The sequence below is a fragment of the Streptomyces sp. NPDC044719 genome, assembly GCF_056433405.1.
Genome location: NZ_JBWKHE010000005.1, coordinates 167813 through 281672, shown reverse-complemented (window position 1 = coordinate 281672; position 113860 = coordinate 167813). Strand labels below are relative to the sequence as shown.

Genomic DNA, 113860 nt, shown 5'->3' with positions numbered 1-113860 from the left:
ATCACCAAGGAACGCTGTCGCACGATCAGTCCTTTCACAGGCAGGCCCGCCCTTGGTCGGGGGGTAGTGCCGCGCTGGTACCGAACTCCCGATGGAGCGGTGACTGGCCGTGACTCTAAGCCCGGTGTGGAGGCAGGGTCAGCGGCGTGGGACGGCTTGTGACTTTCTTGTTATGACGTGGTGGATGCCCGGCTTCTCCGGAGGACCCTCTCGGCGGGTTTGGCCGTTTTTCTCCGAAGTCCGCATTCTGAGAACCCGCACTTCCGGTTGGCCATGGCCGAGATCGTGCGGTCGGCGTGGCGCAGGTGGCGAGGGTGGGATCGGCAGGGTTCCGGGGGTGGGCGGGGTCGAGGGGAGGCCGCGGTGTTGTATTGCGCGCGCGTTACGGAGCGTTACGCAAAAGAAAGGCGCGGCTCGTGTCCAGGGGGAGTTCCGAACAATTGGAAACAGTTAATTCCACGGTGCCGCCGCGGCTGAACCGGAACGTGACTGCTTTCCGGGGAAGTTGAGGGGTCCGGTTGTGTGTCTACGCGCGGACGCCGCCGCGTGGGTGTTCCCTCGCGGCGGCGTCGGGCCGAAACGTGTCTGCGGGTGGTGGATCAGTGCGCGGCGGGGATCAGTGCCTCGTCGCCCGGGTTCACGTCGCGCAGCATGCAGGTGAGCCGGGCGGTGCACACCCTTTTGTCGCTTTCGTCCGTGATGACGATTTCATAGGTGGCGGTCGAGCGTCCCCGGTGCACGGGCGTGGCCACGCCGGTGACGAGGCCGGAGCGGGCCCCGCGGTGGTGCGTGCAGTTCAGGTCGACGCCGACGGCGATCTTGGAGCTGCCGCCGTGCAGCATGGACCCGACCGAGCCGAGCGTCTCGGCCAGCACCGCGGAGGCCCCGCCGTGCAGCAGTCCGTAGGGCTGGGTGTTGCCCTCCACCGGCATCGTCCCGACGACCCGGTCCGCCGAGGCCTCGAGGATCTGGACGCCCATCCGGGTCCCGAGGTGGCCCGCGGAGAACAGGGCCAGGAGGTCCACGCCGAGCGCGGCGTACTCGTCGATGACCTCTTGCGGGAACTTCACATGCTGCTGCTCACCCATGGGGCCGGGCTCCGTTCGTCCTGGTCACTGCGGCTGCCTCTGTGACTGAGCAAACGCTCAGTCGGTGGCCGATTGTTCCAGACGCACCACGACGGACTTGCTGGCCGGGGTGTTGCTGGTGTCCGCGGTGGCGTCCAGCGGCACCAGCACGTTGGTCTCCGGGTAGTACGCGGCGGCACAGCCCCGGGCCGTCGGATAGTGCACGACCCGGAAGCCCGGAGCCCGGCGCTCCACACCGTCCTTCCACTCACTGACCAGGTCGACGTAGGAGCCGTCCGCCAGCCTCAGACTCCGCGCGTCCTCGGGGTTGACCAGCACCACTCGGCGGCCGTTCCTGATGCCCCGGTAGCGGTCGTCGAGGCCGTAGATCGTGGTGTTGTACTGGTCGTGCGAGCGCAGCGTCTGGAGCAGCAGACGGCCCTCGGGCAGCTCCGGGAACTCCACGGGCGCGGCGGTGAAGTTGGCCTTGCCGGTGGCGGTGGTGAAGCGGCGCTCGTCACGCGGGGCGTGGGGGAGGGCGAAGCCGCCGGCGGACCCCGTCACGCGCGCGTTGAAGTCCTCGAAGCCGGGGATCACGCGGGCGATCCGGTCCCGGATCGTCGCGTAGTCCTTCTCGAACTCCTCCCAGGGCGTGGGGCTGTTCTCGCCCAGCACAGCGCGGGCCAGGCGGCAGACGATGGCCGGCTCGGACAGCAGGTGCGCGCTCGCGGGCTCCAGCCGGCCGCGGGAGGCGTGCACCATGCCCATCGAGTCCTCGACGGTCACGAACTGCTCGCCGCTGCCCTGCAGATCGCGTTCGGTACGGCCGAGCGTCGGGAGGATCAGGGCACGCGCGCCCGTGATCACGTGCGAGCGGTTCAGCTTCGTCGACACGTGCACGGTCAGCCGGGCCCGCCGCATCGCCGCCTCGGTGACCTCCGTGTCGGGGGACGCCGAGACGAAGTTGCCGCCCATGGCGAAGAAGACCTTCGCCTCGCCGTCGCGCAGGGCGCGGATGGCCCGTACGACGTCGTAGCCGTGCTCGCGCGGAGGCGCGAAGCCGAACTCCTTCTCCAGGGCGTCCAGGAACGCCGGGGCGGGGCGCTCGAAGATGCCCATCGTGCGGTCGCCCTGCACGTTCGAGTGGCCGCGCACCGGGCAGACGCCCGCGCCGGGGCGGCCGATGTTGCCGCGCAGGAGGAGGAAGTTGACCACTTCCCTGATCGTGGGGACCGAGTGCTTGTGCTGGGTGAGGCCCATGGCCCAGCAGACGATGGTGCGCTCGGAGGCGAGGACCATCCGCAGGGCGTCCTCGATCTCCTCCTGCGTCAGACCGGTGGCCTTGAGCGTCTCGTCCCAGTCGGCGGCGCGGGCGGCCTCGGCGAACTCCTCGTAGCCGTGGGTGTGCTCCCGGACGAACGCCTCGTCGACCGCGCCCTCCCTCTCGAGGATCAGCTTGTTGAGGAGGCGGAAGAGGGCCTGGTCTCCGCCGATGCGGATCTGGAGGAACAGGTCGGTGAGGGAGGCGCCCTTGAGCATGCCCTGCGGGGTCTGCGGGTTCTTGAAGCGCTCCAGGCCCGCCTCGGGCAGCGGGTTGACGCTGATGATCTTCGCGCCGTTGGCCTTGGCCTGCTCCAGCGCGGACAGCATGCGCGGGTGGTTCGTCCCCGGGTTCTGGCCGGCGACGATGATCAGGTCGGCCTTGTACAGGTCCTCCAGCAGGACGCTGCCCTTGCCGATGCCGATCGTCTCCGAAAGGGCCGAGCCGGATGACTCGTGGCACATGTTCGAGCAGTCGGGGAGGTTGTTCGTGCCGAGCTCGCGGGCGAACAGCTGGTACAGGAACGCGGCCTCGTTGCTGGTGCGCCCGGAGGTGTAGAAGACGGCCTCGTCCGGGGAGGCGAGGGCGGCGACCTCCTCGGCGATGATGCCGAAGGCGCGCTCCCAGGTGACCGGCTCGTAGTGCGTGCCCCCTTCCGGGAGGTACATGGGGTGGGTGAGGCGCCCCTGCTGTCCCAGCCAGTAGCCGCTGCGGCCGGCGAGATCGGCGACCGGGTGCGCGGCGAAGAACTCGGGCGTGACCCGGCGCAGCGTCGCCTCCTCGGCGACCGCCTTCGCGCCGTTCTCGCAGAACTCCGCCTTGTGCCGGTGCTCCGGCTCGGGCCAGGCGCAGCCCGGGCAGTCGAAGCCGTCTCTCTGGTTCACGCTCAGCAGCGTCAGCGCGGTGCGCTTCACGCCCATCTGCTGCTGGGCCATGCGCAGCGTGTGCCCGATCGCGGGGAGACCCGCTGCCGCGTGCTTCGGCCCGGCGACCTGCGGCGCGTCCTGAACCGGATCACTCTTGGGCGGCTTCGTGGCCATCGCACGCTCCCCTTCCACTGCGCTGTGAGCTACCTCTCCGATCCTCGCACGCGGTGGTGACATCGGGTGAGGGCGGGCTGGGGGCGAGGGTCCGTCCCCGAGCCCGCGCGGTCGGGGGCGGGGCCGAGTGTCAGTGGGGCGTGGCAGGATCGGGGGCGTGGCAGAGACAGCATCGAAGACGACCGACAAGACCTCCGGCGGCAGCCGTCCGCGACTGATGCTCATGGACGGGCACTCGCTGGCCTACCGCGCGTTCTTCGCGCTGCCCGCGGAGAACTTCACCACCGCGACGGGCCAGCCGACGAACGCGATCTACGGCTTCGCGTCGATGCTGGCCAACACGCTGCGCGACGAGGAGCCCACGCACTTCGCGGTCGCCTTCGACGTCTCCCGCAAGACCTGGCGGTCCCAGGAGTTCACGGAGTACAAGGCGAACCGCTCCAAGACCCCGGACGAGTTCAAGGGCCAGGTCGAGCTGATCGGCGAGCTCCTCGACGCGATGGGCGCCGCCCGTTTCGCGGTGGACGGCTTCGAGGCGGACGACGTCATCGCCACCCTCGCCACCCAGGCCGAGGCCGAGGGCTTCGAGGTGCTGATCGTCACCGGCGACCGTGACTCCTTCCAGCTGGTCAGCGAGCACACCACGGTGCTGTACCCGACCAAGGGCGTCTCCGAGCTCACCCGCTTCACCCCGGAGAAGGTGTTCGAGAAGTACGGGTTGACGCCCGCGCAGTACCCCGACTTCGCGGCCCTGCGCGGCGACCCCTCCGACAACCTCCCCGGCATCCCCGGCGTCGGCGAGAAGACCGCCGCGAAGTGGATCAACCAGTTCGGCTCCTTCGCCGACCTCGTGGAGCGCGTCGAGGAGGTCAAGGGCAAGGCCGGCCAGAACCTCCGCGACCACCTGGAAGCGGTCAAGCTCAACCGCCGGCTGACCGAACTGGAGCGCCGGGTGGAGCTCCCCAAGGGCGTCGCCGACCTGGAGCGGGCCGCCTACGACCGCAAGGCCGTCGCGGTGGTCCTGGACACCCTGGAGATCCGCAACCCCTCGCTGCGCGAGCGGCTCTTCGCCGTCGACCCCGGCGCCGAGGAGGCCGAGACCACCCCGGTCAGCACGGAGGGCGTGCAGCTGGACGGCAAGGTGCTGGGCACCGGCGAGCTGACCGGCTGGCTCACCGAGCACGCCACCCAGCCCCTCGGTATCGCCACGGTCGACACCTGGGCGCTCGGCACCGGCTCGGTCGCCGAGGTCGCCCTCGCCGCGCCCGGCGGTCCGGCCGCCTGGTTCGACCCCTCCCAGCTGGACGAGGCCGACGAGACGGCCTTCGCGGCCTGGCTCGCCGACGCCGGCCGGCCCAAGATTTTCCACAACGCCAAGGGCGCCATGCGGGTCTTCGCCGAGCACGGCTGGAGCGTCGAGGGCGTCACCATGGACACCGCGCTCGCCGCCTATCTGGTCAAGCCGGGCCGTCGCTCCTTCGACCTGGACGCGCTGTCCCTGGAGTACCTGCACCGCGAGCTGACCCCCGCCGCCGCTGCCGACGGCCAGCTCGCCTTCGGCGCGGACGAGGGGGCCGAGGCCGAGGCCCTGATGATCCAGGCCCGCGCCGTCCTCGACCTGGGCCAGGCCTTCGAGGGCCGCCTTGAGGAGGTCGGCGCCGCCGATCTCCTGCGCGACGTGGAGCTGCCCACGTCCGCGCTGCTCGCCCGCATGGAGCGGCACGGCATCGCGGCCGACCGGGCCCATCTGGAGGCCATGGAGCAGATGTTCGCCGGCGCCGTCCAGCAGGCGGTGAAGGAGGCGCACGCGGCGGCCGGGCACGAGTTCAACCTGGGCTCGCCCAAGCAGCTCCAGGAGGTCCTCTTCGGCGAGCTGGCCCTGCCCAAGACGAAGCGGACGAAGACCGGCTACACCACGGACGCCGACGCCCTCGCCTGGCTCGCCGGCCAGACGGACAACGAGCTGCCGGTGATCATGCTCCGCCACCGCGAGCAGGCCAAGCTCCGCGTCACGGTCGAGGGCCTGATCAAGACGATCGCCGCGGACGGCCGGATCCACACCACCTTCAACCAGACGGTCGCCGCCACCGGACGGCTGTCCTCGACGGACCCGAACCTGCAGAACATCCCGGTCCGCACCGACGAGGGCCGCGCCATCCGCCGCGGCTTCGTGGTCGGCGAGGGCTTCGAGTCCCTGATGACGGCCGACTACAGCCAGATCGAGCTGCGCGTGATGGCCCACCTCTCCGAGGACGAAGGCCTGATCGAGGCCTTCACCTCGGGCGAGGACCTGCACACCACCGCCGCTTCCCAGGTCTTCGCGGTCGAGCCGACCGCGGTGGACGCCGAGATGCGCCGCAAGATCAAGGCCATGTCGTACGGCCTGGCCTACGGACTGTCCGCCTTCGGCCTCTCCCAGCAGCTGAACATCGAGGCGGCGGAGGCCCGCGCCCTGATGGACGCGTACTTCGAGCGGTTCGGCGGCGTACGGGACTATCTGCGCCGCGCGGTCGACGAGGCCCGGGCGACGGGCTACACGGCGACGCTCTTCGGACGCCGCCGCTACCTCCCCGACCTCAACAGCGACAACCGCCAGCGTCGTGAGGCGGCGGAGCGGATGGCCCTCAACGCGCCCATCCAGGGCACGGCGGCCGACATCGTGAAGATCGCCATGCTCAAGGTGGGCGACGCGCTGAAGGAGGCCGGACTGGAGTCCCGGATGCTGCTCCAGGTGCACGACGAAGTGGTGCTGGAGATCGCCCCGGGCGAGCGCGCGGCAGCCGAGGAACTCGTCCGCCGCGAGATGGCGAACGCCGTCCACCTCCGCGTACCGCTGGGCGTCTCGGTGGGCGCGGGCGCGGACTGGGAGTCGGCGGCGCACTAGGTGCTGCGCTGCTTGGGCCGGGCTGGGCCGGGAGCAGCGGCGGGGTGGTGCTTCGGGACCGGGGCTCGTCGGGTGGCCGAAGGGAGCCGCCACGGCTCCGTCCCGGCTCCGCCGAGGTACCGGCTCTGGCCCGGTCCCATCCTGGCCGCGAGCCCATCCGGGCACCCGCCCCACCTGGGCCCGGCCCGCCCCGGGCCCACCCCCACCAAAGCATCACTCGCGTGGCCCCCGAGAAAGCGCCCCCGCCCCGGGCGGTCGCAAGGATGCGGGCATGGGTATACGCACGCTCCTCAGCCGCCCGGCACCAGGCGTGGCACTCCCGCCGGCCTCGGCCTTCGCGGTCGACGCCAGCACGCTCCGCGTCCCCGTCCCTGTCACCGCGGCCCTGCGCCACGCGACGGCGGACCTCCGGCAGCGACTGGTCCGCGGGCAGCGGCCGACCGATCCCGCGGGCGCCGGTTCCGGGCCCGCCGCCCCTGGTCCCACTGGCGACCTCTCGACGGTCACCGACCTGCGGACCGACACTGGCCTCGACTGCGTCGGCGACCTGCCCGCCGTGCCCGGCCTCACCGGCCGCACCCCCACCACCGCCCCGCACGCTGGCAGCGCCGCCCGCCCCGGTAGCGCCGATCGTCCCGGCAACCCCGCTTCCTCCGGCACTCGCAGAGCCCCCGGCACTCCCAAGGCCCCCGCCAGGACCTCACGCCCCTGGGCCGACCGGGCCCGTGGCTACCTGATCCTCGTCCTCACCCTGCTCCCACGGCCGCGCCCCGCGCACACCACCATCACGGTGTACATCGCGACCACCGAGCCCCTCAGCGAGCGGCTGGACGGCTCGGCGCCGTATCGCCGACAGGGTCAGAACCGCCGGGGCCCGGAACCGGGCGCCGCGCCCTGACCACCACGGCGTACAGCAGCAGCGCCGGGACGAGCCCCGCCCCCGCGCCGAAGCACACCGTCGGAATGATCTCCCACGGCTGCGCGGCCGACCCCCAGTAGGCCCACCACCGCGCCGCCCGCTGCACCGCCCCCACCAGAGCGAAGCCGCCGATCACGGCACCGGCCGCCCAGCGGTCCCGTGCCGCCAGCACCGGGATCCCCACCGGCTCGCGCAACGGCGCCCGCCGCAGCGCGCGCACCACGAACACGGCGATCACCACCGCGGCCACCGCCGAACCGCCGTACTGCAGGTACCAGTACAGCGGCGAGCCGGCCACCTCACGGCCCAGCACGGGAAACAGCCGCATCCCCCACCGGTCGAGGTGCGTGAAGGCGTCCCACACGACGTGCGTCAGCGCGCCGAGCACCGCCGACACGTACCACCGCACCACCAGGGAGGGCGTCACACGCGCGCGTGGCGCCCCGCATCGCACCAGGGCCGCCACCCGCCCCTGCCGTGCCCGCGGCAGCAGCGCCACCAGCGGCTCGCGCATCAGCAGCCAGAGCGCCACCAGCGCCCAGGCGATGAGCACATCGACCGTGAACACCCCCGGGAACGAGTGCGTGACGTCACCGAACTCCATCGCCCCGGACAGTGCGCTCGCCGCGTAGTAGGTCATGTCGGGTGCGAAGGAACCCGCTACGAGGACGGCGGGCACCAGCGTGCCCCGGCCGGACCCGTCGGTGCGTACGGCGGGCAGTACGGCTGCCGCGTGGCTCAGCGTGAACGGCAACTCTGCTCCTGGTGACGGTCGTTGTCCGGCGATCGGACCGCCCAGTATGCGGGATGCCGAACACCGGCCGCCCGTCACGCTCGCCACATGACCAACCGGTGAAAACCGGGCACGAACGGGTGCCCGAGCAAAGCAAGTTGCCGTAGGGTCGCCAGGGTCACCGTGCCGGGGCGAGAGACATGCCAGTCGGAGGGCAACCACTCGGGCCGGTCGATCGTCACAACAGCAGCGAACGCAACAGAAAAGCGCGAACGCAACAGAAGTGCGCGACAGGCAGAGACGGGCGCTGGGGCGTCCACGGGAGGGGTTCACTCTATGGCGGCGCAATTCGGCAGGAGGCTGCGCAAGGGGGCGGCAACCACCGCCGTGGCCGCGGTAGCGGTCGCGGCGCTGTCCGCCTCCCAGGCTCCGGGCGTGAACGACCACGGCAGACAGACCGCGGCCGACGCCACGCCCTCACCCGACGCGAGTGCTTCCGACGGCAGCGCCACCGGCAACTCGCCGTACTACACGGACCTGCCGCCGCTCAAGAGCCCGAACCCGTCCCCGAGCACCGGCACCGGCCCCGCGGCCCCCGGCGCCACCGAGGCGGGCATCCCCGCGACCGTCCTCGACGCCTACAAGAAGGCCGAGACCGCGCTGAACGAGGCCAAGCCGGGTTGCAACCTGCCCTGGCAACTCCTCGCCGCCATCGGCAAGGTGGAGTCGGGCCAGGCCCGCGGCGGCCGCGTCGCCGCTGACGGCACGACCCTCTCGCCCATCCTCGGCCCGCAGCTCGACGGCAACGGCTTCGCCCTCATCAGGGACACCGACGACGGCGCCTACGACGGCAACAGCTCCTACGACCAGGCCGTCGGGCCCATGCAGTTCATCCCGTCCACCTGGGCGTGGGCGGGCCGCGACGGCAACGCCGACGGCAAGAAGGACCCCAACAACATCTACGACGCGGCACTCGCCGCCGGGCACTACCTGTGCCGCTTCGACTGGGACCTGTCCGACCAGGACGACCTCGACCGGGCGATCCTCAGCTACAACAACTCGCGGGAGTACCTGAACCTGGTCATGCGCTGGGTGGAGTACTACCGCAAGGGCACGCACGAGATCCCCGACGGCACCGGCACGCTGCCGGGCAACCGCAGCGACGGTGGGGCCGGGGCGAGCCCTTCGCCCTCCTCGCCGACCACCCCGAACACGCCGAACACGCCGAACACGCCGTCTCCGGGCGGCTCGAAGCCCAAGCCCAGCCCCAAGCCCGAGAGCCCCGGCGGCGGCTCGACGACCCCGAAGCCGCCCACCGACCCCGGCGGCACCCCGACCACGCCCCCCTCGGCGCCTCCCACGAACACCGACACGGTGGACCACCTCGAGGACGCCGGCACCGCGAAGCTCACCGCCATGGCCGGCGACGCGTTCACCAAGCGGATCAGCACCCGCGCCGAGACCAAGGCCGGCAAGGCCGTCGGCAAGGTCAGGGTCCGCTTCACGATCATCGGCGACACGGACACCACCTTCACGGGCGGCGAGAGTGTGGCCACAGTCGCCACCAACAGCTCGGGCGTGGCCGTCGCACCCGCCCTGCAGGCGGGGGAGAAGACGGGCAAGGTCACCGTCCGCGCCACCGTCGTGGGCCGCACGGTCGCCGGCCTCGACTACACCGCCACCGTCACCGAACGCGCCGCCGACGCCCTCGCTCGCACCGGTGACGCCGCGCTGACCTGCGTCCCCGGCGGCGAGTTCGCCAACCAGGTCGAGGTGAAGGCCACGTACAAGGGGGCCGTCGCCGACGGCGTCGCGGCCACCGCCACACTGATCAAGTCGGCGGACGACCCGACCGCCGCCGACAAGGGCCCCTACTTCAAGGACGCCGACGGCAAGGCCGTCCGCACCCTGAAGGCGCTGAAGACGGACGCGAAGGGCCTGCTGAAGTTGCCGAAGCTGTACGCGGACGACACCACCGGCACGTTCCTGCTCCGTATCACCACCGCGGGCGGAGCGACGCTCACCCTCGAACTGACCGTGGCGGCGGCCGAGACGTCCTCGCCGAGCCCGTCCACGAGCCCCAGCGCGTAGTTCTCAGGTAGTCGCATAGTTCTCAGGTAGTACGGACGACGCCCCTCCTTGAAGGAGGGGCGTCGTTGTGTGTGCAACGTGTTCTCATCTCCGCCGCGCGTTGCTACGGTGCCGAGAAACCTGACGGTGTATCAGATCAATCCGTGGGGAGGCCCCGTATGCGCACTCTTGTCGCCGCCGCCACCGGTCTCGCCGTCGCCTTCGCCGTGGTCCTGACGCTGACCGCCCTCGGCTCCGCCTCGGGCGGTACGTCCCCGAAGCCACTGCTGACGACGGTGCCCGCACACCCCTGACCGCCCGCCCGGGACGGAGGCCGAGATGCGCCGCAAGGCCGCACTGATCCTGCTCGCCCTCGCCGTGTTCTTCGCGGCACTGTCCCCGCTGCTGCGCTGGTACGCCTTCCCGCGCCTGGCCAAGGTCCCCGCGAACCAGTACCAGGACATGGTCCTGGAGGCTCGCGACGCCACCCTCCTCGACTACGGCACCATGCGGGCGAAGAAGGTCCCCAAGGTCACCATCGTGCAGACCCTCAAGGGCAACGTGGAGGCCTCCGAGAGGATCGAGGAGTCGGCGGGCCGGGATGTCGTCGTCTGGGACGGCCTGTCCTACGTCGTCGGCCCCGACGGCCAGATGGTGTCCAAGATCCCCGAGCGCTACATCTTCGACGCCCACACCCAGGAACCCGTCCACGCCACCGGCGAGTCCGTCGACGGCGACCCGGTCCGCCGCGAGGGCATCGAGTTCAAATGGCCGTTCCTCACGGAGAAACGGGCCTACCAGTACTTCGACGCCCAGGCCCGCGTCACCGCCCCCATCCACTACCAGGACACCCGGAACTTCCGCGGCCTGGAGGTCTACTACTTCGAGCAGACCATCCCCTGGACCAAGGTGAAGATCCCCAAGACGCTGCCCGTCAAGGGCCTCACCCCCGATTCGGTCGCCCAGACCGGCACGACCCGCTGGTACACCACGGTCCGCAAATTCTGGGTCGAACCCCTCACCGGCGCCCCCGTGTACGGCGAGGAGATCCACAAGGAGGAACTGCGCGGCGGCGCCCTCCTCGGCGACCGCGACAAGGTCACCGCGTTCGCCGGCCACGTGAAGATGCGCGAGGACTACATCACGCACACCGTCGACCTGGTGAAGTCCCAGCGTCTGCTCATCCTGCTGATGACGTCCTACCTGCCGTGGGGCTCGCTCACCCTCGGCGTCCTCCTGCTGGCCCTCGCGCTGTACCTGGAGGCCCGCGGCCGCCGCCCCTCCGGCCCGGCCCCGGCAGCGGCGCAGGAGCCGTCACAGGTCAGCGCCTGAGCCGGGCGTTGGTGTACCGGGTCGGCTCGGCACCCGCCGGGTCCTCGGGCCACGGATGCTTCGGATACCGCCCGCGCAACTCCGCCCGTACACCCTTGTAGCCGTCCCGCCAGAACGAGGCGAGGTCGGCGGTGACGGCGGCCGGCCGCCCGGCCGGGGACAGCAGATGCACGAGCAGCGGCACCCCGGCGACCCGGGGCGACTCCTGTAGCCCGAACATCTCCTGCAACTTCACCGCGAGCACTGGCTGCTCGGGCCGGGAGTAGTCGATGCGGACCTTCGACCCGCTCGGCACGGCCATCCGCTCCGGGGCGAGCTCGTCGAGCCGCCCGGCCTCCCCGGAGGCCCAGGGCAGCAGCCGGGCGAGCGCCTGCCCGGCATCGATCCGCGCCAGATCGGCCCGCCGCCGCGCCCGGCTCAGCTCCGGCTCCAGCCACTCCTCCACGCGCGCGTGGAGCGCGTCGTCGCAGACATCGGGCCAGGGCTCACCGAGGTGCAGCCGCAGAAAGGCGAGCCGCTGTCGCAGGACACCGGCATCCGCCGGCCACCGCAGCAGCCCGAGCCCTTCCCGGCGCAGCCCGTCCAGCAGCGCATCGCGCACGAGCCCGGGACCGGCGTCCTTCAGCGACCGCGCAGCCAACTCCACGGCCCCCAGCCGCTCCACCCGCCGCGCCACGACGTCCCCACCGTCCCAGCACACCTCGTCCCGCTCGTCCAGCAGCGCCCCGGCGGCGAGCCGGGCGATCCCCTCGTCGACCACGGCGCCCGACTGCACCCGCGCGTGCCCCTTGCCGACGGGCCGGTCCGCCACGGCGACGGCGACCCAGCCGGTCCCTCGCAGCCCGCTGCCCTCCCCGATCTCGGCCCGGGTCCCGGACACCATGAGACACGACCCACCGTCGACCCTGGCAACGCGCTCGGGATAGGCGAGAGCGGCAACGAGCCCGACCTGCCGGTCCTCCGACGCGCCCGCCCACCCCTCGGCCTCCGTCTTCGCCTCTGCCTCTGGAGGGCAGTTACGGCCGGGTGGGTGGGAAATCTCAGAGCCGACGGCCCGCAGTCGCCGAACCTCGCGACGCCACCGCGTGGCATAGGCGTCACCCTCACGCCGAGCACGACGCAACGCACCCGCCAGATCATCGCCGTACTCCCGAGGCACCTCCTCACTCAGCAAGGCGACCACCTCCGAAGCCCGGTCGATCCCCACGAACGGCACGGAGTCGAGCAACGCCCGCCCCAGCCGCGGATGCAGCCCCAGCCGCGACAGGGCAACTCCCCGCTCAGTCGCCCGCCCGACGGAGTCGACGGCGCCGACAACGCCCAGCACATCCCGTGCCGCCGCCATACCCCCGGCGGGCGGCGCATCCAGCAACGCCAGCCCCGACGCGTCAGGATCCCCCCAGCACGCCACCTGAAGCGCGAACGCCGTCAGGTCGGCCACCTTGATCTCCGGAGACGGAAAACGCGGCAGACGCGCATCCTCGGCCTCCGCCCAGCAGCGGTACACCGCCCCCGGTGCCTCACGCCCGGCCCGCCCCGCCCGCTGTCGTCCGGCCGCCTGCGACGCCCGTACCGTCGTCAGCGCGCTCAACCCGCGCGCGTGGTCGACCCGCGGCTCGCGCGCCAGCCCCGAGTCCACGACGACCCGCACACCCGGCACCGTCAACGACGACTCCGCAACGGACGTGGCCAGCACGACCCGCCGCCGTTCACCCGGGGCGAGCACCGCGTCCTGCACGACGGCCGGCGCCCGCCCGTGCACCTGCAGCACATCGACGTCCCCGAGACCGCCGAGCTGCCCGGCCACCCGGGCGATCTCGCCCACGCCCGGCAGAAAACACAGCACGTCCCCGTCCCGCTCTGCCAGGGCCCGCCGCACCACCGACGCCACATGCGCCAGCAGCGCCGGATCGACACGCATCCCGTGCGGCGGCCGGACGGGCCGCACCGGCGGCGCCCACACCACCTCCACCGGATGAGCCGTTCCGTGGGCCTCCACCACCGGCGCGTCGCCCAGCAGCGCGGCCCACCCCCGCGCGTCGGTCGTCGCCGAGGCGGCCACCAGCCGCAGCTCGGGCCGCAGGGTCTGCCGCACGTCCCACAGGAACGCCGCCGCCGTGTCCGCGTCCAGATGACGCTCGTGGCACTCGTCGAGCACCACCACGTCGGCACCGGTCAGCTCCTGGTCCCGCTGCAACCGCTGCACCAGCACACCGGTCGTGACGACCTCCACGCGCGTGTGCCGCCCGACGGCCCGTTCCCCGCGCACGGTGTAGCCGACGCTCCCGCCGGGCCTCTCGCCCAGCAGCCACGCCATCCGCCGCGCCGCCGCCCGGGCCGCGATCCGCCGCGGCTCGGCCACGATCACCCGCCGCTCGGGACCCTGGCCGAGCAGCCCCGCGAGCGCCAGCGGCACCAGCGTCGTCTTGCCGGTGCCGGGCGGCGCCACGAGGACGGCGGTGCCGTGCCCCTCCAGGGCGTCACCGAGGGCGGGCAGGGCACCACGTACGGGCAGGGCGTCCAGGGCGTCGTAGCGGATCACGCACTCAATCCCGTACGCACACGAAGATCGCCGTCCCCGGGATCAGGTTCCCGCGCAGCGGCGACCACCCGCCCCACTCGGACGTGTTCCAGGCCGGCCACTCCGGCTCCACCAGGTCCACCAGGCGGAAGCCCGACGCCGCGACGTCCCGGACCCGGTCGCCCAGCGTCCGGTGGTGCTCGACGTAGACCGCGCGTCCGTCCTCGTCCTGCTCGACGTAGGGCGTGCGGTCGAAGTACGAACCCGACACCGACAGCCCCTCCGGCCCCGGCTCGTCCGGGAACGCCCAGCGGATCGGATGCGTCACCGAGAAGACGAGCCGGCCACCGGGCCGCAGCACCCGGCGCACCTCCCGCAGGACCAGACGCGGGTCGGCCACGAAGGGCAGCGCCCCGTACGCCGAGCAGACCAGATCGAACGAGCCGTCCGCGAACGGCAGCGCACCGGCGTCGGCACACACCAGGGGGAAGGGCCCGCCGATGCGCAGCGCGTGCTGCAGCTGCCGGTGCGAGATGTCCAGGGCGACCGGCCGGGCACCCTGGCCGGCCAGCCAGCGCGAGCACTGCGCCGCGCCCGCGCCGATCTCCAGGACGTCCTTGCCCTTCAGCTCCTCCGGCGGGCCGAGCAGCTCGGCCTCCACCTCGTCGAGGCCCTCGGGCCCCCACACGAACCGGTCGTCGCCGAGGAACGTGCCGTGCTCGACCTGGTACTCGTCCGCGTTACGGTCCCACCAGCCACGATTGGCGCGGGAGCTCTCCGTGACCCCGGCGGCACGCCGGGTCGCCTCGGGTTCGGACGCTTCGGGCTCTTGGATGATCGGCTCCCTCGTCGTACTCTTCCGTCCAGCCCGCTCCGGTGGCTTCACGAGGGGTCCCGTACGGCCCGCGTGGCCTCGGAAGACTGAACTTGTGCCGGTTATGCGGCGATCCACCCCTGGTGGGCGGCTTCGCGCATTGACCCTGCCCGGCTGCCCCCGTATGCTACAAGTTGCGCTGCGGGCCTGCGCACCTCAGACGTAGCAGGCTGCGCTCGCATCTGTATGTATGTCCCCTCGGTTGTCGAGGCGCCACCAGTTGTTCGGTGTGGCGCTTCCTAGGCTGTCCGGCTTCTGCAGAGCGAAACGGGCTCCGGCGTAGCAGTACCTACGACTTCAATGTCCGTACCGGAGCCCTTTCCCACATGACGAGCAGCACCGAGACCACCGCAACGACCCCGCAGGTTGCGGTCAACGACATCGGTAACGAGGAAGCCTTCCTCGCCGCGATCGACGAGACGATCAAGTACTTCAACGACGGCGACATCGTCGACGGCGTCATCGTGAAGGTCGACCGGGACGAGGTCCTGCTCGACATCGGTTACAAGACCGAAGGCGTTATCCCGAGCCGCGAGCTCTCGATCAAGCACGACGTCGACCCCAACGAGGTCGTCGCCGTCGGTGACGAGATCGAAGCCCTTGTTCTCCAGAAGGAGGACAAGGAAGGCCGCCTGATCCTCTCGAAGAAGCGCGCCCAGTACGAGCGTGCCTGGGGCACCATCGAGAAGATCAAGGAAGAGGACGGGATCGTCACCGGTACCGTCATCGAGGTCGTCAAGGGTGGTCTCATCCTCGACATCGGCCTCCGTGGCTTCCTCCCGGCCTCCCTGGTCGAGATGCGCCGCGTCCGCGACCTCCAGCCCTACGTGGGCAAGGAGCTCGAGGCCAAGATCATCGAGCTGGACAAGAACCGCAACAACGTGGTCCTGTCCCGCCGTGCCTGGCTGGAGCAGACGCAGTCCGAGGTCCGCCAGACGTTCCTCACGACCCTCCAGAAGGGTCAGGTCCGTTCCGGCGTCGTCTCCTCGATCGTCAACTTCGGTGCCTTCGTGGACCTGGGTGGCGTCGACGGTCTGGTCCACGTCTCCGAGCTCTCCTGGAAGCACATCGACCACCCCTCCGAGGTTGTCGAGGTCGGCCAGGAAGTCACCGTCGAGGTTCTCGACGTCGACATGGACCGCGAGCGTGTCTCCCTGTCGCTGAAGGCGACCCAGGAAGACCCGTGGCAGCAGTTCGCCCGTACCCACCAGATCGGCCAGGTCGTGCCCGGCAAGGTCACGAAGCTGGTTCCGTTCGGTGCGTTCGTCCGCGTGGACGAGGGCATCGAGGGTCTGGTCCACATCTCCGAGCTGGCCGAGCGCCACGTGGAGATCCCGGAGCAGGTCGTCCAGGTCAACGACGAGATCTTCGTCAAGGTCATCGACATCGACCTCGAGCGTCGCCGCATCAGCCTCTCGCTGAAGCAGGCCAACGAGGCCTTCGGTGCCGACCCGTCCACGGTCGAGTTCGACCCGACCCTGTACGGCATGGCCGCGTCCTACGACGACCAGGGCAACTACATCTACCCCGAGGGCTTCGACCCCGAGACCAACGACTGGCTCGAGGGCTACGAGACCCAGCGCGAGGCGTGGGAGGGCCAGTACGCCGAGGCGCAGCAGCGCTTCGAGCAGCACCAGGCCCAGGTCATCAAGTCCCGCGAGGCCGACGCCGCTGCCGCGGCCGAGGGCGGCGACACCGCGGGTGCGGCTCCGGCCGCCTCCGGTGGTGGCGGTTCGTACTCCTCCGAGGGCCCGGACAACTCCGGCGCGCTGGCTTCGGACGAGGCGCTTGCCGCGCTTCGCGAGAAGCTGGCCGGTGGGCAGAGCTGAACGCCCACTGAGCTGTAGCTCCTGACTGAGGGCCCGCACCTTTCGAGGTGCGGGCCCTCAGTGTTTCCCGGGTCGTCCTTCGGGTGCGGGCCGGTGGGGGCTTGCCGCGCGGTTCCCCGCGCCCCTCAAGCAGGGTGCTGACCCGGCCGCCAAGATCAATGTTTCCCTCCTCCGGGAATGCCCACGGGCGTAAGGGCGTTGTGGAGTATGAACACGAGGAGGAGCGGTCACTGTGCTTGATCCGCAGGGTTTGTACGCATGGGAGCCGAAGGGGCTGGCTGTCGTCGACATGGCGCTCGCCCAGGAGTCGGCCGGTCTTGTCATGCTCTACCACTTCGACGGATACATCGACGCGGGGGAGGCGGGCGACCAGATCGTCGACCGGCTGCTCGACTCGCTGCCCCACCAGGTCGTCGCCCGCTTCGACCACGACCGGCTCGTGGACTACCGAGCCCGCCGCCCGCTGCTGACGTTCAAGCGCGACCGCTGGAGCGACTACGAGGACCCCGCCATCGAGGTGCGGCTCGTGCAGGACGCCACCGGAGCGCCGTTCCTGCTGCTGTCCGGCCCGGAGCCGGACGTGGAGTGGGAGCGGTTCGCCGCGGCCGTGAAGCAGATCGTGGAGCGGCTCGGCGTGCGTCTGTCGGTGAACTTCCACGGCATCCCCATGGGCGTCCCGCACACCCGGCCCGTCGGCCTCACCCCGCACGGCAACCGCACCGACCTGGTCCCGGGCCACCGCAGCCCGTTCGAGGAGGCGCAGGTGCCCGGCAGCGCCGAGTCCCTCATCGAATACCGCCTGCTCCAGGCCGGGCACGACGTCCTCGGGGTCGCCGCCCATGTCCCGCACTACATCGCCCGCTCCCCGTACCCGGACGCGGCCCTGACGGTCCTGGAGGCCATCACGGCGGCGACCGGACTGGTGCTGCCCGGTATCGCCCACGCCCTGCGATCCGACGCCCACCGCACCCAGACGGAGATCGACCGGCAGATCCGCGAGGGTGACGACGACCTCACCGCGCTCGTCGAGGGCCTCGAGCATCAGTACGACGCCGTCGCGGGTGCCGAGACGCGCGGCAACATGCTCGCCGAGCCGGTGGACATTCCGTCGGCCGACGAGATCGGCAAGGAGTTTGAAAAGTTCCTGGCGGAACGAGAAGGCGACAACTGACCAGGCAGGGCGCGCCCCGAAAGGGGCGCGGGGAACCGCGCGACAAGCCCCCTCCGGCCCGCACTCCCCGTACGGCCCGCGCCGGTCGTCCCTCCGGCCCGCACCGCCCCTCCGATCCGCACCGCCCGTACGGCCCCCGAGCGGACCGTCTAGGCTGCGAGGCATGCTGAAGGTGGGCCTGACCGGCGGCATCGGCGCCGGCAAGAGTGAGGTGTCACGGCTGCTCGTCGCATGCGGCGCCGTGCTGATCGACGCGGACCGCATCGCGCGGGAGGTCGTCGCTCCGGGAACACCGGGGCTCGCCTCGGTCGTGGAGGCCTTCGGCGAGCAGGTGCTCGCCTCCGACGGCAGTCTCGACCGTCCCAAGCTGGGCTCCATCGTCTTCGCCGACGCGGAAAGGCTCGCCACCCTCAACTCGATCGTGCACCCCCTGGTGGGTGCCCGCTCCCGTGAGCTGGAGGAGGCCGCCGCCGAGGACGCGGTCGTCGTCCACGACATCCCGCTCCTCACCGAGAACGGCCTCGCACCGCTGTACGACCTCGTCATCGTCGTCGACGCGACCCCCGAGACCCAACTCGACCGGCTCGTAAGGCTGCGCGGCATGACCGAAGAGGACGCACGCGCGCGGATGGCCGCCCAGGCGACGCGCGAGCAGCGCCGGGAGATCGCGGACGTCGTCATCGACAACGACGTCCCGCTGGAGGAACTGGAGCGCCGCGTGAAGGACGTGTGGGCCGAGCTGGCGCGCAGGTCCCACGCGTCCCGGCCGGACCCTCAGGGCCGGCCCGCCCCTCAGGAATAGCGGCACCCCGAGGGGGCGTTGAACCTTTCCAGTGAGGGAAGGACTCTGCCGTGCCCGAGACCAGCGGTTCCACCGGACGTACCCCGGAGACGCACGTCATCGACTTCCGCGCCGCCGAGCAACTGCTCGCCGCGCGGGATCCGCGGGGCGCGGTGAAGCTGCTCGACAAAGTCATCGCCGCGCACCCGGAGAACACCGCCGCGCGACTGCTGCGCGCCCGGGCCTTCTTCGCGGCGGCGCAGTTGCGGCCGGCCGAGCTCGAGTTCTCGATCGTCCTGGAGCGCGAGCCGGACAACGCGTTCGCGCACTTCGCGCTCGCCCGCACCTATGAGCGGCAGAACCGGCCCGACCAGGCAAAACGCCATTTCCGTCTGGCGGCCGCGCTGGACCCGAACCCGCAGTTCCAGAAGGCCGCGCGCTTCGAGTCGTGAGCGGGCCGTTCCGGCCCGTCCCGCCCGCCTCGTCTGTCTCGCGCCTCGTCTGTCTCGTCGGCCTCAGGGGTGGTCCTCGGGAGGCCGGTAGGGCGGGATGTCGGGGCCCGGCTGCCAGTGCGGGCCCTGGCGGATGCGCCTGAGGACGACGGCCAGGTCGATCGTGACGATCAGCAGCAGCACACCACAGGCGATGGCCCAGCCGGGCCGCCCGGCGAGCGTGAACGCGACCGTCCCGAAGAGTGCCCAGGCCAGCCCCCACACACTCAGCCAGAAGCGCGCCCGCAGGGCACTGCGCGCGGTCGCCGGTTCACTGCCTGTACGCATCGCGATCTCCACTCCTGCTTGCAACGTACTCTCCGCCGCGGATACGGACCACCAAGGGAGCCGGTGCCCGCGCGGGCCGACCTCGGGCCCCTGGAGGACAAACGTTCACCCGGTCGGGTGAAGGCGGCCGGTAGAGGAACTGGCGTGCGGGCGTGGCCCGTTGGACCGGCATGGAGATGAAAATGCGTGAGGGGTACGAGGGGACGGGACCCGGGGCCATCACCCCGGACGGCTGCGCGGTGGAGCTCTACTCGCGACTGCCCGTCGGGGACGAACCGGACATCATCGCCGCGGCGGTGCCCGAGGGTGCGCGCATCCTGGAGCTGGGCAGCGGGGTCGGGCGGATGACCCATGGACTGCTGGAGCGCGGGTTCACGGTCACGGCGGTCGACGAGTCCGCCGAGATGCTGGAGCGCGTGCGCGGGGCGCGGACGATATGCAGCCCGATCGAGGATCTGGACCTGGGTGAGACCTTCGACGTGGTGCTGCTCGCCTCGTTCCTCGTGCACGCGGGGGACGTGGAGGTGCGGCGGGGCCTGCTGCGCACCTGTGTACGCCATGTCGCGGAGGGCGGCTGCGTGCTGATCCAGCGGGAGGGCGCGGACTATCACACGAATCTGCCGCGCGAGCGCGTGGACCCCAGCGGCTTCACCGTGCGGATCGTGTCGGCGGAGCCGGTCGGAGACGGCGTCAACTCGGTGCGCGCGGAGTACGAGTTCCCGGACGCGGTCTGGACACAGACGTTCCGGGCACGACCGCTGACCAAGGAGCAGTTCGAGGAGGCGCTGGAGGAGGCGGGCCTGAAGGTGGACCGGTACCTGACGGACGATGGGATATGGGTGAAGGCGGTGCGGGTGGCCTGAGGGCCGGTGTGTGTGCGAGGGGCGAGGCGCAGAAGTTCCGCTGGGCGGCGATGAGTTCCAGGGCGAGTGGCGGTCTACCTCTTCGACACCACCACGGACCGCTTTCACAGGAGACCTTCATGTCCGAGACCACCGCTCCCGTCACCACCGCTCCCGTCACCGCCTCCGCCTCCGCCTCAGCCGGCGTCGTCGTCGCCGAGTCCGCCACCGCTCGCGGACGGCGGGCCCGGATCGCCCTGCGCGGCCTCCAGGTGCTGCTCGCCCTCTTCTACGCGATCCCGAGCGCCCTGCCCAAGCTGATCGCGCACCCGTCCGCCGCCGAGTCCTTCGAGAAGCTCGGCTGGGGCAGCGCGGGGATGTACACCATCGGCGCGCTCGAACTGGCCGGAGCGGTCGCCCTGTTGATCCCGGTGCTCCAGTCGGTGGCGGCGGTGGCGCTGAGCGCGTTGATGGTGGGCGCGTTCGTCGTGCAGGTGGCCGTGTTCGACGGGCAGTACGCGGCGACGCCGCTCATCCTGATCGTGCCGCTCGCCCTCATCGCGTGGGCGCGGCGCGGGCACAACGCGGATCTGCTGCGACTGCTGCGGCGACGGGCGTGACCGGGTGGCACCGGGTCGAGTGCGATGCCGGCGGCGTCCGGGAGGGCCGAGGGGCTCGGCCCGGGCGTCGCTGTCGTGTGCTGTGGCTTGTCTGTCCGTCGTACCGTCGTGAGCGTCTCTGTCCGTCGTACCGTCGTGACCGTCTACTCACGGCGTGGGTTTGGCGATGTCGCCGCCAAGACCGTCGCCGGGGCCCGGCAGTCCACGCAGGCGTTCCATTTCGCGGCGGTCCCGCTTTGTCGGCCGGCCCGCGCCGCGGTCGCGGATGCCGGCCGGGGCGACGGCCTCGCGGGGCGGGGGCGGAGGGGAGTTGTCGATGAAGCACTGGGCGGCCACGGGGGCGCCGACTCGCTTGCGGATCAGCCGCGTGACGACGACCACTCGCTCCCGGCCGTCGTGCCGCAGGCGTACCTCGTCGCCGACGCGCACGGCGTGCGCGGGCTTCACGCGGTCGCCGTTGACGCGGACGTGCCCGCCGCGGCAGGCGGTGGCTCCCATGGAACGGGTCTTGACGAGACGTACGGACCAGATCCAGCTGTCGACGCGGACGGTCTCGCCGCTCTGCGGCCCGGCCGCGTCGGCGGCGGCGATCGCCTCGGCGATCTTGGGGTCGAGAGTCTTCGCCTCTCCGTTGCCGGAGTTGTTCGCCGCACCTTGTGAAGCCATGTCCCCGACCTTAGTCCTCGGAGTGGTCCGATCGAGCGGGTAATCGGCCTTCAGCGCATTTACAAAATAGGTTTTGCAAAATATCTTTTGCTGAAGGTGTGCGGCGGCCTACTCTCCCCGGCATGGACAGCGACGAGCACAAACGTGTACTCGACCCTGAGCAGGACACCGCCGCCCTGAAGGCCCTCACTCACCCTCTGCGTATTCGGCTGCTCGGGCTGCTGCGGCAGGACGGGCCCGCCACGGCCAGTGAGCTCGCCGCGCGGACGGGGGAGTCGTCGGCGTCGGCCAGCTATCACCTGCGGGTGCTGGCGAAGTACGCCTTCATCGCCGAGGCCGAGCATCGTGACGGGCGGGAGCGGCGCTGGCGGGCGCTGCACACCGTCACGTCCTGGAGCAACGAGGCGATGGGATCCTCCGAGGAGGGCCGGGCCTTCGTCAGCCTGGCGCGGCGACGGCAGCTGGAGCACCTGGAGTCGTCCCTCGCCCGGCACGAGGCGGACATGGCCGACGGGCGGCTCGGCCAGGAGTGGGTGGAGGCGTCCGGGATCAGCGACCTCATGCCCCGGCTGACGCCTGGGTCGCTCACCGAGCTCTGGGAAACGATCGCCGGGAAGCTGGAGGAACTGACCGCCCGGGACGCGGACGACCCGCGCGCCGCACACGTGGTGGTCCTCACCGCCGGTCTGCCGCTCGCCCCGCGCGACCGCGAGGACGGTGACCGAGACGGCACCGGCCACCAGGGCATCTCATGACCCACCGGACGGACATGAGGCACCGCACGGACGAGGCGCTCGGTATGCGGACCGTTCGTCGCCGTTATGCCACCATTTGCGTCCTCTTATGGCTGCCGCCGGGCCTCGCCCTCGCCTCGATGGTCTTGCTGCTCAGCGAGCGCGGTATGTCCCTGGCCGCGATCGCGGGGCTCTTCGCCGCCCACTCACTGACCGTGGCCGCGCTGGAGCTGCCCACGGGCGGTCTCTCCGACGTCCTCGGGCGGCGGCCGGTCCTGGTCGCGGCCGGGGCGCTCAACATGATCGCCTGCTGTCTGGTCGGCCTCGGCACCACCGTCTGGGTGCTCGCCGCCGGCATGGTCCTCATGGGGGTTTCCCGCGCGTTGGCCAGCGGTACCGCCGAGGCCTGGTACGTCGACACCGTCCAGGCGAGTGCGGGACCCGACGCCGAGCTGCGGACGGGACTGGCCCGGGGTGGCACCGCTGCTTCCGCCGCGCTAGCGGTCGGCCTTCTGCTCGGCGGGGCCCTGCCTTGGCTGCTCGGCACGGGCTCGGGCACCGGCCTCGGTGCCAGGCTGAGCGCAGTGACGTCCGGGATGGTGCTGCCCCTTTCCGTTCCCCTGCTGCTGGGAGCCGCTGTCAGGGGCGTGCTCATCTGCTACGTGCTGGCCGTCCTGCGGGAGGCGCCGCGACCCCGGGCCACCCTGCGTTCCGTGCTGCGCGGCGTCCCGGTCACCGTCCTGGACGGGCTGCGGCTGGGCGGACGGGACGCGCTGGTCCGCCGGGTGGTGCTGAGCGCGGCCGCCGCCGGGGGCGCCCTGGGCGTCGTCGAGTTGCTCGTACCCGGCCGTACCGTCGAGCTGACCGGGGCGAGCGACTCCGGGGCACTGGTCTATGCCGCCCTCGCCTGCGCGGGCTTCGTCTGCTGCGGTGTCGGCAGCCATCTCGCCCCGTTCGCCGCCCGGGTCGCGGGCGGCGGGGAGCGGGCCGTGCTGATCTGTCTCGGCACAGGGGTGATCGGCGTGCTGCTGCTCGCGGTCACCGCGTCCTCCACCCACCTGCTCGCCACAACCGTCGCGGTCACGGGCTTCTGCGTCTTCTACGTCGGCATCGGCGCCGTGACGCCGAACCAGAACGACCTGCTGCACCGACGCGTCCCCAGCGAGGGCCGCGCCACCGCGCTGTCCGTCCAGTCCCTCGCCCAGCAACTGGTCGGCGCGCTCACCGGCCTGGTTGTCGGGGTGATGCGGCCGGGCCCGCTGCCCTGGCTGCTGACGAGTGCCGTGCTGCTGTCCGGGGCGCTGCTGTGGCTCCACCGTGGAGACGGGCGGACCGCGCAGGTCACCGCCCCCCGACCCGCCCCTACCGTGGAGTGATGGACACCAGCGGTCTTCCTCTCCTCGACCGGCGCATCGCGGACTGCCGGGCCTGCCCGCGGCTGGTCTCCTGGCGTGAGGAGGTGGCCCGTGCCAAGCGGGCCGCCTACGCGGACTGGACGTACTGGGGCCGGCCGGTGCCCGGGTTCGGGCCGGCGGACGCCCGGCTGCTGATCGTCGGGCTCGCCCCCGCCGCCCACGGCGGCAACCGCACCGGGCGGATGTTCACGGGCGACCGCTCGGGAGACGTCCTGTACGAGGCGCTGTACGACCTCGGCCTCGCCTCCCAGCCCACGGCCGTGCACGCCCACGACGGCCTGGAGCTGTACGGCGTACGCGTCACCTCGCCCGTGCACTGCGCCCCGCCCGCCAACAAGCCCACCCCCGAGGAGCGGGACACCTGCCGTCCCTGGCTCGTGCGGGAACTGGGGCTGCTGCGTCCGACGCTGCGGGCCGTCGTCGTGCTCGGCGGCTTCGGCTGGCAGGCCGCGCTGCCGGCGTTCGCCGAGGCGGGCTGGTCCGTGCCCCGGCCCCGCCCCGCCTTCGGCCACGGGGCCCGTCACGTCCTCGACGGCCTGGAACTCTTCGGCTGCTTCCACGTCAGCCAGCGCAACACCTTCACCGGCCGCCTCACCCCCGAGATGCTGCGCGACGTACTGCGGACGGCCGCGCGGGCGGCGGAGCTGCCGACGGCCGGCTAGACGGACCCTAGGGAGCCTCCTCCCCGAACAGGTGCCGCACCGTCGATCGGTAATTGGTTCTTACGTGCGTGAGCGCGTGCGCGCGGGCCCGGTCCGGGTCGCCCGAGGCGATCGCCTCGTACAGCTCGCGGTGCTCGACGAGGAGCTGGGGCCACTCCTCGTTGCGCCGGGTCATCCAGCGGAGCCGACCGGCGACCGGTTCCAGGGCCTCGGTCAGCAGGCTGTTGTCCGCCATCGCCACGATGCGGTCGTGCAGGCGGCTGTTGACGTCCGTGATCATCTCGGCGTCCTCGGCCTCGGTCGCGGCGGCGGCGCGGTCGAGGAGTTCCTGGACCTCGGCCAGGTCCTGCGGGGTCGCGCGGGACGCGGCGAGTCCGGCGGCGTAGACCTCCAGGGCTTCTCGTAGTTCGAACAGTTCCTTGACGTCGGCCGGGGTGAGGCGGCGTACTACCGTGCGTCGGGGTGTCTCGAAGTGGACGAAGCCCTCTGCGACCAGGGCCCGGATCGCCTCCCGGACCGGAACGCGCGAGACACCGAAACGTTCCGCCAGTTCGCGTTCCACCAGGCGGTCGCCGGGACGGAGGCTGCCCGCGATGATCTCCTGGCGCAGGTCGGCCGTGACGCGCTCGCGGACCGCTCCGAGGGGTTCGATCTTCGTCATGCAGCCCATCTTCGTCGACGCGAGGTGTCTTTTACGCGGCGTTAACAAGAGCGACATCGGTCAGAACGGTTGACGGGGAGACCATGGCGCAGTTTGGTATACCAAACACCTCGCAGGGTGGCCCCCCGTCCTGCGGAGCAGTCCTCCGTCGTCCCCTTGCTCGTGGAGGCCCCCGTGTCCCTCGCCGACCGTGCCGCAGAGACCGGCACCCCAGCGTTCGTCCCCGATCCCAGGCTCACCAACGAAGACCTCGCGCCCGCCAAGAAGCGCAACTGGAAGGTCTTCGACCTCTTCGCCATGTGGATGTCCGACGTCCACAACCTCGGCAACTACACCTTCGCCTCCGGACTGCTCTTCCTCGGCATGAACGTCTGGCAGATCTTCACGTCCCTGCTCGTCGGCTTCGTGATCATCTACATCGGCATGAACTGGATGGGGAAGATCGGTCAGCGCCACGGCGTGCCCTTCCCGGTCGTCAGCCGGATCGCCTTCGGCATCTGGGGCGCCAACATCCCGGCGCTGATCAGGGCCGTGATCGCCATCATGTGGTACGGCATCCAGACCTACCTGGCCTCCGTCGCCGTCAACGTGATGCTGCTGGCGGCCTGGCCGAGCCTGGAGTCGTGGACGCACAACTCCTTCCTGGGTCTCGACGCGCTCGGCTGGGTCTCCTTCATCGCCCTGTGGCTGGTGCAGGCGGCGATCATCAGCCGGGGCATGGAATCGGTCCGCAAGTTCCAGGACTTCTGCGGCCCGGCGATCTGGCTCGTGATGATCGCGCTGGCCGGGTGGATCCTCTACAAGGCCGAGTGGACGATCTCGCTGACCTCCACCCCGCACCCGGTCTCGGTGGGCGAGCAGTGGCGGCAGTGGTTCGGCGCGATCGGCCTGGTCCTCGCCACGTACGGCACCCTGATGCTCAACTTCTGCGACTTCTCCCGCTTCGCCCCCGACTACAAGTCCGTCAAGCGCGGCAACTTCTGGGGCCTGCCGATCAACTCCACGGCCTTCGTGATCGTCTCGGTCATCGTCACCGCCGGTGCCTTCGAGGTCTTCGGCAAGGAGATCACCGACCCGGCCTACCTGGTCGCCGAGATCGGCAACACCTGGGTGCTGGTGCTGGGCGCGCTGACCTTCGCCATCGCCACCATGGGCGTCAACATCGTCGCCAACTTCGTCTCCCCGGCCTACGACCTCGCCAACGTCTGGCCGCAGAAGATCACCTTCAAGGTCGGCGGCATGATCAGCACAGTCGCCGCGCTGCTCGTCACCCCCTGGAACCTCTTCTCCAACCCGACCGTCGTGAACTACTTCCTCGGCGGCCTCGGTGCCTTCCTCGGTCCGCTGTTCGGCGTGATCATGGTCGACTACTACTGGGTCAAGCGCGGTCGCGTGAACGTGGACGAGCTGTTCGACGCCTCTCCCGGTGCCCGCTACCACTACCGCAAGGGCTTCAACCCCAAGGCGCTGTGGGCGTTCCTGCCCGCTGCCGGTGTCGCCGCCGTCCTCGCGCTGGTGAAGACCTTCAGCGATGTGGCGCCGTACTCCTGGTTCATCGGCACGGCACTCGCGGCCGGGCTGTACGTGGTCCTGTGCCGTAGCGAACGCACTGCCGACCCCGCCGCCGAGCGCCCTGTCATGGAGGTCTGAGAGACGTGCGGATCGTCGTCACCAACTGCAACACCACGCAGGAGATGACCGAGGAGATCGTACGAGGTGCCCGGGCCGCCGCAGGCCCGGGCACCACCGTGACCGGACTGACCCCCGCCTGGGGGCCCGAGTCCGCGGAGGGCTGGCTCGACAGCTACCTGTCCGCCGCGGCCGTCCTGGACACACTGCGGACCTACGACGGACCGCCGTACGACGCCGTGGTCATGGCCGGCTTCGGAGAGCACGGGCGGGAAGGCGTGCGCGAGCTGGTGGAGGGACCCGTCGTCGACATCACCGAGGCCGCCGCGCATCTCGCCTGTCTGCTGGGCCGCCGCTACGGGGTCGTCACCACACTGGAGCGGTCGCGCGGCCAGATCGAGGACAGCCTGGAGACGGCCGGCGTGGCGAGGAACTGCGCCGCCGTCGTCGGCACGGGCCTGAACGTGCTCGACCTCGGCGACGAGGAGCGCACGGAGACGGCGTTCCTCGCCGCCGCCGAACGGGCCTGTGCGGCCGGGGCCGAGGTGCTGGTGCTGGGCTGCGCCGGGATGACCGGGCTGCAGCGGGCGGTCGGGGAGAAGCTGGGCCTGCCGGTCGTCGACGGGGTCGCCGCGGCGGTCAAACTGGCGGAGTCGCTGGTGGCACTGGGACTCACGACCAGCCGGGTGGGGAGCTATGCCGAGGCACTGCCGAAGCGGAGGGTGTGGGGGAGGCCCGAACCCCGGTAGCTCATGACGGGCCGTCGAGGGCGACGTCGTCGCCATGGGCCCCGTAGAACGCCACCTGGCGGGCCATGACCTCCCGCATCGACGTGCCGCGCGGGATGCCGTACACCGTGCCGGGGAAGTCCAGCGCCTCCTGGACCTGCCACAGTTCGTCGTGCTCGCCGGGGGCGAAGAGCCGGGCCCGGGGTGCTCCCGCCGCGATCCAGCCGATGGGCAGGACCGTGCCCGGCGGCAGTACGGAGTTCACGTGAAGCACGCTGTGGATCCGCAGCTCGGAGCCGGCGCACGCGACGGCCCCCGGGAAGACGCAGGCGCCGGTGGCCACGAAGACCTCGTCCTCGAGGGTCGCCCCGTTGACATGGGCGTGCGGGCCGACGAGCACGGCGTCACCGATCACGGCGGGGTGCCCGGCCCGCCCCCGCACCAGCGCGTTCTCCATCACGACCACGTCCGAGCCGACCCGTACCTCCCCGTCCTCGGCGGTGAGCACGGCCCCGTGCAGCACGCGGCTGCGCTCCCCGAGGACGACCGCCCCGCACAGGACGGCCGTCGGGGCGACGTACGCGGACTCGGGGACGACGGGGCGCCGCCCGCGGTGCTCGATCAGCATGGAGTTCTCCTCAGGTCGGCGCCCCGTCGGGCACGACGGCTGTCGCCGTAATCTCCACCAGCTGCCCCGTGTACCCGAGGCACGCCACGCCGATCAGCGTCGACGAGTGCGGACCGGTGCTGAGCCCGGACGCCTCGACGACCTCCCAGACGGTGGACAGCACGGCCGGCTCACTGCCCACGACGTACACGTCGGTCGCCACGACATGCGCCAGATCGCTCCCCACGGCGCTCAGTTGCTCCTTCAGATTGGCGATCACCTGCTCGGCCTGCCGTACGGGATCCCCGGGGCCGACGAGCTCCCCCCTGGCATCCAGCGGCACAGCCCCCGCCAGGAAGACCAGCTTGGTGCCGGCTTCCACGACGGACGCGTGGGAGTAGGTGGGCGGCGGGAACAGGCTCGGGACGGTGACGCGCTGGATCACGGATTCTTCCGATCTACGGGCGGCGACAGGACAACCCACCGATCATGCGAGGCCCCGGCGGGTGAGCGCACCCGTATTTCGTTTCACGACGGCGGAACGGTTCCCCTACGCTGCCCCAGCCCTGCACTCCTCCGCCCGCCCAGGAGCAGCCTCGTGCCCGCCTTCCTCGACACCACCGCCGACCGCCTCGCCGCCCTCCCCGCCGTCGAGGCCGTCACCCTCGGCGGCTCCCGGGCCCAGGGCACCGAACGCCCCGACAGCGACTGGGACCTGGCCGTCTACTACCGCGGCGCCTTCGACCCGGCAGATCTCCGCGCGGTCGGCTGGGAGGGCGAGGTGTCCGCGATCGGCGCGTGGGGTGGCGGTGTCTTCAACGGAGGCGCCTGGCTGACGATCGACGGCAGACGGGTGGACGTCCACTACCGCGATCTGGACGTCGTCGAACACGAGCGGGCAGAGGCCGAGGCGGGCCGCTTCCGCGTCGAGCCGCTGATGTTCCATCTGGCGGGCATCCCGACGTATCTGCTCGTCGCCGAACTCGCGATCAACAAGGTGCTGCGGGGCGAGCTGCCGCGTCCCGCCACCTACCCGCGGGCCCTGCGTGAGCGGGCCCCCGGCCACTGGCACGGCATGGCCACCGCCACCCTCGCCTATGCCAAGGCCGGCCACGCCCCGAAGGGCGCCCTCACCCAGGTAGCGGGCGCGATCGCCCTCGCGACGACGCAGACCGCGCACGCGGTGCTGGCGGCGCGTGGGGAGTGGGTCACGAACGAGAAGGGGCTCGTCGCACGGGCGGGTCTGCGTGACGTGGACGACATCGTACGGAGCCTGACGGACGACGACCCGGACGTGCTCGCCCGGACGATCACCGACGCGGAGACACTGCTCGGCCGGGCCGTGGAGGCGGCGCGGGGCTGACCGTCGGGCGGGGCTGACCGTCGTCGCCGGTCGCGTCCGGCGATTGCGTTCATAAAGAACCCGGCTCTCCCGCACTCCGTCACGTTCCGGAAACCTCTCTTCCAGGAACCCCGCCTACCGTGGACAGCCACACCCCGCCCGGCCACCGTCGCCCGAAGGCCCACCCCTGCCCTCGATGTGACGACAGGAGCCCCGTGTCCCGGTCCCACCGTTTTTCCCTTGCGCTGCCGCCCTGGCTCGCGCACGCCCTGCGCGCTCAGCGGGGACCGGTGCCCTGGAGCGCGGTGACGCGGGGGGCCCTGTCCGCAGGGCCGTTGTTGCTGGTGGCCGTGCAGTCGGGGCACACGTCGCTCGGTGTCGTCGCCGCCATCGCCGCCATGCTCGCCGGGATCAACGACCGGCCCGGGAGCCGCCGGGTCTCGGTCAAGCGGCTCGGGGTGCCCGCGCTGGGCGGTGCCCTGGGCCTGGTGATCGGGACCTATGCCGGGGACGAGACCGGCGCGGTCGTACTGACCGTGATCCTCACGGCCGTCGGGCTCGTCGCCGGGGGGATGAGCGCCGTGGGGCCCGTCGCCTCCGCCTCCGGGACGCAGTTGCTCGTCGGCGCGGCGATCGGCGCGGGGATGCCCCTGCCCGAGACGGGCTGGGAGCGCGCTCTCGCCTTCCTCGCCGGGGCCGGCTGGCTGCTCGTGCTCCGGCTCGTGCTGCCCACGCCCGGCTCCCTCGCCGGTGACTTCCGCTTCGACGGGGAGCGGGCGGCCGTGGCCCGCGTGTACGACGCCGTCGCCGAACTCCTCGACGCCGTCGGCGGGCCGGACGCCATCCGCCGCCGCGCCGCGCTCACCGCCGCCCTCGACCACGCCCAGGACGCGCTCGCCGGGCCCCGGCTGCGGCGGTACGCCTCCTCCTCCACCGAGCGGCGGCTGCACGCGCAGTACGCCGCCGCCCTGCCCCTCGCCGAGGCCGCCACCGCGCTGGCCTGGGCCGAAGAGGCCATTTCCGAACGGGCCTCCGAAGGCCCCCGGCGGCTCGCCGCCGCCGTACGCGGCAACGCCCACACCGGGCCGCTGCCCGCCCCGTCCCGCTCGGCGCCCGCCCTGCGCGCCCTCGACGACGCCCTCCTGCAGGCCGCCGAGGTGTTCGACCAGGGCCAGGGCGGCGATCTGCACACCCGGCCCCGTACCGCCAGGGACCGGCTGCGCGCCGCCTTCGGTACCGCCGGACGCGAGTACGGACTGCGTGTCGCCCTGTGCTTCGGGGCCAGCGCGGCGGTCGCCCAGGCCCTGCACCGGACCCAGTGGTACGGGGAGCACGAGCACTGGTACTGGCTGCCCGCCACCGCCGTCTTCCTCGTCAAGCCCGACCTGGGGCCGCTGGCCTCCCGGGTGCTGAACCGGGCCGCCGGGACCGTCCTCGGCGCTCTGCTCTTCGCCGGGTTCGCCGTCGTCCTGCCCCGGCCCGAAGGGCTCATCGCGCTGGTCGCCCTCAGCGGGGCGCTGATCCCCGTCGCCACCCGGCACTTCGCCGCCCAGACCGCCGTCGTCACGGTCCTCGTCCTCGCCCTGGTCATGGTCGGCGGCGAGGCACAGGCCTCCGCGGGCCGGATCGGCGAAACCCTGCTGGCCTGCGCGATCGTGCTGATCGTCGGGCACCTGCCGATGCCCGGACAGCGCGGTGGGGGAGTGCGCGCCCGGCTCGCGGCGGCGAGCCGAGCCGCTTACGCCTACCTCACCCATGTCCTCGACGAGGCCGACGCTCCGCGCATCGGCGGCTCCGGCACCCCCTCCGACCACCGCGCCACCCGCTGGACCCTGCGCCGTGAGGCCTACCGCACCCTCGCCGAGGCCCGCACGGCCATCTCCCTCTCCGCGCACGAACTGCCCGCCCTCGCCCGGCACACCGAGGGCGCGGACGAGGTGGCCGACCTCCTCGAACGCCTCGTCGACACCACGACCGCCTGCGCCGTGCACCTCGACGACACCGGCCGGATCGGCCCCCGCCACACGGAACGCCTCGCCACGGTCGTCGACGAACTCACCGGACCCGGCGAACGGGTGGGGCTCCGACTGCCCCGGACACCCCTCGCCGGATAGCGCCCTCGTCGTACGTTGGCGTGATGACGCCTTCTGCCGCGGACAGTCCCGCAGACCTGATCATCAGCGCCTGTACCGTCCTCGTGCACGACGACCGAGAGCGGATCGGCTTCGAGGAGGACGCCGCGATCGTCGTACGGAACGGGATCGTCGAGGCCGTCACGAGCACCGCAGCGGTCGCGGACCTGCCCGCCGCCGAGCGGCTCGACGCCGGGGGCCAGGTCGCCCTGCCCGGCCTGATCAACTGTCACACGCACGCGCCGATGGTCGCGCTGCGCGGCCTCGCCGAGGACCTGCCCACCGAGGAGTGGTTCAACGACGTCATCTGGCCCGTCGAGTCCAACCTCACGGCGAAGGACGTCGAGCTGGGCGCGCGGCTCGCCTGCGCCGAGATGATCCGCGCCGGCGTCACCTGCTTCGCCGACCACTACTTCGCCATGGACGAGGTCGCCGCGGTGGTCGCCGAGTGCGGCATGCGGGCGCTGCTGGGCGAGGCCTACTTCTCCTCGCAGGGCCTCGAGGGCCGGGAGCGGTCACTGGAGTTCGCGCTGCGGCACCGCGGCTCGGCGGACGGCCGTATCACCACCGCGCTCGCGCCCCACGCCCCCTACACGGTCGACGACGCCGACCTCGCCGCCACCGCCGAGCTCGCCCGCGCGCACGGCCTGCCCGTGCACATCCACGCCGCGGAGAACCGGGACCAGACGGACACCAGCCTCGCCCGCCACGGCGTCACCCCGGTCGAGGTCCTGGCCCGCACCGGCATCCTCGACGCGGACGTGCTCCTCGCCCACGGCACCGGCATCACCGACCGCGACCTGCCCGTCCTGGAGCGCGCGGGCGGCCGTACGGCCGTCGCCACCGCGCCCCGCGGCTACCTCAAGTTCGCCTGGCCCGACACCACACCCGTCCGCGCCCTGCGCGACATCGGCGTCCCCGTCGGACTCGCCACCGACGGCGCCGCCTCCAACAACTCCCTCGACGTGTGGGAGTCCATGGCCCTCACCTCGCTGGTCCAGAAGTCGGCCGAGGGCGACCCCCGTTGGCTGACCTCCCGCCAGGCCCTGCACCACGCCACCCTGCAGAGCGCCCGTGCCGTGGGGCTGGGGGACAGCGTCGGCAGCATCGCGCCGGGCCGGAGGGCGGACATCGTCCTGGTCGACCTCACCGGCCCGCACACCCGGCCCGTCCACGACCTCGCCGCCACGCTCGTGCACAGCGCACGCTCCTCCGATGTCCGCACCCACCTCGTCGACGGACGGATCCTGATGCGCGACCGGGTGTTGCTGACGATCGATGTGCCCTCGGTGGCGGGGGAGTTGGAGGAGCGGCTGCCCGCGCTCGTGGACCGCGGGCACGGCCGGCGCATCCAGGAGTACGACACCTGATTCCCTAGGCTGGCCCCCATGGATCCAGCCCACGGCCTCCTCGAAGCCCCCCACGAGGTGTACCGGCGTCTGCGCGAGAGCGCGCCGGTGCACCGCACAGCCGGCCCCGACGGCAGCCCCGCCTGGCTCGTGACCAGGTACGAGGACGTCCGCGCGGCCCTCGCCGACCCCCGGCTGTCCGTGGACAAGGCGCACGCGAAGGAGGGGAGTTACCGGGGACTCTCCCTGCCGCCGGCCCTGGACGCCAACCTCCTCAACATGGACCCGCCGAACCACGCCCGCATCCGCCGCCTGGTCGCACGGGCCTTCACCACGCGCCGCGTCGAACACCTCCGCGCCCCCATACGCCGGACCGCCGACCGCCTCCTCGACGCGCTCGGCTCGCACGGCACCACCGACCTGATCGCCGCCTACGCCGCGCCGCTGCCGATCACCGTCATCTGCGACCTCCTCGGCGTCCCCGACGGCCACCGCCAGGACTTCCGTGTCTGGACCGACGCGCTCGTCGCCCCCGACCCGGCCCGTCCGGCCGCCGCCAAGGAGGCGGTCGTGGCGATGCTCGGCTTCTTCACCGGCCTGATCGCCGCCAAGCGCGCGGAGCCCGCCGACGATCTGCTCTCCGACCTGATCGCGGTCCGCGACGAGGGCGACCGGCTCACCGAGGACGAGCTGATGTCCCTGGCCTTCCTCATCCTCTTCGCCGGGTACGAGAACACCGTCCAGCTCATCGGCAACGCCGTGCTGGGCCTTCTGGAGCACCCCGAACAACTCGCCGCCCTGCGCACCGACCCGGCACGCATCCCGGCGGCCGTGGAGGAGTTCGCCCGTTACGAAGGGCCCGCCCTGCTCGCCATCCGGCGCTTCCCGACCGAGGACATCACGATCGGGGACGTCACCGTGCCCGCGGGCGAGACCGTTCTGCTGTCCCTGGCCGCCGCCAACCGCGACCCGGCCCGTTTCCCCGACCCCGACCGGCTCGACCTCGGCCGGGACACCTCAGGTCATCTCGCCCTCGGTCACGGCATCCACCACTGCCTGGGCGCGCCGCTGGCCCGTGCCGAGACCGAAATCGCCCTGGCCGCGCTGGTGGAGCGGTTCCCGGACCTCGCCCTCGCGTCCGACGCCCCGCGGTGGCGGTCCTCCCTGCGCGCCCGGGGTCTGGTCGCGCTGCCGGTGACGTACGCGGAAAGAACTTCCTGAGCCGGCGATGAGTTCCGCCCCTGCCACCGGTCACCACCCCGGACGGACCGTTGCCGCAGGAGGGGTACAGGAGGGGTTCATGTCGTTGCCGGAGATCGTCTCGCGCGACCAGTGGCGTGCGGCGCGCGCGGAACTGCTGGTCAAGGAGAAGGCCGCCACCCGCGCGCGGGACGCGCTGGGCGCCGAGCGGCGCGGACTGCCCATGGTGGAGGTCGACGAGGAGTACGTCTTCGAGGGCGGGGACGGCAAGGCCACCCTGCTCGACCTCTTCGAGGGGCGGCACCAGCTCGTCGTCTACCACTTCATGTTCGCGCCCGAGTGGGACGCCGGCTGCCGCAGCTGCTCGGGGTTCCTGGACCAAATAGGACATCTCGCCCATCTCAAGGCCCGTGGCACGTCGTTCGCGGCCGTCTCCCGGGCGCCTTTCCCGAAGATCCTGCCCTTCAAGGCCCGGATGGGGTGGACGGTGCCCTGGTACTCGTCGCACGGCAGCGACTTCAACCGTGACTTCGAGGTGACGCTCGAACACGAGGGGGAGCTCTCCGAACGGCCCGGCCTCAGCTGTTTCCTGCGGGACCGCGACCGGGTCTTCCACACCTACTCGACGTACGAGCGCGGCCTCGACGGCCTCGGCTCGACCACCAGCCTGCTGGACCTCACCGCGCTGGGCAGGCAGGAGGCGTGGGAGGAACCCGAGGGGCGGGCGTCGGCTCTTGGGGCGCCTGCGGGAAGCGAACACATCCGCTATCACGACGAGTACGACGACTGATACGCAAAGTGAGCACATCGGCCAAGAGGCTGAGAGGTTGGTCACACTTGGCGGTGAACGAGTGTCAACTACGTCTCAGAACCGTCACTTCGCGAGCCGTTCACCCCATGGTTGGCGTTTAACTCTACGAGTACAGCGCTACATGGAGGTGCAGGGTGGTGAACGGGCGAACGGTGCTCGAGCGCTTTCCCGCCGGTGGGCCGCGTGGCTCCTGGCCGGCGGAGGAGTTCGCGCAGGCGCGGCGTCTGGAAGGACTGCCTGCCGAGGTTGTCATGGACCTCGCTACGGACATGTTCCTGGTGATCGTGCGCAGCGGCGACAGTGCCGATGCCACGGCCTGACGAACGGCCCGGGGAAGGCGCGGCTCAGCCCGCCTTCGGCGCCGGCACCTTCGGGACCGGCACGACCTGCGGAGTCGCCCCGGGTGGCGTGACCGTCGTGGGCGGCTTGGTGAACTGCTCCGCCTGGAGCGCGTACAGCTCGGCGTAGAGCCCGCCGGTGGCCAGCAGCTCGTCCGGCGTCCCGGACTCCACGAGCCGGCCCTGGTCCAGGACGTGCACCAGGTCGGCATGGCGCACGGACGCCAGCCGGTGCGTGATCAGTACGACCGTCTGGCCGCTGTCGGCCAGGGCACGGATCCGCTCGAAGACCTCCAGCTCGGCCCGTGCGTCCAGGGCCGCCGTCGGCTCGTCCACGATCAGGATGCGTCCCCGGCGATAGGCCGCCCGTGCGATGCCGAGCCGCTGCCACTGGCCGCCCGACAGCTCGTGTCCGCCGCTGAAGTTGCGGGCGAGCAGCGTGTCGAGGCCGCGCGGCAGGTCCGCGACCACCGTCTCCGCTCCGGCCTCGCCGATCGACGCGGCCAGCCGCTCCTCGCACACGGGCGCCGACGTACGACCCAGGGCGACGTTCACCCGGGCCGTGAACGGCCACCGCTTGAAGTCCTGCGCCACCATCGCGATCCGCTCGGCCAGCAGGTGCCGGTCGGCGGTCGCCGCGTCCACGCCGTCCCACAGGATCCGCCCCCGCTCCGGGGTGTACAGCCCGGCGAGCAGCTTGACCAGGGTCGTCTTGCCGGAGCCGTTCTCTCCGACCAGTGCCACGATCCGGCCCAGCGGGAGCGTGAGTGTCACGTCGTCGAGAGCGGGGCGGGCCGAGTCGCCGGGGTAGCGGAACGTGACGTTCTCGAAGCGGATCTCGCGCGGGTCCTCCGGCAGCGGCTGCCCGCCCGCCGGGATCGCGCGCTGCGCCGCCTCCGTGTACAGCCGTTGCAGGTCGCCGACGAAGAGCGCCTCCTCGTGCAGCGCGTTGACCTCCACCACGAGCGTGTCGAGGCTCTGCGAGCCGGTCCGGATCGCGATCACGGCCGTACCCGCCACCGACAGCGCCATCGACCCCGCCAGCAGCAGTCCGCCGAGCGTCGTGTACGTCGCCACCGTCGCCAGGCCCGTCCACGCCGCCGCGATCAGGCCGATGCGGGCGGCGAGCCCGGCCAGGCGGGCCTGCTCGGCCTCGGCCGTCTCCGACATCGCGCGGAAGTGCCGCAGAAGGAAGGCGCCCACGCCGTGCACCCGGATCTCGGGGGCCGCCTCGGGTTCGATCAGCAGGTTGCCCAGCAGCCGGCCCGCGCGGGCGTGCTGCACCCAGGCGTGGAAGGACTCGTAGCGCCGCCGGGCCACGGTCAGCGCGCTCCAGGCGCTCGGCAGCGTCATCGTCACCAGGAGGGGCAGCAGGGCCGGATGCAGCACGGTCAGCACACCGGCCGCCGCGACCAGCGAGATCATCGCGTTGATCACGCGCGTCCCGTACATGATCATCCGGCGGGCGGAGGCGGCGCCGTACTGCGCGGTGTCCAGCAGTTTGTGAAAGGCGTGGTCCTCGATCGCGGCCAGTTCCACGGCAGCCGCCCGCTCCAGGTACCGCTCGGTCGCCACCCGCTCCACCTTGGGCTCCAGGTGCCCGGTGGCGTAGGTGCTCGCGGCCCGCAGCAGCGCCGCGAGCAGCATCACGAGGGCCACCGTGACCAGCGCGGGGACGGCTCCGCGCAGCCGGTCCTCGATCGGTCCGCCGCCCATCAGCCGGGCCAGCACGCTGTTGACCGCCAGCAGGCTCACCGCCTGCGCCACGCCCCGGCCCGCCTCGGAGGCCAGCACGATCCGGGCGGCGCCCCGGTCGGCCTGCCGGGCGAGTCGGAGGCTGGACTTCAGCAGGGACGGCAACCGGGTGATCATGGCGCGGAAGTTCAGCTCCAGGAACGCGTCGGCGTGCTGGTTCCAGCCCATGTCGTAGCGCAGCGGTCCGCCGAAGAGCAGCCGCTCCGACTCGGACACCTCCGGCGCGGTCCGCTTCTTCCCCACCGTCGACCGACCTCCCCGCTCAGGCTCCGCTCGTGAACGAACGGCCACTATCGCGGGGGCGGAGCCCGCCCGGGCAGGGCGCAGCCCGGGGCGCCGGATGCGCGCGGGCGCACGACCGGACCTGGGGAGGTATGGGGCGGCGCGGAGTCGTCGGGGTGGTGCGTATCCCTCGACGAGTGCTGCGCGTTGTCTGCGCGGTGCTCGACCGAGCCCTGACAGGTGCTGCTCGACGGGCCCGCTGGAAAAGTCCTACGCGCTGACCGGCCGTGACCACGCCGGAGCCGTCCCCGTCACGCGGCACAGGGCGAGGTACAGCGGAATCGGCGGGGTGTACGGAAGCTTGCCGTCCGGGCGGTGGATCAGCCGGGGGAGCTCCGGGGCGTCCGGGACGACCGCGCCGGTCGCGTACCGCGTGGGAGCCGGCCATTCCAGGGCGTGGTCGGAGTCGGCCGGCACCAGCCACCACCAGTGCGTGCCGTCGGCGTAGACGCAGCCCGCGCGCGGCAGCCGGGGCATGACCAGCCGGCCCAGGCGGGCGGGAACCGCGACGGCGTCGCAGCCGAGCGGCGCGGTCATGCCGTCGGGCACGGGCAGGCGCAGGGCTGGTCCCGGCGTGCGCAGTCCGCGCCGGAGGCGGGCGAGGGTGTCCAGGTTCAGTACGCGGCCACCGTGCGCGGACGTCATGCCGCTCCCCGCTCTCGGCGTCGCCCCTGCGCGGGGACCTCCGGCGCGCTCCTCGTGTGACGCGCCTGGTGGGCTCCGTCCCCGTCGCCCGAGTCGTCGGACGGACCCGGCTTGGGCCGGGCGCCCCAGCCCAGGTCGTTCCGGGGCTCCGACGGGGCACGCGGGGTGTCGGTGCGCGGCAGCTCGGCCCAGACCAGCATCCCGGGGCCGTGCTCATGGGAACCCCAGGCCTCACAGAGGGCGTCGACGAGAAGCAGTCCCCTCCCGTGCTCCTCCTCGGGCCGCGTCCGGCCGGCCGCGTGGGGCTGGCCAGGGGCGCAGCCCTCGTCACGCACCGCTATCCGCACCAGGTCGTCGCCGTCGTGCAGCTCGCACACTATGTGCGTGCTCGCCGTGTGCACGATGGCGTTGGTGACCAGCTCGGAGACCACCAGGGCCGCGCTGTCGCACGTGTCCTCGCACACCGACCAGCCGGTCAGCCGGGCCCGCGTCAGGCGTCTGGCCTGAGCGGCGGAACCCGGATGTGCGGCCAGCTCGAAACGGAACCGGCGCTCGGCAGCGGCCCTGTCGGGGCCGACTCCGGCGGTACCGAGGCCGAGAGGGCCTGCGGCGGCGTCTGTTCCTAAGGGCGCGGACGGAATCACGCTTGCCACTATCGCCCCGCCGCGAACACTTGGCAAGTGTCACTCTGAAAAATGCAGAGTGCGCTGTGACGGTCTGGAAGGCCGTGGCACACTGCATCGCAACAGCACCCCGCGCGGCGCCAGTTGAGATCGTCGAAGATTCGTTCGAAGCATCGGTTCGGATCAGCTCTTCGAAAGGATCTTCGAATGGCGCCGCCGGGCTGTCAGCGTTCCTTTTGTGGCCGACTCGTCAGAACTCTTCGTGGAGGTGGAGCGTGAGCGAACCGCGGTCCGCGCCGACGGTCGGCCAGGTCGTCCTCGGCCGACGCCTGTTGGACCTGCGGGAACGCGCCGGGATGAAACGCGAGGAGGCCGCCCGCATCCTCCGCGTCGCCCCCGCCACGGTCCGTCGTATGGAGATGGCCGAGGTCGCGCTCAAAATCCCGTATCTGCAACTGCTCCTGAAGGCCTACGGAATCTCCGACGAAGAGGCCGACGCCTTCGTCCAGCTCGCCGAGGACGCGAACAAGCCCGGCTGGTGGCAGCGTTTTCACGACATCCTGCCCGGCTGGTTCTCGATGTACGTGAGCCTGGAGGGCGCGGCCGGCGTCATCCGCAGTTACGAACCCCATTTCGTCCCCGGCCTGTTGCAGACCGAGGACTACGCGCGCGGAGTGCTCCGCTCGGGCGCCATCGGCCAGACCCGGCCCGACGACATCGAGCGCCATGTCGCCCTGCGCATGCAGCGCCAGGACCTGCTTACCCGCGAGGACGCGCCCCGGCTGTGGGTCGTGATGGACGAGACCGCGCTGCGGCGCCCGGTCGGGGGCCCGGAGGTGATGCGTGCCCAGATCGACAGACTGCTCGAGGCCACGAAGCTGCCCAACGTGACGTTGCAGATCGCCCCGTTCGCCAATGGGCCGCACCCGGGCACGTACGGGCCGTTCGTGCTGTTCCGATTCGCCATGCCCGAACTGCCGGACATGGTCTACAGCGAGTACCTGACCGGCGCGGTCTATCTCGACGCGCGCGCGGAGGTGGCGACCCACCTCGAGGTCATGGACCGCATGGCGGCGCAGGCCGCTACGGCACATCGCACGAAGGAGATCCTCCGGGATCTCCGCAAGGAGCTGTGAATGGATCGCATCAAGCCGCGCAAACAGGTCTACAACGGCATGCCCGCGCGTGACTTGGGCAGCGAAGGCTGGCACAAACCGTGGAGCGGCGGGAACGGGGGGAACTGCCTGGAGGCGATGAAGCTCGCCGACGGCCGGATCGCCGTCCGCCAGTCCACCGACCCCGACGGTCCGGCGCTGATCTACACCACCGACGAGATGACGGCCTTCATCGAGGGGGCGAAGTCGGGGAAGGCGGACTTCCTGCTGTCCTGACGTGATTGCCTTGCCCACACTCGGCTTTCTGACGCTCGACTCTGTGAACTCGACTCTCTGAACTCAACTTTCCACGCAACTCTTTGACGCTGGTGCTGAATTGACCGCCCTTTGTGCCTTACGGAGTGCCTCATGACCGGGCAGGACCCCACGACGGCCGTCCAGATCGACACGACCAGACCCCATCCGGCGCGCATGTACGACTGGTACCTCGGTGGGAAGGACAACTACCCGGTCGACGAGGCGATGGGCCGGCAGATGCTCACCCTCGACCCCAGGGTGCCGGTGATGGCGCGCGTCAACCGCGCCTTCATGCACCGGGCCACGCGCTGGCTGGCCCGGAACGGCGTACGGCAGTTCCTGGACATCGGCACCGGCATACCGACCGAGCCCAACCTCCACCAGGTCGCCCAGGAGATCGCCCCCGACGCCCGGGTCGTCTACTGCGACAACGACCCCATCGTCCTGGCCCACGCGGCGGCCCTGCTGCGCGGCACGGACGAGGGCGCCACCGAGTACCTCCAGGCCGACGTGCGCGACCCGGACGCCATCCTGGAGGGCGCGCGGAAGGTCCTGGACCTCACCCGGCCCGTCGCGCTGTCGCTCATCGCGCTGCTGCACTTCGTCTCCGACGAGGACGGCGGACACGAGCTGGTCCGCCGCCTGCTCGCCGAACTGCCCTCCGGCAGCTACCTGGTGATCACCCACGCCACGGCCGACTTCACACCGGAGGAGTCCAGGGCGGCCACCGAGAAGCTCCGCGCCGCAGGCGTCACCCTGGCCCTGCGCTCCCGCGACGAGTTCACCCGCTTCTTCGACGGCCTCGACCTCGTGGAACCCGGCGTCGAGGTACCCCACCACTGGCACCCCGAACTGGGCGAGCCCGTGCCCGGGCAGGACGACGGGGTGATCCCGGGGTACGGGGCGGTGGCGCGCAAGCCCTGAGGGGCTTTCCGACGGGCCGGTCACGGCGGCGGCAGCGCGCCGCACAGTGCCTCCAGGGCCTGCCCGTAGGCATGCTCGGAGGGAGTCGCGTATCCGACGACGAGGCCGTCGGCCACCGGCATGTCCGTGTCCGGGTGCCGGAACGCGGCGAGGCCGTCGAGGGCGATGCCCCGCCAGGCGGCGGCCTTGACCGCGGAGGCCTCGGTGCCGGGCGGCAGCCGCAGCACCGCGTGCAGCCCGGCCGCGACGCCCGTGACCTCGACCTGCGGGGCGTGCTCGGCGAGGGCCGCGACGAGCCGGTCCCGGCGGCTCCGGTACCGCTGCCGCATCCGCCGTACATGACGGTCGTACGACCCGGAGACGATGAAGTCGGCGAGGCACAGCTGGTCGAGGACGCTCACCCATGCCTCGCGCTCGCCCTTCACGGCGAGTACGTCCTCGACATACCGCTCCGGGAGCACCATCCAGCCCAGCCGCACCGCCGGTGACAGGCTCTTGCTGACCGAGCCGATGTGGATCACGCGCTCGGGGTCGAGCCCCTGGACGGCGCCGACCGGCCGGCGGTCGTAGCGGAACTCCCCGTCGTAGTCGTCCTCCAGAACCAGCCCGCCACGCCCGCGTGCCCAGTCGATCACCGCGGCCCGGCGCGCGGGGTGCAGCGGCCCGCCGGTCGGGAACTGGTGCGCCGGCGTGAGCAGCACGGCACGCTCACGCCCCAACCGGTCGACCTGGGCTCCGTGTTCGTCGAGGGGGAGTGGCCCAGTTCGCACCCCGGCGCCCGCGAGGACCTCCCGGTGGAATCCGAGCCCGTACGCCTCCACCGCCAGGGGCCCGCGCAGGACACCGCCTCCGAACAGCAGCCGCAGCGCGTGTGCGAAGCCGGAGCAGATCACGATCCGGCCGGGCTCGGTCCGCACGCCACGCGCGCGGGCCAGGTACTCCGTGAGCGCCTCCCGCAGTTCGGCCCGGCCGGCGGGGTCGCCCGGGCCGAACACCTCGTTGGGTGCCTGCTGGAGCGCCCTGCGGTAGGAGGCCGCCCAGGCCGAGCGCGGGAACGCGGAGATGTCCGGCGTGCCCTGCAGCAGGTTGTGCCGGGGGCCACGCGCGCGCTCAGGTGTCTTCTTCGGTACGCGAGCGGCCGGACGCAGCGGCTCGGCTCGCTCCGCGACCCGGGTGCCCGAGCCCTGACGGGCGGTGAGCCAGCCCTCCGCGACGAGTTCCGCGTACGCGTCGGCCACCGTGTTGCGGGCGACACCGAGATCGGCCGCGAGCGAGCGGTACGGCGGCAGCCGCGTGCCCGGAGCGAGCCGCCCGTCGCGTACGGCCTCGCGCAGCGCGCGGATCAGCGCCGAGCGCCGGCCGCCCGGCCCGGACAGCTCCAGATGCAGGTCGGACCCGATCCGCTCCGCGGAATTGACCCACGAATTCGCCATGGGAATGCACCCTACAGCGGGTCTTTACGGCTCGTAGGTTGAGGGACATGACGACGAACACGCACACGACGCGGGCGCACTCGACGGACACGGCGCGGCTGGAGTTCGCCCAGTCCGCCCCGAAGGCCTTCCGGGCCCTCATCGCCTTCGACGCCGCCGCCCGTGAGGGCCTGGACCCGGCCCTGGTCGAACTGATCCAGATCCGCGCCTCGCACCTCAACCACTGCGCGTACTGCCTCCACATGCACACCAACGACGCCCGCAAGGCCGGCGAGAGCGAGGACCGGCTGCACATGGTCGCCGTCTGGCGCGAGGCCCGCCACTTCTTCACCGAGCGGGAGCAGGCGGCCCTCGCCCTCACGGAGGCGATGACCCTCGTCGCCGACGCCGGCGTCCCGGACGACGTCTACGCGCAGGCCGCGTCCCTCTTCGAGGAACGGGAGCTGGCCCAGATCCTCGCCGTGATCTGCACGATCAACACCTGGAACCGGGTGGCGCTGTCGACGGCCAAGGTGGCGGGCACGGACGAGCGGTGATCGCCTTCCGGACGGCCGACTTTGGTGACCCCTTTCCAGACCGCTGTGGGACCACCTTCTAGACCGTCGTGGGACCCCTTTCCAGACCGTCGTGGGACCACTAGACCGCCATGGGCCGGTCGTACGGCCCGATCGGTGACGGCAACCGCGAACTGCCCGTCAGATGACGGTCGACCGCGGCTGCCACGGCCCGCCCCTCGGCGATCGCCCAGACGATGAGCGACTGCCCCCGGGCGGCGTCACCCGCGGCGAACACGCCGGGCACGTTCGTGGCGAAACCGGCGTCACGCGCGACGGTGCCGCGGGGCTCCATCGCCAGCCCAAGCTGGTCGACGAGACCGTCCTGCCGGTCGGGCCCGGAGAAGCCGAGGGCGAGCAGCACGAGGTCGGCGGGGAGCGTCCGTCCGGTGCCTTCCACCGGGCGGCGCCGCGCGTCCACCTCGACCAGGTGCAGCGACCCCACATGTCCCTCCGCGTCGCCGTCGAAGCGCAGCGTGGACGCCGCGAACAGCCGCGCGTCCGCGTCGGCGACCGGAGCGGTCCGCAGGTCACGGGCCTCCTCGTGCGCGGCGGACAGCCGGTAGATCCGTATCGGATACGTCGGCCAGGGCTCGGCGTCCTCGTCGCGCTCCGCCTCCGGAAGCGCGTAGATGTCCAGCTGGGTCACCGAGGCGGCACCCTCCCGGACGGCCGTGCCCAGGCAGTCCGCACCGGTGTCGCCGCCGCCGACGATGACGACATGCTTCCCTGCGGCCGACAGCGGGGAGGCCTCCAGATCACCCGCGCACACCCGGTTGGAGAGCGGCAGGTACTCCATCGCCTGGTGAACCCCCGTCAGCTCCCGCCCCGGCACGGTCAGTTCACGCCACGCGGTCGCCCCCGTGGCGAGCACCACGGCGTCGTACCGGGTCCGCAGCTCATCGGCCCCGATGTCCCGCCCGACCGACGTCGACGTACGGAACTTGGTCCCTTCGGCCCGCATCTGCTCCAGCCGCCGCTCCAGATGGTGCTTCTCCATCTTGAACTCGGGGATGCCGTACCGCATCAGCCCGCCGGGCCGGTCGGCCCTCTCGTACACGGCGACCGTGTGTCCGGCCCGGGTCAGCTGCTGGGCCGCGGCCAGTCCGGTGGGCCCCGAACCGATCACCGCGACCGTCTTGCCGGACAGCCGCTCCGGCGGCCTCGGCGGTGCGAAGCCCTCCTCCCACGCCCGGTCGGCGATCGCGCACTCGACGTTCTTGATGGTGACGGCCGGCTGGTTGATCGCCAGCACACACCCCGCCTCGCACGGCGCCGGGCACAGCCGGCCGGTGAACTCCGGGAAATTGTTCGTGGCGTGCAGCCGGTCGGCGGCCGCCCGCCAGTCCTCCCTCGACACCAGGTCGTTCCACTCGGGGATCAGGTTGCCCAGCGGGCAGGCGTCGTGGCAGAAGGGGATGCCGCAGTCCATGCAGCGATCGGCCTGCTTGCTGATGATCGGCAGCAGCGCCCCGGGGACGTACACCTCGTCCCAGTCCCGCACCCGCTCCTCTACCGGCCGCCGCGGCCAGTCCTGGCGGGGCGTGGTCATGAAACCCTTGGGATCGGCCATGGCCGTCTTCCTTGCGTGCGCGTGTGACAGGCCGTGTCGTCGGGCGGTACTCCTCCGGCCACGATACGTCCGCCTCGGGGCCGGTGCCCGTCGCCGCGAGCCGTCAGGTGAGCACAGTCAGGTGAGTGCCGTCAGGTGAGCGGCGTCAGTCGAGTGCCGTCAGGTGAGCGCCAACACGTACGCCAGTGCCGCCCCGACCGAGGCGGCCGTGCGGACGTGGTTCCACATCGTCCACTCGCGCACATACGCCGGCCAGTACGCGGCCGCCTCCGAGGTGCCCGGCTCCAGCTTGAGCAGCGCGTCGTTGCGCGGCACGTTCGCGACCATCGTGAGCCCGAACGAGCCGAACAGATACAGCGCGCTGCCCACCAGCAGCTCCACCGTCCCCTCCTCCGGCCACAGCACGAACGTCACCACGGCGATCACCGCGCACAGCACCGCCGACCCGAGGAACACGACCATGAAGGGCGGCGTCACCGCGGCCACGTTGATCGCGTTCATCGCGGCGACCCCCTGCGCCGGCGGCAGCGTGGCAAGTCCCCGCATGACGAAGGTCGAGAAGCCGCAGAACACCCCTGCCACCAGGCCGGTCCCGAGCACACCCAGCACCGTCAGTACGAAGTACGGTCCGTCGATCATGTCAGCCTCTCCCGCCCGTCGAGCCGGGATCCTGCCCGGCACCCTTCTTCACCACAAGTGCATTCCCGTAAGAGCACAGTGACCATGGCCGAGCGGCGCGGGGCCATAAGCGAACGTCCACGATCCCCCGAACGGCCGTGTCCACCTGACGCCACGGGGCAGCTGGCAGCTTCGCCGCCTGGCCGCTTCGCCGTCACGCCGTCACGCCGTCACGGCGTCACGGCGTCGCGGCGTCGCGCCGATCAGGCGAACCACGGTCGTGCGCGGCGCTCGCCGACGCCCGGCCGGTTCACCCGGCGGAACCGAGCCCCGCCTCGGTCCACCCCCTCAGCACCGTCTCCACGGCCGCCGCGATCCGCCGCCGCGCCTCGTGCCTCGGCACCCCGCTCATCAGCAGCCGGTCGTACGGCGTGTCCAGATGCCGCACGGACGCCACGACCGCCGAGGTCACCGCCCCCTCGGTCAGCGCTCGCCCTGCCGCACTGCGGCCCACCCGCCCACTGCCCCGCTCCGAGGCGTGTGCGGCGATGGCGTGCGCCCGGTCGGCGGGGCATCCGGGATACAGCCGCCGTATCTCCGCCGCGAAGGCTAGAGCGAACAGCTCGTCCTGGGCCGCCCGCCGCCGCGCGTCCCGCACCCGGCGTCGCCGACGCGCCTCGGCGTCCGCGAGACACCGCTGCTCGGCTCTCGCCAGCGCCGCCTCCTCGACCAGAACGCCCTGCCGTTCATAGCGGCTCTTGCGCCGGTTGAACCGCACGACCACGGCCGACAGCGTGCTCTCCTCCCGTGATCTGCGCGTCAGCGCGGTGTCGCCGCTCGGCAGGAACACCAGATGCCCGAGGTCGGCGCACTCGAGGCAGCGCGGGGCGCCGTCCTCCAGGACGAGCAGCGGCAGCGGCCCTCGCCGGCACTCGGCGCAGTACCGGCGCTTGAGAGGCTGGAAGACGAGGAGACCGGTGAGGGGCGGAAGCATCGCGCGGGGGACCATAGGTGGTTCATTCCCCCTGGCGACGGGACGAACGGCGACGGGACGAACGACGTTCGCCACGACCGACCCCGGCCATCTCGACGTCTCCCCGTGGCCCGCCCCTACCCGGCGTCCCAGGAGCCCGCGGGGATGGCAGCTCCTGCCACGGCCTGCATCATGGGCCGTGTGCGACTCGAAGCGATCACCTGGGACCGGCTCGGCGACCTGCTCGCCGAACGCATCCTCGACCTGAAGCCCGCCGACGGCTCTCCCTGGCCCCGCATCGCCTTCGACGGCGCCCCGGCCGCCTGCCCGGGGGATCTCGCCCAGCATGTCTCCGAGGCGCTGCGCATTCGCGGCCGCTCGTCGCTCGTCGTGGGCACGGAGGGTTTCCTGCGCCCCGCCTCGGTACGGCTGGAGTACGGCCACCGGGACGTGGAGGCCTATTACAACGGCTGGTACGACACGGGCGCCCTGTGGCGTGAGGTCTTCGGCCCTCTCGAAGCCGGCGGGGACGGCCGCGTCCTGCCCGACCTGTGGGACCCGGCCGCCGACCGGGCCACACGCAGCCCCTACGCCCAACTCGCGCCCGGCGGCGTCATGTTGCTGCACGGACCCTTCCTCCTTCGGCACTGGTTCCCCTTCGACCTGAGCGTTCATGTCCTGCTCTCCCCGGGCGCCCTGCGCCGCCGCACGCCCGAAGCCGAGCACTGGACCCTCCCGGCCTTCGAGCGCTACGAGCACGAGACGGACCCGGCCGGCACGGCCGATGTCCTGGTGCGGGCCGACGATCCGCGTCATCCGGCGTGGAGCGGTTGAGCGGCTGCTCGCCTCGGGCGGGCACCGGCAGGTGGATCCATCGGACGGGCACCGGCAGGTGGATGCCGTCGGGCGGGCGCCGGCGGGCGGATGCCGTCGAGCGGATGCCGTCGGGTTCCGTGGGCGGTGTCCGGCGGACGGTTTCCGTGTGCGGGCATCCGGTGGCGCGGCGAGAATGAAGGGCGTCGGGACTCGCGGTGCGTCCCGCGCCGCGCCGGCCGTCCGGCATCGGGAGGTACTCCATGACCACCGCCGGAGACATCATGCACCGCGGCGCCCAGTGGATCCCCGCCCACGAAACCCTCGACCGCGCCGCCCAGCTCATGCGCGAACTGAACGTCGGCGCCCTGCCCATCAGCGACGAGAACGAGCGGCTCTGCGGCATCCTCACCGACCGCGACATCGTCGTCGGCTGCGTCGCCATAGGCCACGACCCCGCCAGGATCACCGCGGGTGAGATGGCCAAGGGCACCCCGCGATGGATCGACGCGAACGCCGATGTCGGCGAAGTGCTCCGTGAGATGCGGGAGCACCAGATCCGCAGGCTGCCTGTGATTCAGGACAAGCGCCTGGTCGGCATGATCAGCGAAGCCGACCTCGCCCGCCACCTGGCGGACGACCAGATCGCCTCCTGGGCCGAGAGCGTCTACTCCAGCACCACACGCTGACCCCGCGGGTCACACCTCGCACGTCACGGCCCGCGTCAGAGCCAGCCGCTGCGCCGGAAGGCCCGGTACAGCGTCATGCAGGCGACGGATATGACGCCGATGACCATGCCGTAGCCGTACCGCCAGTGCAGCTCCGGCATGTGCTCGAAGTTCATGCCGTACACGCCGCAGACCATCGTCGGCACGGCGATGATCGCGGCCCACGCCGTGATCTTCCGCATGTCCTCGTTCTGCGCGACCGTGACCTGCGCGAGGTGCGCCTGCAGGATGGAGTTGAGCAGTTCGTCGAAGGCGGCGATCTGCTCCTTCGCGCGCAGCAGATGGTCCGAGACGTCGCGGAAGTACGCCTGTATCTCCGGGTCGACCGCTCGGATCGGCCGCGTGGCGAGATCCTCCAGCGGGCGGCTGAGCGGCACCACGGCCCGCTTCAGCTCGAGGAGTTCACGCTTGAGCTGGTAGATCCGCCCCGGGTCGGCGCGCGCACCGGTCTCCGCGAAGACATCCGTCTCGACCTGGTCGATGTCCGCTTGCATCGAGTCCGTGACGGTCAGGTAGTCGTCGACCACGTGGTCCGCGATCGCGTGCAGCACCGCGGAGGGGCCCTTGGCCAGCTGGCCGGGATCGGACTCCAGCTCCTCGCGCAGCGGACCCAGCGAGCCGTGCCGGCCGTGCCGCACCGTGATCACGAAGTCCTCGCCGACGAACACCATGATCTCGCCGGTGTTCACCACCTCGCTCGTGGCCGTGAGTTCCTCGTGCTCGACGTAGCAGACCGTCTTGAACACCGCGAAGAGCGTCTCTCCGTACCGCTCCAGCTTGGGGCGCTGGTGGGCCTCGACGGCGTCCTCGACGGCCAGCGGGTGCAGGTCGAAGAGCTCGGCGATGCCCGCGAACTCCTGGTCGGTCGGCTCGTGCAGGCCGAGCCAGACGAAACCCTCCCGGCTCTTGCGTACCCGCTCCACGACATCCACCAGATCGCCGCGGGCGGGAGTGCGGACGCCGTCCCGGTACGTCACGCAGTTCACCACCGAGGAGCCCAGCGGGGAGCGGGCGGGGTGACTCAGGTCGACGCGCGGGCGCCGCCGGGCCAGCCGAGCCACCTTGCGAAGGCCGCCGACCCCGCCGAGGCTCGTGACCTTCCGCAGATTCCCTGCCATGGACATCCGGATCTCCTTGCGTGGAACTCCTCGCGCCGTTCCTGCGCCGCGCCTTGCCGCGCCAGTCTGCCAGGCCCACGTGAGCTGCGGGTAAGCCTGTGGAAACCACTCATTCCGCTTTGTTCCCGGCTGTGGACGAACGACTGGCCGGTGCCGTTGTCTGAGCATCGACTGCTCTGAGACATCGACGCGTGCCGGTGCGGCGCGGTTCTCCTTACCGGAGCGTCGACGATTAAGAACAAGTCGGATAAATGGGATGATCGCGTCATGACGCGAACCGACGGGCACGTCCTCGACAACCGGCAGACCGAGGCGGCTGAGCACTTCAGCGCCTTCGCCGCTCTCTTCGACCCCACGACGTTCCGGCATCTCGAAGCACTCGGCGTCGGATCCGGCTGGCGGTGCTGGGAGGTCGGCGCCGGCGGCCCGTCCGTGGTGTCCTGGCTGGCGAAGAAGGTCGGCCCGACCGGACGCGTCGTCGCGACCGACGCCGACACCTCACGGCTCGCCCGGGGTGCCCGGCCGCCCGTCGAGGTCCGCGTCCATCACCTGGGCGCGCAGGACCCGCCGGGGGAGGGCTTCGACCTGGTGCACGCCCGCCTCGCCCTGGTGCACGTCACCGACCGGCGGCGGGCGTTGCGGTCCATGGCCGACTCTCTGCGCCCCGGCGGGCGCCTTCTCGTCGAAGACGTCGACCCCGCTCTTCAGCCCCTGCTCTGTCCCGACGAGCACGGCCCCGAGCAGCAGCTCGCGAACCGGCTGCGGCAGAGCTTCCGCAAGCTCCTCGCCGACCGCGGGACCGACCTCCCCTGCGGCCGCACCCTGCCGCGCCTGCTCCGGGAGGCCGGCCTGACCCGCGTCCAAGCCGACGCCTACTTCCCCATCGCCTCACCGGCCTGTGCGGCCCTGGAGTCCGCCACGGTCCGCCAGATCCGCGACCAGCTGGTCACCGCGGGCCTCGCCACGGAACAGGACATCCAGCGGCACCTCATGAACGTCACGTCCGGCGCGCTCGACCTCACGACACCACCGATGATCTCGGCGTGGGGACGCAAGCAGTAGCCAGGATCGGCGCGGGCGTGTCGCCAGGAGGGCAGGGATGGACCGTGGAGGGGGCTGCTCCGCGTCAGCCGGGCAGAGGGGGCCTGCCGCCCACGCGCTCCACTGCCCGCGCACCCGCCCGGCAGCCCTCCTCCGCCGCCTTCTCCGGCTCGGCGCCCGCGAGCAGGGCGCCGAGGAACGTGCCGGTGAAGGCATCACCGGCGCCCGTGGTGTCCCGCGGCGTCGCCGGCACGGCGGGAATGCGGGCGCACACCTTCCCCGCACGGGCCACGAGAGCTCCCTCGCGCCCCTGCTTGGCGACGACCAGCGGGATGCGCAGGCTCAGCTCGGCCGCCGCGTCGGCCGCGTCGGCCAGCCCCGTCAGCAGGCACGCCTCGTCCCGGCTGGGCAGCAGTACGTCCACGCCCTCGACGAGCGCCAGGAAACGCTCGACGCCAAGCTCGGTGAGGAACCCGGCCGAGGCCGGGTCCAGACTCACCGGCATTCCACGCACGCGTGCGGCCTTCAGGGCCACCGTCACCAGCGCGCGACCGGATTCGGAGAACAGGAGGTACCCCGACAGGTGCAACCAGGCCACCCCGTCGAGCAGCGCGTCCGACCAGTCGGCGGGTTCGAGCCGGAACGCCGCGCCGCTGTCGGTGAGGAACGTCCGCTCCGCCGAAGCGCTTTGGTCCACCAGGCAGATCACCATGCCGGTCGGCGCCGCCGGATCGACGACGAGGTGCGGGCGCACGCCGTGGGCCGCCAGTTCACGCTCGTGCCAGGCGGCGGCATCCGCGCCCACGCGCCCGAACAGCCGTACCTCCGCCTCACCCCGGTGTGCCGCCCAGCACGCCACGTTGGCGCCCGCTCCGCCCGGCACCGTCCGGATCGAGGCAGCCGTGTCCGTGCCCGCCGCGAGCGGCCCCCGGTGCCGCGCGACGACATCGGTGATCACGTCCCCGACGACCAGCAGCGCCGCGCCCTCCACGGCGCGCTCGTCACGTCCCCTGGAGCGACCGGGGCCGAGACCGGTCCCGGCCCAGGCCCCCGCCTCGATCCCGGCCCCGGTCCCGGCCTCGGCCTCGGTCCCGGTCCCCGCCTCGTTCCCGGTCACCTCCGGGCCCAGGCCGCCGCGATCCGCGCCGCCAGGCGTACATTGCCGCGGACCGCCGCCAGGTTGGCGCTCAGGGAGGCCCCGTCGGTGTGCCGCACCAGATAGTCGAGCAGGAACGGCGTGACCGCCTGGCCGGTGACCCCCTCCTCCTCGCACGCGTGCAGCGCGTCCGCGAGCACGCGCCCGTGCAGCTTCGGATCGAGCTGCTCCTCCTCGGGGACGGGATTGGCGACGATCAGCGCCGACTCCGGCTCGGCGAGCGCGTCCTGGGCCCGCATGACGTCCGCCACCTGCTCCGGCGTCCGCAGCGTCCAGTCGACCGGATGCCCCGAGTCGGACAGATAGAAGCCCGGGAACCTCTCGGTGCCGTAACCGGCCACCGCGACACCCAGCGTCTCCAGCCGCTGCAGGGTCGCCGGCACATCCAGGATCGACTTCACCCCGGCGCACACCACCGTGATCCGGGTCCGCGCCAGCAGACCGAGGTCAGCCGACTCGTCCTGCGTCACCGTCCACTCCCGGTGCACCCCGCCGAGCCCGCCCGTCGCGAACACCCGTACGCCCGCCCGCGCCGCCAGCAGTGCGGTGGCCGACACCGTGGTCGCCCCGCTCGCCCCGGAGGCCAGCGCGAGCGGCAGATCGCGATGGCCCAGCTTGCGGATCCCGTCCTCGTTCGCGACCCGCTCCAGCTGCTCCTTGTCCAGTCCGACATGGGGCCGCCCGTCCAGCACGGCGATCGTCGCGGGGACCGCGCCCTCCCGCCGCACGGCTGCCTCCAGCTCCAGGGCCACCTGGAGATTGCGCGGCCGTGGCAGCCCGTGGGCGATGATCGTGGACTCCAGGGCCACCACGGGCTGCCCCGCCTCGAGCGCCGCCCGCACCTCTTCCGACATCACCAGCACCACGCGCCTGCCTCCTGTCAGTCGGTCTTCCCTCATCTCTGGCGGGCGGCGCGCCGGGCCAAACCCTTGCGGGCCGTCGCGGACGTCACGAGCCTGGAGTGCATGACGGACCACACAGCACGTCTCGACCACGTCGTCCTTTGGGTGCGCGACCCGGTCGCCGCCGCCGACTTCTACGAGAAGGCCGTCGGCATGGAGACGCTCAGGCTCACCGAGTTCGCCGCGGGCAAGGTGCCGTTCCCCTCCGTGCGCGTCAACGACGAGACCATCCTCGACCTCATGCCGCTGACCTTCGCGGAACGCATGAAGATGCTGCCCGGCGCCGCCGACAGCGCCGGCCACCCCGTCAACCACGTCTGCCTGTCCCTGCCCCGCGGCGACTTCGACGCCCTTCTCGGCCGCCTCGAGGAACGCGCCGTACCGGTGTCGGAGCTCTCCTCCGACTCCTTCGGAGCCCGGGGCAAGGCCACCCGCAGCTTCTACTTCCGGGACCCGGACGGCAACGTCTTCGAGGCGCGGCACTACGACTGACCAGGCCCGGGACCTCAGAAGAGAGGCTCGGGCAGTACCCCCTCCAGGGCGAGCAGCTTCCGCTTGGTCTCCAGGCCGCCCCCGAAGCCGCCGATGCCGCCGCCGCTCTCGACGACCCGGTGGCAGGGCACCACCACCGGCAGGGGATTGGCGCCCATCGCCATGCCCACGGCCTGCGCCGCGCCCGGCTGACCGACCCGCCCGGCCAGATCGCCGTACCCGACGACGGTGCCGTACGGCACGCCCGAGGCCAGTTCCCGCAGGACCTCCCGGTTGAAGCCGGAGATCAGCGACCAGTCCAGTGGCAGGTCGAAGTCATGGCGCTCACCCGCGAAGTACGCCTCGACCTGACGTATCGCCTCGGCCAGCAGCGGGGAGCCGGGCGCCTCGACGGGCTCGGTGCCGAGGCGCGACGCCAGCCGCTCGACCGCCCGGTCCCGCACCGCGTCCGTGGCGTGGAACACGACGCTGACCAGGCCCTCGCGGGTCGCGGCCAGCAGCAGCGGACCGATGCCGGTGTCGACGACGGCCCATACGACCCGCTGCTCAACCTGCCCATGGCTGTCCATGCGCCCACCGTACGACCCATCACTGACAACGCCGCCGCGGCGGGAGGGCCGACAGGCGGCCGGCTGCCGGGGCTCCGCATCACCCGCCCACGGCCTCCCGCACCACGTCCGGCTTGTTCGTGATGATCCCGTCGACGCCGTACCGGGCGACCCGCTGGGCCGTGGCCGCGTCGTCGACCGTCCAGGTGAAGACCTCCATGGGCGTGCCGTGCGGTCCGTCGAACCCCTGGACGGCGGAGACGTACGCCGTGGAGATCGAGCCGTACGACGGGTTGATCTGGTCGGCGAAACCGGCGTAGGAGGACAGCTCCGACACCGGAGGCGTCCCCAGGAAGCCGGTCTTCACCCCCGGCTTCAGCTTGTGGACCGTCCGCACGCTGTCCGCGCTGAAGCTCTGCACGATCAGCCGGCCCGCCAGATGCGACTTGTCCAGCCAGCCTTCGTTGCTGAGCACCTTGAGCGTCCGGCGCTCTATGCCCGGATACAGCTCCGGGTTCTTGATCTCCAGGAGAAGCTTCTGGTGGTGCCGCTCGACGCGGTCCACGAACTGCTCCAGCGTCGGCACGCGCGCGCCCGCGTAGCCGGGGCCGAACCAACTGCCCGCGTCGAGACGGGCGATCTCGGCGGCGGTGAAGTCCTTCACCTTCCAGGGGGCCCGCCCGGGGAAGACCTGCTCGGCATCGGTGGTGCGCCGCAGGTTGTCGTCGTGGACGACGACGAGCTCGCCGTCCCTGGTCTGCTGGACGTCGTTCTCCACCCAGGGGATGCCCAGCTCGGCCGCCTTGTCCACGGCTGCCAGCGTGTTCTCGGGCGCGTACGCGGAAGCGCCCCGGTGGGCGATCACCAGCGGTACTACCTCGGCGTCCACCGCCCCGGCGGGGGAGGCGGGGACGAGGAGAGCGGCGGTCCCCAGGAGTGCGGTGGTGGAGGCGGCAACAGCGCGCGCGTGCATGCGTACTCCTCGCGTGAGCGTTCGGCGACATCACAGACAGATCAACTGTGACAGCAGAGGGTCAACGCGAGAGGGGTGCAGGATGGCCACAGGTTGAACGCAGATGACCCAAGTCCGCTCACTGGTGCCGCACAACTGGGGCAAGGCCGTGTTTCTTTGCCGGAAAGTCGTTCGACCATTCCGGTGGGAGTCATACTCTCTGCGTCAACCCTGACCGCTCGTGCGGTCCTGGGAGGGGGCACATCAGGAGTTCCGGGACGCAAAGGGCGGGAAGGGCAGCCGCGCATGCAGGGCACGGTCGACGGATTCAGCTACGGCCTGGTCACACCCCTGGTGGCCTATCTCATGGCCTGCCTCGGCGGCGCCCTGGGGCTGCGGTGCACCACCAGATCCATGCTCGTCGCCCAGTCGTGGCGCCCCGGCTGGCTCGCCCTCGGCTCTGCCGCCATCGGCTCCGGCATATGGACCATGCACTTCGTCGCGATGATGGGATTCACGGTCCAGGAGAGCCCGATCCACTACGACAAGTCGATGACCTTCGCGAGCCTCGCCGTGGCGATCGTCATGGTGGGCGTCGGGGTCTTCATCGTGGGCTACAAGGGCACCCGGGGAACGGCCCTGTTCACCGGAGGCACCATCACCGGTCTGGGCATCGCGTCGATGCACTACCTCGGCATGGCCAGCATGCGCCTGGACGGGAAGCTCGAGTACAACACCTTCACCGTCGGCATCTCCGTCGCGATCGCCATGTGCGCCGCCACGGCCGCACTGTGGGCGGCCGGCCAGGTCAGGGGATTCCTCTGGAGCGTGGGCGCCAGCCTCGTCATGGGGCTCGCCGTCAGCGGCATGCACTACACCGGCATGGCCGCCCTGGACGTCCACCTCCACGGCACGGGCGACCCCACATCGGGAGAGTCGCCGGCGGCCCTGCTCGCGCCCATGCTGATCGGCCCGCTCGCCTTCCTCCTGCTCGCGGGTGTCGTGGTGATGTTCGACCCGCTGATGGTCATGGGGAAGCCCACCGTCGCCCCCGTCGAGCAGAAGCCCGGCATCCCCGCCCACACGCACAGCGCCGTCCACCACTCGGCGCACCGACTGCGCTTCCGCCCCCGCCGCCCCGTGGGGCACAGCCGCTCCCGCACCCCGCAGAACCGCTGATCGGAGCCCGTTGTCAGTGCGGGGTCGTACGGTGGATTCCATGCGGCCCGTTTCCCAGATCGAACGCACGGTGGCGCCCTTCGAGGTCGTCAGCCCCTACCAGCCGAACGGCGACCAGCCGACGGCCATCGCCGATCTCGCCCGGCGCGTCCAGGCAGGCGAGAAGGACATCGTCCTGCTCGGCGCGACCGGCACCGGCAAGTCCGCCACCACCGCGTGGATGATCGAGAAGCTTCAGCGCCCCACACTCGTGATGGCGCCGAACAAGACGCTGGCCGCCCAGCTGGCGAACGAGTTCCGCGAGCTGCTCCCGAACAACGCCGTCGAGTACTTCGTCTCGTACTACGACTACTACCAGCCCGAGGCCTACGTCCCGCAGTCGGACACCTACATCGAGAAGGACTCCTCGATCAACGAGGAGGTCGAGCGCCTGCGCCACTCCGCGACCAACTCCCTGCTCACCCGCCGCGACGTCGTGGTGGTCGCCTCGGTCTCCTGCATCTACGGCCTCGGTACGCCGCAGGAGTACGTGGACCGCATGGTCCCCCTCAGGGTCGGCGACGAGTTCGACCGGGACGAGCTGCTGCGCCGCTTCGTGGACATCCAGTACACGCGCAACGACATGGCCTTCACCCGCGGCACCTTCCGCGTCCGCGGCGACACCATCGAGATCTTCCCGGTCTACGAGGAGCTGGCCGTCCGCATCGAGATGTTCGGCGACGAGATCGAGGCGCTCTCGACCCTCCATCCGCTCACCGGCGAGATCATCAGCGACGACCAGCAGCTGTACGTCTTCCCGGCCTCCCACTACGTCGCGGGGCCCGAGCGCCTGGAGCGGGCGGTCAACGACATCGAGAAGGAGCTGGGCGAGCGCCTCTCGGAGCTGGAGAAGCAGGGCAAGCTCCTGGAAGCCCAGCGCCTCAGGATGCGCACCACCTACGACATCGAGATGCTCCGCCAGATCGGCTCCTGCTCCGGCGTGGAGAACTACTCGATGCACTTCGACGGCCGTTTGCCCGGCTCCCCGCCCAACACTCTGCTGGACTACTTCCCGGACGACTTCCTCCTCGTCATCGACGAGTCGCACGTCACGGTGCCCCAGATCGGCGCCATGTACGAGGGCGACGCCTCTCGCAAGCGCACCCTCGTCGACCACGGCTTCCGGCTGCCCTCCGCCCTGGACAACCGCCCCCTGAAGTGGGAGGAGTTCCAGGAGCGCATCGGCCAGACGGTCTACCTGTCGGCGACCCCCGGAAACTACGAGCTCTCCCGCGGGGACGGCGTCGTCGAGCAGATCATCCGCCCCACCGGCCTGGTCGACCCGGAGGTCGTCGTCAAGCCCACCGAGGGCCAGATCGACGACCTGGTGCACGAGATCCGGACGCGCACCGACAAGGACGAGCGCGTCCTGGTCACCACGCTCACCAAGAAGATGGCCGAGGACCTCACGGACTACTTCCTGGAGCTGGGCATCCAGGTGCGCTATCTGCACAGCGACGTCGACACCCTGCGCCGTGTCGAGCTGCTGCGTGAGCTGCGCTCCGGCGAGTACGACGTGCTCGTCGGCATCAACCTCCTGCGGGAGGGCCTCGACCTGCCCGAGGTGTCCCTGGTGGCGATCCTGGACGCCGACAAGGAGGGCTTCCTGCGCTCCGGCACCTCCCTGATCCAGACCATCGGCCGCGCCGCGCGCAACGTCTCGGGCCAGGTCCACATGTACGCCGACAAGATCACCCCGGCGATGGAGAAGGCCATCGACGAGACCAACCGGCGCCGCGAGAAGCAGATCGCGTACAACACGGAACAGGGCATCGACCCCCAGCCCCTCCGCAAGAAGATCAACGACATCGTCGCCCAGATCGCCCGCGAGGACGTCGACACCGAGCAGCTGCTGGGCTCGGGCTACCGCAAGGGGCGCAAGGACGGCGGGGGCGCCAAGGCGCCCGTGCCCTCGCTGGGCGGCAAGGCCGCCGATGGGGCCAAGCCCGCCAAGGGCAAGGGCAAGGCCAAGGAGACGGTGCCGACGGACCGCCCCGCGGCCGAACTCACCGAGCAGATCGAGGAGCTCACCACGCGCATGCGGGCCGCCGCGGCGGACCTTCAGTTCGAGATCGCGGCCCGGTTGCGCGACGAGGTCTCCGAGATGAAGAAGGAACTGCGCCAGATGAAGGAGGCGGGTCTGGCCTGACAGCGGACCGTGTACGCGCAGTGTTGCAACACCGACACAAAGCGCGGACCGGACTACGTCACTGTCAGTGCCCCTGCGTAGGGTTCTGGTCAACCGCGAATGCGCGGCAACAGGGGACGTTCGAGAGGGGAATCAGCGCGTGACCGTCAACATGACCAAGGGTCAGGCCATCAGTCTGCAGAAGAACGACGGCGGCAGCCTGACCGCGGTGCGGATGGGTCTCGGCTGGCAGGCGGCTCCCCGGCGCGGCCTGTTCGGCTCACGGACGCGCGAGGTCGACCTCGACGCCTCCGCCGTCCTGTTCGCGGACAAGCAGCCGGTCGACGTCGTCTTCTTCCGCCATCTGGTGAGCGACGACGGCTCGGTGCGCCACACCGGCGACAACCTCGTCGGCGGTGTCGGCCAGGGCGGCGACGACGAGGCCATCCTCGTCGACCTCTCCCGCGTCCCGGTCCACATCGACCAGATCGTCTTCACCGTGAACTCCTTCACGGGCCAGACGTTCCAGGAGGTGCAGAACGCGTTCTGCCGCCTGGTCGACGAGACCAACGGCCAGGAGCTCGCCCGCTACACGCTGGCGGGCGGCGGCCAGTACACGGCCCAGATCATGGCGAAGGTGCACCGCTCGGGCGCGGGCTGGTCGATGACGGCCCTGGGCAACCCGGCCAACGGCCGCACCTTCCAGGACCTCATGCCGACGATCCTGCCCGTCCTCTAAGCCTCGGGAGGCAACCGCTCGGGGCGGGCCGGCGAGCGGCACACGACACCACACAACGACACAGGGGGACGAAGGCGATGACGGCCGAGCTGGTGCGGGGGCAGAACCACCCGCTCTCCCAGGCCCGTCTCGAGATCCGGGTCTCGGCCGGCACACCGATCGTGACCGCGGCCGCGCTCAGCGACGAGACCGGCAGGATCCAGGGCGTGGAATGGGTGGCTCATCCGGGCGCACCCACCCAGCCCGGTCTCGAGGTCTCCCGGCAGGCCGCCGCGGACCACCGCCTCGCGGTGGACCTGGACGCGCTGCCGGAGGCCGTCCACCGTGTCGGCGTGCTGCTCGCTCTGACCGGCGGGGCGGGCCCGGTCCGCTTCGGTGCTGTCGCCGCCCCGTTCGTCGCGGTCACCGGCCTCGACGGCGGCGAGATCGCGAGTTACACCCTCACCGGCCTTGACACCGAGTCGGCCGTGGTCGCCCTGGAGCTCTACCGCCGGCAGGCCGCCTGGAAGGTGCGTGCCGTCGGCCAGGGGTATGCGGGCGGCCTCGCCGAACTCCTCACCGACCAGGGACTGCCCCAGGCCCGGCAGCTCACGGCCGGCATCGAGGAGGCGGTGGCCCGAGGGCTGGCCCGCTCGGTGCAGGCGCCCCCGCCGCGCACCGCGGACGGCGACCGTTCCCGCCAGACCGCGACCCCGGCACTCGGCCCGGACCAGGGCGGCACCGCGCCACAGGGAGCCCCCGGCCCCGTACCGCCCACGTCCCCGTACGGCGGACAGCCGCCCGGCGTGCCGGGACAGCCCGCACCGCAGTCGCCGTACTCCGGCACCGCACCGGATTCTTCCGCCGTCAGCCAGCCGTCCGGACCCACCGCGGGCGGCCCGATCGACTACAGCCATCCGCGCCGCCAGAACGCCGCTCCGCCCCCGCCTCCGCCCACCGCACCCCCTGCCGCCCCCGGGCAGCACGCCCAGCCCGTCGCGGGCGATGCGACCGGCTGGTCCATGGAGGAGCGGCTCTACAACCAGGTGTGGGGCATGTTCGAGGACCTGGCCCGTACCACCGCCGCCTACCGCAGCGCCGTCGACTTCGCCGAGTCCCGTATGGACAAGGAGCTCGAGCAGGTCCTGTCCGACCCGCGCAGCCGGATCGGCGGGCAGGGTGACGCCGCCCGTGAAGCGGCCCGCGCCCGGCACGCACAGCTCGTCGCCCAGGCCAAGGAGGCCCTGGACCGGGACCTCTCCCAGCTCATGGCCGAGGCCGCCGTCGTCGAACCGGCCCTGCCGCCGGCGTACGCCCGCTGGGACAACCCGGTGTGGCATGCCTACCGGCCGCCGATGGAGATCCCCATGGCGCTGCGCCTGGGCGACCTCCATCTCCCCGAGGCCGACCGGGTTCGTATCCCGATGCTGGTCCGGCTGCCGCTGGAGCGCGGCCTGTGGATCGACAGCGGCCACACCGGATCGTCCGACGGTTCGTTCACCGACTCGCACGCCATGGGGCGTCTCGCCATGGAGACGGCGGTCGCGCACGCGGCCCGGCTGCTCGCCGTCTATCCGGCGGGTGAGTTCACCGTCCATGTCATCGACCCGGCCGGCTCGGGGGCGCAGCCCCTGGCACCTCTCGTGCGGACCGGAGTGCTCGCGGCCCCGCCCGCGCTCGGCGCGGCAGGGGTGGCGGACGTGCTGGGGCGGCTCACCCAGCGGGTCGACCTGGTGCAGATGGCGGTACGGGGAGGCGCCGCCGACTCCCTGCCACCCGGCTTCGACACCTCGCAGCAGCTGCTGCTCGTCAACGACTTCCCGCACGGCTTCGACGACCGTGCCGTGAACCAGCTGCGCTACCTCGCCGACGAGGGTCCCGCCTTCGGCGTCCACCTGATGATGGTGGCCGACCGTGAGGAGTCCTCCGCGTACGGTCCTTTGCTCGACCCGCTGTGGCGTTCGCTGTTGCGACTGACGCCCGTGCCCGACGACCACCTCGCCGACCCGTGGGTCGGTCATGCCTGGTCATGCGAGCCGTCACTGGTGCCGCCCGGCAGTCAGGTCCTCCAGCAGGTGCTCAGCCAGGTCGCGGCAGCCCGCACCAAGTACTTGTAAAGCCTCCTGACCTGGGGTTTTGGTCCTTCTTTTGCCAAGCGCTTTACCTGTTCTTGGTGATTGCGGTACTGTTGTCGGCACGGAGGGGAGTACTCCCTGTCTGCTGCGACGTACCCGTCAATACGGATCAGGCCAGATCCCGGGGCGTCGGCCCATCCTTGGGTGGAAGAGACCTCCGGCAGCGACGACGCTGACATTTGCCGTTAACGACTGCCGGAGGCGCAGTGGATGTTTCCATGACCCTATGGGTCCTGACGATCGTGGGCCTCGCCGCCCTGATCGCGGTCGACTTCTTCATCGGCCGCAAACCGCACGACGTGTCGATCAAGGAAGCCGGGATCTGGACGATCGTCTGGATCGTGCTCGCCGCGCTCTTCGGGCTCGGTCTGCTGGTGTTCGGCGGCGGCCAGCCCGCCGGTGAGTTCTTCGCGGGCTTCATCACCGAGAAGTCGCTGAGCGTCGACAACCTCTTCGTCTTCGTCCTGATCATGGCGAAGTTCGCGGTGCCCTCGCAGTACCAGCAGCGCGTTCTGCTGATCGGTGTTCTCATCGCCCTGGTCCTGCGGGCCATCTTCATCGCCGCCGGCGCGGCGATCCTCGCCAGCTTCGCCTGGGTGTTCTACATCTTCGGCGCCTTCCTCATCTACACCGCCTGGAAGCTCATCCAGGAGGCCCGCGCGGACGAGGACGACGAGGACTGGGAGGAGAACAAGCTGCTCAAGGCCGCCGAGCGCCGCTTCGGTGTGGCCGACCGGTACCACGGCACCAAGCTGTGGATCCAGGAGAACGGCAAGCGGGTCATGACCCCGATGCTGGTCGTGATGCTGGCGATCGGCACCACCGACGTCCTGTTCGCCCTCGACTCCATCCCGGCGATCTTCGGCCTGACGCAGGACCCGTACATCGTCTTCACGGCCAACGCGTTCGCCCTGATGGGTCTGCGCCAGCTGTACTTCCTCATCGGCGGCCTGCTGAAGAAGCTGGTCCACCTCAGCTACGGCCTGTCGATCATCCTGGGCTTCATCGGCGTGAAGCTGGTGCTCCACGCCCTGCACGAGTCCGGGGTGCACGTCCCCGAGATCAGCATTCCGGTATCGCTCGGCGTGATCTGCGCCGTCCTGGTCGTCACCACGATCACCAGCCTGCGCGCTTCCAAGAAGCAGGCGGAGGCCGAGGCGGCGCAGGGGCAGAGCGGAAGCGCTCCGAAGGACAGCATCGACGTCTGACCGCGTCGGACGTAGGAACAACCATCACCGGGACCGGTGGTCGGCGAATTGCCGACCACCGGTCCCGGTGCTTGCTTGTTTCCTGAGCGCGTTCCCCGGACCGGGGGCGCCGTGGCCGGCTGGAGGTGCCATGAAGTTCGTGCAGATCATCGACTTCGAGACCGAGCGCTTGGACGAGATGGAGCAGGTGCTCGAGGAGGCGGGGCAGCGGCTCGCCGGCCGGACGGGTGGCCCCACGCACCGCATCCTCCTGAAGGACCGCGACAATCCCCGCCGCTATCTGGCGCTGATCGAGTTCGAGTCGCACGAGGAGGCCATGCGCAACAGTGACGACCCCGAGACCAGCAGGATGGCGGAGCAGTTGGGCGCGCTCTGCATCGGCGAGCGGGTCTACACCAACTGCGACCTCCTGGACGCGAGCGAGCTCAAGTAGCCTCCGGCACGGGCCTCGCGCGACCGGAGTGCGGGGCCCGTGCACCTCTGCGACCATCACTGCATGATCGCTCGGCGCAGGCCGCTCACGGCACAGTGGACGACCTTGGTGCCCGTGCTCGCGGCCGTGCTGCTGGTCCTCACCTGGGGGCGCGATCTGTCCGCGACTGTCGTCGCGCTGGTGACCCTGGTCCTGGCGGGAGCTGTTCTGTCCGCAGTCCACCACGCCGAGGTGGTGGCGCACCGGGTCGGTGAACCGTTCGGCTCCCTCGTGCTCGCCGTCGCCGTCACGATCATCGAGGTCGCCCTCATCGTCACCCTGATGGTCGACGGCGGGGACAAGAGCTCGACACTGGCCCGCGACACGGTCTTCGCGGCCGTGATGATCACCTGCAACGGCATCGTCGGTCTGTGCCTGCTGGTCGCCTCGCTGCGGCACGGCACGGCCGTCTTCAACCCGGAGGGCACCGGGGCCGCACTCGCGACCGTCGCGACCCTGGCCACGCTCAGCCTGGTCCTGCCGACGTTCACCACGAGCAAGCCGGGCCCGGAGTTCTCCACCGTCCAGCTGACCTTCGCGGCGCTCTCCTCGCTGATCCTGTACGGCCTGTTCGTCGCGACGCAGACCGTGCGGCACCGGGACTACTTCCTGCCGATCACCCGGCAGGGCGACGTGATCACCGCCGAGGAGCACGCCGCGGCGCCGACCGCCCGTACCGCCCTGATCAGCCTGGGACTGCTGGGCCTGGCCCTGATCGGCGTGGTCGGCCTGGCCAAGGGCGTGTCGCCCACCATCGAGTCGGGAGTGGAGGCCGCCGGGCTGCACCAGGCCGTGGTCGGCGTGATCATCGCGCTGCTGGTGCTGCTCCCGGAGACCATCGCCGCACTGCGCTCCGCACGCCGCGACCGTGTGCAGACCAGCCTGAACCTCGCCCTCGGCTCGGCCATGGCCAGCATCGGCCTGACCATTCCAGCCGTCGCTCTCGCGTCCGTGTGGCTGTCGGGCCCGCTGGTGCTCGGCCTCGGCGCCACGCACATGGTGCTGCTCGCACTGACGGTGGTGGTGGCCTCCCTGACGGTGGTCCCGGGGCGGGCCACACCGCTCCAGGGCGGGGTCCATCTGGTGCTGTTCGCGGCGTATCTCGAGCTGGCGATCAACCCGTAGACGCCTCCGCCTCAGCCCCAGACCCAGCCTTTGCCCCTGCTCCCGCCGGCACCGGACGGGTCTCCGGCAGCAGCGCGAAGCACCCCAGGCTGAACAGCGCGATCGCCGTCAGATACGCGGCCACGCCCCAGGGCACCCGCCCGCCCTGCTCGGCCAGCGCCGTCGCCACGATCGGCGTGAGCGCGCCCCCGAGCACACCGCCGAGGTTGTAGCCGACGGCGGCGCCGGTGCAGCGCACCCGCGGCTCGTACAGCTCCGGCAGATAGGCGGCGATCACGGCGAACATCGTGATGAACGAGAGCATCGCCCCGAGGAAGCCGAGGAACATCGGCAGTGGCGTGCCGGTGGCGAGAAGCGCGACCATCGGGAACATCCACAGGGCGGCCGCCGCGCACCCGGCCAGGCACATGGGCCGTCGGCCGTAGCGGTCGCCGAGCATCGCCACCAGCGGTGTGAGCGCGCCCTTCACGAGCACCGCGCCCATGATGCAGGTCAGCATGACGCCGCGGCTCACCCCGAGCCGTTCCGTGCCGTAGGCGAGGGACCAGGTCGTCACGGCGTAGAAGATCGCGTAGCCGATCGCGAGCGCTCCGCCGGTCAGCAGAAGGAGGCGCCAGTGGTCGCGCAGGACCTCGGCGAGCGGCACGCGCGCGTGGTCGTCGAGTTCGAGGAAGCTGGGGCTCTCGGCGAGCGACGAGCGCAGCCACAGCCCCACGATCGCCAGCACCCCCGCCGCCCAGAACGGCACCCGCCACCCCCACGCGGCGAACTGCGCCTCGGACAGCGTCGTCGACAGCCCCAGCACCACACCGTTGGCGAGCAGGAACCCCAGCGCGGGCCCGACCTGCGGGAAGCTCGACCACAGCCCGCGCCGGCCTGCGGGCGCGTGCTCCACCGTCAGCAGCACCGCCCCGCCCCATTCTCCGCCGAGCCCCAGTCCCTGCAGGAAGCGCAGCACCAGGAGCAGGAGGGGAGCGAGCACGCCGATCGTGTCGTACGTCGGCACACAGCCGACCGCGACCGTGGAGGCGCCGGTCAGCAGCAGGGAGGCGACGAGGACCGGCCGTCGTCCGCGCCGGTCCCCGATGTGCCCGAACAGCACCGACCCCAGGGGACGTGCCACGAAGCCCACGCCGAAGGTGGCGAAGGCGGCCAGCGTCCCGGCCACCGGCGAGAAGGTCGGGAAGAACAGCGGCCCCAGGATGAGGGCCGCCGCGGTCCCGTAGACGAAGAAGTCGTAGAACTCGATGGCCGTGCCGGCGAGCGAGGCCGCCGCTAGGCGCGGCATGGAGGGTGCCCTTACGGTGCGTACGTCGTGCATGCCGCGTCAACTACCCACGGTGACGGCCGGTTACGGGGGCGCGCGGGGGCTCGGGGTTCTTCAGTAGGTGACCGTGATGCGCCGGTCCGGTCCGTCCACGCGCACGGTTCCCCCGTACGGGATCACCAGTTGCGGATCGGTGTGCCCGAAGTCCACGTCGAAGACGATCGTGGTGTCCGGAGCGTAGGCCCGCATGGCACGCAGGACCGCCTCACGCTGGTCGGACGCGTAACGCGCCGCCTCCTCCGGGGTGTTGGGCCGCTCGAAGGACCAGGTCTTCGGTCGGCCCATCAGCAGCGCCGGGAAGCGCTGGAGCAGCCCGCGCTCACCCATGTTGCGCAGTGTGCTGAAGACCTCCGTGGCGCTCGGCATGTCCTCCGAGGTCTCCAGCAGCAGCACCCCGCCGTCGTACTCGGACAGGTCGTGCGCGATCTCGCGGTCGGCCATCAGCAGCCAGCCGACGATCTCCAGGCAGCCGCCCCAACTGCGGCCCTCCACCACCCGGTCGGCGTTGACCCAGGTCCAGCCGGTCCCGGGCCGGGTCTCCGGCTCGGCATCGAAGGTCGACGGATCCGCCCAGTCCCGGTCGACGTCACGCCACCGCTCGGCGGGCTTCAGCTCGTACGGGCCGGAGGTGAACAGGGCCGCACCCAGGGACTCGGCGGTCTGCGGGTGCATGGCGCCAGGACGGCCCAGCTCGCACATGACGCTCCCGCCGTGGTAGCCGACGATGCCGCTGTTGTGCAGGAAGGCGAGCAGGTTGGTGTTGTCGCTCATCCCGAAGAAGGGCTTCGGGTTCGCCTGGAGCAACTCCCGGTCCAGGAGCGGCAGCACGGTGATCTGGTCGTCCCCGCCGATCGACGCGATGACCGCCTTGATGTCCGGGTCGGCGAAGGCGGCGTGGATGTCGTCGGCCCGTTCCCGTGGGGAGGAGCCCATCATGCGCGTCGCCGGATACTCGACCGGCTCCAGCCCGTACTCCTTGCGCAGCCGCTCCAGGCCCAGCTCGTAGGGGAGCGGGAAGAGCCCCGGCAGACCGGAGGAGGGCGAGATCACGGCGATACGGTCACCGGGCGACGGCTTGGGCGGGTAGGAGAGGCTCGTCATGCCGGGAGACTACGACCCGGCGCGCTGTCGGCGCACCGTGATAAACCGGGTCCGAGCAGCGGTCCGTCACGGGCCGCCCGACCCTGAACGGACCGGAGGAACCGTGCCCCGCACCCTGGCCAACGCCCCGATCATGATCCTCAACGGCCCCAATCTGAACCTGCTCGGCCAGCGTCAGCCCGAGATCTACGGCTCCGACACCCTCGCCGACGTGGAGGCCCTGTGTGCCAAGGCGGCGGCCGCGCACGGCGGCACGGTCGACTTCCGCCAGTCCAACCATGAGGGCGAGCTGGTGGACTGGATCCACGAGGCGCGGCTGAACCACTGCGGCATCGTGATCAACCCGGGCGCCTACTCGCACACGTCCGTCGCCATCCTGGACGCCCTCAACACCTGCGACGGCATGCCGGTGTTGGAGGTCCACATCTCCAACATCCACCAGCGCGAGTCGTTCCGGCATCACTCCTACGTCTCGCTGCGCGCCGACGGGGTCATCGCGGGCTGCGGGGTGCAGGGCTATGTGTTCGGGGTGGAGCGCGTCGCCGCGCTGGCGGGGGCGGGACAGGCGGACGCCTAGACCCGGCCCACGATGTAAGCCCCGACGACCGAGGCGAGCGCCCCTTACACCCGCCTCGCCCCGACTACGGCCGCCCCGCCTACAGCCGTTCCGACTACAGCCGTCCCGCCTCCACGATCCGCCGCAGGAAGCGCTGTGTGCGCTCCTGCCGCGGTTCCCCGAAGACCTGCTCGGCGGTGCCGCGCTCCAGCACCACGCCGCCCTCCAGGAAGCACACCTGGTCGGCGACCTCCCGCGCGAAACCCATCTCGTGCGTGGCCAGCACCATGGTCATGCCCTCGTCCTTCAGGTCGCGGACGACGGTGAGGACCTCGCCCACCAGCTCGGGATCGAGGGCGGCGGTGATCTCGTCGAGCAGCAGCAGCCGGGGACGTACGGCCAGGGCACGCACGATCGCCACCCGCTGCTGCTGGCCGCCGCTCAGCCGGTCCGGGTACTCGCCCGCCTTCTCGCCCAGGCCCAGCCGCTCCAACAGCTCACGCGCCCGTTCCTCGGCCTCCGCGCTCGGCAGGCCGTGCACCCGGCGCGGAGCGAGCGTGATGTTCTCCAGGACCGTCATGTGCGGGAAGAGGTTGTACGACTGGAAGACCACGCCGATCCGGCGGCGCACGGCGTCCTGGTCGACGCGCGGGTCGGTGATCTCCTCGCCGTCCAGCCAGATCGCCCCGTCGTCGATCTCCTCCAGCAGGTTCGCGCACCGCAGCAGCGTGGACTTGCCGGAGCCGGAGGCACCGATCAGCGCGGTGACCGTGTGCGGGGCCACCTCCAGATCGACGTCCCGCAGGACGACCGAGCCGCCGAAGGTCTTGCGGACGGACTCCATGCGCAACACGGGCGTCTCGCTCATGTGGTTCCTCCCTGGGCCCGCCGGCGGTCCATCCGTGCCGTCACCCAGTCCGTGAACCGGGTCATGGGGATGGTCAACGCGACGAAGACCAGACCCGCGACGATGTACGGCGTGTAGTTGAGGCTGCGGCCCACGATGATGTCGGCGGCCCGTACGGCGTCCACCGCACCGCCGATCGAGACCAGCCCGGTGTCCTTCTGGAGCGACACCAGGTCGTTCAGCAGCGGCGGCACCTGGCGCCGTACCGCCTGGGGCAGTACCACGTGGCGCAGCGCCTGCCGGTTGCTGAGCCCGAGCGAGCGGGCCGCGGCGCGCTGCGAGGGATGCACGGACTCGATGCCGGCGCGGAACACCTCGGCGACGTACGCCGAATACGTCAGGGTGAGCGCGGTGCCGCCGAGGAGGACCGGGTCGACGGTCACCCCTTGGAGCCGCAGTGCCGGCACGCCGAGGACCACGATCATCAGGTTGATGATGAGCGGCAGCCCCCGGAAGAAGTCCGTGTAGGCGGCGGCGAGGAAGCGCAGCGGGAAGAACACCGGGCCGCGCAGCGTACGCGCGACGGCGATCAGCATGCCGAGGACGAGCACCGCGGCACCGCAGACCAGCAGCAGCCGGACGTTCAGCCACAGCCCTTCGAGGACCTTCGGGAACGCCTCGCGCGCGTAGCCCCAGTCGAAGAAGGTCTCCTTGGTGCGCGGCCAGCCCGGGGCGTTGACGACGACCAGGTAGAGGACCGCTCCGGTCACGAGAGTCGAGAGCGCGCCGATCGCGGTGGCTCGGCGGGCACGGGCGCGCTGGTAGCGCTCACGGTCCAGGCGCCGCTGCGACGGGACGTACCCGTCCGGAGCGTCCTGCTCGCCGGAGTTCTCCGCCGGCTCCGCCTTGTCCAGCGTCACTTGAGCACCGGCGCGTCGACGGCGTCCGACAGCCACCGCTGCTCGAGCTTCGCCAGCGTGCCGTCCTCGCGCAGCGCGTCCACGGCCCGGGAGACGCAGGGGGTGAGCGCGCTGCCCTTGTCGAGCACGAGGCCGAACTGCTCCGGCGTACCGCCCTGGGCCTCGAACTGGCCGATGATCGTCGCGTCCGTGATCTCGGCCCCGGTGATGTAGAAGGCGGTCGGCAGGTCCACGACGATGGCGCCGACCTGGCCGTTCTTCAGCGCGGACTTGGCCTGGTCGTTCTTGCCGAAGACGGCGGCCGCCTGCTTCGGCTTCACCACGTCGTCGATGTAGTCGAGGCTGGTGGTGCCGACCTGGGCGCCCAGCTTCACGTCCTTCAGGTCGGCGATGCTCTTCGCCTTCGCGGCCTTGGAGCCCTTCAGTGCGACGACGGCCTGGCGCACGTCGTAATAGCCGGACGAGAAGTCCACGGCCCTCTTGCGTTCGGCGCTGACGGAGACCTGGTTGATGTCGAAGTCGAACGTCTTCTCGCCGGGCGCGAAGGCCTTGTTGAACGGGACGGTCTGCCAGGCGACCTCGTCCTTGCCGTACCCGAGCCGCTCGGCGACGGCGTACGCGACCGCCGACTCGAAGCCCTTGCCGCCGGCGGGGTCGTCGTCCTTGAACCACGGCTCGTAGGCGGGCTCGTCGGTGGCGATCGTCAGCTTGCCCGAGGTGTGGGTGGCCAACTTGCCCTTCGCACAGGTGCTTCCGGCCGATGCCGATGGCCCGTCCGAGGCCTCCGGCTGTGGAGCACAGCTCACGGCGGCGGCGAGGAGGACGGCGGCGGCGGCAGCGCGGCGCAGGGCGCGCGGGGCAGGATGCATGGCGCGAGATTGGCAGCCGACGGGCTCGTTTGTCGAGGTCACGACGGTAAGTGCTCGCATCGTGGGAGCGGGCGTTGCGTTCTTGTGAACTCTTCCCGCCGCGCGCCGTGTCGGGCGGGCGCCGGGGCCGCCGGCCGAGGGCGGGGATCGACAGGCCGGCGGCCCATCCGCCCAGGAGCCGTCATCCTGCGCGGGGCTCCCACCAGTTGACTGCGCAACTACGCGCACCGGGAGCGCGCGTACGACACCGGCGTGTGTGAAGCGTTCACACGGGGCGCGTGCGCGGCTCGTTCCTGCGAACTCGCGCCCCGGCCCGGCTTCTCACCACCCGCGCGCGTGCCACCTCGGTCACCACCCGCGCGCGTGCCACTCCGGAAGTTGCGGGCGCTCCGTGCCCAGCGTCGTGTCGTTGCCGTGCCCCGGGTAGACCCACGTCTCGTCCGGGAGGACGTCGAAGATCCTGGTCTCGACATCGTGGAGGAGGCTGGCGAACGCCTTGGGGTCCTTGTGGGTGTTGCCCACACCGCCGGGGAACAGGCAGTCCCCGGTGAACACATGGGGATGCCCGTGCGGGTCGTCGTAGACGAGGGCGATCGAGCCGGGCGTGTGCCCGACCAGGTGGCGCGCGGTGAGCTCCACGCGCCCCACCCGGATGGTGTCGCCGTCGTCGACCAGCACGTCGGTCCGTACGGGGATGCCCTCGGCGTCGTCCCGGCCCGCGTACGTGCGGGCGCCGGTGGCCGCCACGACCTCGGCGAGCGCCTGCCAGTGGTCGCCGTGCTGGTGGGTGGTGACGACGGACGCGATGCCGTCGCCACCGATCATGCCGAGCAGCGTGTCCGCCTCGTTCGCGGCGTCGATCAGCAGCTGCTCGTCCGTGGCCCGGCAGCGCAGCAGATAGGCGTTGTTGTTCATCGGGCCGACCGCGATCTTGGTGATCATCAGGTCCTTGAGCTCGTGCACGTCGGCAGGCCCGCCGACCGTCACCTCTCCGCTGTACGTCATGTCCGCCAGCCTATAGCGGGGGAGTGGTCCGGGTCCTAGAGCGGGGGCAGCGCCGGAAGCGGGCCGCCGGCCACCGTCAGGCCGGATCCGGCACGGCGGCCGGCGAGCCAGCCCAGCAGATCGGCCGGGGGACCGGTGACGGTCACCTCGGGTCCGTCTCCGGGCTGCCGCCCCGTGCTCCACGCGCGCGTGCCGTCCGTGAGGCGCGTGGCCGGTACGTCGGGATGCCCGGCGAACCGGTCGGCCAGGAAGACGATCTCCCGCTCGGCGAACTCCGCCGGCAGATCCTCCAGCTCGTAGCCGATCCCCAGGTCCACGTGATGCAGCTCCACCTCCACCCAGCGCCGGAACGGCACCCGGGAGGCGGAGTCCGTGACCCCGTTGCGCAGCTCCACCGTGCGCGACCAGTCCGCCGGAGCGGCCCCGGTCTCCTGGAAGCGGGCCGCGCTCTCGCGCAGGTCGGCGAGCTGGACGTCGAGGGCGCGCGGGGCGTCCCGCTCGATGTCGCTGTCCCGGGTTTCGCCGGAGACGTACATGGGACGTCCCTCCAGGACGTTCACGAGGGCGTCCGCGTTGCGGGCGAGGTGGGCGAGGACATGGCCACGGGTCCAGCCGGGAAGCCGTGACGGCTGCGTCACAGACGCGTTGTCCAGTTTGCCGACTGCGATGAGCAGCCGCTCCGTAGCGTCCTGTACAGACGCCAGGTCATGACCGTGATCAATCATGGTGCTGACCCTAGCCCCGTCACACCTTTGGGTGAAGGTGGTGAACGAGTGCCGTAAATCGAATGCACGTGCTATATGGTCGGACGTGACGTCGGGCATGCTGGAGAGCCGGGGTTTGTTGGCAACCCGTGAATCCGCCCGGCGTTGTCAGTGGCTCCCCCTAGTCTGAGAACGACGGGGGCCCCGCCCCTGTCACTTCTCTCAAGAAAGGTGCGGACCGGCGTGGCCGACCGTCTCATCGTTCGTGGAGCGCGCGAGCACAACCTCAAGAACGTCTCGCTCGACCTCCCGCGCGACTCGCTCATCGTCTTCACGGGCCTGTCGGGGTCGGGCAAGTCCTCGCTGGCCTTCGACACCATCTTCGCCGAGGGACAGCGGCGCTACGTGGAGTCGCTCTCCTCCTACGCCCGGCAGTTCCTCGGCCAGATGGACAAGCCGGACGTCGACTTCATCGAGGGCCTCTCCCCGGCGGTCTCCATCGATCAGAAGTCGACCTCGCGCAACCCGCGCTCCACGGTAGGCACCATCACCGAGGTCTACGACTACCTGCGCCTGCTCTTCGCGCGCATCGGCAAGCCGCACTGCCCCGAGTGCGGCCGCCCGATCTCCCGCCAGTCGCCGCAGGCCATCGTCGACAAGGTCCTGGAGCTGCCGGAGGGCAGTCGCTTCCAGGTGCTGTCGCCGCTGGTGCGCGAGCGCAAGGGCGAGTTCGTCGACCTCTTCGCCGAGCTCCAGACCAAGGGCTACTCCCGCGCGCGGGTGGACGGCGAGACCGTCCAGCTGTCGAACCCGCCCACGCTGAAGAAGCAGGAGAAGCACACCATCGAGGTGGTCGTCGACCGCCTCACGGTCAAGGAGGGGGCCAAGCGCCGCCTCACCGACTCCGTGGAGACCGCCCTCGGCCTGTCCGGCGGCATGGTCGTGCTCGACTTCGTCGACCTCCCCGAGGACGACCCCGAGCGCGAGCGCATGTACTCGGAGCACCTGTACTGCCCGTACGACGACCTCTCCTTCGAGGAGCTGGAGCCCCGTTCCTTCTCCTTCAACTCGCCCTTCGGCGCCTGCCCGGACTGCTCCGGCATCGGCACGCGCATGGAGGTCGACGCGGAACTGATCGTCCCGGACGAGGACAAGAGCCTCGACGAAGGCGCCATCCACCCCTGGTCGCACGGGCACACCAAGGACTACTTCGGCCGCCTCATCGGCGCCCTGGCCGACGCGCTGGGCTTCCGTACGGACATCCCCTTCGCGGGCCTGCCGCAGCGCGCCAAGAAAGCCCTGCTCCACGGCCACAAGACCCAGGTCGAGGTCCGCTACCGCAACCGCTACGGACGCGAGCGCCGGTACACCACGGCCTTCGAGGGCGCCATCCCCTTCGTCAAGCGCCGGCACAGTGAGGCCGAGAGCGACTCCAGCCGTGAGCGCTTCGAGGGCTACATGCGCGAGGTGCCCTGCCCCACCTGTGAGGGCACGCGACTGAAGCCGATCGTCCTCGCGGTCACGATCATGGACAGGTCCATCGCCGAGGTCTCCGCGATGTCGATCAGCGACTGCGCGGACTTCCTGGGCGAGCTGAAGCTCACCGCCCGCGACAAGAAGATCGCCGAGCGCGTGCTGAAGGAGGTCAACGAACGGCTGCGGTTCCTGGTCGACGTCGGCCTGGACTACCTCTCGCTGAACCGCGCGGCCGGCACCCTCTCCGGCGGCGAGGCCCAGCGCATCCGCCTGGCCACCCAGATCGGCTCCGGCCTGGTCGGCGTCCTGTACGTCCTCGACGAGCCGTCCATCGGTCTGCACCAGCGCGACAACCACCGCCTGATCGAGACCCTCGTCCGGCTGCGCGACATGGGCAACACGCTCATCGTCGTCGAGCACGACGAGGACACCATCAAGACCGCCGACTGGATCGTCGACATCGGCCCCGGCGCCGGCGAGCACGGCGGCAAGGTCGTGCACAGCGGCTCCCTGAAGGAACTGCTCGCCAACGCCGAGTCGCAGACCGGTCAGTACCTGTCCGGCAAGAAGGCCATCCCGCTGCCCGACATCCGGCGCCCGCTGGACCCGTCCCGGCAGCTCACGGTGCACGGCGCCCGGGAGAACAACCTTCAGGACATCGACGTGTCCTTCCCGCTGGGCGTACTCACCGCCGTCACCGGCGTGTCCGGCTCCGGCAAGTCGACCCTGGTCAACGACATCCTGTACACCCACCTGGCCCGTGAGCTGAACGGCGCGAGGAACGTACCCGGGCGGCACACGCGCGTGGACGGCGACGACCTCGTCGACAAGGTCGTGCACGTCGACCAGTCGCCCATCGGCCGCACCCCGCGCTCCAACCCGGCCACCTACACCGGCGTCTTCGACCACATCCGCAAGCTGTTCGCCGAGACCACCGAGGCGAAGGTCCGCGGCTATCTGCCCGGCCGCTTCTCCTTCAACGTCAAGGGCGGCCGCTGCGAGAACTGCTCGGGCGACGGCACCATCAAGATCGAGATGAACTTCCTCCCGGACGTGTACGTCCCGTGCGAGGTCTGCCACGGCGCCCGGTACAACCGGGAGACCCTGGAGGTCCACTACAAGGGCAAGTCCATCGCCGACATCCTGAACATGCCGATCGAGGAGGCCACGGAATTCTTCGAGGCGGTCCCCGCGATCTCCCGGCACATGAAGACCCTGAAGGACGTCGGTCTCGGCTACGTCCGGCTCGGCCAGTCCGCGACCACCCTGTCCGGCGGTGAGGCCCAGCGCGTCAAGCTCGCCAGCGAGCTCCAGCGCCGCTCCACCGGCCGCACGGTCTACGTCCTGGACGAGCCGACCACCGGTCTGCACTTCGAGGACATCAGCAAGCTGCTGACGGTCCTGTCCGGACTGGTCGACAAGGGCAACACGGTCATCGTCATCGAGCACAACCTCGACGTGATCAAGACCGCCGACTGGATCGTCGACATGGGCCCCGAGGGCGGCGCCGGCGGCGGCCTGGTCGTCGCGGAGGGCACCCCCGAGCAGGTCGCCGCGGTCCCGACCAGCCACACCGGCAAGTTCCTCCAGGATGTCCTGGGCGCCGACCGCATCAGCGACGCGGCCTCGGTGCCGGCACCGCGCCGGACGGCCGCGAAGAAGACGGTCGCGGCGCAGGCCCCGGCGAAGAAGACCGCCACCAAGAGGGTCAACAGCACCGCCACCAAGAAGGCGGCGGTCAAGGCCACCAAGACCACGAAGGCCGCCGCGAAGAAGACGACGCGGACGACCAAGGGCTGAGGCTGCGCCGACGGGCCGTGCCCCACGGAGACCTCCGTGGGGCACGGCCCGTCGGCGTATCGCGCGTCCCTGTGCCGGTCAGTCCTTCTTCGGCTCCACGAACTGCATGTCGAGCTGGATCTTCACCACTTCCCCGAGCAGCCCGGGAGCGAAGTCCAGCCCGAACTCGCTGCGCCGGATCTCACCCGTGGCCTCGAACCCGGCATGCCGGCTGCCGTCCATGGGCACCTCGACCAGCCCGCCGAACTCCACGGCGAGCGTCACCGGCCGGCTCACCCCGCCGATCGTCAGCTCACCCTCCATCGTCCAGTCCTCGCCCGCACCCGACACCCGCGTCGAGCGGTACGTCATCGTCGGGCGCTTCTCGACGTCGAGCAGGTCGGAGGCGCGTACATGCGCGTCCCGGTCGGCGTTGCCGGTGTCGATCGAGGCCAGGTCGACGGTCGCGGAGACCCGCACGTCCTCGACCCGTTCCCCGACGTACAGTTCGGCCTCCAGCCGCTCGAAGCGTCCCCGCACCTTGGCGATGCCCAGGTGACGGATGGTGAAGTTCACGGAGGAGTGGAACGGGTCCAGGGCCCAGTCCCCCGGAGTCAGCGGCAGGGTGGTGGCGGAAGCGGCGGCAGCGATGTCGTTCGTCATGTGCTCCACCCTGAGGGTCACGCGGCCGATGAGGGAGACCGTCCGGAGCCTGGTAGTGGCAGGGCCACGATCCGCGCCCGCGCGCGTTGTACGTTCGGCGGGTGAGCGACAACGAGTTGGGCACGTTCCTGCGCACCTGGCGTGAAGCCGTCAGCCCCGCCGAGGCGGGCCTGCCCACGGGGTCCCGGCGCCGCACCCCGGGCCTGCGACGCGCCGAACTGGCCACGCTCGCCGGCATCAGCGTCGAGTACCTCACCCGGCTGGAACAGGGACGCGACCGCAACCCCTCCGCCCAGGTGCTCGGTGCCCTCGCCGACGCCCTGCAGCTGTCGCTCAACGACCGGATGCTGCTGCGCCGCCTGACCAAGGAGGCGGACGGCGGCGACCCGCTGGTCTGCGCGGCGGCCCCTTCGCTCGGCTACACGGCCCGCCCCACCGTCCGGTCGGTGCTCGATCGCCTGGAGCCGGCCCCCGCGCTGGTCGTCAACTGGATCGGCGACATCCTCGCCCACACCGCGGGCTACGAGCGGCTGGCCGGACCCATCGGCCTGCTCGACGACGAGCGGCCCAACCTGCTCCGGTACCTGTTCACCGACGAGCGGGCCCGCAGCGCCTACCGCGACTGGGACCGGGTGGCCGACGACCTCGTCGCCCGGCTCCGGCACGGGGCCCCGCTCCGGGATCCTTACGTCGCCGAACTGGCCGACGAGCTGACGGTGACAGCGGGGGCGGAGTTCGCCGACCGGTTCGCGGACCTGGCCCTGGCACCACGGCGGACGGGATCCCAGCACATCGAGCACCCGGAGGCCGGATCGCTGCGACTGCTGCACGAGACGCTCGTGCTGCCCGACGAGGGCCAGCGCGTGATCGTCCATCTGCCCGCCGACGATGCCACGGCCGCCGCCCTGGACCGCCTCGACGGGCGCCGCCCCGGCGCGCTGCGGGCCGTGGGAGAGGCCGGCTGAGCGGATTCAGCCTTCCAGCTCGTGAGCGTACGGCGGTTCCGCACCCGCCCGTGAGCAGGTGACGGCCGCCGCGCGAGCCGCGAATCGCAGGAGTTCCGTCCAGCCGTCGGACCCCAGCGCTTCCAGGGCCCGATCGCTCAGCGCATCGCGCACCGCGAGTCCGTGCAGCAGCGCCGCGTTGACCGTGTCGCCCGCGCCGATCGTGTCCACGACCTCCACCCGCTCGCCCGGTACGGAGTACTCGCCGCCCTCAGCGGTGAAGACGGTCAGCCCGTCGCCGCCCCGGGTGACCACGACCGCTGCCGGGCCCGCCGCCAGCCACTCCTGGGGCGTGCCGCCGAGCCACTGGGCGTCCTCGGCGGACAGCTTCAGCAGCGACACGGACGGCAGCCAGCTCTTGAACCGCGCCCGGTAGGCGTCCGCGTCCGGGATCAGCCCGGCCCTGATGTTCGGGTCCAGCGCGGTGAACACTCCCTGCGCCGCCGCTGAGCGCATGAGTTCCTCGTACGCGCTCGCCCCCGGCTCCAGCACCAGCGAGCAGGTGCCGAAGGAGACCGCACGGGTGCCCGACGGCAGCGCGGCGGGCGCCGCGAACAACCGGTCCGCCGTCCCGTCCACATAGAAGGAGTACGCCGCCGAGCCGTCCACGCCGACCGTGGCGACGGCGAGGGTCGTCGGCTCGGTCCCGCGCTGCGCCGACGACACGTCGACCCCGGTCTCGCGCAGCCGGTCCAGCAGCGCCTCCCCGAAGGCGTCGTACGACACCCGGGAGCAGAAGGCGGCAGGGGAGCCAAGGCGGCCCAGCGCCACGGCCGTGTTGTACGGGCCGCCGCCGAGCGCCGGCTGCAACGCCGCCAGGGCACCCGTGCCCCGCGGTACCAGGTCGATCAGTGCCTCACCGGCGACGACGATCATGCGACGGTTCCTCTCTCGGACTGCACGGACTGCACGGACTGCACGGACTGCTGGAGCTGCTGGGGCTAGTGGGGCAGCTGGGCCTGCTGAGGCCGCTCGGGGTGCTCGGATCGCGTGGGCTCCTCCGGGCAGCCGCACGAGGTGCGGTGGACGAAGGCGGAGGGGAGCCGCACCGTCCGCGCCGGCCGGCCCGGCTCGGCGAGACGCTCCAGGAGCACGTGTACGGCCCGGGCGCCGATGTCCTTGCTGGGCTGTGCGACCGCGGTGAGCCGGGGCGAGAACAGATCGGCCCAGGCGAAGTCGTCGAAGCAGCACAGCGCGATGTCGCCCGGTACGGACAGGCCACGGGCGCGCAGGGCACGCAGCGCCCCGATGGTCATGGCGTTGTTGCCGGTGACGAGCGCGGTGGGCGGCACGGCGAGGGACAGCAGGGCCGCGGTCGCCTCTTCGCCACCGTCCGACTCCGAGTCGCCGTGCACCAGGAGCCGTTCGTCGTACGGCAGTCCCGCGAAGGCGAGACCGCTGCGGTAGCCGGTGATCCGCTCGCTCGTGGTGCTGAGCCCCGGCCGCCCCGCCACCAGCCCGATCCGCCGGTGGCCGAGGCCGGCGAGATGGGTGACCAGTTGGGACGTCGGTTCGGCGTTGTCGGCGCACACCTGGTCGAAGCGCGGACCACCGTCGCCGGCCGGGGCGCTCACCAGCCGGTCGAGGAACACCGCCGGCACGTCGTGCCGCTCCAGGTAGGCGAGCAGTCCGCGCGGGTCCGCCGAGGGCGCGACGATCATGCCGTCCACCCGGCGCTCGTGCAGCAGCTGGACGACCTTGCGCTCGTGCTCCGGGTCGTCGTGCGGATCGGCGATCAGCAGGCTGTAGCCGTGTTCCAGGGCACTGGCCTCGACTCCCTGAAGGATCTCCGTGAAGTACGGGTTGCTGATCGCCGACACCGCGAGTCCGATGGAACGGGTGCGTGACGTCACCAGGGAGCGGGCCAGCGTGTTCGTGGTGTAGCCGAGCTCCTCCACGGCGTCCAGGACCGCCTGGCGAGTGTGCGGCAGCACCGGCCGGGTGCCGTTCAGCACGTGCGAGACGGTCGCCACGGAGACACCGGCGCTCCGCGCGACGTCGGCCATGGTCGCCATGCCGTTCCCTTCTCCGCATCCGGCGGTACCGGTGGTCCCGGCGGTACCGGTGGTCCCGGTTGATACCGGCGGTACCGGTGATCCGGCGGGAAACGTATCGCATCCGACGGCGGACGTAAACGATTGCGCAAACGTTTACGTCCAGGCGGGCCCGGACCCGCGACCACGGGCCGCCGGACACGGCCCGCCGTCGTGCCTCCTACTCCCAGTCCCAGCCGATCCCCAGAAACCCGGCGCGCACGCGCGGCTCGACGACGTGCACCGACCGGTGCCGTCCGCTCAGCGGCAGGTCCTGGCAGCCGCTGCGCGGCGCCGCCGCCGAGTGCTGAGCGAACCGGTGGCAGCGCACCGGGAGGGCCGCCGCGTCGAAGCACACCTGGAGTGCGTACTGGCCGCCGGGGGCGTCGAAGCCGCGGACGTACTCGCGCGACTCGTCCGCCGTCCCGTCCTCGACGCCGTAGCGGAACAGGAAGGTGTCCCCGGCCCGCAGCCGGGTGTCGAAGAGCAGCTCGGCGGCGAACAAGCCGGTGTCGCGATGCCAACGAACGCGTCCCGTACGGCAGTTCTCCAGGGCGTGCACCCTCATGCGCTCGGGCACGGCTCCCCGGTCGCCGTGGTGGACGGCGACGAAGCGGTCGACGCCGTCCCGGTGGGCGCGCACGATGTGGTGCGACTCGCGCTCGGCCAGCTCGCGCCGCGCCCCGATGCGCAGCCGCTCGTGATGCCCGAGGGTGTGCAAGCCCCCGTCGGGCGGGCAGCCCAGCTCGGCCAGCAACTGGTCGAGGACTCCGGAGGCCTCGACCAGGGAGCGATAGGACCGGGCCGCGGACCGCTGCCCGGCCGGGCCGGCGTCGGACTCGGCGAGCAGCCTGATCAGCGACTCCTCGGGCAGTTCCAGGATCTCTTCCAGCGCGCGGACGGCTCGAAGCGACTCGGGGCGCTGCGGACGCCTGGCCCCCTGCTGCCAGTAACTCAGGCTCGTGACACCGACCTTCACGCCGTGGCGGGACAGGTGGTGCTGCACGCGTTGCAGCGGCAGCCCGCGGGCTGCGATCGCCGCACGCAGGGCGACGTGGAAGGGGCCGCCTCGCAGGGCCGAGTCCAGGTCAGCGGTGGCGACGTCCGCGTGCTGTGTGGCGTGCGGCATGCAGGGGCCTCTCTGTGAGTCGGCAACGGCTGGTCAGACCGTTCGCACTGGCCGCCCGGGGCCGTCCTGCCGGCGCACGGCAGGTCTTCACATCCGTACGTCGTCGTTCAGGGTCCCGAGTTCCACCGCATTGAAGCGTGTTGACCTGGTCCCGACAACACCTGATGCCGGACAGTGATGTACACCCGGCCGGACATGCGAACGCCCGGGGCGTACACCCCGGGCGTTCGCGGCAGACGGTGAGTTTCTAGGAGCGGTCGCTTCCGCCCTGTTCCTCGAGGGCGAGACGCTTGGCCCGCACTATGTCGGGGTCGCGCGGGTCCAGGGCGTCGCGCAGAGCGAACGCCTCGTCCGCGTACCGGCGGGCACGGACCGTCCGCCGGGTTTTCTCGATCCGCATCTGCTTCATCTGCGCAGCCCTCCGACCCGTGGCCCGCCCGCTCCGCGTGGGAAGCGGCCGGTCCGCACTGACAACCTGTGCCTGCACCGACACGGCCCTCGTCCGCCGGACGCCGCCGTGTCCCCGTGGGAAGCCTGCATTCCCGCTACCGGCCCGCCGTAATCCCCGCGGCGGGACATGCCGTTGGAAACTGCCACCCGCCTGGCCCGTGATCGTGTCCCGCGCTCCCGTCGGACTGTCGGTGCTCGCCAGTAGGGTGTGAGACATGGCCGACCCCTCCAGCTACCGCCCCAAACCGGGTGAGATCCCCGATACGCCGGGGGTCTACAGGTTCCGTGACGAGCACCGCCGGGTGATCTACGTCGGAAAGGCGAAGAGCCTGCGCCAGCGCCTGGCGAACTACTTCCAGGACGTGGCGGGAATGCACCCGCGCACCCGGACCATGGTCACCACGGCCGCGTCGGTGGAGTGGACGGTGGTGTCCACAGAGGTCGAGGCGCTCCAGCTGGAGTACTCCTGGATCAAGGAGTACGACCCCCGGTTCAACGTCAAGTACCGCGACGACAAGAGCTACCCGTACCTCGCGGTGACGATGAACGAGGAGTACCCGCGCGTGCAGGTGATGCGCGGTCACAAGAAGAAGGGCGTCCGCTACTTCGGGCCGTACGCGCACGCGTGGGCGATCCGCGACACGGTCGACCTGCTCCTGCGCGTCTTCCCCGTGCGCACGTGCTCGGCCGGTGTCTTCAAGAACGCCGCCCGCACCGGCCGCCCCTGTCTCCTCGGCTACATCGGCAAGTGCTCGGCCCCCTGCGTGGACCGGGTCTCCGCCGAGGAGCACCGCGAACTGGCGGATGAGTTCTGCGACTTCATGACCGGCCGGACGAACACGTACATCCGCCGGCTGGAGAAGCAGATGGTGGAAGCGGCCGACGAGATGGAGTACGAGCGGGCGGCCCGGCTGCGCGACGACATCGAGGCCCTGAAGAAGGCCATGGAGAAGAACGCGGTCGTGCTCGCGGACGCGACCGACGCCGACCTGATCGCCGTCGCCGAGGACGAGCTGGAGGCGGCCGTCCAGATCTTCCATGTGCGCGGCGGACGCGTGCGCGGCCAGCGCGGCTGGGTCACCGACAAGGTGGAGGAGATCACCACCGGCGCCCTCGTGGAGCACGCCCTGCAGCAGCTGTACGGCGAGGAGACCGGCGACGCCGTCCCCAAGGAGGTCCTCGTCCCGGCCCTGCCCGACCCCCTTGAGCCCGTCCAGGAGTGGCTCACCGGGCGGCGCGGCTCGATCGTCTCCCTGCGCGTCCCGCAGCGCGGCGACAAGAAGGCCCTCATGGAGACGGTGCAGCGCAACGCGCAGCAGGCGCTCGTCCTGCACAAGACCAAGCGCGCCTCCGACCTGACCACGCGCTCGCGTGCCCTGGAGGAGATCGCCGACGCCCTCGACCTGGACAGCGCCCCGCTCAGGGTCGAGTGCTACGACATCTCCCACCTCCAGGGCGACGACGTCGTGGCGTCCATGGTCGTCTTCGAGGACGGCCTGGCCCGCAAGAGCGAGTACCGGCGCTTCCAGATCAAGGGCTTCGCCGGGCAGGACGACGTCCGCTCCATGCACGAGGTGATCACCCGCCGCTTCCGGCGCTACCTCGCCGAGAAGGAGAAGACGGGCGAGTGGACCGACGGCGAGAACGCCGAGACCCCTGCGATCGACAGCAACGGCGAGATCGTCGGGACCGGCCCCACCGAGGACGACGGCCGCCCCAAGAAGTTCGCCTACCCGCCCCAGCTCGTGGTCGTCGACGGCGGCGCACCCCAGGTCGCGGCCGCCCGGCGGGCACTGGACGAGCTCGGTATCGACGACATCGCCGTGTGCGGCCTCGCCAAGCGCCTGGAGGAGGTCTGGCTGCCCGGCGACGACGACCCGGTGGTCCTGCCCCGCACCAGCGAGGGCCTGTACCTGCTCCAGCGGGTCCGTGACGAGGCCCACCGCTTCGCGATCACCTACCAGCGCGCCAAGCGCGCCAAGCGCTTCCGCTCCAGCCCCCTGGACGACGTGCCGGGACTGGGGGACACGCGCAAGCAGGCACTCCTGAAACACTTCGGTTCGTTGAAGAAACTGCGATCTGCCACCATCGACCAGATCTGCGAGGTTCCCGGCATAGGCCGCAAGACCGCGGAGACCATCGCGGCGGCCCTCGCCCAGGCGGCCCCGGCCGCACCCGCCGTCAACACGGCGACTGGAGAGATCATGGAAGAGGAACCCGGCACGGAAGCCGGCCCGGAACCCGGCACCATGGGTTCCAGTGGGGAGCCCGTGACGATGGGCGCCCCGGACGAACGACGGGGGCAGGAGACATGAATGTGAACGAGCACGACGGGCAAGAACAGCAAGCCGGAGACGGAGCACAGGTGAGCACGGGCACGCCCAACGACAAGGCCCCGGTCCCGGACGCGGCCATCCCCGAGCTGGTGATCATCTCCGGCATGTCCGGGGCCGGCCGCTCGACGGCCGCGAAGTGCCTGGAGGACCTCGGCTGGTTCGTCGTCGACAACCTGCCGCCCGCGCTGATCCCCACCATGGTGGAGCTCGGCGCCCGCTCCCAGGGCAACGTGGCCCGGATCGCCGTCGTCGTCGACGTCCGCGGCCGCCGCTTCTTCGACAACCTCCGCGAGTCCCTCGCCGACCTGGAGGCGAAGAACGTCACCCGGAGGATCGTCTTCCTGGAGTCCTCCGACGACGCCCTGGTGCGCCGCTTCGAGTCGGTCCGCCGCCCGCACCCCCTCCAGGGCGACGGCCGGATCGTCGACGGCATCGACGCCGAGCGCGAGCTGCTGCGCGAGCTGCGCGGCGACGCCGACCTGGTGATCGACACCTCCAGCCTGAACGTGCACGAGCTGCGCGCCAAGATGGACGCCCAGTTCGCGGGCGAGGAGGAGCCGGAGCTGCGGGCCACGGTGATGTCCTTCGGCTACAAGTACGGCCTGCCGGTCGACGCCGACCTGGTCGTCGACTGCCGCTTCCTGCCGAACCCGCACTGGGTCCCGGAGCTGCGCCCGTACACCGGCCTCAACGAAGAGGTCTCCGGGTACGTCTTCAACCAGCCCGGTGCCAAGGAGTTCCTCGACCGCTACACGGAGCTCCTCCAGCTCGTCGCCACCGGCTACCGCCGTGAGGGCAAGCGCTATGTGACCATCGCCGTGGGCTGCACGGGCGGCAAGCACCGCTCGGTCGCCATGTCGGAGAAGCTCGCCGCCCGGCTCGCCTCCGAGGGCGTGGAGACGGTGGTCGTACACCGGGACATGGGACGCGAATGACACGACGTACTCCGCGGCTGAGCCGGCTGCGCCGGGTGGTGCCCGACGGCTCCACCGACGCACGGGCCGGCCGGCCCGCCGAGGCCCGGGGCGGCAGACCCCGCCGCCGGGGCACCCAGCCCAAGGTCGTCGCCCTCGGTGGCGGCATGGGCCTGTCCGCCTCACTGGCCGCACTGCGCCGCATCACCGGCGACCTCACCGCCGTCGTCACCGTGGCCGACGACGGCGGCTCCAGCGGCCGGCTCCGCGACGAGCTGGGCGTGCTGCCGCCCGGCGACCTGCGCAAGGCGCTGGCCGCGCTGTGCGGTGACGACGACTGGGGCCAGACCTGGGCCAGGGTCATCCAGCACCGCTTCCAGTCCCAGGGCGACCTGCACGAGCACGCGGTCGGCAACCTGCTGATCGTCGCCCTCTGGGAGCAGCTCGGCGACCATGTGCAGGCCCTCGACCTGGTCGGACGCCTGCTCGGCGCCCAGGGGCGCGTGCTGCCCATGTCCGCCGTCCCGCTGGAGCTCCAGGCACTGGTCAAGGGCCACGACCCGGAGCGCCCCGAGGAGGTCGACACGGTCCGCGGCCAGGCCACCGTCGCCCTCACCCCGGGCGAGGTGCAGTCCGTGCACGTCGTGCCGCACGACCCGCCCGCCGTGCCCGAGGCGGTCGAGGCCGTCCTGGACGCGGACTGGGTGGTGCTCGGCCCCGGCTCCTGGTTCTCCTCGGTCATCCCGCACCTGCTCGTGCCGGAGCTGCTGGACGCGCTCACGCAGACGAAGGCACGCCGGGTACTCTCCCTGAACCTCGCCCCGCAGCCCGGAGAAACCGAGGGCTTCTCCCCGCAGCGTCATTTGGAGGTTTTGGGACGACACGCCCCTAAACTCGCCCTGGACGTGGTGCTGGCCGACGAGGCCGCCGTGCCCGACCGTGACTCCCTGACCGACGCCGCCAAGCGGTTCGGGGCCGCGGTCGAGCTGGCGCCTGTGGCCAGGCCCGACGGGACCCCGAGGCACGACCCGGAGCTGTTGGCCGCCGCGTACGACCGTATTTTTCGGATGCATGGAAGGATCGGCCCATGGCGATGACGGCAGCGGTGAAGGACGAGATCTCCCGGCTCCCCGTCACCCGGACCTGCTGCAGAAAGGCGGAGGTCTCCGCCATGCTGCGGTTCGCCGGCGGCCTCCACCTGGTGAGCGGTCGGATCGTGATCGAGGCGGAGCTGGACACCGCGATGGCGGCCCGCCGACTGAAGCGGGACATTCTGGAGATCTTCGGCCACAGCTCCGAACTGATCGTGATGGCACCCGGCGGGCTGCGCCGCGGTTCCCGCTACGTCGTGCGCGTCATCGCGGGCGGGGACCAGCTGGCCCGCCAGACCGGCCTGGTCGACGGGCGCGGCCGCCCGATCCGCGGCCTGCCCCCGCAGGTGGTCTCGGGGGCCACCTGCGACGCCGAGGCCGCCTGGCGTGGCGCGTTCTTGGCGCACGGCTCGCTCACCGAGCCCGGCCGCTCCTCCTCCCTGGAGGTGACTTGCCCGGGCCCCGAGGCCGCGCTCGCGCTGGTCGGCGCCGCCCGACGTCTGTCGATCGGGGCCAAGGCGCGTGAGGTGCGCGGCGTGGACCGGGTCGTCGTCCGCGACGGTGACGCCATCGGTGCCCTGCTGACCCGGCTCGGTGCCCATGAGTCGGTGCTGGCCTGGGAGGAGCGCCGGATGCGCCGCGAGGTGCGGGCCACGGCGAACCGGCTCGCCAACTTCGACGACGCCAACCTCCGTCGCTCGGCCCGCGCGGCCGTCGCCGCCGGTGCCCGCGTGCAGCGCGCCCTGGAGATCCTCGCCGACGACGTGCCCGAGCACCTCGCCGCCGCCGGCAGGCTGCGCATGGAGCACAAGCAGGCCTCCCTGGAGGAGCTGGGCGCGCTCGCCGACCCGCCGCTGACCAAGGACGCCGTCGCCGGCCGGATCCGGCGCCTGCTGGCCATGGCCGACAAGCGCGCCTCCGACCTCGGCATCCCGGGCACGGAGTCCAACCTCGCGGACGACCTCGCCGACAACCTCGTCGGCTGACCTCACAGGCCGTCAATCAGCCGGTGTCCGGCGCCCACTTGGGTGGTCGGCACCGGCTTTCGCGTGTCGTTCAGGCACTCTTGACTCGATCATGGACTGTCATGAGCCTGGCATCTGTTCGCTGCTGTGGCGGACCCACGCTAGGGGGGTTCATGAGACGAAGAGCGAGATCGATCCTCGCTGTCGGCGCGCTCCTGATCGGCGGAGCGAGCATCGCACCCATCGCCCAGGCACAACCGGGAAGTTCAGCCCCGTCCGACGCGGACGAAGTCAAGGTCTTCCGGGCCGAGGTCACCCAGAAGCAGGTACCCCTGCTGCTGGCCGCCGGCCAGGACGGCCACGAACTCGGCGAGCAGGTGCCCGAGAAGGGCACGGGCACCGTCGAGGTCTACCTCACCGACCAGCAGGCGAAGAAGCTCCGCAAGCAGGGCGTAGACCTCACCGAGCACAACGTCTCCGCGGGGGCCGAGAACCGCGTCAAGAACGCCGCCGAGGGCGTGTTCCGCCCGTACAGCGGAGGGGGCGGTCTGAAGGAGGAGATCCTCCGCACCGCGCAGCAGCACCCCGGCATCACCAAGGTCGTCTCCATCGGCAAGACGGTGGGTGGCCAGGACATCCTCGCCCTGAAGCTCACCAAGAACGCGAAGAAGACGAAGGACGGCTCCAAGCCCTCCGTCCTCTACATGTCCAACCAGCACGCGCGCGAGTGGATCACGCCGGAGATGACCCGGCGTCTGATGCACCATTACCTGGACACGTACAAGACGGACAAGCGCGTCAAGAAGATCGTCGACTCCACCGAGCTGTGGTTCCTCCTGTCGGCCAACCCCGACGGCTACGACCACACCTTCAAGAGCGACGACAACCGCATGTGGCGCAAGAACCTGCGGGACGTCAACGGCGACGGCGTCATCAGCACCGGCGACGGCGTCGACCTCAACCGCAACTTCGCCTACAAGTGGGGCTACGACGACGAGGGTTCGTCCCCCAACCCCACCAGCGAGACCTACCGCGGCGCGGGCCCGGCCTCCGAGCCGGAGACCAAGGCCCTGGACGCCTTCCAGAAGCGGATCGGCTTCACGTACGGCATCAACTACCACTCCGCCGCCGAACTCATCCTCTACGGAGTCGGCTGGCAGGTGGCGACCGAAACCCCGGACGACGTCCTGTACAAGGCGCTCGCCGGCACGCCCGAGAACCCGGCGGTCCCCGGCTACCACCCGCAGGTCTCCTCCGAGCTGTACACGACGAACGGCGAGGCCGACGGCCACGCGGCGAACGTCAACGGCCTGGCGATGTTCACCCCCGAGATGTCGACCTGCGCGACGGCCTCGAACGTCGACCCGAACGACGAGTGGAAGGCGTCCGACTGCCGGTCCGTCTTCACCTTCCCGGACGACGAGAAGCTGATCCAGCAGGAGTTCGCGAAGAACGTCCCGTTCGCGCTCTCCGTCGCCGAGTCGGCCGCCCACCCCGACCGGCCGTCCTCCTCGGTCGGCATGAGCGCCGCCGACTTCACCCCGGCCGCCTTCTCCACGTCGTACTCGCGCGGCGCCGACCAGGAGATCTCCGTCGTCGCACGCAAGTCCGTGCGCGACAAGGAACTCAGGTACCGCGTCAACGGCGGCCGCACCGAGGACATGGCGCTCAGGCCCTGGCAGGGCGGCGAGACGTACGGCGGTGAGGACAACCTCTACTTCGACGAGTACCGGGCGAAGGTCAAGGACGGCGACCCGGGCGACAAGGTCGAGGTGTGGTTCACCGGGGAGACGAAGAACGGGAAGCCGGTCTCCAGCAAGCGCTTCACCTACACCGTGGCCGAGATCCCCAGGGCGAACACCCTCGTGGTCGCCGAGGAAGGCGCCACCGCCACGCAGGCGCGGAGCTACGTCGACGCGCTCAGGGCCAACGGCCGCAAGGCCGTCGTCTGGGACGTCGCCAAGCAGGGCGCGCCCGACGCGCTCGGCGTGCTGAGCCACTACGACACCGTCGTCCACTACACGGGCGCGGGCACACCGGGCGTCGCCACCCAGCTCCAACTGCGGGCCTTCCTCAACGAGGGCGGCAGGCTGATCGAGGCGGGCGAGCAGGCCGGCGGCAGTGTCGACCTGGGCGGCGGCACCCTGTCGAACGACTTCAGTCAGTACTACCTGGGTGCCTACAGCCGCACCTCCACCCCCGGGGCGACCGGCTTCACCGGCTCCGGCAGCCTGGGCGGCTTCACGGGCACGCTCGCCGGTGCCCCCGGCAACCCGCTGGACAAGGCGGGCACCTACGCGGTCACCTCCGGCGAACTGCCCGCCGGCACGTACCCGCAGTTCGCGAGCGAGGGCGCGGGACAGTTCGCCGGCACGGTGAACCCGTACGGCCCGTACGCGGGCTCTTCCATGGCGGCGGCCGTCCACACCAACGACGGCTACAAGCGCCTCACCCGCACCGTGGACCTCACCGGCACCACGGCCGCCGACAAGCCCACGCTGCGCACCCAGTTGCTGTGGGACACCGAGCCCGGCTACGACCACGTCCTGGTCGAGGCCCACACCACCGGCGCCGACGACTGGACGACCCTGCCCGAGGCGGGCGGCGCCACCAAGGCCACCGTGCCGGAGGAGTGCGCGGCCGGCTATTACGTCAATAAGCACCCCTGGCTGAAGCGCTACCTCACCCTGACCGACGCCGGCTGCACCGCAACCGGCAGTTCCGGCCAGTGGCACAGCCTCACCGGCGCCTCCAGCGGCTGGCAGCAGGTGAACTTCGACCTGAGCGCCTACGCCGGCAAGACGGTCGAGCTGTCGATCAGCTACGTCACCGACCCGGGCACCGGCGGACGCGGCGTCCTCGCCGACGACGCCTCGCTCGTCATCGGCGGCACGGCGAAGGAGACCGAGGGCTTCGAGACCTCGCTCGGCGCCTGGAAGGTGGCCGGCCCGCCCGCGGGCAGCCCCGCGGTCCTCAAGGACTGGGCGCGCACCGGGGCGCTGTTCCAGACCTTCGGCGCGGTCACCACGGACGACACCGTGCTGCTGGGCTTCGGCCTGGAACACGTCGCCGCGGCGGCCGACCGGACGGCACTGATGAGGAAGGCGCTCGCCTCCCTGGACGGGTGATCCCTCTTCCCTGAGAGGGTGACGTCCCTGGTCAACAGGGGCACGCTCCGTGTAGCGAATTCGAGTGATCTTGCTCTCAGCGGTGGGCGGTCCGTACCCCTACTGGCGGGTACGGACCGCCCTGCCGTGTATGGGGCATCTGGATGTCACCACCTGGGGCTCAGGGAGGTAGGGTCGTAGGCGGTCGGGGACATCCCAAACAGAGCTCGCCGGCTCTTCATGGCCGGCGTACCAACGAGGAGATCGGTTCGTGACGATCCGCGTAGGCATCAACGGCTTCGGCCGCATCGGTCGTAACTACTTCCGCGCGCTGCTGGAGCAGGGTGCAGACATCGAGATCGTGGCTGTCAACGACCTGGGTGACACCGCGACCACCGCTCACCTGCTGAAGTACGACACCATCCTGGGCCGCCTGAAGCAGGAGGTCACACACACCGCCGACACGATCACCGTCGACGGCAAGACCATCAAGGTCCTCTCCGAGCGCAACCCCGCCGACATCCCGTGGGGCGAGCTGGGCGTGGACATCGTCATCGAGTCCACCGGCATCTTCACCAAGAAGGAAGACGCCGGGAAGCACCTGACCGGCGGTGCCAAGAAGGTCCTCATCTCGGCTCCGGCCAAGGACGAGGACATCACCATCGTGATGGGCGTCAACCAGGACAAGTACGACCCGGCGAACCATCACGTCATCTCCAACGCCTCCTGCACCACCAACTGTGTGGCGCCGATGGCCAAGGTCCTCGACGAGAACTTCGGCATCGTCAAGGGCCTGATGACGACGGTGCACGCGTACACCAACGACCAGCGCATCCTTGACTTCCCGCACAAGGACCTGCGTCGCGCGCGTGCCGCCGCCGAGAACATCATTCCGACCACGACCGGTGCCGCCAAGGCCACGGCGCTGGTCCTGCCCCAGCTGAAGGGCAAGCTGGACGGCATCGCCATGCGTGTCCCGGTCCCGACCGGCTCGGTCACCGACCTCGTTCTGGAGCTCGGCCGCGAGGTCACCAAGGAAGAGGTCAACGCCGCCTTCCAGAAGGCCGCCGAGGGCGAGCTCAAGGGTCTCCTCGAGTACACCGAGGACCCGATCGTGTCCTCCGACATCGTCAACGCCCCGGCGTCCTGCACCTTCGACTCCTCCCTGACCATGGTCCAGGAGGGCAAGAACGTGAAGGTCATCGGCTGGTACGACAACGAGTGGGGCTACTCCAACCGCCTCGTCGACCTTACGGTCTTCGTCGGCAACCAGCTCTGATCAACCGAGCAGGCACGACCATGTGAGAGCAGGGCTCGGGCAGCGCGAGGACGCGCTGCCCGAGCCCTGACGCACGTACAGATCAGAGCTGTTCGATCACGAGCGCTTACGAGCGATCACGAGCTCTTTCAGGAGTCCCCTCATGAAGACGATCGACGAACTCCTCGCCGAAGGAGTCGCGGGCAAGCGGGCTTTCGTCCGCGCGGACCTGAACGTGCCGCTGGACGGTACGACGATCACCGACGACGGCCGTATCCGCGCCGTGCTGCCCACGGTCAAGGCCCTCGCCGAGGCGGGCGCCCGCGTGGTCGTAGCCTCCCACCTGGGCCGCCCCAAGGGCGCCCCGGACCCGGCCTTCTCCCTCGCCCCCGCCGCCGCGCGCCTCGGTGAGCTCCTCGGCGCCGACGTGGCCTTCGCGGCCGACACGGTCGGCGAGTCCGCCCAGGCCACGGTCGCCGCCCTGACCGACGGCCAGGTCGCGGTCATCGAGAACCTGCGCTTCAACGCCGGCGAGACGAGCAAGGACGACGCCGAGCGCGGCGCCTTCGCCGACCGGCTCGCCGCCCTCGCGGACGTCTACGTCGGCGACGGTTTCGGCGCGGTGCACCGCAAGCACGCCTCCGTGTACGACCTCCCGGCCCGGCTGCCGCACGCCGCCGGCTACCTCATCGCCAACGAGGTCGCCGTGCTGAAGAAGCTCACGGAGGACGTCAAGCGGCCGTACGTCGTCGCTCTCGGCGGGGCCAAGGTCTCCGACAAGCTCGCCGTCATCGACCAGCTGCTCGGCAAGGCCGACCGGATCCTCATCGGCGGCGGCATGGCCTACACCTTCCTCAAGGCCAAGGGCTATGAGATCGGCACCTCCCTCGTACAGGAGGACCAGATCCCGGCCGTCAAGGAGTACATCGAGCGCGCCGAGAAGACCGGCGTCGAGCTGGTCCTGCCGGTGGACATCCTCGCCGGGACCGAGTTCCCGGACCTGAAGACCAAGGCCCCGGCCAACCCCACGACCGTCGCCGCGGACGCCATCCCGGCCGACCGGATGGGCCTCGACAACGGGCCCGAGACCTGCAAGCTGTACGCATCCAAGCTCGCCGACGCCGCCACCGTCTTCTGGAACGGCCCCATGGGCGTCTTCGAGCACCCCGACTACGCCGAGGGCACCAAGGCGGTCGCCCAGGCACTCGTCGAATCCAAGGGCTTCACCGTGGTCGGCGGTGGCGACTCCGCCGCCGCCGTGCGCACCCTGGGCTTCGACGAGACGGCATTCGGCCACATCTCGACCGGTGGCGGCGCCTCCCTCGAATACCTCGAGGGCAAGACGCTCCCCGGCCTCGCCGCACTGGAGGACTGACCCACATGACCGCGCGCACGCCGCTGATGGCGGGCAACTGGAAGATGAACCTCAACCACCTCGAGGCCATCGCCCACGTCCAGAAGCTCGCCTTCGCCCTGGCCGACAAGGACTACGAGGCCGTCGAGGTCGCCGTCCTGCCGCCCTTCACCGACCTGCGCTCCGTGCAGACCCTGGTCGACGGCGACAAGCTCAAGATCAAGTACGGCGCCCAGGACATCTCGGCGCACGACGGCGGTGCCTTCACCGGCGAGATCTCCGGCCCGATGCTGGCCAAGCTGAAGTGCTCGTACGTCGCGATCGGCCACAGCGAGCGGCGCCAGTACCACGCTGAGACCGACGAGCTGGTGAACGCCAAGGTCAAGGCCGCCTACAAGCACGGCCTGACCCCCATCCTGTGCGTCGGTGAGGAGTTGGAGGTCCGCGAGGCGGGCAACCACGTCTCCCACACCCTCGCCCAGGTCGAGGGCGGTCTCAAGGACCTCCCCGCCGAGCAGGCCGAGACCATCGTGATCGCCTACGAGCCCGTCTGGGCCATCGGCACCGGCAAGGTCTGCGGAGCCGGGGACGCCCAGGAGGTCTGCGCGGCGATCCGCGGCAAGATCGCCGAGCTGTACTCGCAGGACCTGGCCGACAAGGTCCGGATCCAGTACGGCGGCTCGGTCAAGGCGGGCAACGTCGCCGAGATCATGGCCCAGGCCGACATCGACGGCGCCCTGGTCGGCGGCGCCTCGCTGGACGCCGACGAGTTCGTCAAGATCGTGCGGTTCCGCGACCAGTGAGTATGCGGTAGCGGCGTAACGTCGTACCCTTGCGGGGTCCAGCCTTGTGCTGGGCCCCGCGTCGTCCGTCAGAATCCGAGGAAGTTGGTCCAGCCGTGGTTATGGGGTTCTCGATCGCCCTGATCGTCTTCAGCCTGCTGCTGATGCTGCTGGTGCTGATGCACAAGGGGAAGGGCGGCGGCCTCTCCGACATGTTCGGTGGCGGCATGCAGTCCTCCGTCGGCGGCTCCTCGGTCGCCGAGCGCAACCTCGACCGGATCACCGTCGTGGTCGGTCTGGCCTGGTTCGCGTGCATTGTCGTGCTCGGCATCCTGATGAAGGTGAACAACTGACCGAGACGCAATCCGCACGGAACTCGTACGCAAGGCCCCATGTTCGGTACGCGCAGCAGAGCGCGGCCTATCATGGGGCTTGCGTCTTCGTGTGAGGGTTGTAACTCCAATCACTGGACGCGCGTTGGGCCTTACGTAGACTGAGGCGCTCGCAGCGAAGCGGAACGCCGACTCGCTTCGCGGCACCATCACGCAGGGAGTTACGACCGTGGCAAGTGGCAACGCGATCCGGGGAAGCCGGGTCGGGGCGGGGCCGATGGGCGAGGCCGAGCGCGGCGAGTCCGCGCCGCGGCTGCGCATCTCCTTCTGGTGCTCCAACGGACACGAGACCCAGCCGAGCTTCGCCAGCGACGCGCAGGTGCCCGAAACCTGGGACTGTCCCCGCTGCGGATTCCCGGCCGGCCAGGACCGGGACAACCCCCCGGACCCGCCGCGCACCGAGCCCTACAAGACGCACCTGGCGTATGTGCGGGAGCGGCGCAGCGATGCGGACGGCGAGGCGATCCTCGCCGAGGCGCTCGCCAAACTGCGGGGCGAGATCTAGGAATTGAGACCGGCCGGGCACCAGCAGGTGCCCGGCCGGAGCTGGTTTCCGAGGCCTGCCGAGACCCGGTCGCGGACCCGTTGTCAGTGGTGCCCTCTACGGTTTGTGCATCGGGCGAACCGTGTAGGGGGAACAGTGGCGACGGTCGAGGTGGGGAGCGTGCGCGCGCCCGTGTGGCGCGGGGGTTTCGGACGGCTGTGGAGCGCTGCCGTGCTGTCCAGCTTCGGCGACGCGCTGCGTACGGCCGCGCTGCCCCTGCTGGCCGTCACACTGACCGACGAGCCGCTGCTCATCGCCTCCGTCACGGCCTGCGGCTATCTGCCCTGGATCGTCTTCGGACTGCTCGGCGGAGCGGTCGCCGACCGCGTCGACCAGCGGCGCGCCATGTGGATGGCGGACGCGTTACGCGGCCTGCTGGTCGCCGCCTTCGCCGTGGCCGTCGCGCTCGGCCACGCCTCGATCGGCCTGCTCATCGTGCTGGCCGTGGCGCTCACCACCCTCCAGACGCTCTTCGACAACGCCGCGACCGCGCTGCTGCCCGCCCTGGTCGACCGGGACGCGCTGGGCAGTGCCAACGCCCGGCTGATGACCGGCCAGCGCATCGCCGGCGGCCTGCTGGGCGGACCGGTCGTGCCGCTGCTGCTGGCGGCGGGGGCCGCCGTGCCCTTCGCGGCCGACGCGGTGACCTTCCTGGTGGCCGCCGCGCTGATCGCCACACTGCCGGCCGAGACCGACCGCAAGCCGAGACCGGCGGGCAGCACCCTGCGCGGCGAGATCGCGCAAGGGCTGCGCACCCTGTGGCGCGACCGCGCCCTGCGCAGCCTGTGCGCCGCCTCCGCCCTGTGCAACATCGGCATGGGCACCCTGCTCGCCCTGCTGGTGGTCCTCGTCACCGACTGGCTGGACGCGGGCCCCGCGGGCTACGCGGCGACAGGCACCGCCTTCACTCTGGGCAGCCTGGCCGGGGGAGTGGTGAACGGCCGGCTCGTGGCGCGGATCGGCCGGCTGCGCTCGGTGCTGCTCGCCGGTTCGGTGCAGACCGCGGCCCTCGTCGTCATGGGCACCGTGCGCAGTCTGACCGTGCTGGTGGGGATGCTGGTCGTCTTCGGACTCATGGGCATGGTGTGGAACGTCAACACGACGACCCTGATGCAGGAGCGCAGTCCCGCCGAGTTGCTGGGCCGGGTCAGCTCGGCCTTCCGCACCCTGGCCTTCGCCGGCGTACCCCTCGGTGCCCTGCTGGGCGGAGCCGTCGCCACCGCCTGGGGCCCGAACACCCCGCCCTTGCTCACCGCCGCCTTCTTCCTCCTGGCCGTCATCGCGCTGATACCCACACTCAACGCGAACGTATCTGTTGTTGAACCGGACGACGGTGCCACGACCACCGATGCCACGCGCTGATCAATTAGGTTGGGACCGGCAGCGGGGCAAGGTACGCAGGCAGGACAGGAAAGAAGGCTGAAGTCCGAGATGAACGCAGACGGCCGTACCAGGCTCAACCAGACGCCCGAGTGGACGGCACTGGCCAAGCACCGCGAAGAGCTGGGCGAGGTCCGGCTGCGCGAGCTGTTCGCCGCCGAGCCCGGCCGCGGCACCGCGTACGCCCTCCGGGTCGGTGACCTGTACGTCGACTACTCCAAGCACCTGGTCACCGACGACACCCTGCGACTGCTGCGAGAACTGGCCGCCGCCACCGACGTCTTCGGGCTCCGGGACGCCATGTACCGCGGGGAGAAGATCAACAACACCGAGAACCGGTCCGTGCTGCACACCGCGCTGCGGGCGCCGCGGGACGCGGTGATCGAGGTCGACGGCGAGAACGTGGTGCCGGGTGTGCACGCCGTGCTCGACAGGATGGCCGGCTTCGCCGACCGCGTCCGTTCCGGGGAGTGGACCGGGCACACGGGCAAGCGCATCCGCAACGTCGTCAACATCGGCATCGGCGGCTCCGACCTGGGCCCCGCGATGGCGTTCGAGGTGCTGCGCGCCTACACGGACCGCTCCATGACGTTCCGCTTCGTGTCGAACGTGGACGGCGCCGACCTGCACGAGGCGGTCAGGGACCTGGACCCGGCGGAGACGCTGTTCGTCGTCGCCTCCAAGACGTTCACCACGATCGAGACGGTCACCAACGCCACGTCCGCCCGTGGCTGGCTGCTGGAGGCGCTCGGTGACGAGGCCGCCGTCGCCAAGCACTTCGTCGCCCTGTCGACGAACGCCGAGAAGGTCGCCGGGTTCGGCATCGACACGGCCAACATGTTCGAGTTCTGGGACTGGGTCGGCGGGCGCTACTCGTACGACTCCGCGATCGGCCTGTCCCTGATGATCGCCATCGGCCCGGACCGCTTCCGGGAGATGCTCGACGGCTTCCGCATCGTCGACGAGCACTTCCGCACCGCGCCCGCCGAGTCCAATGTGCCGTTGCTGCTGGGCCTGCTGGGCATCTGGTACGGCAACTTCCATGACGCCCAGTCGCACGCGGTGCTGCCGTACAGCCACTACCTGTCGAAGTTCACGGCCTACCTCCAGCAGCTCGACATGGAGTCCAACGGCAAGTCGGTGGACCGCGAGGGCCGTGGCGTCCAGTGGCAGACGGGCCCGGTGGTGTGGGGCACGCCCGGCACCAACGGGCAGCACGCCTACTACCAGCTCATCCACCAGGGCACCAAGCTGATCCCGGCGGACTTCATCGGCTTCGCGCGGCCGGTCGCCGAGCTGAGCGAGGAGCTCAAGGCGCAGCATGATCTGCTGATGGCCAACTTCTTCGCCCAGACGCAGGCGCTCGCCTTCGGCAAGACGCCGCAGGAGGTGCGGGCCGAGGGTGTGCCGGAGGAACTGGTGCCGCACAAGACGTTCCAGGGCAACCACCCGACGACCACGATCCTGGCGCCCGAGCTGACGCCGTCGGTCCTCGGCCAGCTGGTCGCCCTCTACGAGCACAAGGTGTTCGTGCAGGGCGCGGTGTGGAACATCGACTCCTTCGACCAGTGGGGTGTCGAGCTCGGCAAGGTCCTGGCCAAGCGCGTCGAGCCCGCGCTGACCGAGGGCGCCGAGGTCGAGGGCCTGGACGCGTCCACCGAGGCGCTGGTCGCGACGTACCGGGAGCTGCGCGGCAGGGAGTGAGGGATTCCGGGCAGTGGGCGCGGACGGCGGGGTGCCGTCCGCGCCCCGTGGACTCCCGGGCGATCATGACGGCGAGTGCTCGGGGGAGCGCGACATGGCACGCACAGGCGGGGGTTGGACAGGCGGCACGCTGACGGCCCGGTCCCTTCTGAAGCACGCGCCCAACCCACAGCCGCATTACAACCCGCAGTTCCCTTGCCGGGGCTGAGCACCGGGTTGCAGCGCCGGGGTCGACCACCGAGGTCGTCAGGCCACCGCGCTCAGCGTGTCCGCCAGCCGCCGCCGTGCGGCCCGGGCCGCGGGCAGGGCGGCCAGGGCGGCAGCGCAGAGCACCGCCGCCGCCCCCAGCAGCAGCATGAGCAGGGCCGAGGGGCTCTGCGCGATCCCCGCGCCGATTCCGCTCGATCTGCCCTGGGCGTCGATCAGCCAGTGGGCGAGCGGCAGGCCCAGGGCGGTGGCGGCGAGCACGGCCGCCAGGGCCGTACAGCCGATGGCCGTGACCGTGATCGCCGTGATCTGGCGGGGGGACAGGCCGATGGCCTTCAGCGCCAGCAGGTCCCGTTCGCCCTCGCGGACGGCGCCGCCGATCGCGGTCAGCAGCTCGATGAGCCCGATGAGGGCGAGCACGGCGATCAGCCCGGTGACGACGGCCCGCAGCGGGGAGAGCCCGTCGGCGGGGTTGGCCACGGTGTGCACGTCCAGATGACCGCGCCCGGCCGTGGCGAGCCGGTCGGCGACCTCCCCCGGGTCGGCGCCGGGATCCAGGCGCAGCTCGTAGAGGGTCGGGCGGAGCCCGGGGTCGTTCGCGCGGAGGGTGTCGAGGGACGTGGAGATGACCCGGCCGGCGTTCTCCGGCTCGATGCTGCGGCCCACGATGTGCAGGATCTGCGGCTGGTCGCCGACGGTCATGCGGACCCAGTCACCGACGCGCACGTCCAGCAGGTCGAGCAGCCCCTGCCCGGCCACCGCCTCGTCGGCGCCGCGGGCGTCACGGCCCTCGGCGAGGGTGTACGGGTAGGGGTCCTGCCGGGTGCCGAGGCCGCGCAGGGCGATGGTCGCCGTCTGGCCCGGGACCAGGGCGGCCGTCTCGACGCCGGGGTAGGCGGCGGCGACCTGCGGGTCGCGTTCCAGGAGGGTGCGGGTCTGCCGTTCGCTCAGACCGCTGTCGGCGCGGACGCTGAGCGTGGTGGGCAGACCGATCTGCTCCGGCTCGCTGTGGAAGCGGTCGATGGTGGTCCACGCGCTCATCGCCACGACGATCAGCAGCAGCGGCAGGGTGAGCCGGGCGACCGTGGCGAGGGAGCGGGGGCGGCGGGTGAACGCGTTGTGCCAGCCGAGCACCAGCGCGGGCGGAATCCGCATGCCGAGCGCCCGGCGGGCCGTGCCGGAGAGCTGTCCGGTCCGTGGAGCCGCGGGCGGGAGCCTGAGGACGCGGCGTACGCCGCTCGTCGGCCGCCCGCCCGGCGAAGCGGAAGCCGGCCGCCTTCCCCGGCCGGCGTCCCGCGTCCCGCGGCTCCGGTCCGTCGCCCCGGACAGCCGCCCGCCCAGCGCCGCCGCGGGCCGTGGCACCGGCACCGGCGGCACCTGTCCCGCCCGCCACGCGGCCAGGCCGGTGGTCGCGCCGATGAACAGCACCGCGCCCACCGGGATGACGACCAGCGCCACGGTGTGCCCGGGAAGGCCCTGCCACACACCGACCGCGTCCCCGAGCCGGCCGGGGATCCGGCTGCCCAGGGCCTCGGCGAGCGCGGCGGCGGCCACGGCGCCCAGCAGGGCGTAGGCGAGGTGCTGGAGCAGGAAGACGCGGACCACCTGCCCCGGGGTGAAGCCGATCGCCTTCAGTACGGAGAGGTCCCGCAGGTGGCCGCGGATACGGGTGCTGATCGCCCCGTGCACGGCGAGCCCGGCGGCGACCAGCGCGCCCAGCCCGAACAGGCCCAGCACCTGGCCGAGGAGCCGGTTGTCGCCCTGGGCCTCGGCGCGCGCCTGCTGCCAGGTGGACACCTCGCCGATCGCCCCGGCTCCCAGCACGGTCACGGCACGCTGCACGATGTAGGAGGTGTCGTCGGGGTCCGTCAGCCGCAGCCCGATCACCTGACCGCCGGGATCCGGCACGGCCGGCGGCAGGGCCCACACCAGGCCCGGCTGCTCACCGGGCCGGTAGCGCGGCTCGGCGCTGTCGGCGACCCCGACGACGGTCAGCTCGCGGGCGGTGCCGGGCACGCCGATGGTGTCGCCGGGCTCGGCCAGCAGGGCGCGGGCCAGGCGGCTCTCCAGGACCACACCGTTCGGTGTCGCGGGGTCGAGCCAGTGGCCGGAGACGATCGGCGGGCGGCCGACGGAGGGGCGTTCCGGGATGCCGCGCAGTTCCACGGCGGCGCGGCTGCCCCGTGAGGAGACCGTGGTGTCGGCGGTGGGATAGGGCCCGGCGACGGAGTCGACGCCGTCCAGGCCGGTCAGTTTCCCGGTGTCGGCGGCGGTGTCGGTGTGCAGCCACACATGCGCCCCGTGCGACTGCGTGAACACGCGCTGCCAGGGATTGGTCGCGTACCCGAACAGGGCCGTGGCCAGCAGCAGTGAGGCGACGATGCCCGCGGTGGCGAGGACGAGGAACAGCGCCTCGCCGCGGTGCGTGCGCAGATCGGAGTGCGCCCAGCGCAGGGTGGCTCGCACGGGCCTCAGCCTCTCGGCCCGGGCGTCGGGAGGCCGGGCACCCGGCCTTTCGGCCCACTCGTGGGGCAGCCGTCGTACACCCGCATGTCAGTCCTTCAGTTCCAGCACACCGGAGATGCCGGAGCGGCGCGGGGGTGTGCCGCCGTCGAGTTCCGCGTCGTCGGCGATCCGGCCGTCGAAGAAGCTGATCACCCGGTCCGCTGCGCTGGCCAGCCGTGCGTCATGGGTGACCAGGAGGATCGTCTGGCCGCGCTGGTGGAAGCGGGACAGCAGCCGCATCACCTCGCGGGTGCCCTTGCTGTCGAGGCTGCCGGCCGGTTCGTCGGCCAGCAGCAGCGGGGGATGGTTGACCAGGGCCCGGGCCAGGGCGACCCGCTGCTGCTCACCGCCGGACAGCTCGCCCGGCATGCTGCGCTCCTTGCCCGTCAGGCCCAGCTCGGTCAGCAGTGCCTCACGCTCGGTGCGCGCCTGCTTCGGCGAGCTCCCGGCGAGCAGGGCGGGCAGCTCCACGTTGTCGGCGACGGACAGGTTGGACACGAGGTTGAAGAACTGGAAGACGATCCCGATCCGCTTCCGGCGCTCCACCGCCCAGCGGGCCTCGCCGTAGGTGTCGGTGGACTCGCCGTCGAGCCAGAGCCGGCCCGCGTCCGGCCGCTGGAGACCGCCGAGCAGATGCAGCAGCGTCGACTTCCCGGCGCCGGACGGGCCGGTGATCGCCACGAATTCGCCCTGCCGTACGCACAGGTCCACCCCGCGCACGGCATGGGCGGGCGCGCCCTCGCCGTGGTGGGTCTTCACCAGCCCCTCGGCGCGCAGCACAGGAGCGGGACGGTCGTCGCTCACTCCAGCTCCTCCAGCTCTTCCTGGCACCGCTCCAGCCAGTCGAGATCGGCCTGCAAGTGCAGCATCGCACCCTCTATCAGCAGATGCGCGATGCGGTTGTCGCGGTTTTCGGTGGCGGCCAGCTTCGACAGCTGCCGCATGGTGTTCAGATACTGGCGCCGCTGGTGGTTGATCAGGGAGATCTGGTCGGCGAGCCCGGTCTGCGGAGCGAGCGCCAGCTTCATGAAGAAGTCGTCCCGCACCCGCGGCTCGTCCTCGGGCTCCTCGAACCAGACCCGCAGCGCCTCCCGCCCGGCGTCGGTGAGGTGGTAGACCTTTTTATTGGGCCGGCTGGACTGCGCCACGTCCTCGCCCTCGATCAGTCCCGACTTCTCGAGGCGGCCGAGGGTCACATAGATCTGGCCGACATTCGGCTGAGGGTACGCGGAGCCCAGCAGTTGCTCAAGGTCCTGCTTGAGCTCGTAGCCATGGGCGGGGCCGCGGGCGAGGAGTGCCAGGAGGTGCAGGCGCACGCGTGCAGTCCTCCTGTCCGGTCAATGTGCTCCAGACCCTAGTATCGCCCATACCTAACAGGTATACATGGCCTCTGATTCCGGGCAAGGGTGCCCGTCGCCGGTGTACAGGGAGGAACCTATGCGGTGGATCCATGCCGCGGGTAGGGGCCTTCTCGTTCTCGTCGTGGTCCTGACCGGTTATGTCGCCGCCGGAGCGCAGGCGGGAGAGCCGCCGCAGGGCGGCCGCGGACCACTCACCCTGGCCACCGCCGGGGACCTCACCGGCTATCTGGGCCCCCTGCTGGAGGGCTGGAACCGCACGCACCCCGGCGAGAAAGTGACCCTCGTCGAGCTGCCCGACTCGGCCGACGAGACCCAGGCGCAGATGGCCACCGACCTGCGCGACGGCGACCGCAGCCGGTTCGACGTGCTCAACATCGACGTCAACTGGACCTCGGAGTTCGCCGCGGCTGGCTGGATCAGGCCCCTGCCCCGCGATCGCTTCCCGCTGAAGACCTTCCTCCCGCCGGTCGTGGACACGGCGACCTACGACGGACAGCTGTACGCCGTGCCGTACGTGACCAACGCCGGCCTGCTCCTCTACCGCAAGGACGTCCTCGCCGAGGAGGGCGTCAAACCGCCGCGCACCTGGGCGGACCTGGAGCGGTATGCCAGGACCATCGCCCCGAAGCACGGCCTCGACGGCTACGCCGGGCAGTTCCTGCCGTACGAGGGCCTCACCGTCAACGCGGCCGAGGCCGTCTACTCGGCGGGCGGCTCGATCCTCGGCGACGAGGGCGAGCGCGTCACCGTCGACTCGGAGGCCGCCCGCGAGGGCATCGGGTTCCTGGCGCGCGGAGTGCGCGAGGGATGGATCCCGAAAGAGGCGCTGACCTACAAGGAGGAGGAGTCCAAGCAGGCCTTCCAGGACGGCCGGCTGCTCTTCCTGCGGAACTGGCCGTACGCGTACGTAGGCGCTTCCGCCCCGGGCTCCCGGGTCGCCGGGAAGATCGGCGCCGTGCCGCTGCCCGGCCGGGACGGTCCGGGGACGAGTGTCCTCGGCGGCTCCAACCTGGCCGTCAGCACACATGCCCGGCATCCCGACTCGGCCGCCCGCCTGCTCGCGTATCTCACCAGTGAGGGCGTCCAGCGTCAGGTCCTCACCCGTGGCGCGCTGCCGCCCGTACGGGCCGATCTCTACAAGGATCCGCAGCTCATCCGCAGGTTCCCGTATCTGCCGACCCTGCGCGAGAGCGTGCTCGCGGCCGCGCCGCGCCCCAAGAGCCCGCGCTACGACCAGGTCAGCCTGGTCGTCCAGGCGGTCGTGCACGACGCGATGGCCGGGCACCAGACGCCGACGGCGGCGGTGCGCCGTCTCGCACGGGAGCTCGCCGTCATCTCGCGCGGCTAGCGCTTCTAGTTACTTGTTAGGTAACGCGGACATCTCATCTGGCTAAAAAGTGCCCGATTAATGCTGATTCGCCCCACATCAATTCCCCAGTAGCTTGCGCCTTTTCATTGACACCCTCTCGACATGCCTACTTAACATGCATGCATAACCGCTGCCCTCCTCAGAGACAGGTCGATGGGTTGAACAGGCACCACTGGTGGCGTGACGCAGTGATCTATCAGGTCTACGTCCGCAGCTTCCTCGACAGCACCGGCGACGGCGTCGGCGACCTCGCCGGCGTCCGGGCCGGGCTGCCGTACCTGAAGAAGCTCGGCGTCGACGGGATCTGGCTGAGCCCCTTCTATCCCTCGCCGCAGCACGACCACGGCTACGACGTGGCCGACTACTGCGACGTCGACCCGCTCTTCGGCGATCTCGCCGAGTTCGACCTGCTGGTGGGCGCCGCGCGGCGGCTCGGCGTCAAGGTGCTCCTCGACATCGTCCCGAACCACTGCTCCAGCGAGCACCCCTGGTTCCGCGAGGCTCTCGCCGCGGCTCCCGGCAGCGAGGCCCGCGCCCGCTTCCACTTCGCCGACGGCCGCGGCCCGGACGGCGACGAGCCGCCCAACAACTGGCACGCGATGTTCGGCGGCCCGGCGTGGAGCCGGGTGACCGAGGCGGACGGGCGGCCCGGCCAGTGGTATCTGCACATGTTCACGCCCGAGCAGCCCGACTGGAACTGGCGTGACCCGGAGGTCGCCGCCGAGTTCGACCGGGTGCTGCGCTTCTGGCTGGACCGGGGCGTCGACGGTTTCCGCATCGATGTCGCCGCCGGCCTCTTCAAGCACCCGGAGCTGCCCGACTCCGACGACCCGGAGGCCGACGCCCGCACCCGCGACTCGGTCAACCCGCTCGCCTGGAACCAGCCCGAGGTGCACGAGGTGTGGCGGCGCTGGCGCTCCATATGCGAGGAGTACACCGGGCGGGACGGCTGCGAGCGCCTCCTCGTCGGCGAGGTCTCCGTCCCGACCGCCCGCGAGCACGCCCAGTACGTCCGCCCGGACGAGCTCCACCAGGCCTTCTTCTTCGACCTGCTCAGCGCCCCCTGGGACCCGGAGGCCTTCCAGAAGGTCATCTCCGAGGCCATGCAGGACATCGCCGGGACCGGCTCGACCGTCACCTGGGTCCTCAACAACCACGACCAGGTCCGCACCGTCACCCGCTACGGCGAACCCGCCACGGAAGGGAGCGGCCTCGGTACCGCCCGGGCCCGCGCCGCCGCGCTGCTGATGCTGGCACTGCCCGGCGCCGCCTACATCTACCAGGGCGAGGAGCTCGGCCTGCCCGAGGTCGTGGACCTGCCCGACGACGTGCTCACCGACCCGATCTTCCACCGCACCGGCAGCCGGGCCCGTATCCGTGACGGCTGCCGGGTGCCGCTGCCCTGGTCGGGGCAGGCGTCGCCCTTCGGCTTCACCCCTGGTGCGGAGAGCGCCAAGCCGTGGCTGCCGCAGCCGGAGTACTTCGCCGAGTACGCCACCGACCGCGCCCTCGCGGACACCCGCTCCTTCTGGCACCTGTACCGCGACGGCCTCCAGCTCCGCGGCGCCCTTCCCCAGCTGGGCGAGGGCACGCTGCGCTGGCTGGACGCCCCGCCCGGCGTCCTGGCCTTCTCCCGCGGCGACGACCTGGTGTGCGCCGTCAACTTCGGCACGGCCCCCACTCCCGCGCCGGTCTCCGGCACCCCACTGCTGGCCAGCGGCCCGTGCCCCGCCGGGGTGCTGCCCGGCTCCACGGCCGCCTGGTGGATCAGTTCCTGAACTCCCCGCAAGTCAACTCCCCGAAGGGACATCAACGATGATGCGACGACGTACCACCCTGCTCACCGGCTGCACCGCACTCGTCCTGGCGCTCGGCGCGACCGCCTGCGGCGGCGGCCCCGTCACGGCCGGCGGCGGCGACAAGCCGCTCAGCGGCCAGACGGTCACCGTGGCCGGAGTCTGGTCCGGCACCGAGCAGAAGAACTTCCAGAAGGTGCTGGACGCCTTCACCGAGAAGACCGGCGCCAAGACGCAGTTCACGTCCACCGGCGACAACGTCTCCACCGTCGTCGGCAGCAAGATCGAGGGCGGCAACGCCCCCGACGTAGTGATGGTCCCGCAGGTCGGCGTGCTCAAGCAGTTCGCCGCCAAGGGCTGGCTCAAGCCGCTGTCGAAGAAGACCGAGCAGTCCGTGGACGCGGGGTACGCCCCCGTGTGGAAGGACTACGGCAGCGTCGACGGCACCCTCTACGGCCTGTACTTCAAGGCCGCCCACAAGTCGACCGTCTGGTACAGCCCCGACGCCCTCGCCCAGGCCGGCGTGAAGCCGCCGAAGTCGTACGACGAGATGCTGAAGGCCGGGCAGACCGTGTCCGACTCCGGGCTCGCCGCGTTCTCCGTCGCCGGACAGGACGGCTGGACCCTCACCGACTGGTTCGAGAACGTCTACCTCTCCCAGGCCGGACCCGAGAAGTACGACGCCCTCGCCGCGCACAAGCTGAAGTGGACCGACGCGTCGGTCGTCGACGCCCTCACCACCCTCGGCAAGCTCTTCAAGGACAAGCAGCTCATCGCGGGCGGCCAGAAGGGCGCCCTGAACACCGACTTCCCCGGCTCGGTGGAGAAGGTCTTCGGGCCGGAGCCCGAGGCCGGCATGGTCTACGAGGGCGACTTCGTCGCCGGCGTCGCCAAGGACCAGTTCGGGAAGACGGTCGGGAAGGACGCGAACTTCTTCCCGTTCCCGGCGGTCGGCGGCGGCGAGGCGCCGGTCGTCAGCGGCGGTGACGCGGCCGCTGTTCTGAAGGACGGCAAGAACCAGAAGGCCGCGCAGGCTCTCACGGAGTTCCTGGCCACGCCGGAGGCCGCGGCGGTGTGGGCCGAGGCGGGCGGTTTCCTCTCCCCGAACAAGGAGCTCGACCTCGCCGAGTACGGCGACGACGTCACCCGTGCCACCGCCAAGTCCCTCGTCCAGGCCGGGGACTCGGTCCGCTTCGACATGTCCGACCAGGCCCCGGCCGCGTTCGGCGGCACGAAGGGCACCGGCGAGTGGAAGCTGCTCCAGGACTTCCTGCGTGACCCGTCCGACCCGAAGGGCACGGCGGCGAAGCTGGAGGCCGCGGCGGCCAAGGCGTACCAGGACTGATACGTCATGACAGCGACCCTCGTGAAAGAGACGAGTCCCCCGCCGCCCGGCCCGATCGCCGACCGCACACGGCGACTGCGCCGGCGCGGCAAGGTCATCGCCCTGCTGTTCGTGCTGCCCGCGCTGCTGCTGCTCGGCGCGCTCGTCGTCTACCCCGTGCTGTTCAGCATCGGCCGCAGCTTCTTCGACGCCTCCGGGACGACCTTCGTGGGCGGCGACAACTACGCCGAGATGTTCAGCGACCCGGCGACCCTCAACGCCGTGCGCAACACGGCCATCTGGGTCGTCGTGGCGCCGGCCCTGCTGACCGGGCTCGGGCTGATCCTGGCCGTCCTGGTGGAGAAGGTCCGCTGGGCGACGGCCTTCAAGCTGCTGCTCTTCATGCCGATGGCGGTTTCCTTCCTCGCCGCCGGCATCATCTTCCGGCTCGCCTACGACGAGGATCCCGACAAGGGCGTCCTCAACGCCGCGGTGGTCTCCGTCCATGACGCGTTCGAGGGCTCCTCGTCCTACCCGACGGCCCGGGCACGTGACGGGCAGGGGCTGACGAAGGAGAAGGACGGGTCGTACCGCACGAGTCGGAGCGTGTCGCCGGGGAGCGCGGTGTCGCTCCCGCTGGTCGGGGTCCTGCCCGACGACCTGCCGGGCGGCACGAAGGCCGCCTACGCGGCGGCGGGGCAGAAGGCCGCCCCCGGCGAAGTGCGCGGCGTGGTCTACCTGGACTTCACGCCCGGCGGGGGAGGGGAGCAGGGAAAGGTCGACCGGCGGGAGAGCGGACTGCCCGAGATGAAGGTAGAGGCGGTGCGCGACGGCAAGCCGGTCGCCACGGCGACCACCGCGTCCGACGGCTCCTTCCGTTTCGAGGGACTCGAAGCCGGCTCCTACGCGGTGCGGTTGCCGTCGTCCAACTTCGCCCCGCCCTATGAGGGCGTCTCCTGGCTCGGACCGGCGCTGGTCACACCGGCGATCATCGGCGCGTACCTGTGGATCTGGACCGGCTTCTCCATGGTGCTGATCGGCGCGGGCCTGGCGACGCTGCCGCGGGACACGCTGGAGGCGGCCCGGATGGACGGCGCGAACGAGTGGCAGATCTTCCGGCGGATCACGGTGCCGTTGCTGGCGCCCGTCCTGACGGTCGTCTTCATCACCCTGGTGATCAACGTGATGAAGGTGTTCGACCTCGTCTACATCATCGCGCCCGGGCCGGTGCAGGAAGACGCGACCGTGCTCGCGACGCAGATGTGGCTGGTGTCGTTCGGCGGCGGCAACAACCAGGGGCTCGGCAGCGCGCTCGGTGTGCTGCTCCTGCTGCTGGTGGTCCCGGCCATGGTGTTCAACGTCCGCCGTTTCCGAAGGAGTCAGCGATGAACGCGGTTCGGCGCGGGTTGGGCAACGGTGTCGTCCAGGCCTTCCTCGTGATCGTGGGTCTGGTCTGGATGACGCCCCTGGCCGGGCTGTTCCTGTCCTCGATGCGCTCCGCCGAGGACACCGCGAAGGGCGGCTGGTGGACGGTGTTCACCAGCCCCGGGCAGCTGTCCTTCGACAACTACTCGGAGCTGCTGGGGAACGCCGGGATCACGACGGCGTTCTGGAACACGGTGCTGATCTCGGTGCCGACGACGGTGCTGGTCGTCGTCATCGCGGCACTGGCGGGCTATGCCTTCGCATGGCTGGACTTCCCCGGTCGGGAGACGATCTTCCTGGTCGTGGTCGCGTTGCTGGTGGTGCCCGTGCAGATCGGCCTGCTGCCGGTCGCGAAACTCTTCGGGCAGCTGGGGCTGTTCGGGACGATCCCGGGTGTCGTGCTCTTCCACGTCGCCTACGGCCTGCCGTTCGCCGTGTTCCTGCTGCGGAACTACTTCTCCGAGATACCGAAGGAGATGCTGGAGGCCGCGCGCATGGACGGGGGCAGTGAGTGGCGCATCTTCACGCGGCTGGTACTGCCCGTGGGACGGCCGGCGATCGCCTCCCTGGCCATCTTCCAGTTCCTGTGGGTGTGGAACGACATGCTGGTGGCGTTGCTGTTCGCGGACAGCTCCTCGCAGCCGCTGACGGTGGAACTCCAGTCGCAGATACGGCAGTTCGGCAGCAACATCGATGTGCTGGCGCCGGGGGCGTTCGTGTCGCTGGTGGTTCCGGTGGTCGTGTTCTTCGCGTTCCAGAAGCACTTCGTGCAGGGCGTGATGGCGGGTTCTGTCAAGTAGCCGTGGGGAGGCGGGCGCGGTCCACCGCCCGCCTCGAGGCGTGTTCCACGTGGGCGCGGAAGCCTCGTGGTGGGCGGCCGGTGAGGCGTTCGACCGTGTCGGTGACCCGGTCCTCGGCTCCCTCGGCGATGGCGTGGTCCAGACCGGCGAGCATCGCGGCGAACTCGGGGGGCATGTCCTGTGCCAGCCGGTCGCGCAACTGCTCGCAGGTCAGCCGCTGATGGGTCACCGGGCGCCCCGTGACCTCGCTGAGCACAGCCGCGGCGTCGGCGTAACTCAGCGCCTGCGGCCCGGTGACGACCAGGTCGCCCTCCGTCCACCGGTCGGCGGTGAGCGCGTGGACGGCGACGGCCGCGATGTCGTCGGCGTCCACGAAGGCCACCCGTCCCTCGCCCGTCGCGGTGAGGATCGTCCCGTGCTCGCGGACGCTCCGCGCGTGCGGGTGGTCGCCGGTGAGGTTCTGCATGAACCACGACGGCCGCAATGCCGCCCAGGTCTCGAACAGGCCGGGCAGGGCCTGCTGCACCTGCCCGACGGCCGGGCCGCCGGAGGGGATCGCCGAGGAGCCGAGCAGCACGGCCCGGCCCACCCCGGCCGCGCGGGCCTGTTCCAGGAACGGCAGCATGACGGCTGCGGGCTCGGGCGCCCCGACCGGCGGGACGAGATAGACCCGGTCCGCGCCCCGCAGCGCCTCCTCGAACGTCCCGGGGTCGTACCAGTCGAAGCGGACCGCTTCGGCCCCGGCGACGGCGACCGCGCCCCGGCTCGCCGCCTTCACCCGCCGGCCTCGCGCGGTGAGCAGCCGGGCCACCCGCCCGCCGGTCGTGCCGGTGGCGCCTATGACGAGGGTGGCCGCGGTCATCGGACCCTCCCGGCGAAGTCCGCCGCGCCGTCCTGGGGCAGGGCGAGCGGGTTCCAGTAGTCGCGGTAGTGCCTGATGCGTCCGTCGGCGACCGTCACCACGGCGATGTACGTCATGTCGAACGGTTCTCCGCTCTTCACCAGCCGCCCCACTCCGCGCATCTCCACCACGATCGTCCCGGGGGCGTCGGTCCGGTGGACGGTCACGTCGGGAAAGTCGTGCAGGTCGATGTGGTCGGGATAGTCGCGCATGTAGTCGAGGACGGCCGCCTTGCCCTCCAGGCGCTTCGGCCACCCCTCGGGCGCGAACGGGAACTCGAGGACACCGTCGTCGTCCCAGAGCGCGACCCAGGCCGCGATGTCCTTGTCGAGCAGCAGCCGCAGGCTGCGGTGGTACAGGTCGGTCGGGGTCAAGGATGTGGTCATGGGGGTCCCTCCGCTACGATGCGGACCGCTGGTCCGCTTAGTGTCAGACGATACGGACCCGCGGTCCGTTTAGCAAGATGCGGACCAGTGGTCCGTTTAAGCGGCCGGAGGAAAGAGGAGCAAGAGGAGGAGTCTCATGCCCGAACGCAAGCCCCGTGCGGACGCCGTGCGCAATCGTGAGTCCGTCCTGGCGGCGGCCGACCGGCTCTTCGCGGCGTCTGCGGACCCCGAGGACGTGACCATGGCCGACATCGCCGCCGCGGCCGGCGTCGGCAAGGGCACGCTCTTCCGCGGATTCGGCGACCGCACCGGGCTGATCCGCGCGCTCTACGAGTCCCGGCTGGAACCGGTCCGCCACGCGGTCGCCGAGGGTCCCGGCCCGCTCGGGCCCGGCACGCCCCCGGCAGAACGCGTCCCGGCCCTGCTCGACGCCCTGTTGTGCTTCAAGCTCGATCACCGGCACCTGTCCGTGGCGCTGGAGGGCACGGGAAGCGACAGCCCCTATCGGGCCGCGCACTACGACTGGTGGCACGGCACGCTCCGGGACGTCCTCGAACAACTCCCCGGCTTCCCCGATGGCGACTTCGCCGCCCACGCGCTCCTGGCGGCGGTCCGTGCGGACCTGGTCGACCACCTGGCCGGCCGGCGGCACGTGGCGCGTGAGCGTTTCCGGGCCGATCTGGCGGCGTTCACCGCGCGGGTACTGGGCGGGAGTTGAGCACCGGAACGCCGAAGCGGCCGGAAATCCCCTGAGGTCAGGGGCTCCAGCCGCTCCGGTGATGAGAAAGTCCGGCGTCCTCGACGCTCACGCCGAGGCCGGCGGATACAGCGAGCGCGGAAGCTGGGAGGCCGCCGCCCCGTCCAGCAGCCACAGAGTCCGGCTGCGGCCGTACGCCCCCGCCGCCGGTGCCTGGATCTCGCCCGCGCCCGACAGCGCGATCGCCGCCGCCCGCGCCTTGTCCTCGCCCGCGGCCAGGAGCCACACTTCCCGCGCCGCCCGGATCGCCGGCAACGTCAGCGTCACCCGGGTCGGCGGCGGCTTGGGCGCGCCGTGCACACCCACGACCGTACGGTCCGTCTCGCGTACCGCGGGCAACTCCGGGAACAGCGAGGCGACATGTGTGTCCGGGCCCACGCCGAGCATCAGCACGTCGAACGTCGGCACGGGGCCGTGGTTCTCCGGGCCGGCCGCCCGCGCCAGTTCCTCCGCGTACGCGGCCGCCGCCGCGTCCACGTCGGCGCCGTGGGGGCCGTCCGACGCGGGCATCGCGTGCACCCGCTTCGGATCGAGCGGCACCGAGTCGAGGAGTGCCTCCCTCGCCTGCGTGATGTTGCGCTCCGGGTCGCCCTCGGGCAGGAACCGCTCGTCGCCCCACCAGAGGTCGAGCCGGCTCCAGTCGACGGCGTCCCGGGCGGGCGCCGCGGCCAGTGCGGCCAGCAGGCCGTTGCCGTTGCGGCCGCCCGTGAGGACCACGGACGCCGAGCCCCGGGAGGCCTGCGCGTCCACGATCTTCGTGATCAGCCGGGCCGCCGCGGCCTGCGCCATCAGCTCCTTGTCGCGGTGCACGACCAGCTGCGGTGCCGTACTCACTTCGTCGTAGCCCTCACTTCGCTGTACCCCTCACTTGCTCGTGGCCTTCCGTACCGGCTCCAGTGCGGGCGGCTCCTGCTTCACCGGTGCCTGCGCCGACGCTTCCGCAGCGGGTGCTTTCGCAGCCCTTTCGACGGGCGCGGGGAGGGCGAGGCGGCCTCGCCCGTCACTTTTGGGCTCTCCGCTCTCTCCTTTGGCCACCGACTCCTCGGAGCCCCGCGGCGCCGGAGCGGACCAGGAGGACTTCAGCCGGTCGACCCCGTACCGCAGGGCCGACGCGTACGTGTCGTCCGGGTCCAGCCGCCGCAGCTCCTCCGCTATCAGCTCGGCCGTGTCCCGGCGCTTGAGCGCCACTCCGCGGTCCGGCTGGCCGTCGATGGAGAGCGTGGCCAGTGAGCCGTCCGCGCGGTCCAGCTTGATCGGGCCGCAGTTGGTGTCCAGGCGGACCGCCGTCAGACCGGGCCCGCTGGACAGCGACCGCTTCACGGGGACGTCCAGCCGGTCCGCGAGCCACATCGCCAGCAGCTCACAGCTCGGGTTGAACTCCTCGCCCTCCACCTCGACGGCCCTGACCTCGCAGGTGACCTGGTCGAGGGCCGCCGCCAGCATGGAGCGCCAGGGCGTGATGCGGGTCCAGGACAGGTCGGTGTCGCCGGGGGTGTAGGTCCCCGACCGGGTCGCCAGGTCCCGCACCGGCTGCTCGGAGGCGTACGTGTCGGTCACCCGGCGCTGGCCGAGGGCGCCCAGCGGGTCCTTCGCCGGGTCGAGCGGCGCGTTCACCGGCCACCACACCACCACCGGGGCGTCCGGCAGCAGCAGCGGCAGCACCACCGACTGGGCGTGGTCGGCCACCTCGCCGTACAGGCGGAGCACCACCGTCTCGCCCGAGCCGGCGTCGGCGCCGAGGCGGACCTCCGCGTCGAGGCGGGACTGCGTACGGTCGCGGGGCGAGCGGGAGACACGCTTGATGACCACGAGCGTGCGCGAGGGATGCTCGTGCGAGGCGTCGTTCGCCGCCTTCAGCGCGTCGTAGGCGTTCTCCTCGTCCGTCACGATGACCAGCGTGAGCACCATGCCGACCGCCGGGGTGCCGATCGCCCGGCGCCCCTGCACCAGCGCCTTGTTGACCTTGCTGGCGGTGGTGTCCGTCAGGTCTGTCTTCATGGCCGGCGCCAGCTCCGTCCGTGTCGCTCGAGCATTTCGTCCGCCTCGACGGGGCCCCAGGTACCGGCCTGGTACTGGGCGGGCTTGCCGTTCTTGTCCCAGTACTCCTCGATCGGGTCGAGGATCTTCCAGGACAGCTCGACCTCCTCGGTGCGCGGGAAGAGGTTCGAGTCACCGAGGAGAACGTCCAGGATGAGACGCTCGTACGCCTCCGGGCTGGACTCCGTGAAGGACTCGCCGTACGCGAAGTCCATGGACACGTCCCGGATCTCCATCGACGTGCCCGGGACCTTCGAGCCAAAGCGGACCGTCACGCCCTCGTCCGGCTGGACGCGGATGACGATCGCGTTGGAGCCCAGCTCCTCGGTGGCCGTCGTGTCGAAGGGGGAGTGCGGGGCCCGCTGGAAGACGACCGCGATCTCCGTCACCCGGCGGCCGAGCCGCTTTCCGGTGCGCAGATAGAAGGGGACACCCGCCCAGCGGCGGTTGTCGATCTCCAGCTTGATCGCGGCGTAGGTGTCGGTCTTCGACGAGGCGTTGATGCCGTCCTCGTCCAGATAGCCGGTCACCTTCTCGCCGCCCTGCCAGCCGGCCGAGTACTGGCCGCGCACGGTGTCCCGGCCCATGTCCTTCGGCAGCTTCACGGCGCCGAGCACCTTGGTCTTCTCGGCGGCCAGCGCGTCCGCGTCGAACGAGGCCGGCTCCTCCATGGCGGTGAGCGCCAGCAGCTGGAGCAGGTGGTTCTGGATGACGTCGCGGGCGGCGCCGATGCCGTCGTAGTATCCGGCCCGGCCGCCGATGCCGATGTCCTCGGCCATGGTGATCTGCACATGGTCCACGAGGGACCGGTTCCAGATCGGCTCGAACATCGTGTTGGCGAAGCGCAGCGCCAGGATGTTCTGGACGGTCTCCTTGCCGAGGTAGTGGTCGATCCGGAAGACCTGCTCCGGGGCGAACACCTCGTGGACGACCTTGTTGAGCTCCTCGGCCGACTTCAGGTCGTGACCGAAGGGCTTCTCGATGACCGCGCGCCGCCAGGAGCCGCCCTGCTGGTCGGCCAGCTGGTGCTTCTTCAGCTGCTGGATGACCACCGGGAAGGCCGACGGCGGAACGGACAGGTAGAAGGCGAAGTTGCCGCCCGTGCCCTGTGCCTTGTCCAGCTCCTCGATCGTGGAGCGCAGCCGCTCGAACGCGTCGTCGTCGTCGAACGTGCCCTGCACGAAGCGCATGCCCTGGATGAGCTGCTGCCAGACCTCCTCGCGGAAGGGCGTGCGGGCATGCTCCTTGACCGCGTCGTGGACCTCCTGCGCGAAGTCCTCGTGCGCCCACTCACGGCGCGCGAAACCCACCAGCGAGAAGCCCGGCGGCAGCAGGCCCCGGTTGGCGAGGTCGTACACGGCGGGCATGAGCTTCTTGCGTGAGAGGTCGCCCGTGACGCCGAAGATGACCAGGCCCGACGGCCCCGCGATACGCGGGAGCCGTCGGTCCGCGGGGTCACGCAGCGGATTGCTGCTCGACACCTGTTCAGCCCTCCGAGGGGGCGAGGCGCTTGAGCTCGGCCTCGGTCGACTTGAGCAGGTCGGTCCAGGACGCCTCGAACTTCTCGACGCCCTCCTCTTCCAAGAGCTGGACGACGTCGTCGTACTTGATCCCGAGCTTCTCGACCGCGTCGAGGTCGGCCCGGGCCTGCTCGTACGTGCCGGCGACGGCGTTGCCGCGGATCTCGCCCTGCTCCTCCGTGGCGAACAGGGTCGCCTCCGGCATGGTGTTCACCGTGTTCGGAGCCACCAGTTCGTCGACGTACAGGGTGGCCTTGTACGCCTTGTCCTTCACGCCGGTGGACGCCCACAGCGGACGCTGCTTGTTGGCGCCCGCCTTCTCCAGCGCGTTCCAGCGGTCCGAGGAGAAGACCTCCTCGTACGCCTGGTAGGCCAGACGGGCGTTGGCCACGCCGGCCTTGCCGCGCGCGGCCTTGGCCTCGTCGGTGCCCAGCGCGTCGATCCGCTTGTCGATCTCGGTGTCCACGCGGGAGACGAAGAACGACGCCACGGAGTGGATCTGCGACAGGTCCAGGCCGCGCTCCTTGGCCTTCTCCAGGCCCTCCAGGAACGCGTCCATGACCAGGCGGTAGCGCTCCAGGGAGAAGATCAGCGTGACGTTGACGCTGATGCCCAGGCCGATGGTCTCGGCGATGGCCGGGATGCCCGCCTCGGTCGCCGGGATCTTGATGAGGGTGTTGGGCCGGTCCACCAGCCAGGCGAGCTGCTTGGCCTCCGCGACCGTCGACCGCGTGTTGTGCGCCAGGCGGGGGTCGACCTCGATCGAGACGCGGCCGTCCTTGCCGCCGGTGGCGTCGAAGACCGGGCGCAGGATGTCGGCGGCGTCGCGGACGTCCGCCGTGGTGATCATGCGGATGGCCTCTTCGACGGTGACCTTGCGGGCGGCGAGATCGGTCAGTTGCGTGTCGTAGCCGTCGCCCTGCGAGATCGCCTTCTGGAAGATCGACGGGTTGGTGGTGACGCCCACGACGTGCTGCTGGTCGATCAGCTCGGCGAGGTTGCCGGACGTGATCCGCTTGCGCGACAGGTCGTCCAGCCAGATCGCCACGCCTTCCTCGGAGAGGCGCTTGAGTGCGTCTGTCATGGAAATTCCATCTCCTACGTGTCGTATATGAGCGTCAGCGCTGAGCTGCGGCGATCGATTCCCGGGCGGCGGCGGCCACGTTCTCGGCAGTGAAGCCGAACTCGCGGAAAAGGACCTTGCCGTCGGCCGAAGCACCGAAGTGCTCCAGGGAAACGATGCGGCCGGCGTCCCCGACGTACTTGTGCCAGGTCAGTCCGATACCGGCCTCGACCGCGACGCGAGCCTTGACGGCCGGCGGAAGGACGCTGTCCCGGTACCCCTGGTCCTGCTGCTCGAACCACTCCACCGACGGCATGGACACCACGCGCGTGGGCACGCCGGCGCCCTGGAGCTGCTCGCGCGCCTCGACAGCGACGTGCACCTCCGAGCCGGTGGCGATGAGGACGACCTCGGGCTCGCCGCCCTCGGCCTCGAACAGCACGTAACCGCCGCGCGCGGCGTCCTCGTTGGGCTCGTAGGTCGGCACACCCTGCCGCGTCAGCGCCAGACCGTGCGGCTGCCCCTTGCCGAACTCCTTCGTCCAGCGCTTGAGGATCTCGCGCCAGGCGATCGCGGTCTCGTTGGCGTCCGCCGGGCGCACCACGTTCAGCCCAGGGATGGCGCGCAGCGAGGCGAGGTGCTCGATCGGCTGGTGGGTCGGGCCGTCCTCGCCCAGGCCGATGGAGTCGTGCGTCCACACGTACGTCACCGGCAGGTGCATCAGGGCCGACAGTCGCACCGCGTTGCGCATGTAGTCGGAGAAGACCAGGAAGGTGCCGCCGTAGATCCGGGTGTTTCCGTGCAGCGCGATGCCGTTCATCTCGGCGGCCATCGCGTGCTCGCGGATACCGAAGTGGATCGTGCGGCCGTACGGGTCCGCCTCCGGCAGCGGGTTGTCCGCCGGGAGGAAGGACGACGTCTTGTCGATGGTGGTGTTGTTGGAGCCGGCCAGGTCCGCCGAGCCGCCCCACAGCTCGGGAATGACCCCACCGAGGGCCTGGAGGACCTTGCCGGAGGCGGCACGCGTGGCCACGCCCTTGCCGACCTCGAAGACCGGGATCTTGTCCTCCCAGCCGGTGGGCAGCTCACCCTTGGCGACGCGGTCGTACTCGGCGGCGCGCTCGGGGTTGTTGTCCCGCCACTGCTGGTACGCCTTCTCCCACACGGCCCGGGCCGCCTGGCCCCGCTCCAGCGCCTTGCGGGTGTGCTCGATGACCTCGTCGGAGACCTCGAAGCTCTGCTCCGGGTCGAAGCCCAGCACACGCTTGGTCGCCGCCACCTCGTCGTCACCCAGCGCCGAGCCGTGCGCGGCCTCGGTGTTCTGCGCGTTCGGGGCGGGCCAGGCGATGATCGAGCGCATCGCGATGAACGACGGCCGGTCGGTGACGGCCTTGGCCGCCTCGATCGCGTCGTAGAGCGCGTGCGGGTCCAGGTCGCCGTCCGGCTTCGGAGCGACTCGCTGCACGTGCCAGCCGTACGCCTCGTACCGCTTGACCGTGTCCTCGGACACGGCCGTCTCGGTGTCGCCCTCGATCGAGATGTGGTTGTCGTCCCACAGCAGGATCAGGTTGCCGAGCTTCTGGTGGCCCGCCATCGACGAGGCCTCGGCGGAGATGCCCTCCTGGAGGCAGCCGTCACCGGCGACGCAGTAGACGAAGTGGTCGAAGGGCGACTCGCCCTCCGGGGCCTCCGGGTCGAACAGGCCGCGCTCGTAGCGGGCGGCCATCGCCATGCCCACCGCGTTCGCGACACCCTGGCCGAGCGGGCCGGTCGTGGTCTCCACACCGGTCGTGTGCCCGTACTCCGGGTGACCCGGGGTCTTGGAGCCCCAGGTGCGGAAGGACTTCAGGTCGTCCAGCTCCAGGCCGAAACCGGCCAGGTACAGCTGGGTGTAGAGGGTCAGGGACGAGTGGCCGGCGGACAGCACGAAGCGGTCCCGCCCGACCCAGTCGGCGTCCGCCGGGTCGTGCCGCATCACCTTCTGGAAGAGGGTGTAGGCGGCAGGCGCCAGGCTCATCGCCGTACCCGGATGGCCGTTACCGACCTTCTGTACGGCATCGGCGGCCAGGACACGCGCGGTGTCGACGGACCGCTGGTCCAACTCGGTCCACTCGAG

The 113860-nt window shown here is 71.1% G+C and carries 103 protein-coding genes (2 of these 103 cut by a window edge); 58 read left to right on the top strand and 45 right to left on the bottom strand.

Annotation, left to right across the window (positions count from 1 at the left end; genetic code table 11):
• The 3 genes from AC07DF_RS21470 to AC07DF_RS21460 form a co-directional block, all read right to left on the bottom strand.
• On the bottom strand, nucleotides 1-8 hold the start of the coding sequence (locus AC07DF_RS21470) for a branched-chain amino acid ABC transporter substrate-binding protein (RefSeq protein ID WP_478974625.1). 1222 nt of this gene lie to the left of the window's left edge; the window shows 8 of its 1230 coding nt (coding positions 1-8); its start codon is at nucleotides 6-8; the stop codon falls past the left edge of the window.
• A gap of 591 nt (nucleotides 9-599) precedes the next feature.
• Nucleotides 600-1088: a PaaI family thioesterase gene (locus AC07DF_RS21465; protein ID WP_478973486.1), complete on the bottom strand. Its 489-nt coding sequence runs from the start codon at nucleotides 1086-1088 to the stop codon at nucleotides 600-602.
• Between the two features lie 57 nt (nucleotides 1089-1145).
• Nucleotides 1146-3428 (bottom strand): FdhF/YdeP family oxidoreductase, encoded by a 2283-nt coding sequence (locus AC07DF_RS21460; RefSeq protein ID WP_478973483.1) that lies wholly within the window; start codon nucleotides 3426-3428, stop codon nucleotides 1146-1148.
• A gap of 157 nt (nucleotides 3429-3585) precedes the next feature.
• Between AC07DF_RS21460 and polA the strand changes: the two genes are divergently transcribed.
• Together polA and AC07DF_RS21450 are read left to right on the top strand one after the other, a co-directional pair.
• The gene (gene polA, locus AC07DF_RS21455; RefSeq protein WP_478973480.1) at nucleotides 3586-6312 is read left to right on the top strand and encodes a DNA polymerase I; all 2727 of its coding nucleotides are present in this window, start codon (nucleotides 3586-3588) and stop codon (nucleotides 6310-6312) included.
• Between the two features lie 271 nt (nucleotides 6313-6583).
• Nucleotides 6584-7210 (top strand): hypothetical protein, encoded by a 627-nt coding sequence (locus AC07DF_RS21450; RefSeq protein WP_478973477.1) that lies wholly within the window; start codon nucleotides 6584-6586, stop codon nucleotides 7208-7210.
• Here the strand turns inward: AC07DF_RS21450 and AC07DF_RS21445 are convergent.
• Complete coding sequence (locus AC07DF_RS21445; protein WP_478973474.1) at nucleotides 7128-7985, bottom strand: DUF4184 family protein; 858 nt, start codon at nucleotides 7983-7985, stop codon at nucleotides 7128-7130. The genes AC07DF_RS21450 and AC07DF_RS21445 overlap by 83 nt on opposite strands.
• Before the next feature lie 315 nt (nucleotides 7986-8300).
• Here AC07DF_RS21445 and AC07DF_RS21440 point away from each other — a divergent pair, with 315 nt between their 5' ends.
• The 3 genes from AC07DF_RS21440 to pgfA all read left to right on the top strand — a co-directional run bounded on the left by AC07DF_RS21440 (nucleotide 8301) and on the right by pgfA (nucleotide 11366).
• The gene (locus tag AC07DF_RS21440; protein ID WP_478973471.1) at nucleotides 8301-10055 is read left to right on the top strand and encodes a lytic transglycosylase domain-containing protein; all 1755 of its coding nucleotides are present in this window, start codon (nucleotides 8301-8303) and stop codon (nucleotides 10053-10055) included.
• A gap of 158 nt (nucleotides 10056-10213) precedes the next feature.
• Entirely contained in the window at nucleotides 10214-10348 is a 135-nt protein-coding gene (locus tag AC07DF_RS21435) for an SPW_0924 family protein (protein ID WP_478973468.1), read from the top strand.
• Nucleotides 10349-10373: 25 nt separating this feature from the next.
• Nucleotides 10374-11366, top strand: coding sequence for a cell envelope lipid trafficking protein PgfA (gene pgfA / locus AC07DF_RS21430; protein ID WP_478973464.1), 993 nt, complete (start codon nucleotides 10374-10376; stop codon nucleotides 11364-11366).
• Here pgfA and hrpB read toward each other — a convergent pair.
• Complete coding sequence (hrpB, locus tag AC07DF_RS21425) at nucleotides 11356-13908, bottom strand: ATP-dependent helicase HrpB (protein WP_478973462.1); 2553 nt, start codon at nucleotides 13906-13908, stop codon at nucleotides 11356-11358. The two genes, pgfA and hrpB, sit on opposite strands and share 11 nt — an antisense overlap.
• A gap of 4 nt (nucleotides 13909-13912) precedes the next feature.
• On the bottom strand, nucleotides 13913-14773 hold the full coding sequence (locus AC07DF_RS21420) for a class I SAM-dependent methyltransferase (protein ID WP_478973459.1): 861 nt from the start codon (nucleotides 14771-14773) through the stop codon (nucleotides 13913-13915).
• A gap of 314 nt (nucleotides 14774-15087) precedes the next feature.
• Between AC07DF_RS21420 and rpsA the strand changes: the two genes are divergently transcribed.
• The 4 genes from rpsA to AC07DF_RS21400 all read left to right on the top strand — a co-directional run bounded on the left by rpsA (nucleotide 15088) and on the right by AC07DF_RS21400 (nucleotide 18994).
• Complete coding sequence (gene rpsA, locus AC07DF_RS21415; protein ID WP_478973456.1) at nucleotides 15088-16590, top strand: 30S ribosomal protein S1; 1503 nt, start codon at nucleotides 15088-15090, stop codon at nucleotides 16588-16590.
• A gap of 232 nt (nucleotides 16591-16822) precedes the next feature.
• Nucleotides 16823-17761 carry a PAC2 family protein gene (locus tag AC07DF_RS21410; RefSeq protein ID WP_478973453.1) on the top strand — a complete coding sequence of 313 codons (939 nt, stop codon included), beginning with the start codon at nucleotides 16823-16825 and terminating at the stop codon, nucleotides 17759-17761.
• Between the two features lie 163 nt (nucleotides 17762-17924).
• Nucleotides 17925-18563, top strand: a complete 639-nt coding sequence (gene coaE / locus AC07DF_RS21405; RefSeq protein ID WP_478973450.1) for a dephospho-CoA kinase — start codon at nucleotides 17925-17927, stop codon at nucleotides 18561-18563.
• Nucleotides 18564-18613: 50 nt separating this feature from the next.
• Nucleotides 18614-18994 carry a tetratricopeptide repeat protein gene (locus tag AC07DF_RS21400; protein WP_478973447.1) on the top strand — a complete coding sequence of 127 codons (381 nt, stop codon included), beginning with the start codon at nucleotides 18614-18616 and terminating at the stop codon, nucleotides 18992-18994.
• Nucleotides 18995-19057: 63 nt separating this feature from the next.
• Here AC07DF_RS21400 and AC07DF_RS21395 read toward each other — a convergent pair whose 3' ends face one another.
• Nucleotides 19058-19321: a DUF6343 family protein gene (locus AC07DF_RS21395; protein WP_478973444.1), complete on the bottom strand. Its 264-nt coding sequence runs from the start codon at nucleotides 19319-19321 to the stop codon at nucleotides 19058-19060.
• 182 nt (nucleotides 19322-19503) lie between these two features.
• Between AC07DF_RS21395 and AC07DF_RS21390 the strand changes: the two genes are divergently transcribed.
• Nucleotides 19504-20184 (top strand): class I SAM-dependent methyltransferase, encoded by a 681-nt coding sequence (locus AC07DF_RS21390; RefSeq protein WP_478973441.1) that lies wholly within the window; start codon nucleotides 19504-19506, stop codon nucleotides 20182-20184.
• A gap of 119 nt (nucleotides 20185-20303) precedes the next feature.
• A complete protein-coding gene (locus AC07DF_RS21385; RefSeq protein WP_478973438.1) occupies nucleotides 20304-20783 on the top strand; it encodes a DoxX family protein in 480 nt (159 codons plus the stop codon).
• A gap of 147 nt (nucleotides 20784-20930) precedes the next feature.
• On the opposite strand, the gene AC07DF_RS21380 is transcribed toward AC07DF_RS21385, so the two are convergent.
• Nucleotides 20931-21449: an RNA-binding S4 domain-containing protein gene (locus tag AC07DF_RS21380; RefSeq protein WP_478973435.1), complete on the bottom strand. Its 519-nt coding sequence runs from the start codon at nucleotides 21447-21449 to the stop codon at nucleotides 20931-20933.
• Nucleotides 21450-21571: 122 nt separating this feature from the next.
• On the opposite strand from AC07DF_RS21380, the gene AC07DF_RS21375 reads away from it, so the two are divergent.
• From AC07DF_RS21375 to AC07DF_RS21365, 3 genes are read left to right on the top strand one after another with little or no spacing between them, the layout of a single operon-like run.
• Nucleotides 21572-22204 (top strand): ArsR/SmtB family transcription factor, encoded by a 633-nt coding sequence (locus AC07DF_RS21375; protein ID WP_478973432.1) that lies wholly within the window; start codon nucleotides 21572-21574, stop codon nucleotides 22202-22204.
• A gap of 14 nt (nucleotides 22205-22218) precedes the next feature.
• Nucleotides 22219-23559, top strand: a complete 1341-nt coding sequence (locus tag AC07DF_RS21370) for an MFS transporter (protein WP_478973429.1) — start codon at nucleotides 22219-22221, stop codon at nucleotides 23557-23559.
• Nucleotides 23559-24260 (top strand): uracil-DNA glycosylase, encoded by a 702-nt coding sequence (locus tag AC07DF_RS21365; RefSeq protein WP_478973426.1) that lies wholly within the window; start codon nucleotides 23559-23561, stop codon nucleotides 24258-24260. Before AC07DF_RS21370 ends, AC07DF_RS21365 begins: the two co-directional genes overlap by 1 nt.
• A gap of 7 nt (nucleotides 24261-24267) precedes the next feature.
• Here AC07DF_RS21365 and AC07DF_RS21360 read toward each other — a convergent pair whose 3' ends face one another.
• A complete protein-coding gene (locus AC07DF_RS21360; protein WP_478973423.1) occupies nucleotides 24268-24921 on the bottom strand; it encodes a GntR family transcriptional regulator in 654 nt (217 codons plus the stop codon).
• Between the two features lie 174 nt (nucleotides 24922-25095).
• Here AC07DF_RS21360 and AC07DF_RS21355 point away from each other — a divergent pair, with 174 nt between their 5' ends.
• Together AC07DF_RS21355 and AC07DF_RS21350 are read left to right on the top strand one after the other, a co-directional pair.
• On the top strand, nucleotides 25096-26571 hold the full coding sequence (locus tag AC07DF_RS21355; RefSeq protein WP_478974622.1) for an NCS1 family nucleobase:cation symporter-1: 1476 nt from the start codon (nucleotides 25096-25098) through the stop codon (nucleotides 26569-26571).
• A 5-nt stretch (nucleotides 26572-26576) separates the two neighbouring features.
• Nucleotides 26577-27299, top strand: coding sequence for an aspartate/glutamate racemase family protein (locus tag AC07DF_RS21350; RefSeq protein WP_478973420.1), 723 nt, complete (start codon nucleotides 26577-26579; stop codon nucleotides 27297-27299).
• Between the two features lies 1 nt (nucleotide 27300).
• On the opposite strand, the gene AC07DF_RS21345 is transcribed toward AC07DF_RS21350, so the two are convergent.
• Nucleotides 27301-27906, bottom strand: a complete 606-nt coding sequence (locus tag AC07DF_RS21345; protein WP_478973417.1) for a gamma carbonic anhydrase family protein — start codon at nucleotides 27904-27906, stop codon at nucleotides 27301-27303.
• Nucleotides 27907-27916: 10 nt separating this feature from the next.
• Nucleotides 27917-28330, bottom strand: a complete 414-nt coding sequence (locus AC07DF_RS21340) for a RidA family protein (protein WP_478973413.1) — start codon at nucleotides 28328-28330, stop codon at nucleotides 27917-27919.
• 153 nt (nucleotides 28331-28483) lie between these two features.
• Here AC07DF_RS21340 and AC07DF_RS21335 point away from each other — a divergent pair, with 153 nt between their 5' ends.
• The 6 genes from AC07DF_RS21335 (at nucleotide 28484) to AC07DF_RS21310 (ending at nucleotide 35039) form a co-directional block, all read left to right on the top strand.
• On the top strand, nucleotides 28484-29248 hold the full coding sequence (locus AC07DF_RS21335) for a nucleotidyltransferase domain-containing protein (protein ID WP_478973410.1): 765 nt from the start codon (nucleotides 28484-28486) through the stop codon (nucleotides 29246-29248).
• Nucleotides 29249-29442: 194 nt separating this feature from the next.
• Nucleotides 29443-31341: an FUSC family protein gene (locus AC07DF_RS21330; protein ID WP_478973408.1), complete on the top strand. Its 1899-nt coding sequence runs from the start codon at nucleotides 29443-29445 to the stop codon at nucleotides 31339-31341.
• Between the two features lie 23 nt (nucleotides 31342-31364).
• Nucleotides 31365-32729, top strand: coding sequence for an amidohydrolase (locus tag AC07DF_RS21325; RefSeq protein ID WP_478973405.1), 1365 nt, complete (start codon nucleotides 31365-31367; stop codon nucleotides 32727-32729).
• 18 nt (nucleotides 32730-32747) lie between these two features.
• Nucleotides 32748-33929 (top strand): cytochrome P450 family protein, encoded by a 1182-nt coding sequence (locus tag AC07DF_RS21320; protein WP_478973402.1) that lies wholly within the window; start codon nucleotides 32748-32750, stop codon nucleotides 33927-33929.
• A gap of 79 nt (nucleotides 33930-34008) precedes the next feature.
• Nucleotides 34009-34698: a DUF899 domain-containing protein gene (locus AC07DF_RS21315; protein ID WP_478973399.1), complete on the top strand. Its 690-nt coding sequence runs from the start codon at nucleotides 34009-34011 to the stop codon at nucleotides 34696-34698.
• Nucleotides 34699-34856: 158 nt separating this feature from the next.
• Nucleotides 34857-35039 carry a hypothetical protein gene (locus AC07DF_RS21310; protein WP_189728827.1) on the top strand — a complete coding sequence of 61 codons (183 nt, stop codon included), beginning with the start codon at nucleotides 34857-34859 and terminating at the stop codon, nucleotides 35037-35039.
• A gap of 24 nt (nucleotides 35040-35063) precedes the next feature.
• Here the strand turns inward: AC07DF_RS21310 and AC07DF_RS21305 are convergent, their stop codons facing one another.
• The 3 genes from AC07DF_RS21305 to AC07DF_RS21295 all read right to left on the bottom strand — a co-directional run bounded on the left by AC07DF_RS21305 (nucleotide 35064) and on the right by AC07DF_RS21295 (nucleotide 38392).
• Nucleotides 35064-37055 (bottom strand): ABC transporter ATP-binding protein, encoded by a 1992-nt coding sequence (locus AC07DF_RS21305; RefSeq protein WP_478973397.1) that lies wholly within the window; start codon nucleotides 37053-37055, stop codon nucleotides 35064-35066.
• 249 nt (nucleotides 37056-37304) lie between these two features.
• The gene (locus AC07DF_RS21300) at nucleotides 37305-37739 is read right to left on the bottom strand and encodes a hypothetical protein (RefSeq protein ID WP_478973394.1); all 435 of its coding nucleotides are present in this window, start codon (nucleotides 37737-37739) and stop codon (nucleotides 37305-37307) included.
• Nucleotides 37736-38392: an ATP-binding protein gene (locus AC07DF_RS21295; protein ID WP_478973391.1), complete on the bottom strand. Its 657-nt coding sequence runs from the start codon at nucleotides 38390-38392 to the stop codon at nucleotides 37736-37738. Before AC07DF_RS21295 ends, AC07DF_RS21300 begins: the two co-directional genes overlap by 4 nt.
• Nucleotides 38393-38637: 245 nt before the next feature.
• Between AC07DF_RS21295 and AC07DF_RS21290 the strand changes: the two genes are divergently transcribed.
• The 3 genes from AC07DF_RS21290 to AC07DF_RS21280 all read left to right on the top strand — a co-directional run bounded on the left by AC07DF_RS21290 (nucleotide 38638) and on the right by AC07DF_RS21280 (nucleotide 40698).
• Nucleotides 38638-39498 carry a helix-turn-helix domain-containing protein gene (locus tag AC07DF_RS21290; RefSeq protein WP_478973388.1) on the top strand — a complete coding sequence of 287 codons (861 nt, stop codon included), beginning with the start codon at nucleotides 38638-38640 and terminating at the stop codon, nucleotides 39496-39498.
• On the top strand, nucleotides 39499-39753 hold the full coding sequence (locus AC07DF_RS21285; protein ID WP_478973385.1) for a DUF397 domain-containing protein: 255 nt from the start codon (nucleotides 39499-39501) through the stop codon (nucleotides 39751-39753).
• A 132-nt stretch (nucleotides 39754-39885) separates the two neighbouring features.
• On the top strand, nucleotides 39886-40698 hold the full coding sequence (locus AC07DF_RS21280) for an SAM-dependent methyltransferase (RefSeq protein WP_478973382.1): 813 nt from the start codon (nucleotides 39886-39888) through the stop codon (nucleotides 40696-40698).
• 20 nt (nucleotides 40699-40718) lie between these two features.
• Here AC07DF_RS21280 and pdxR read toward each other — a convergent pair whose 3' ends face one another.
• Nucleotides 40719-42131: a MocR-like pyridoxine biosynthesis transcription factor PdxR gene (gene pdxR / locus AC07DF_RS21275; protein WP_478973379.1), complete on the bottom strand. Its 1413-nt coding sequence runs from the start codon at nucleotides 42129-42131 to the stop codon at nucleotides 40719-40721.
• Between the two features lie 47 nt (nucleotides 42132-42178).
• On the opposite strand from pdxR, the gene AC07DF_RS21270 reads away from it, so the two are divergent.
• Nucleotides 42179-42667 (top strand): carboxymuconolactone decarboxylase family protein, encoded by a 489-nt coding sequence (locus AC07DF_RS21270; protein WP_478973376.1) that lies wholly within the window; start codon nucleotides 42179-42181, stop codon nucleotides 42665-42667.
• Nucleotides 42668-42767: 100 nt separating this feature from the next.
• Here the strand turns inward: AC07DF_RS21270 and AC07DF_RS21265 are convergent, their stop codons facing one another.
• The 3 genes from AC07DF_RS21265 to AC07DF_RS21255 all read right to left on the bottom strand — a co-directional run bounded on the left by AC07DF_RS21265 (nucleotide 42768) and on the right by AC07DF_RS21255 (nucleotide 45870).
• Entirely contained in the window at nucleotides 42768-44258 is a 1491-nt protein-coding gene (locus tag AC07DF_RS21265) for a glutamate synthase subunit beta (protein ID WP_478973374.1), read from the bottom strand.
• 159 nt (nucleotides 44259-44417) lie between these two features.
• Nucleotides 44418-44897, bottom strand: a complete 480-nt coding sequence (locus tag AC07DF_RS21260; protein ID WP_478973371.1) for an anthrone oxygenase family protein — start codon at nucleotides 44895-44897, stop codon at nucleotides 44418-44420.
• Between the two features lie 289 nt (nucleotides 44898-45186).
• Nucleotides 45187-45870, bottom strand: a complete 684-nt coding sequence (locus AC07DF_RS21255; protein WP_478973368.1) for a DUF2293 domain-containing protein — start codon at nucleotides 45868-45870, stop codon at nucleotides 45187-45189.
• A 171-nt stretch (nucleotides 45871-46041) separates the two neighbouring features.
• Here AC07DF_RS21255 and AC07DF_RS21250 point away from each other — a divergent pair, with 171 nt between their 5' ends.
• On the top strand, nucleotides 46042-46683 hold the full coding sequence (locus tag AC07DF_RS21250) for a nucleoside/nucleotide kinase family protein (protein WP_478974619.1): 642 nt from the start codon (nucleotides 46042-46044) through the stop codon (nucleotides 46681-46683).
• A gap of 242 nt (nucleotides 46684-46925) precedes the next feature.
• Nucleotides 46926-47351, top strand: a complete 426-nt coding sequence (locus AC07DF_RS21245) for a CBS domain-containing protein (RefSeq protein WP_478973365.1) — start codon at nucleotides 46926-46928, stop codon at nucleotides 47349-47351.
• Nucleotides 47352-47386: 35 nt separating this feature from the next.
• On the opposite strand, the gene AC07DF_RS21240 is transcribed toward AC07DF_RS21245, so the two are convergent.
• Nucleotides 47387-48514: a magnesium and cobalt transport protein CorA gene (locus tag AC07DF_RS21240; RefSeq protein ID WP_478973362.1), complete on the bottom strand. Its 1128-nt coding sequence runs from the start codon at nucleotides 48512-48514 to the stop codon at nucleotides 47387-47389.
• A 261-nt stretch (nucleotides 48515-48775) separates the two neighbouring features.
• Between AC07DF_RS21240 and AC07DF_RS21235 the strand changes: the two genes are divergently transcribed.
• Nucleotides 48776-49570: a methyltransferase gene (locus tag AC07DF_RS21235; protein ID WP_478973359.1), complete on the top strand. Its 795-nt coding sequence runs from the start codon at nucleotides 48776-48778 to the stop codon at nucleotides 49568-49570.
• Between the two features lie 64 nt (nucleotides 49571-49634).
• On the opposite strand, the gene AC07DF_RS21230 is transcribed toward AC07DF_RS21235, so the two are convergent.
• Together AC07DF_RS21230 and AC07DF_RS21225 are read right to left on the bottom strand one after the other, a co-directional pair.
• Nucleotides 49635-50540: a carbohydrate kinase family protein gene (locus tag AC07DF_RS21230; RefSeq protein ID WP_478974616.1), complete on the bottom strand. Its 906-nt coding sequence runs from the start codon at nucleotides 50538-50540 to the stop codon at nucleotides 49635-49637.
• Between the two features lie 122 nt (nucleotides 50541-50662).
• Nucleotides 50663-51571 (bottom strand): pseudouridine-5'-phosphate glycosidase, encoded by a 909-nt coding sequence (locus AC07DF_RS21225; protein ID WP_478973356.1) that lies wholly within the window; start codon nucleotides 51569-51571, stop codon nucleotides 50663-50665.
• A 99-nt stretch (nucleotides 51572-51670) separates the two neighbouring features.
• Here AC07DF_RS21225 and AC07DF_RS21220 point away from each other — a divergent pair, with 99 nt between their 5' ends.
• On the top strand, nucleotides 51671-52099 hold the full coding sequence (locus AC07DF_RS21220; protein WP_478973353.1) for a VOC family protein: 429 nt from the start codon (nucleotides 51671-51673) through the stop codon (nucleotides 52097-52099).
• A 14-nt stretch (nucleotides 52100-52113) separates the two neighbouring features.
• Here the strand turns inward: AC07DF_RS21220 and AC07DF_RS21215 are convergent, their stop codons facing one another.
• Together AC07DF_RS21215 and AC07DF_RS21210 are read right to left on the bottom strand one after the other, a co-directional pair.
• Nucleotides 52114-52668, bottom strand: a complete 555-nt coding sequence (locus AC07DF_RS21215; protein ID WP_478973350.1) for a methylated-DNA--[protein]-cysteine S-methyltransferase — start codon at nucleotides 52666-52668, stop codon at nucleotides 52114-52116.
• 79 nt (nucleotides 52669-52747) lie between these two features.
• Nucleotides 52748-53620, bottom strand: a complete 873-nt coding sequence (locus AC07DF_RS21210; RefSeq protein WP_478973347.1) for a glycerophosphodiester phosphodiesterase — start codon at nucleotides 53618-53620, stop codon at nucleotides 52748-52750.
• 285 nt (nucleotides 53621-53905) lie between these two features.
• Between AC07DF_RS21210 and AC07DF_RS21205 the strand changes: the two genes are divergently transcribed.
• From AC07DF_RS21205 to AC07DF_RS21175, 7 genes are all read left to right on the top strand, one after another.
• A complete protein-coding gene (locus AC07DF_RS21205) occupies nucleotides 53906-54778 on the top strand; it encodes an MHYT domain-containing protein (RefSeq protein ID WP_478973344.1) in 873 nt (290 codons plus the stop codon).
• Between the two features lie 40 nt (nucleotides 54779-54818).
• On the top strand, nucleotides 54819-56966 hold the full coding sequence (gene uvrB / locus AC07DF_RS21200) for an excinuclease ABC subunit UvrB (RefSeq protein ID WP_478973341.1): 2148 nt from the start codon (nucleotides 54819-54821) through the stop codon (nucleotides 56964-56966).
• 139 nt (nucleotides 56967-57105) lie between these two features.
• Nucleotides 57106-57684 (top strand): TerD family protein, encoded by a 579-nt coding sequence (locus AC07DF_RS21195; RefSeq protein WP_478973338.1) that lies wholly within the window; start codon nucleotides 57106-57108, stop codon nucleotides 57682-57684.
• A 77-nt stretch (nucleotides 57685-57761) separates the two neighbouring features.
• Nucleotides 57762-59780 carry a TerD family protein gene (locus AC07DF_RS21190; protein WP_478973335.1) on the top strand — a complete coding sequence of 673 codons (2019 nt, stop codon included), beginning with the start codon at nucleotides 57762-57764 and terminating at the stop codon, nucleotides 59778-59780.
• A 224-nt stretch (nucleotides 59781-60004) separates the two neighbouring features.
• Nucleotides 60005-61006, top strand: coding sequence for a TerC/Alx family metal homeostasis membrane protein (locus AC07DF_RS21185; RefSeq protein WP_478973332.1), 1002 nt, complete (start codon nucleotides 60005-60007; stop codon nucleotides 61004-61006).
• A gap of 130 nt (nucleotides 61007-61136) precedes the next feature.
• Nucleotides 61137-61439 carry a hypothetical protein gene (locus AC07DF_RS21180; RefSeq protein ID WP_478973329.1) on the top strand — a complete coding sequence of 101 codons (303 nt, stop codon included), beginning with the start codon at nucleotides 61137-61139 and terminating at the stop codon, nucleotides 61437-61439.
• A 63-nt stretch (nucleotides 61440-61502) separates the two neighbouring features.
• Nucleotides 61503-62603: a calcium:cation antiporter gene (locus tag AC07DF_RS21175; RefSeq protein WP_478973326.1), complete on the top strand. Its 1101-nt coding sequence runs from the start codon at nucleotides 61503-61505 to the stop codon at nucleotides 62601-62603.
• Here AC07DF_RS21175 and AC07DF_RS21170 read toward each other — a convergent pair.
• Together AC07DF_RS21170 and AC07DF_RS21165 are read right to left on the bottom strand one after the other, a co-directional pair.
• Nucleotides 62593-63891 (bottom strand): MFS transporter, encoded by a 1299-nt coding sequence (locus AC07DF_RS21170; protein ID WP_478973323.1) that lies wholly within the window; start codon nucleotides 63889-63891, stop codon nucleotides 62593-62595. The two genes, AC07DF_RS21175 and AC07DF_RS21170, sit on opposite strands and share 11 nt — an antisense overlap.
• Nucleotides 63892-63984: 93 nt before the next feature.
• Nucleotides 63985-65031 (bottom strand): S66 family peptidase, encoded by a 1047-nt coding sequence (locus AC07DF_RS21165; RefSeq protein ID WP_478973320.1) that lies wholly within the window; start codon nucleotides 65029-65031, stop codon nucleotides 63985-63987.
• A gap of 103 nt (nucleotides 65032-65134) precedes the next feature.
• Between AC07DF_RS21165 and aroQ the strand changes: the two genes are divergently transcribed.
• A complete protein-coding gene (aroQ, locus tag AC07DF_RS21160; protein WP_478973317.1) occupies nucleotides 65135-65608 on the top strand; it encodes a type II 3-dehydroquinate dehydratase in 474 nt (157 codons plus the stop codon).
• 94 nt (nucleotides 65609-65702) lie between these two features.
• On the opposite strand, the gene AC07DF_RS21155 is transcribed toward aroQ, so the two are convergent.
• The 5 genes from AC07DF_RS21155 to AC07DF_RS21135 form a co-directional block, all read right to left on the bottom strand.
• Entirely contained in the window at nucleotides 65703-66455 is a 753-nt protein-coding gene (locus AC07DF_RS21155) for an amino acid ABC transporter ATP-binding protein (RefSeq protein ID WP_478973314.1), read from the bottom strand.
• Complete coding sequence (locus AC07DF_RS21150; RefSeq protein ID WP_478973311.1) at nucleotides 66452-67354, bottom strand: amino acid ABC transporter permease; 903 nt, start codon at nucleotides 67352-67354, stop codon at nucleotides 66452-66454. The genes AC07DF_RS21155 and AC07DF_RS21150 overlap by 4 nt, the downstream gene beginning before the upstream one ends.
• The gene (locus tag AC07DF_RS21145; RefSeq protein WP_478973308.1) at nucleotides 67351-68223 is read right to left on the bottom strand and encodes an ABC transporter substrate-binding protein; all 873 of its coding nucleotides are present in this window, start codon (nucleotides 68221-68223) and stop codon (nucleotides 67351-67353) included. Before AC07DF_RS21145 ends, AC07DF_RS21150 begins: the two co-directional genes overlap by 4 nt.
• Nucleotides 68224-68571: 348 nt before the next feature.
• Nucleotides 68572-69228 carry an MBL fold metallo-hydrolase gene (locus AC07DF_RS21140; protein WP_399020365.1) on the bottom strand — a complete coding sequence of 219 codons (657 nt, stop codon included), beginning with the start codon at nucleotides 69226-69228 and terminating at the stop codon, nucleotides 68572-68574.
• Between the two features lie 35 nt (nucleotides 69229-69263).
• Complete coding sequence (locus AC07DF_RS21135) at nucleotides 69264-69953, bottom strand: maleylpyruvate isomerase family mycothiol-dependent enzyme (protein ID WP_478973304.1); 690 nt, start codon at nucleotides 69951-69953, stop codon at nucleotides 69264-69266.
• 222 nt (nucleotides 69954-70175) lie between these two features.
• Here AC07DF_RS21135 and uvrA point away from each other — a divergent pair, with 222 nt between their 5' ends.
• Nucleotides 70176-73208 carry an excinuclease ABC subunit UvrA gene (gene uvrA, locus AC07DF_RS21130; protein ID WP_478973301.1) on the top strand — a complete coding sequence of 1011 codons (3033 nt, stop codon included), beginning with the start codon at nucleotides 70176-70178 and terminating at the stop codon, nucleotides 73206-73208.
• A 78-nt stretch (nucleotides 73209-73286) separates the two neighbouring features.
• Here uvrA and AC07DF_RS21125 read toward each other — a convergent pair whose 3' ends face one another.
• Nucleotides 73287-73850 carry a YceI family protein gene (locus AC07DF_RS21125; protein WP_478973298.1) on the bottom strand — a complete coding sequence of 188 codons (564 nt, stop codon included), beginning with the start codon at nucleotides 73848-73850 and terminating at the stop codon, nucleotides 73287-73289.
• Between the two features lie 101 nt (nucleotides 73851-73951).
• Here AC07DF_RS21125 and AC07DF_RS21120 point away from each other — a divergent pair, with 101 nt between their 5' ends.
• Nucleotides 73952-74815 (top strand): helix-turn-helix domain-containing protein, encoded by an 864-nt coding sequence (locus AC07DF_RS21120; RefSeq protein WP_478973295.1) that lies wholly within the window; start codon nucleotides 73952-73954, stop codon nucleotides 74813-74815.
• Between the two features lie 6 nt (nucleotides 74816-74821).
• Here AC07DF_RS21120 and AC07DF_RS21115 read toward each other — a convergent pair whose 3' ends face one another.
• The 4 genes from AC07DF_RS21115 to AC07DF_RS21100 form a co-directional block, all read right to left on the bottom strand.
• Nucleotides 74822-75730, bottom strand: coding sequence for a carbohydrate kinase family protein (locus tag AC07DF_RS21115; protein ID WP_478973292.1), 909 nt, complete (start codon nucleotides 75728-75730; stop codon nucleotides 74822-74824).
• Nucleotides 75731-75795: 65 nt separating this feature from the next.
• Nucleotides 75796-76869 carry a LacI family DNA-binding transcriptional regulator gene (locus AC07DF_RS21110; protein ID WP_478973289.1) on the bottom strand — a complete coding sequence of 358 codons (1074 nt, stop codon included), beginning with the start codon at nucleotides 76867-76869 and terminating at the stop codon, nucleotides 75796-75798.
• Nucleotides 76870-77068: 199 nt separating this feature from the next.
• Nucleotides 77069-78016, bottom strand: a complete 948-nt coding sequence (locus tag AC07DF_RS21105) for a hypothetical protein (RefSeq protein WP_478973286.1) — start codon at nucleotides 78014-78016, stop codon at nucleotides 77069-77071.
• A gap of 247 nt (nucleotides 78017-78263) precedes the next feature.
• Complete coding sequence (locus tag AC07DF_RS21100; RefSeq protein ID WP_189730995.1) at nucleotides 78264-78425, bottom strand: hypothetical protein; 162 nt, start codon at nucleotides 78423-78425, stop codon at nucleotides 78264-78266.
• Nucleotides 78426-78681: 256 nt separating this feature from the next.
• Between AC07DF_RS21100 and uvrC the strand changes: the two genes are divergently transcribed.
• The 12 genes from uvrC (at nucleotide 78682) to pgi (ending at nucleotide 94293) form a co-directional block, all read left to right on the top strand.
• A complete protein-coding gene (uvrC, locus tag AC07DF_RS21095) occupies nucleotides 78682-80781 on the top strand; it encodes an excinuclease ABC subunit UvrC (RefSeq protein ID WP_478973283.1) in 2100 nt (699 codons plus the stop codon).
• Entirely contained in the window at nucleotides 80778-81737 is a 960-nt protein-coding gene (gene rapZ, locus AC07DF_RS21090) for an RNase adapter RapZ (protein ID WP_478973280.1), read from the top strand. Before uvrC ends, rapZ begins: the two co-directional genes overlap by 4 nt.
• On the top strand, nucleotides 81734-82813 hold the full coding sequence (locus AC07DF_RS21085) for a gluconeogenesis factor YvcK family protein (RefSeq protein ID WP_189731002.1): 1080 nt from the start codon (nucleotides 81734-81736) through the stop codon (nucleotides 82811-82813). The genes rapZ and AC07DF_RS21085 overlap by 4 nt, the downstream gene beginning before the upstream one ends.
• The gene (whiA, locus tag AC07DF_RS21080) at nucleotides 82804-83793 is read left to right on the top strand and encodes a DNA-binding protein WhiA (protein ID WP_382498783.1); all 990 of its coding nucleotides are present in this window, start codon (nucleotides 82804-82806) and stop codon (nucleotides 83791-83793) included. The genes AC07DF_RS21085 and whiA overlap by 10 nt, the downstream gene beginning before the upstream one ends.
• A 152-nt stretch (nucleotides 83794-83945) precedes the next feature.
• Complete coding sequence (locus tag AC07DF_RS21075; RefSeq protein ID WP_478973275.1) at nucleotides 83946-86900, top strand: M14 family metallopeptidase; 2955 nt, start codon at nucleotides 83946-83948, stop codon at nucleotides 86898-86900.
• A gap of 250 nt (nucleotides 86901-87150) precedes the next feature.
• The gene (gene gap, locus AC07DF_RS21070) at nucleotides 87151-88158 is read left to right on the top strand and encodes a type I glyceraldehyde-3-phosphate dehydrogenase (RefSeq protein WP_478973271.1); all 1008 of its coding nucleotides are present in this window, start codon (nucleotides 87151-87153) and stop codon (nucleotides 88156-88158) included.
• Nucleotides 88159-88300: 142 nt separating this feature from the next.
• The gene (locus AC07DF_RS21065) at nucleotides 88301-89512 is read left to right on the top strand and encodes a phosphoglycerate kinase (protein ID WP_478973268.1); all 1212 of its coding nucleotides are present in this window, start codon (nucleotides 88301-88303) and stop codon (nucleotides 89510-89512) included.
• 5 nt (nucleotides 89513-89517) lie between these two features.
• Nucleotides 89518-90294, top strand: coding sequence for a triose-phosphate isomerase (gene tpiA, locus AC07DF_RS21060; RefSeq protein WP_478973265.1), 777 nt, complete (start codon nucleotides 89518-89520; stop codon nucleotides 90292-90294).
• Between the two features lie 101 nt (nucleotides 90295-90395).
• On the top strand, nucleotides 90396-90626 hold the full coding sequence (secG, locus tag AC07DF_RS21055) for a preprotein translocase subunit SecG (RefSeq protein WP_030852761.1): 231 nt from the start codon (nucleotides 90396-90398) through the stop codon (nucleotides 90624-90626).
• Nucleotides 90627-90834: 208 nt separating this feature from the next.
• On the top strand, nucleotides 90835-91170 hold the full coding sequence (locus AC07DF_RS21050) for an RNA polymerase-binding protein RbpA (protein WP_003976875.1): 336 nt from the start codon (nucleotides 90835-90837) through the stop codon (nucleotides 91168-91170).
• 135 nt (nucleotides 91171-91305) lie between these two features.
• Nucleotides 91306-92571: an MFS transporter gene (locus AC07DF_RS21045; protein ID WP_478973263.1), complete on the top strand. Its 1266-nt coding sequence runs from the start codon at nucleotides 91306-91308 to the stop codon at nucleotides 92569-92571.
• Between the two features lie 69 nt (nucleotides 92572-92640).
• A complete protein-coding gene (gene pgi, locus AC07DF_RS21040) occupies nucleotides 92641-94293 on the top strand; it encodes a glucose-6-phosphate isomerase (RefSeq protein WP_478973260.1) in 1653 nt (550 codons plus the stop codon).
• Nucleotides 94294-94539: 246 nt separating this feature from the next.
• On the opposite strand, the gene AC07DF_RS21035 is transcribed toward pgi, so the two are convergent.
• The 3 genes from AC07DF_RS21035 to AC07DF_RS21025 form a co-directional block, all read right to left on the bottom strand.
• The gene (locus AC07DF_RS21035) at nucleotides 94540-96966 is read right to left on the bottom strand and encodes an ABC transporter permease (protein WP_478973257.1); all 2427 of its coding nucleotides are present in this window, start codon (nucleotides 96964-96966) and stop codon (nucleotides 94540-94542) included.
• 87 nt (nucleotides 96967-97053) lie between these two features.
• Nucleotides 97054-97809: an ABC transporter ATP-binding protein gene (locus tag AC07DF_RS21030; RefSeq protein ID WP_478973254.1), complete on the bottom strand. Its 756-nt coding sequence runs from the start codon at nucleotides 97807-97809 to the stop codon at nucleotides 97054-97056.
• Nucleotides 97806-98321 (bottom strand): PadR family transcriptional regulator, encoded by a 516-nt coding sequence (locus AC07DF_RS21025; protein ID WP_478973251.1) that lies wholly within the window; start codon nucleotides 98319-98321, stop codon nucleotides 97806-97808. Before AC07DF_RS21025 ends, AC07DF_RS21030 begins: the two co-directional genes overlap by 4 nt.
• 121 nt (nucleotides 98322-98442) lie before the next feature.
• Here AC07DF_RS21025 and AC07DF_RS21020 point away from each other — a divergent pair, with 121 nt between their 5' ends.
• The 5 genes from AC07DF_RS21020 (at nucleotide 98443) to AC07DF_RS21000 (ending at nucleotide 105080) form a co-directional block, all read left to right on the top strand.
• Nucleotides 98443-99714 (top strand): ABC transporter substrate-binding protein, encoded by a 1272-nt coding sequence (locus AC07DF_RS21020; protein WP_478973248.1) that lies wholly within the window; start codon nucleotides 98443-98445, stop codon nucleotides 99712-99714.
• A 140-nt stretch (nucleotides 99715-99854) separates the two neighbouring features.
• Nucleotides 99855-101513, top strand: a complete 1659-nt coding sequence (locus AC07DF_RS21015; protein WP_478973245.1) for a glycoside hydrolase family 13 protein — start codon at nucleotides 99855-99857, stop codon at nucleotides 101511-101513.
• 37 nt (nucleotides 101514-101550) lie between these two features.
• Nucleotides 101551-102876: an ABC transporter substrate-binding protein gene (locus AC07DF_RS21010; protein WP_478973242.1), complete on the top strand. Its 1326-nt coding sequence runs from the start codon at nucleotides 101551-101553 to the stop codon at nucleotides 102874-102876.
• 6 nt (nucleotides 102877-102882) lie between these two features.
• Complete coding sequence (locus AC07DF_RS21005; protein WP_478973239.1) at nucleotides 102883-104244, top strand: ABC transporter permease subunit; 1362 nt, start codon at nucleotides 102883-102885, stop codon at nucleotides 104242-104244.
• Nucleotides 104241-105080 (top strand): carbohydrate ABC transporter permease, encoded by an 840-nt coding sequence (locus tag AC07DF_RS21000; RefSeq protein WP_399020316.1) that lies wholly within the window; start codon nucleotides 104241-104243, stop codon nucleotides 105078-105080. The genes AC07DF_RS21005 and AC07DF_RS21000 overlap by 4 nt, the downstream gene beginning before the upstream one ends.
• Here the strand turns inward: AC07DF_RS21000 and AC07DF_RS20995 are convergent.
• Complete coding sequence (locus tag AC07DF_RS20995) at nucleotides 105073-105942, bottom strand: NmrA family NAD(P)-binding protein (RefSeq protein WP_478973235.1); 870 nt, start codon at nucleotides 105940-105942, stop codon at nucleotides 105073-105075. The two genes, AC07DF_RS21000 and AC07DF_RS20995, sit on opposite strands and share 8 nt — an antisense overlap.
• Nucleotides 105939-106367: a nuclear transport factor 2 family protein gene (locus tag AC07DF_RS20990; protein WP_478973232.1), complete on the bottom strand. Its 429-nt coding sequence runs from the start codon at nucleotides 106365-106367 to the stop codon at nucleotides 105939-105941. Before AC07DF_RS20990 ends, AC07DF_RS20995 begins: the two co-directional genes overlap by 4 nt.
• Before the next feature lie 136 nt (nucleotides 106368-106503).
• On the opposite strand from AC07DF_RS20990, the gene AC07DF_RS20985 reads away from it, so the two are divergent.
• On the top strand, nucleotides 106504-107085 hold the full coding sequence (locus AC07DF_RS20985) for a TetR/AcrR family transcriptional regulator (RefSeq protein WP_478973229.1): 582 nt from the start codon (nucleotides 106504-106506) through the stop codon (nucleotides 107083-107085).
• A gap of 87 nt (nucleotides 107086-107172) precedes the next feature.
• Here AC07DF_RS20985 and pgl read toward each other — a convergent pair whose 3' ends face one another.
• The 5 genes in view from pgl to tkt are tightly spaced (at most 34 nt apart) and all read right to left on the bottom strand, a layout consistent with a single transcriptional unit that may run on beyond the window.
• Entirely contained in the window at nucleotides 107173-107958 is a 786-nt protein-coding gene (gene pgl / locus AC07DF_RS20980) for a 6-phosphogluconolactonase (RefSeq protein WP_478973226.1), read from the bottom strand.
• A gap of 30 nt (nucleotides 107959-107988) precedes the next feature.
• Nucleotides 107989-109122: a glucose-6-phosphate dehydrogenase assembly protein OpcA gene (opcA, locus tag AC07DF_RS20975; protein WP_478973223.1), complete on the bottom strand. Its 1134-nt coding sequence runs from the start codon at nucleotides 109120-109122 to the stop codon at nucleotides 107989-107991.
• Complete coding sequence (gene zwf, locus AC07DF_RS20970) at nucleotides 109119-110642, bottom strand: glucose-6-phosphate dehydrogenase (RefSeq protein WP_478973220.1); 1524 nt, start codon at nucleotides 110640-110642, stop codon at nucleotides 109119-109121. The genes opcA and zwf overlap by 4 nt, the downstream gene beginning before the upstream one ends.
• A gap of 4 nt (nucleotides 110643-110646) precedes the next feature.
• Nucleotides 110647-111765 (bottom strand): transaldolase, encoded by a 1119-nt coding sequence (tal, locus tag AC07DF_RS20965; protein WP_478973217.1) that lies wholly within the window; start codon nucleotides 111763-111765, stop codon nucleotides 110647-110649.
• A 34-nt stretch (nucleotides 111766-111799) separates the two neighbouring features.
• Nucleotides 111800-113860, bottom strand: partial view of a transketolase gene (gene tkt / locus AC07DF_RS20960; protein WP_478973214.1) — the 3' portion only. The gene runs 27 nt beyond the window's last position; the window shows 2061 of its 2088 coding nt (coding positions 28-2088); the start codon falls outside the window, past its right edge — the gene reads right to left on this strand; the stop codon is at nucleotides 111800-111802.

Bases quoted from the DNA above. Each gene is read 5' to 3' on its own strand.
- AC07DF_RS21465 (WP_478973486.1), bottom strand. From the start codon at position 1,088: ATGGGTGAGCAGCAGCATGTGAAGTTCCCGCAAGAGGTCATCGACGAG.
- AC07DF_RS21460 (WP_478973483.1), bottom strand. From the start codon at position 3,428: ATGGCCACGAAGCCGCCCAAGAGTGATCCGGTTCAGGACGCGCCGCAG.
- AC07DF_RS21450 (WP_478973477.1), top strand. From the start codon at position 6,584: ATGGGTATACGCACGCTCCTCAGCCGCCCGGCACCAGGCGTGGCACTC.
- AC07DF_RS21440 (WP_478973471.1), top strand. From the start codon at position 8,301: ATGGCGGCGCAATTCGGCAGGAGGCTGCGCAAGGGGGCGGCAACCACC.
- AC07DF_RS21435 (WP_478973468.1), top strand. From the start codon at position 10,214: ATGCGCACTCTTGTCGCCGCCGCCACCGGTCTCGCCGTCGCCTTCGCC.
- pgfA (WP_478973464.1), top strand. From the start codon at position 10,374: ATGCGCCGCAAGGCCGCACTGATCCTGCTCGCCCTCGCCGTGTTCTTC.
- rpsA (WP_478973456.1), top strand. From the start codon at position 15,088: ATGACGAGCAGCACCGAGACCACCGCAACGACCCCGCAGGTTGCGGTC.
- coaE (WP_478973450.1), top strand. From the start codon at position 17,925: ATGCTGAAGGTGGGCCTGACCGGCGGCATCGGCGCCGGCAAGAGTGAG.
- AC07DF_RS21395 (WP_478973444.1), bottom strand. From the start codon at position 19,321: ATGCGTACAGGCAGTGAACCGGCGACCGCGCGCAGTGCCCTGCGGGCG.
- AC07DF_RS21390 (WP_478973441.1), top strand. From the start codon at position 19,504: ATGCGTGAGGGGTACGAGGGGACGGGACCCGGGGCCATCACCCCGGAC.
- AC07DF_RS21385 (WP_478973438.1), top strand. From the start codon at position 20,304: ATGTCCGAGACCACCGCTCCCGTCACCACCGCTCCCGTCACCGCCTCC.
- AC07DF_RS21380 (WP_478973435.1), bottom strand. From the start codon at position 21,449: ATGGCTTCACAAGGTGCGGCGAACAACTCCGGCAACGGAGAGGCGAAG.
- AC07DF_RS21375 (WP_478973432.1), top strand. From the start codon at position 21,572: ATGGACAGCGACGAGCACAAACGTGTACTCGACCCTGAGCAGGACACC.
- AC07DF_RS21370 (WP_478973429.1), top strand. From the start codon at position 22,219: ATGAGGCACCGCACGGACGAGGCGCTCGGTATGCGGACCGTTCGTCGC.
- AC07DF_RS21365 (WP_478973426.1), top strand. From the start codon at position 23,559: ATGGACACCAGCGGTCTTCCTCTCCTCGACCGGCGCATCGCGGACTGC.
- AC07DF_RS21360 (WP_478973423.1), bottom strand. From the start codon at position 24,921: ATGACGAAGATCGAACCCCTCGGAGCGGTCCGCGAGCGCGTCACGGCC.
- AC07DF_RS21345 (WP_478973417.1), bottom strand. From the start codon at position 27,906: ATGCTGATCGAGCACCGCGGGCGGCGCCCCGTCGTCCCCGAGTCCGCG.
- AC07DF_RS21325 (WP_478973405.1), top strand. From the start codon at position 31,365: ATGACGCCTTCTGCCGCGGACAGTCCCGCAGACCTGATCATCAGCGCC.
- AC07DF_RS21320 (WP_478973402.1), top strand. From the start codon at position 32,748: ATGGATCCAGCCCACGGCCTCCTCGAAGCCCCCCACGAGGTGTACCGG.
- AC07DF_RS21315 (WP_478973399.1), top strand. From the start codon at position 34,009: ATGTCGTTGCCGGAGATCGTCTCGCGCGACCAGTGGCGTGCGGCGCGC.
- AC07DF_RS21300 (WP_478973394.1), bottom strand. From the start codon at position 37,739: ATGACGTCCGCGCACGGTGGCCGCGTACTGAACCTGGACACCCTCGCC.
- AC07DF_RS21285 (WP_478973385.1), top strand. From the start codon at position 39,499: ATGGATCGCATCAAGCCGCGCAAACAGGTCTACAACGGCATGCCCGCG.
- AC07DF_RS21280 (WP_478973382.1), top strand. From the start codon at position 39,886: ATGACCGGGCAGGACCCCACGACGGCCGTCCAGATCGACACGACCAGA.
- pdxR (WP_478973379.1), bottom strand. From the start codon at position 42,131: ATGGCGAATTCGTGGGTCAATTCCGCGGAGCGGATCGGGTCCGACCTG.
- AC07DF_RS21270 (WP_478973376.1), top strand. From the start codon at position 42,179: ATGACGACGAACACGCACACGACGCGGGCGCACTCGACGGACACGGCG.
- AC07DF_RS21265 (WP_478973374.1), bottom strand. From the start codon at position 44,258: ATGGCCGATCCCAAGGGTTTCATGACCACGCCCCGCCAGGACTGGCCG.
- AC07DF_RS21260 (WP_478973371.1), bottom strand. From the start codon at position 44,897: ATGATCGACGGACCGTACTTCGTACTGACGGTGCTGGGTGTGCTCGGG.
- AC07DF_RS21255 (WP_478973368.1), bottom strand. From the start codon at position 45,870: ATGCTTCCGCCCCTCACCGGTCTCCTCGTCTTCCAGCCTCTCAAGCGC.
- AC07DF_RS21250 (WP_478974619.1), top strand. From the start codon at position 46,042: ATGGGCCGTGTGCGACTCGAAGCGATCACCTGGGACCGGCTCGGCGAC.
- AC07DF_RS21245 (WP_478973365.1), top strand. From the start codon at position 46,926: ATGACCACCGCCGGAGACATCATGCACCGCGGCGCCCAGTGGATCCCC.
- AC07DF_RS21240 (WP_478973362.1), bottom strand. From the start codon at position 48,514: ATGTCCATGGCAGGGAATCTGCGGAAGGTCACGAGCCTCGGCGGGGTC.
- AC07DF_RS21235 (WP_478973359.1), top strand. From the start codon at position 48,776: ATGACGCGAACCGACGGGCACGTCCTCGACAACCGGCAGACCGAGGCG.
- AC07DF_RS21220 (WP_478973353.1), top strand. From the start codon at position 51,671: ATGACGGACCACACAGCACGTCTCGACCACGTCGTCCTTTGGGTGCGC.
- AC07DF_RS21215 (WP_478973350.1), bottom strand. From the start codon at position 52,668: ATGGACAGCCATGGGCAGGTTGAGCAGCGGGTCGTATGGGCCGTCGTC.
- AC07DF_RS21210 (WP_478973347.1), bottom strand. From the start codon at position 53,620: ATGCACGCGCGCGCTGTTGCCGCCTCCACCACCGCACTCCTGGGGACC.
- AC07DF_RS21205 (WP_478973344.1), top strand. From the start codon at position 53,906: ATGCAGGGCACGGTCGACGGATTCAGCTACGGCCTGGTCACACCCCTG.
- uvrB (WP_478973341.1), top strand. From the start codon at position 54,819: ATGCGGCCCGTTTCCCAGATCGAACGCACGGTGGCGCCCTTCGAGGTC.
- AC07DF_RS21190 (WP_478973335.1), top strand. From the start codon at position 57,762: ATGACGGCCGAGCTGGTGCGGGGGCAGAACCACCCGCTCTCCCAGGCC.
- AC07DF_RS21180 (WP_478973329.1), top strand. From the start codon at position 61,137: ATGAAGTTCGTGCAGATCATCGACTTCGAGACCGAGCGCTTGGACGAG.
- AC07DF_RS21175 (WP_478973326.1), top strand. From the start codon at position 61,503: ATGATCGCTCGGCGCAGGCCGCTCACGGCACAGTGGACGACCTTGGTG.
- AC07DF_RS21170 (WP_478973323.1), bottom strand. From the start codon at position 63,891: ATGCCGCGCCTAGCGGCGGCCTCGCTCGCCGGCACGGCCATCGAGTTC.
- AC07DF_RS21165 (WP_478973320.1), bottom strand. From the start codon at position 65,031: ATGACGAGCCTCTCCTACCCGCCCAAGCCGTCGCCCGGTGACCGTATC.
- AC07DF_RS21155 (WP_478973314.1), bottom strand. From the start codon at position 66,455: ATGAGCGAGACGCCCGTGTTGCGCATGGAGTCCGTCCGCAAGACCTTC.
- AC07DF_RS21145 (WP_478973308.1), bottom strand. From the start codon at position 68,223: ATGCATCCTGCCCCGCGCGCCCTGCGCCGCGCTGCCGCCGCCGCCGTC.
- AC07DF_RS21140 (WP_399020365.1), bottom strand. From the start codon at position 69,228: ATGACGTACAGCGGAGAGGTGACGGTCGGCGGGCCTGCCGACGTGCAC.
- AC07DF_RS21135 (WP_478973304.1), bottom strand. From the start codon at position 69,953: ATGATTGATCACGGTCATGACCTGGCGTCTGTACAGGACGCTACGGAG.
- AC07DF_RS21125 (WP_478973298.1), bottom strand. From the start codon at position 73,850: ATGACGAACGACATCGCTGCCGCCGCTTCCGCCACCACCCTGCCGCTG.
- AC07DF_RS21115 (WP_478973292.1), bottom strand. From the start codon at position 75,730: ATGATCGTCGTCGCCGGTGAGGCACTGATCGACCTGGTACCGCGGGGC.
- AC07DF_RS21110 (WP_478973289.1), bottom strand. From the start codon at position 76,869: ATGGCGACCATGGCCGACGTCGCGCGGAGCGCCGGTGTCTCCGTGGCG.
- AC07DF_RS21105 (WP_478973286.1), bottom strand. From the start codon at position 78,016: ATGCCGCACGCCACACAGCACGCGGACGTCGCCACCGCTGACCTGGAC.
- AC07DF_RS21100 (WP_189730995.1), bottom strand. From the start codon at position 78,425: ATGAAGCAGATGCGGATCGAGAAAACCCGGCGGACGGTCCGTGCCCGC.
- uvrC (WP_478973283.1), top strand. From the start codon at position 78,682: ATGGCCGACCCCTCCAGCTACCGCCCCAAACCGGGTGAGATCCCCGAT.
- rapZ (WP_478973280.1), top strand. From the start codon at position 80,778: ATGAATGTGAACGAGCACGACGGGCAAGAACAGCAAGCCGGAGACGGA.
- AC07DF_RS21085 (WP_189731002.1), top strand. From the start codon at position 81,734: ATGACACGACGTACTCCGCGGCTGAGCCGGCTGCGCCGGGTGGTGCCC.
- whiA (WP_382498783.1), top strand. From the start codon at position 82,804: ATGGCGATGACGGCAGCGGTGAAGGACGAGATCTCCCGGCTCCCCGTC.
- AC07DF_RS21075 (WP_478973275.1), top strand. From the start codon at position 83,946: ATGAGACGAAGAGCGAGATCGATCCTCGCTGTCGGCGCGCTCCTGATC.
- AC07DF_RS21065 (WP_478973268.1), top strand. From the start codon at position 88,301: ATGAAGACGATCGACGAACTCCTCGCCGAAGGAGTCGCGGGCAAGCGG.
- tpiA (WP_478973265.1), top strand. From the start codon at position 89,518: ATGACCGCGCGCACGCCGCTGATGGCGGGCAACTGGAAGATGAACCTC.
- secG (WP_030852761.1), top strand. From the start codon at position 90,396: ATGGGGTTCTCGATCGCCCTGATCGTCTTCAGCCTGCTGCTGATGCTG.
- pgi (WP_478973260.1), top strand. From the start codon at position 92,641: ATGAACGCAGACGGCCGTACCAGGCTCAACCAGACGCCCGAGTGGACG.
- AC07DF_RS21020 (WP_478973248.1), top strand. From the start codon at position 98,443: ATGCGGTGGATCCATGCCGCGGGTAGGGGCCTTCTCGTTCTCGTCGTG.
- AC07DF_RS21015 (WP_478973245.1), top strand. From the start codon at position 99,855: ATGCATAACCGCTGCCCTCCTCAGAGACAGGTCGATGGGTTGAACAGG.
- AC07DF_RS21010 (WP_478973242.1), top strand. From the start codon at position 101,551: ATGATGCGACGACGTACCACCCTGCTCACCGGCTGCACCGCACTCGTC.
- AC07DF_RS21005 (WP_478973239.1), top strand. From the start codon at position 102,883: ATGACAGCGACCCTCGTGAAAGAGACGAGTCCCCCGCCGCCCGGCCCG.
- AC07DF_RS21000 (WP_399020316.1), top strand. From the start codon at position 104,241: ATGAACGCGGTTCGGCGCGGGTTGGGCAACGGTGTCGTCCAGGCCTTC.
- AC07DF_RS20995 (WP_478973235.1), bottom strand. From the start codon at position 105,942: ATGACCGCGGCCACCCTCGTCATAGGCGCCACCGGCACGACCGGCGGG.
- AC07DF_RS20990 (WP_478973232.1), bottom strand. From the start codon at position 106,367: ATGACCACATCCTTGACCCCGACCGACCTGTACCACCGCAGCCTGCGG.
- AC07DF_RS20985 (WP_478973229.1), top strand. From the start codon at position 106,504: ATGCCCGAACGCAAGCCCCGTGCGGACGCCGTGCGCAATCGTGAGTCC.
- opcA (WP_478973223.1), bottom strand. From the start codon at position 109,122: ATGAAGACAGACCTGACGGACACCACCGCCAGCAAGGTCAACAAGGCG.
- tal (WP_478973217.1), bottom strand. From the start codon at position 111,765: ATGACAGACGCACTCAAGCGCCTCTCCGAGGAAGGCGTGGCGATCTGG.